Source organism: Sphingobium sp. EP60837, assembly GCF_001658005.1.
GTDB lineage: Bacteria > Pseudomonadota > Alphaproteobacteria > Sphingomonadales > Sphingomonadaceae > Sphingobium > Sphingobium tyrosinilyticum.
On sequence record NZ_CP015986.1, the window covers coordinates 2221493 to 2334105 of the forward strand.

Genomic DNA, 112613 nt, shown 5'->3' on the forward strand with positions numbered 1-112613 from the left:
TGATCCGGCGGTGCCGCCGCCCACCGTGCCCACCTTGGACCTCAATGCCGTTGCGCCTAAGGAACCGCTGGCGGAGCTTGGCGTCCAGCCAGCACCTGAACAGCAACCGATCGTTCCGGATTTGCAGCCCGATCCCAATCTCAGAAAGCCGATGGATCGCGATCCGCAATCCTCCGGCCGCTGACCTGCGAACAGGCAGCACTTCATGATAGTGGCGCTGCGTACATTCGCGATGCTCTGCGCCGGGCCGCTGATCATTTTGCTCGGCGGACTTCCTGCACTGTTGCGCACAGGCCAAGTCGATCTGCGTGCCTGGGTTTGGCCAGCGTTGGTCCTCATCATTATCGCGGCGGCCCTGCGGGCGAGGCGCAGCGTCCTTCATGCCATCTGGGCTGGCTTGGGAAGCGTGGGCACAGTGCTGCTTTTTGCATGGCTTGCAACCGGGCGTTTGTTCGATCTTTGGCCTCTAGCCTGGTTAGGCTTGACCGTGCTGCTCGCTCTGGGCTCCGGCATATTCATAATAGGCCAGCGCTGGCTCGGCCTAGGCTTGGCCGGGCTGGCGGTTCTTTCATGCGGGCTCGCTGCCGATCCATCGCTTGAATGGGCAAGAGAGCGGCCGGCGTTAGCGGTGATCAGTGCGTTGCCTCTCTTTTGGCGCGAAGGAGAGGGGGGCGTTCAAGCGCGCGAGGATGCGCCGATAATCCGAATATTGCGTCAGCGATTCGATGTCCGGCCCGTAGATAGTCCCCTGTCTCCAAAGATGCAGCGCGTGGATGCATTATTGTTGGCGCAGCCGCGCGCCATGTCGGCCGATGAGCTGCTCGCTTTAGACGGTTGGGTGCGCGGCGGCGGCACGATGCTGCTCTTCGCCGATCCTCTGCTGCGCTGGCCTTCGTCCTTGCCATTGGGGGATCGCCGCAGAGCGCCACCCGTCAGCATGCTCGCTCCGGTGCTGGGTCACTGGGGTGTTGAATTGCGGTCGCCATCATACACCGGAGAAAAGCGCCAAATGCTTGCTGACGGCCGTTTGCTCACGACCATGGCGGCCTCGTCCTTTGCGCTCCGTAGAAATTCGAACTGCCGGACTGAGCATGAGGCATTGGTTGCGCGCTGTATGATCGGCCGCGGGCAAGCTGTCCTCGTTGCGGATGCCGACCTGATAGATGACCGGCTGTGGTTGGCGGATGAGGCGATGCCACTGAAACGGGGTGCATGGACTGCTGACACTGCTGGTTTCGTTGTTAAACAGCTGGGCGATGGGTCGATAGAGCCTCGGGTTTGGGTGACGTCCCTCGTGGGACTGACGACCGCTTTGCGCTGGGCGCTCATGGCCGGGATTTCTTGGGCGATCATGGGAAGCGTTCTTCTATCCCGGCGCAAAGGGCCATTCCTCCTTCGCCCTCTGCAAGCCGAAGCCTCGACTTAGCCCTGAATAGAGAATAAAATCAGAACAAACCAAGATTTCCCAAAATCTCCCGACTTTTCCCTTTTCTTGAGGCCCGCCGCTTGGTATCTAAAAGCCATAGGGGTTTGTCAGGCTTTGGTTAGTCCTGTGCGCCGACCGCAATGACGCGGTTTGGTCGATGGCGGCCTGCACCCTTGCGAACAGAGGGGCAGTCGTCCGAACGTGTCGGAAATCATTCTCTTTACGGGCAACGCGTTCAGCGTCGCGGACGGCAAAGGCCGTTTCGTGCTGCCCCTGGAGATGCGCCGACAGGTCAAGCTGTCCAGTGGCGGCGAAACGCGGCTGTATCTTTCCGTCCACGGCGACAACCCCTGCGCCACGGGCTTTGGAGAGTCTCACCGCCGCTTTCTATTCACGGAAGTCGAGGAACTTGCTCGTGAAGCGCGGACTGCTGGCCGCGACTATAATGCCGATCTCGAACTGGAACGCCGCCTAGGCACCATTGAGGAGGTCAATTTCGACGATGGTGGGCGCTTCGCCATGCACCCGGATATCAAAGACGAATATGGCATCGCTGATGCCGTATTTTTCTATGGCGTGGGCCGATACATCCAGATCTGGAAGCCGGAAACGCTTGTTGACAGCAAGGATCGGCCGGAACTGATCCGGAACAAGGTCCGCCGTTGGCTGGATCAGCGCGCCGCCGGAGGCGTAAAGTGACCGCTGCTGCCAATCCGGACCGCCATATCCCCGTTCTGCTCGATGAAGTGTTGGACGCTCTCGCCATTAACCCCGGCGAGTTGCATGTCGATGGCACCTTCGGCGCGGGTGGCTATTCGGGTGCCATGGCGGACAAGGGTGCGAAGGTTTTCGCCTTTGATCGCGATCCGGATGCGGTTCACGAAGGGCAGGCGCTGGCCGCCGAAAAAGGCATCACGCTGATCGCTGGTGAGTTTTCCCATATGGGCGAGTTGCTGGACGAACTGGGCGTGTCGTCGGTGTCCGGCGTGACACTCGATATCGGCGTGTCTTCGATGCAGCTCGACCGGCCGGAGCGGGGCTTTTCCTTTCAGTCGGACGGCCCCCTTACCATGACGATGAGCCAGAGCGGGATGAGCGCCGCAGACTTCCTGAACAATGCCCCTGAGCAAGAAATTGCCGACGTCCTCTATCGTTATGGTGAGGAGCCACGCTCGCGGCGGGTCGCCCGCGCGATCGTGGAGGCTCGTCCGCTGGAGCGGACCAGCCAGCTCGCCAGCGTTGTACGCCGCGCCCTGGGCCATAAACCCCATGACAAGAAAGACCCTGCGACCCGGACATTCCAGGCAGTTCGCATCCATGTGAATCGCGAATTGGAAGAATTGGAACGCGGGCTGGAAGCGGCTGAGGCTATCCTGGAGGAGGGTGGGCGGCTCGCCATCGTTACTTTCCACAGTCTGGAAGATCGCATCGTCAAACAATTCCTGCGCAAACGCAGCGGTGGGGAGGGAGCAGGATCGCGCCATCTGCCGGAGCGTCGAGCCGGCGCTGAGCCCACCTTCCACAAGCCCGCAAAGGCGGTGCGCCCAAGCGAGGCTGAACTCGCCCGCAACCCGCGAGCCCGTTCGGCGACGCTGCGCAGCGCAGTTCGCACGGGCGCCCCTGTTTCCAGTCCGGCCCGGAGTGTGCGCCCATGATCGCCGTCAAGAGGTTGCAGAGCCTGATCTGGATCCTGCTCGTGGCGCTGGGCGCGCTGGGCGCCTATCTCGTGTCCCTTAAGGTCGCCACCGAGCGTAACGAGTTGATGAAGGTGCAGGCCCAGATCGCGCGGGCGCGGGCCGATATCCGATATCTGGAAACGGAATTCAGCGCGCGCGCCAGCATGCGGCAGCTTGAGCGCTGGAACCAGGACGACTTCATGTATGCTACGCCGACCGCCCAGCAGTATCTGGGTGGCGAGAGGGCGCTTGCGAACCTCGACGGCATTCAGCCCAACGGACCTGATTATGTCGCGCCGCCGGTGATGGTGGCGATGGTCCAAACCCCTGCCGATCTGCCGTCCGCCGCTCAGCCAACCCCGGCCAGCCCCGCAGCGACTCAGATCCGGAGCGACATAGCCGTCATTCGTGAAGCGCACGCCGCCGACAATGTTGACGCGGCCGCTAAGCCAACTCCTCGCAGCGCTGCGGAGAAGGCGAAGGAAGATGCGGACGTGTCCAAGCCAAATCCCGTCGCCCGCCGCGCCGAACGGATGGCGATGCTTGACGCCAAGCTGCTGGACGACAGCACCATGGGCGATATCAGCAGCAAGGCGGCGCGAGAGCGCAAGAAGGGTGCGCGCTGATGGCGACGATCATCGTTCAACCGGGTGGCGCCAGAGCGGGCAAGCAACGTGTCGATCTGACGGCGATCGCCCATAATCGGCTGATGTTGTTGCTGATCCTGTTCATGGCGATCACGGCTGTCGTGATCCTGCGACTCACCTGGGTCGGTATTTTCGCCCATGGCACGAGCGGTGGCGGCGACGCGTCTGGCCTCATTCCCGCACGCGCGGACATTGTTGATCGCAATGGCGTACCCTTGGCGCGGACCATGGACGCCTATTCCATCGCCGTTCGGCCTTCCAAGCTGATTGGTGAGCCTGCGGAACTGGCGCGCAAGCTGCACGAAATTTTTCCCGATGAGCCTGAAGCGGCCTTTTACAAAAAGCTGACCGGCAAGGGTTGGGCCTATCTCCGCCGCCGCGCCCTGCCCGAAGAAGTGGCGGCCGTAAACGCACTTGGTGAGATCGGCATTGAGTTTCCGCGCGAAAAGGAACGACTCTACCCCCAACGCAGCCTGGCTGCGCACATTTTGGGCTTTGCACCCAATGGGGAAGGGACGGGCGGTATGGGCGTGGAGGCGGCGTTCAACGATCGCCTGACCGACCCGGCCCTGCGGGGGCAGCCCTTCGCGATTTCCATCGACAGCCGGGTACAGGGCGCGCTTGAGAGCGAGCTTTACGCCCAGATGGTGTCTCAAAATGCTAAGGGTGCGGGCGGCGTCATCATGGACGCCAATACGGGCGAGGTGATCGCCATGGCGTCGATCCCCGTCTTCGACCCTAATAAGCTGCAAAATTACGCTGGAAAGAACTGCAGCGAATCGCCGCTCTGCAATCAAATTGTTCAGGCCCGTTACGAACTCGGTTCGACCTTCAAGCCCCTGTCGATCGCCGAGGCGATGGATCGCGGCGTCGTCACTTCCATGGCCAAGCGGTATGACGCGACTGCGCCGCTCGCCGTTGCGGGCTTTCACATCAAGGACGATCACTCTCTTGGTCGCTGGATCAACGTGCCGGAGATTTTGGTGCACAGCTCCAACATAGGCACCGCGCGTATTGCTGACGAAATGGGCGCCGCGCCCATGCAGCAACTGTTCCGCAACCTGCAGTTCGACCAACGGGCCCCCATCGAACTGAAAGAGCGCGCCAAGAGCTTGTGGCCTTATAATTGGGGCCGCATCACGACGATGACCGTTTCCTATGGCCATGGCATCGCCGTGACGCCGCTTCACCTTGCCGCTGCTTACGCTGCGCTGGTCAATGGCGGCATCTGGCGCCCGGCCACTCTACGCAAGCTGCACGCCAATGAAGTGCCCGAAGGCCATCGCGTCTTTTCCGCCGCTACGAGTGCACGGATGCGGCAGTTGTTGCGGATGATCGTTGCGGCGGGTACAGGTCGCAGCGCCGACGCCAAGGGATTCCGGGTGGGCGGCAAGACGGGTTCCGCTGAGAAGCCTGAAGAAGGCCGGTATAATAAGAGTTCACTGGTGACGACTTTCGCGTCCGCATTTCCGATGGATAATCCCCGCTACGTTGTGCTCGCCATGATGGACGAGCCCAAAGGCAACGCTCAGACTTTCGGTCTGAGGACGGCGGCCTGGACTGCCGCTCCGGTGGTAAAGCGCGTGGTCGAACGCACCGGGCCTATGCTGGGCGTTCTGCCGGACGAGCGGCGCGACGTAGATATTTCCGACCTCATGCCCCTGCTCGGGCAGGAAAAGGAAAAGCATTAAGATGCGCCTCGGGTCGCTCATCGAGGGGCTGGATGTGAAGCTCGACGCTGGCGAGTCCCTGGACGAGCTGGTGTCGGGCTTCGCGATCGATAACCGGAAGGTCGCGCCCGGTACAGTGTTCGGCGCCTTTCAGGGTGCGCGGGTGAACGGGGAAGATTTCATTCCCGACGCCGTGCGGGCGGGTGCGGTGGCGGTCGTCGCGCGTCCCGAAGCTAAGGTGGAGGGGGCGATCCACATTGCCCATGAAAATCCCCGGCGCCTGTTCGCGCTGCTCGCCGCGCGCTATTTCGCACCGTTCCCGGATGTGACCGTTGCGGTCACCGGCACCAACGGCAAGACCTCCACGGTGGAGCTTGCGCGCCAGCTATGGCGCATGTTGGGGCATCATTCGGCCTCGATAGGGACGCTGGGTGTGACAACCTCCGTCGATCAGGTTTCGACCGGCCTCACGACTCCGGACATTGTCACTTTCCTGTCGAACATGTCGGGTCTGAAGCGCGAGGGCATCACCCATGCCGCGTTCGAAGCGTCCAGCCATGGCCTCGCCCAATATCGGACTGAAGGGCTGCCGGTGTCGGCTGCCGCCTTTACCAATCTGTCGCGCGACCACCTTGATTATCATGGCGACATGGACAGCTATTTCGACGCCAAGATGCGGCTGTTCGACGAGGTCGTCGCGCCCAATGGCGCGGCCGTCATCTGGGCTGATGACCAATGGTCGGACAAGGTTATCGAGCGGGCTACGAAGCGGGGGCTTCGTGTGCTGAGCGTCGGGGTGCAGGGGCGGGCATTGCGTCTTGCCAACCGCACCCCGACCCAGTTGGGTCAGACGCTTGAAGTCGAAGCTGGCGGTAAGTCCTACAAGGTAAACCTTCCGCTGATCGGCGCCTATCAGGCGGCTAATGCGCTGACCGCGGCGGGTCTGGTAATCGCGGGTGACGAGGATGTGGGGAAGGTTCTGGAACAGCTCGGCCGAGTCCAGCCTGTGCGTGGACGGTTGGAACGTGCGGTCATCACCAAGGCTGGTGCGCCCGTTTATGTCGATTATGCTCATACACCCGATGGGCTGCGCGCGGCAATCGAAGCCCTGCGGCCCCACACGCGCGGGCGTCTGATCGCCCTTTTCGGGGCGGGGGGCGACCGTGACGCAGGCAAGCGGCCGCAGATGGGTAAGGTCGCGGCCGAGATGGCTGACCATGTGATTGTGACCGACGACAATCCGCGCTCAGAAGATCCATCGGCAATCCGCGCCGCCATCATGGCTGGTGCGCCGGGCGCCGAGGAAATTGGTGGCCGTCGTTCGGCGATCGCCGCGGCCATTGCGCAGGCTGGTGCGGATGATATCGTGCTGCTGGCGGGCAAGGGGCATGAACAGGGGCAGATCATCGGCGACCGGGTGTTACCGTTCGACGATGTGACCGTTGCCCGGGAGTGCGCTGGGTGAGCGAGCTTTGGACTTCCGAAGAGATAGCGCAGGCCACAGGGGGCGTCGCATCGGCGCCCTTCGCCGTTTCGGGCGTGGCGTTCGACAGCCGTGAAGTGACTGGCGGCGATCTGTTCGTCGCGATGAAGGGTGAGACGACCGACGGCCACAATTTCGTGGAGAAAGCGTTCGGCCAGGGCGCAGCAGGCTCCATCGTCAGCGAAGCGATCCCCCAGCCTCACATTCTGGTGAAGGACAGCGTCGTTGCGTTGGAGGCGCTGGGCCGCGCATCCCGCGCCAGGATGCGCGGCAAGGTGGTGGGCGTTACCGGATCGGTGGGCAAGACCGGCACCAAGGAAGCGTTGTTCCAGGCGCTGGATCGCGTCTGCCCCGGCGAAGTCCATCGCTCGGTCAAAAGCTATAATAATCATGTGGGCGTGCCGTTGAGCCTGTCCCGCATGCCCCGCGCGTCGGCTTTCGGTGTCTTCGAAATGGGCATGAACCATGCCGGTGAGCTGGCTCAACTGACCCAGCAAGTCCGCCCGCATGTCGCGATCGTGACCGCCATCGCGCCGGCTCACATCGAATTTTTCGGCACCGAAGAGAAGATCGCAGAGGCCAAGGCTGAAATCTTCGAGGGGCTGGAGCCGGACGGAACGGCGATCATTCCCTATGACAGCCCGCATGTCGCCACCCTCTATGCCAAGGCGGAGCAGCATGCCGCGCGCATCCTGACTTTCGGCTTCGATGAAGAGGCTGACGTCCGGGCGCGTGATATGGTTCCGGCCGCGAACGGCGGCACGTTAGTGACGGCGACCCTGCCTAGTGCGGAGCTTTGCTTCACCGTAAGCGCGCCGGGGGAACATTGGGTGTCGAATGCGCTTGCCGTGCTGGCCGCGGTGGAGGCGTTGGGCGGCGATCTGGCTGCAGCGGGCCTCGCACTTGCGGAGATGCCCGGACTGCCCGGGCGGGGCGAACGCAAGACCCTGCCCATCGCGGGCGGTGAAGCGCTGCTCATCGATGAAAGCTACAACGCCAATCCGCTCAGCATGGCGGCGACGCTCAAGCAGTTGGGCAAGGAACGTGCAAGTCGCCGTATCGCGGTGCTGGGCGGCATGCGCGAGTTGGGCGATCGCAGTCGTGAACTGCATGCCGGACTGGTAGAACCGCTGGCGGCGGGGCAGGTCGATTATGCCATCCTGGTCGGCGAGGAGATGAAGCCATTGGCCGAAGCGCTCGGCGGGGTTCTTTCTTTCGACCATGTGCCGGACGCCGCTGCCGCCATCAGTCTTATACAGACCGAAATGCGCGCGGGCGACGCAATCCTGGTAAAGGGATCAAACGGCATCGGCCTGTCGCGCTTGGTCGCCGCGCTTGGGGAACATAAGAACTGATGCTCTACTGGCTTGCCCAGACGATGGACTTCGCGGGTGTTTTCAACCTCATCCGCTATCTCAGCTTCCGCGCGGGCGCGACGATCGCGACCGCCTTTATCATCGGCTTGGTGCTCGGCCCCCGCTTCATCGGCTGGCTGCGCGTCCGCCAGGGGAAGGGGCAGCCGATCCGCGACGATGGCCCGCAGACTCACCTCGCCAAGAGGGGCACGCCCACGATGGGCGGCCTGATGATCCTGACGTCGATGATCTCGTCCGTATTGTTGTGGATGGACCTGTCGTCCATCTATGTATGGGCTTGCCTCTTCGTGACGCTAGGCTTTGGCGCCATCGGCTTCCTTGATGATTATGACAAGGTGACCAAGGCCAGCCACAAGGGTCTGTCAGGCAAGATGCGCCTGATCTTCGAATTTTTGATCGCTGGAGTCGCCGCGTGGCTGATCGTTCATCAGCATGGCAACACCGCGCTTTACTTGCCCTTCTACAATGGTCCCGCGATCGAGCTTGGACCGTTCTATTTTCTGTTCGCCGCGTTCGTGATTGTGGCGTTCGGCAACGCCGTCAACCTGACCGATGGGCTCGATGGCCTCGCGACTATGCCAGTCATCATCGCCTGCATGGCTTTCATGGCGATCGTCTATCTGGTCGGCCGTGCGGATTATGCTTCCTATTTGGGCATCCCGCATGTGCCCGGCGCTGGCAATCTTACCATCCTGTGCGGCGCGATCATCGGCGCGGGCCTTGCTTTCCTTTGGTTTAATGCACCGCCCGCCGCTGTATTCATGGGCGACACCGGCAGCCTGGCGCTGGGCGGGACGATCGGCGTGATCGCTGTTACCGCCCATCATGAGATCGTGCTGGGCGTCATCGGCGGGCTTTTTGTCGTGGAAGCAATGAGCGTCATCATACAGGTCTTCTTCTACAAGCGGACAGGCAGGCGCGTCTTCCGCATGGCGCCGATTCATCACCATTTCGAACAGTTGGGCTGGGCCGAGCCCACCGTTGTGATCCGGTTCTGGATCATTTCCTTCGTGCTGGCGCTTGCCGGCCTTGCCACGCTGAAGCTCCGGTGAGCGGAATGGGCCTTACTTCTCCCGTCTTTGCCGGCAAAAAATATGCTGTTTTGGGCCTTGCCCGCTCGGGCCTTGCCACGGTCGAATGCCTCACGGCGAGCGGCGCTGAGGTCGTTGCCTGGGACAGCCGTGATGAAGCCCGAGAGGCGGCTGTAGATGCCGTGCTAAAATTATCGACCGAGATCGAGGGTGAAGTCAGCCTGACGATGGCAGATCCGATAGATATTGATCTCAGTGGCTTTGACGGCGTAGTCGTCTCTCCAGGCGTGCCGCTCAACAAGCATCCTATCGCCATGCACGCAAAGCTCGCGGGCGTGCCGGTCGTTGGTGACATTGAGTTGTTTGCGCTCGCTCGCCCGACGCTGCCCGTCCATCGCGTGGTGGGAATCACCGGCACCAACGGCAAATCGACCACGACCGCACTCATTCATCATATCATTGAGGCGGCAGGCATTCCGACCCGCATGGGCGGCAATATCGGCCTGCCGATATTGGGGCAGGACCCGCTACCCGACGGCGGCATATATGTCCTGGAACTGTCGAGCTATCAGATCGACCTGACCCAGAGCCTTGATTGCGATGTCGCGGTATTGCTCAACATCACGCCGGATCATCTGGACCGCTATAATGGCTTTGAAGGCTATGTCGCATCCAAAGCCCGGTTGTTTGCCATGCAGTCGGCTGCTCATGTCGCCATAATCGCCACCGAGGACGAACCGAGCCGTTCCATCGCCGCCCAGTCCGGCGCACGCCGAGTGGAAGTGGAAGCTGCTGACATCGATCCTGCCGCCCAAGCCGGCTGGCCTTCGCTCCAGGGTCCTCATAACGCCCAGAACGCGGCCGTTGCCATGGCCGTCGCCCGAGCGCTGGATATCGATGACAAGACCATCGCAGCCGCCCTGCAAAGCTATGCCAGCCTGCCTCACCGCATGCAGCGGGTGCGCGAGTTGAACGGCGTTCTCTACGTCAATGACAGCAAGGCGACCAACCCCGCCTCTACCGCGCCCGCACTCGCCGCCTATCCGCCGGTCGAGGGCCGACCGCGCCTGCACTGGATCGTTGGTGGCCTCGCCAAGACCGATAATCTAGACGAATGCGCGCCCTGGTTCGGCAATGTCGCCGCAGCTTATACCATCGGTGAAGCGGGCCATATGTTCGCCGACCTGCTGCGCGAGCATATGGCGGTGGATGACAGCGAGATGCTATCGGCCGCCGTCCGCCGGGCCGCACGGGTGGCGCAACCGGGGGATGTTGTGCTGCTCTCACCAGCCTGCGCCAGTTTCGACCAATTCCGGGATTTTGAGGCGCGAGGCGATGCGTTCGTCGCGGCTGTCACGGCGCTGGAAGAAGGGGGCGTGGACGGCTAAGGGCGTACGGGGCAAGAAGGGGCGAGCAGAATGTTCAGGGCAGGCGAACTGGTGAAAGGGTTCAAGAACCGCACCGTTCCGCGTGAGCGCACGGCCCTGGCCATCTGGTTCTGGGAGATCGACCGCGTCCTCCTTTCCCTGATCGTCGCGCTGATGGCGATCGGCCTGGTTGCCGTCGCCGCCGCATCGCCAGTGGCGGCGATCGACCGCTCGACCAGCTCCGTCTCGGTGACGCCGCTCATCTATTTCTACCGCCAGCTGATTTGGGTGTTCCTTGGCCTTCCGATCATGCTGGTCATTTCGATGCTGCCCCGCCAGCAGGCCAGGCGGTTGGCGCTGTTCCTCTCTGCCTTCTTCATCGTGATGCTGCTGTGCGTCCCGATCTTGGGCTCCACCGTGAACGGCGCGCGGCGCTGGATCGACCTTCCGGGGTTCCGCTTTCAGCCTTCAGAGTTCCTTAAGCCAGTCTATGTCGTCACCATGGCCTGGCTCTTGTCCCTTCGCGGCAAGGATATGTCGCTGCCCGTCATCCCCCTAACCGGAGCGCTGACGCTGCTGATCGCCGCGATCCTCATGAAACAGCCGGACTTTGGCCAGACCGTGATTTTCCTCGCCTGCTGGGGATGTCTGCTGTTGCTGTCGGGTGTGTCGATGCGCTTCATCGGCATAATGGCGGGCATCGGACTGGCGGGTCTGATCGCGATGTACATGTTTTACGAAAATGGCCGTCAGCGCATCAACGACTTTTTGGGGATAGGCGTTGCTCAGGATACCGGACCGGACCAAACGGAACTGGCCTTCCGCACGATCACCCATGGCGGCTTTACGGGTGTGGGACCCGGCGGCGGCCAAAACAAGTTCCGCCTGCCCGAAGCACATACGGACTATATCTTCTCGGTCATCGGCGAAGAGTTCGGCTTGCTCGCCTGCATAGGCATCGCCTGCGTCTATTTGGCGGTGGTCGTGCGCGTTCTGCTGCGCATGCTGGATGAGGATGATAATTTCACAATCCTCGCCGCAGCGGGCCTCACCACGCAATTTGGGCTTCAGGCGATCATCAACATGGGCGTCAATGCTCAGATATTTCCGTCAAAGGGCATGACGCTGCCCTTTATCAGCTATGGCGGCTCCTCTATGCTGGCGCTTTGTATCGGCGTCGGCCTGCTGCTCGCGTTTACGCGGCGCAATCCCTTCATGGGCCGGCACACGGTCGTCAAATGGAGTGGTCGATGAGCATTTCCCGACACTTCGTCCTCGCCGCTGGCGGGACGGGTGGTCATATGATTCCGGCGCATGCCGTGGCCGAGGAGTTGATGGCTCGGGGTCATCATGTCGCGCTGGTGACGGATGAGCGGGGCGCCAAGATCCCTGGCATCTTCGACCGTGCGCAGGTCCATGTCCTTCCTGCTGGCCGCATGACCAAAAATCCGCGGAGCTGGCCCGGCGCGCTCAAGGCGATCCTCACAGGCCGGGCGATGGCCCGCCGCCTTAACGAAACCTTCCGTCCGACGGCCGTTGTGGGCTTCGGCGGCTATCCCGCCATGCCGGCGCTGCTTGGCGCGCTTGCCGATGGGATTCCGACAGCCATTCATGAGCAGAACGCCGTCCTTGGCCGGGTCAATCGTCTGCTTGCTCGCCGGGTCGGTGCGATCGCCACAGCCTATCCCCGGGTGGAGCGCCTTCGCGACAAATATGCGTCGAAAGTTCATCTCGTTGGCAATCCCGTCCGTGAGGAAGTGAAGGCGCTGCGGGACGAGGAATTTCCTGCGCTGACCGACGAAAGCGTTTTCCGCGTTCTTGTGATCGGCGGCAGTCAGGGGGCCAGCATCCTCTCGTCGGTTGTGCCGGATGGTCTCGGCATGCTGCCCTTGAGCCTTCGCCGCCGCCTTCAGGTGACGCAGCAATGCCGGGCAGAGGATATCGAACGCGTTCGCCGCTTCTACGCCGATCTCGAAATCCCGGCGGACCTTGCAACCTATTTCAACGATGTTCCCGAAAAGCTCAGCTGGTCGCACCTGGTCATCGCCCGCGCTGGCGCCTCGACTCTGGCAGAACTCACCTGTGCCGGCCGCCCTGCGATCCTCGTTCCGTTACCGAGCGCAATGGACGATCATCAGACGGCCAACGCTCGAGAGATGACCGAGGCGGGGGGCGCACGGACCATCCCCCAGTCGCGCTTCACTGCGGTTGAGCTTGCCAAGCAGATGCAGAAGATGGCGCTGGAACCTGGCGCGCTTCAAAATGCCGCCAAGCGCGCTCGTGCCTGTGGCCGGCCTAATGCCGCCCGCGACATGGCCGACCTGCTCGAAAGCATCGGCCCCGCCCCCATCCTTAATGACCCGCTTCGCGTCGGCCCAGTGCCGACCAGCCTTAATCTCCAGGGAGTTCCCGCATGAAGGGTGTCGGCACCGACATCGGCACGATCCATTTCATCGGCATTGGCGGCATCGGCATGTCCGGGATCGCCGAAGTGATGCACAATCTGGGTTACAAGGTTCAGGGTTCCGACGTCGCCGAGGGCTATGTCGTGGAAGGACTGCGCAAGAAGGGCATTGCGGTGATGATCGGCCATAAGGCCGAGAATCTCGGCGATGCCGCCGTGGTCGTGACCTCCACCGCGATCAAGAAGGGTAATCCCGAAGTCGATCTCGCCTTGGAAAAGCGCGTCCCGGTGATCCGCCGCGCCGAAATGCTCGCCGAGTTGATGCGTCTCAAATCCACCGTCGCAATCGCGGGCACCCACGGCAAGACAACCACCACTTCCATGGTCGCGGCGCTGCTGGATGCGGGCGGGGTGGACCCAACCGTCATCAACGGCGGCATCATCAACAGCTACGGCTCAAACGCTCGCCTCGGCAAGAGCGACTGGATGGTGGTCGAGGCCGACGAGAGCGACGGCAGCTTCCTCCGGCTCGACGGCACGCTGGCAGTCGTGACCAATATCGACCCGGAGCATCTGGATCACTATGGCAGCTTCGACAAGGTGAAGGACGCCTTTGTCGAGTTCGTCGAGAACGTGCCCTTCTATGGCGCGGCGATGCTCTGTCTCGACCATCCGGAGGTGCAAGCGATCCTGCCGCGCGTGCAGGACCGGCGTATCGTCACCTATGGCTTCTCGGCGCAGGCCGATATTCGCGGCGAGAATGTCCAGCCCATCCCCGGCGGCAATCGCTTCGATGTGCAGATTCGGGAGCGTGACGGCTCGCTCCGCAGGATAGAGGGCATCGAAATGCCTATGCCGGGCCGCCACAATGTGCTGAACGCCATGGCGGCCATCGGCGTGGCGCTGCAGATGGGGATCGACGACGCGACAATTCAGACGGGCTTCGCCAAGTTCAGAGGGGTCAAGCGCCGCTTCACCAAGGTAGGCGAAATGCCGGCGGGCCAGGGCGCCGCCACGGTCATCGATGATTACGGTCACCACCCGGTTGAAATTAAGGCGGTACTCGCCGCAGCCCGGGAAGGCGCGAAGGGCCGGGTCATCGCCGTGGTTCAGCCGCACCGTTTCACGCGCCTTCGCGACCTGATGGATGAATTCCAGCAGGCATTCAACGACGCCGACATTGTCTATGCTGCGCCTGTCTATCCGGCGGGCGAACAGCCGATCGAAGGCGTGGACAGCGCAGAGCTGGTGGCTGGCCTTAAGCGGCGCGGCCATCGCTCCGCAGCGACGGTGGACGGCGCCGACGATCTGGCCCGCGCCATCGCTGCTGATCTTCAGGCCGACGACATGATCATCTGCCTTGGGGCCGGCGACATCACAAAATGGGCTGCCGGTTTGGCCTCCGCCGTCGTCGCCAAGGAAGCTGTCTGATGCGGGAGACCCAAATCTCTCCTCGGGGGACCGCCGGTTGACAACGGCGGTGGCGCCCCTTCCTTCGGTTCGCGGGTCGCTCAAGGCTGATGCGCCGCTCGCTCCTCTCGTCTGGTTCAAGGCGGGTGGCGTGGCGCAATGGCTCTTTGAGCCCAAGGACGTTGAGGACCTGTCCGATTTCCTTGCGCGGCTGGATCCTGCGATCCCGGTGATGGCGCTTGGTCTTGGATCCAACCTCATTGTTCGCGATGGCGGCGTTAACGGCGTTGTCGTGCGCTTGGGTAAGCCGCTCGCCAAGGTCGAGCAGATCGATGCCACCACTCTGCGTTGCGGGGGAGGGGCGTCGGGCATCCTTGTGTCTTCCACCGCGCGCGATGCGGGTATTGCTGGCTTGGAGTTCTTGCGCTCCATCCCGGGCACCGTCGGCGGCTTTGTCCGAATGAACGGCGGGGCCTATGGCCGCGAAACCTGCGACATTCTTGTCGAGTGCGACGTTGTGCTGCGCTCTGGTGAGCGCGTGACGCTGCCGCGCGATGCGCTGGGTTATACTTATCGCCACAGCACGCTGCCTGAAGGCGCGGTGGTGGTAGGCGCCGTCTTTCGCGGAACGCCCGGCGAGCCCGCGGCGATTCAGGCGGAGATGGACCGCATCGCCGCCGCGCGCGAGGAAAGCCAACCGCTCCGCAGCAAGACGGGTGGGTCCACCTTCAAGAACCCGGATGGACATAAAGCGTGGGCTCTGGTGGACGAAGCCGGATGCCGCGGCCTGCAAATGGGCGGCGCGCAGGTCTCGGAAAAGCACACCAATTTCCTCCTCAATCTGGGCGACGCCACCAGCGCGGATATCGAGGCGCTCGGCGAGGAAGTCCGTCGCCGGGTGAAGGAAATGAGTGGCGTGGAATTGGAGTGGGAAATCCAGCGCGTTGGAGAGAAGAAGTGAATAGCGCCCTGATTTCTTCCCTCGTCTTGAGCTCGCCGAAGGGCTCTTCTTTCTACAGAAATGATGGCGCGGGCTTCGACAAGCTCAGCCCCGACGGACATATTTCGGAGTTTTACAGATGACCCGTGGCCCCTGGCATGTTGCTGTCCTGATGGGCGGCTGGTCCGCCGAGCGGCCTGTTTCCTTGTCGAGCGGCGAGGGGGTCGCAAAAGCGCTGGAATCGCGTGGGCACAAGGTCACGCGGATCGACATGGACCGTAACGTCGCCGCCCGCCTTGCCGACGCTGATGCTGACGTTGTGTTCAATGCCTTGCACGGCGTTCCCGGCGAGGATGGCACGGTGCAGGGGATGATGGACCTGATGGGCCTCACCTACACTCATTCGGGCTTGGCGACATCGGTCATCGCTATTGATAAGCAACTGACGAAGCAGGCGCTGGTGCCTCATGGTATCCCCATGCCGGGCGGCCATGTCGTAACCAGCGCCAGCCTGTTCGAAGCTGATCCCCTGCCGCGCCCCTATGTGGTGAAGCCGGTCAACGAAGGCAGCTCCGTCGGCGTTGCCATCATAACGCCGGACGGCAATTACGGCTCACCGATCGGTCGCGATGTCGAAGGTCCATGGCAGCATTTCGAGGAACTGCTCGCCGAGCCCTATATTCGCGGACGCGAACTCACCACCGCCGTACTCGGTGATGAAGCGCTGCTAGTGACGGAACTGCGGCCCAAGAGCGGCTTCTATGATTTCGACGCCAAATATACCGACGGCATGACCGAACATGTATGCCCGGCGGAAATCCCCAACGAGATCAGCGAGGCGTGCAAGGCGCTCGCCCTGCGCGCGCACCAACTGCTTGGCTGCAAGGGGGCATCGCGCTCCGACTTCCGCTGGGATGACACCCAAGGAGTCCAAGGGCTTTATCTGCTTGAGGTGAATACTCAGCCGGGCATGACGCCCTTAAGTCTGGTGCCTGAGCAGGCGGCGAAACTGGGCATTGACTATGCCGAACTGGTCGAGCGTATTGTCGAAGACGCGCTGAGGCAGGTGCCGGGCGCAAAGGGGGCAGACAATGGGTGAAGCACGCATCCGGCGGGGCGGGACGGCGCGATTGGCGCGCGCGGCCGGCCCACGCGGCCGCAACGGTCCGGGCCGGGGCAAGCCAGGCAAGCGCCGTTCGTGGATCGGCCGCCTTCTCCATGCCTTGCCGGTTAGCGAGGATACGCTTCAGCGCATTGCCAGCTGGGCGATCGTTGGGATTGTTCTGACGGTGATTATAGGCATCGCTGCACTTCTGGGTGTGCCCGCCATGGCCGAACAGAAGGCAGCCGAAGTCGCCGCCAACGCTGGTTTCGAAGTGCAAAAGGTCGAGGTCCGCGGCGTCGAGCGGATGGATGAACTGCCGGTCTATAATATCGCCCTGGGCCAGGTGGACCGCTCGATGCTTTCGTTGGATCTGCCCAAGGTGCGCGGCGAAATGCTGAAGCTGGGTTGGGTCAAGGACGCGCGCATCTCCCGCCGCCTCCCGGACACGCTGGTGGTCGATATCGTCGAACGCGATCCTGTTGCCGTGTGGCAGCATGATGGCCAACTGCACCTGATCGACGTGCAGGGCGTCGTGCTTCAGTCTGTCGCTACTGACGCCATGCCCGATCTGCCGCTCGTGGTTGGGCCTGATGCTAATCGCCAGACAGCAGGCCTCAACAAGCTGATGGAGAATGCGCCTGCCCTGAAGCCGATGCTGGCAGGGGCGACCTGGGTCGGCAACCGCCGCTGGGACTTGCGGTTTCAATCGGGTGAAACGCTGTCGCTGCCTGAAGGAAGCCGCGCTTCCGCCACAGCGCTGGTCAACTTCGCACGCATGGACGGCGTCAATCGCTTGCTGGGGCGCGGTATCGTGAAATTCGACATGCGCGATCCGGATCGCTTTGTCCTGCGTCTTCCTCAGGACCAGGTCGGTCAGAAGCCTGAAGACAAGGCTGAAGCGCCGACGACCGGCGAGGAAGGCTGACCACATGGCGCAACCCAAGGTCGATAAGCTCGTCACCGCGATCGATATAGGGTCGTGGAAGGTGTCCGCGCTGATTGCGGGGCGCACCGAAACGGGGGAGTTGGCGATCTTGGGCACCGGGCAGCGGGAAAGCCGGGGCGTGCGCCGCGGCTTCATCGCCGACATGGAGCGGACTGAACTGGCCGTACGCGAAACCGTCGAGCAGGCCGAGCGCGTCGCGGGCACCAATATCGAGGATGTGTGGGTCAGTTTTTCGGGCGGCAGCCTGGTCAGCGACGTCGTCACGGTCGAGCGCGACATGGGCGGTTATCGCGTCGAGCAGCCCGACATCGACGACCTGCTCGCCACGGGGCAGCAGGGCATCGATCCTGACGGGCGGGTAGTGCTTCATGCGCAGCCCACATGTTTCACCATAAATGGCAAAGTGCCGGTCAAAAAGCCGCTCGGCATGCACGCGGATCTTTTGGGCGTCGATATCCATGTTGTGCTGGCCGACGGAGCGCCGCTGGCCAATCTCGACCTGTGCGTTCGCGGGGCCTATCTCAACGTCAACTCCATCGTCGCTTCGCCGATCGCGACAGGGCTCGCCTGCTTGTCGGAAGAGGAGAGGGACCTGGGCGTCGCCCTCGTTGAACTCGGCGCAGGCGTGACCAACGTCTCGCTCTATGCAGGCGGCATGCTCGTCGGCCTGCACAGCATCCCGATCGGTGCTTCCGACATCACCGATGATATCGCATCAGCCTTCGGGATCCGCCGCAGCCAGGCTGAACGGATCAAATGCTTCTATGGCTCGGCGATGCAGAACCGCCGCGACTTTCGCGACATGATCGAGATTGCGCCGCCGCATGGCGACGTCGCCGTGCCGGGGCAGAGCGCTGGCCCCAACGCGGACGGAGGCAAGATCACGCGCGCCGCTCTGGTCGCCGTGATTTGCGAGCGGCTCAACCAGTTGATGACGGAGATCAACGCCGCGCTCGCGGGCATGGGGTTCAACACGCCCACCGGCCGGCAGGTAGTCTTGACCGGTGGCGGAGCGGAATTGAAGGGCATCGCCGACTATGCGCAGGGCGCGCTGGGTCGCGCCGTCCGCATCGGTAGGCCGCGCGGGTTGGCAGCGTTGCCCGAAGCGCATAGCGGCCCTGCCTTCGCAACATTGGCGGGCCTTGCGCTTTATGGCGCATCGAACCCGGTTGATCTTAGAACGATAGCGCCCGCTCCTCAGACCGTTCATCGTATCAATGCACCCCAATGGTGGCAGCGGATGGTGCGGGCGATGAAGACGAACTATTGAATAAATCGAAAGCCGAATGAAATTTGCTGGTGAAATACACCATTTTCTGTTGCATTAACCTTCGATGACAGTTTCGCTCATGTCGCCGAAGCTGGAGGGAGCTAGAATTTATGAGCATTGAGATCAGCCCGCCGCATGTGGACGAGTTGAAGCCTCGCATCGCGGTGATCGGCGTAGGCGGCGCGGGCGGCAACGCCATCGCGAACATGATCGCCGCGTCGGTTGAGGGCGTGGATTTCATCGTCGCCAACACTGACGCGCAGGCCCTGAACGCCTCGCCCGCAGAGCGCCGTATCCAGCTGGGTCCGCAGATCACGGAAGGTTTGGGCGCTGGATCGCGTCCGGAAATCGGCAAGGCCGCTGCTGAGGAGACGATCGCTTCCGTCGAAGATGCGCTGAACGGCGCGCATATGTGCTTCATCGCAGCAGGCATGGGCGGCGGCACCGGCACCGGCGCTGCTCCCGTCATTGCGAAGGCTGCACGCGACAAGGGCATCCTGACCGTCGGCGTTGTGACAAAGCCCTTCACCTTCGAAGGCAACCGCCGCATGAAGTCGGCGGAATCCGGCATCGAAGAACTGCAGAAGCATGTCGATACCCTCATCGTCATCCCGAACCAGAATCTGTTCCTGATCGCGAACCCCAACACCACCTTCAAGGAAGCCTTCCAGATGGCTGACGAGGTGCTGCAGCAAGGTGTTCGCGGCATCACTGACCTCATGGTGATGCCGGGCCTCATCAACCTCGATTTCGCCGACGTCCGTTCGGTGATGGGTGAGATGGGCAAGGCGATGATGGGCACTGGCGAAGCGGAAGGCGACGGCCGCGCGCTCCAGGCCGCTGAAAAGGCTATCGCTAACCCGCTACTCGACGGCGTTTCGATGCGCGGCGCCAAGGGCGTTATTGTTTCCATCGTCGGCGGCGACGACATGCGCCTGATGGAAGTCGATGAGGCGGCGAACCACATCCGCGAACTGGTCGATCCCGATGCGAACATCATTTGGGGTTCGGCGTTCAATGACGGCCTCAATGGAAAAATCCGTGTGTCGGTTGTGGCGACCGGCATCGACAGTGAAGCGACCGCCGGAGCCGCGCCTCTGACCCAGCCGTTCAGCTTCGCCAACCGCCCGGCTGTGGCGGTGCCCGCCGCCGCTGCTTCGCGTCAGACGCCTCCGCCCGCACCCGCCCCGGTTGCAGCACCTGAGCCGGAGCCCGAGACGCTGGAATTGGATGTGCCCGCCGCTCCGGAGCCGGCTCCGATCGCTGCGCCCATCGAAGAAAAGGCCGCTGCGCCCAAGCCCGCTCCTGCGGCACCTGCGCGCCCGGCCGCCATATTCTCGGATGAAGACTCCTCGCAGGATGAGTTGCTGCTAGGTGCCGAAGCGGCCGAATCGCAGCCCGTTCCCGCGCCTGCTCCCCAAGCTGCGCCGCGTGTCGCCACCGGCGGCACCCTGTTTGAGCGTATGGCAGGTCTAACCCGGGGCGCGGACAAGAATGCTGCAGCAAGCGACGATGCCGGATCGACCCCCGACATCCCGCGCTTCCTCAACCGCCAAAGCAATCAGTAAGCTCGCGGCGGAAGCTGTTTTATCCTGTTGAAGCGCGCCATCGGTCGCATCGGGCGATCGGGCGCGCTTTTACTTGCGGTAAATTTCCCATTCACGCATCGATCCGCTAAAGGGCTTGTGTGAAACGCTCAGCTTTATGGATACTCGGTGGCCTGTTCCTAACGGGAACTGCGCACTCCCAGCCCGCACAGATTCAGGCAATTCGGCCTTCCGGTGCGGAAAGTCTCAGCCGCAATCTGTCGCGGTTGGCGTCTAATCCCCGCGATGTTGACGCGCTGATCGGCGCTGGTGAAGCGGCGATCGATATGGACGATGTGCGTGCAGCGGCGGGTTTTTTCGGCCGCGCTGACGCCATCCAACCCAATAATGGGCGAGTCAAGGCGGGCTTGGCCCGTGTCATGCTCAAGTCCCAGAATCCTTCGGAAGCGCTGCGGCTTTTCGATCAAGCGACCCGCCTCGGATTTGGAGAGGCGACGCTGCTGGCGGATCGTGGTCTGGCCCGCGACATGACGGGTGATCAAGCAGGGGCCCAGCGCGACTATCAGGCTGCGCTCAAACGCGCGCCGGAGGATGCCGAGCTTCTCTACCGCTATGCCGCGTCCCTCGGCATTTCGGGTCAACTGGACGCGGCCGAAAAGGTTCTGCAGCCTTTGCTTTACAAGAGCGACCGTGCCGCCTGGCGCTACCGCGCCTTCATCCTCGCGATGAACAACAAGCAAGCCGATGCACGCAAGATCGCTAACCAGACAATGCCGGCTCAACTCGCCGCTGCCTTGTCGCCCTATATGGAGAAGATGCCCTATCTGACCCCCGCTCAGAAGGCGGCAGCGGTACATTTTGGCCACTTCCCGACGCGCGTCGGCACTTCCCTGGCGGCGGCGACGCCAAGGCCAGCCGTGCCCGCCCCCGTAGCGGCCGCACCGGAAAGCCCCGCTCCGGCTCCCGTGCGGCCCTCCTATCAGTCGCCCGGCGCGTCAAATGCCCGCGTTCAGCCGATGCAGCCCGACCGGCCAATGCCGGCCGCTCGCTTGCCCGTTCAGTCGCAGCCGATGCCTTCGCGTGCGCCCGCAACGGCACCAGCTCCCTCCTCGCTCACCCCATCATCGCTTCCGCCGCGTTCGGCCGATGTGCAAGGGCCGCCAGCGCCGGGCGTCTCATCGACCGCGAGCCAGTCCGCCTCCGCTGCCACCACCGCTAGCCAGCCGAATGCCATCACCCTGGCACGGGCGTCGGCACCTGCGGTCCAACAAGCTGCCCCTGCACTCGCTGCCCGGCAGCAACCTAACCCCGAGGCAACCCGTACGCTGGCAGAAATCATTCGCGCCATAGACGTACCCGAAACGGAGCGCCGCTCCACCATTGCAGCCGTCGATCTTTCCGAAATCCAGGCACTGCAGGCAGCACGGCGCGCTGAACGGCAGGCCGCGGCAGAGAAGGCTAAAAAGACAGCGGCTGCAGTCAAGGCAAAGGCCGACGCCGCCGCCAAGGCAAAAGCGGAAGCGGATGCCAAGGCGAAGAAGGCCGCCGAAGAAAAAGCCCGCCTCGCCGCCAACCCTTCGCGCAATTGGGTTCAGATCGGCACCGGCGCTGACCGGGGCGCTTTGGCCTTCACGCTCAAGGGCCTGCGCCGCAAATATGATGATGTCGCGCCACAGGATGGATGGCTCGCAAGCTGGGGCCGCACCAACCGACTGCTGATCGGGCCTTTCACCAGCTTTACCCGCGCAAAAACGGTCGAGTCCAAGCTCAAATCGGCCGGCGCTGATGCTTTCGCCTGGCAAAGTGAGGCTGGAGAGGTGGTCGAGAGGCTGGGAGGCAAGTAAGGGCGTCCCATGACGACGCTCGCCCCCTATGCCTCGCACCCGGATAATAGCCGTGGCCGCCTTCATCCTGAGCCCGGCGGCGAGATGCGCGGCCCTCGCGACATCTTTCAGCGGGACCGGGATCGCATCATACATTCGATCGCCTTCCGCCGGTTGCGGCACAAGACGCAGGTTTTCGTGTCGCCCGACGGCGATCATTTTCGCGTCCGCCTGACGCACAGTCTGGAAGTAGCGCAGATTGGCCGCACCACCGCCCGCACGCTCGGCCTCAACGAAGATCTGACGGAGGCGCTCTGCCTCGCCCATGACATCGGCCACCCACCCTTCGGCCATGCGGGGGAGGATGCGCTGGAAGCGGCGCTCGATGAGCATGGCGGTTTCGATCACAACGCCCACACGCTGCGCACGCTGATGCTGCTTGAATCGCCCTATCCTTGTTTTCCGGGCCTCAATCTCAGTTGGGAAATGCTGGAGGGCCTCGCAAAGCATAATGGCCCCATCGATCACCCGGGATGGGCTATGCGAGAGGTCAACACGCTCTTTCCGCTGGAGCTTGGCAGCCATTCCTCTCTTGAAGCGCAACTCGCCGCGATTGCCGACGACATCGCCTATGACAATCATGATATCGACGATGGCCTGCGCGCGGGTCTTTTGACGCTTGAGCAGTTGCTTACCGTGCCGCTCGTCAAGCAGTGTTGGGATAGGGTGCGTGCCCGTTATCCTGACATTCCCCAGGACCGGCTGTTGCGTGAACTGGTCCGCGAACAGATCGGCGTCATGGCCAATGACCTGATCGCTTCAACCCGGCGCAACATCACCGAAGCCCGGGTCGTGACCCCTGAAGATGTGCGGAGCGCTGGGCGCGCCCTCGTCTGCTTCTCCCCTGAGCTTGCCGCGCAGGAGCGGGATCTCAAGCGGTTCATGTATGCGGCCCTATACCATCATCCAGCGCAACTCGCAGCCGCCGATCGCGCCCGCATCATCGTGCGCGATCTCTTCCGCGCCTATCAGCAACAGCCGGATCTGATGCCGCTGGAATGGCAGGATGACTGTCTGCTGGACGAACCCCGGCGCAGCCGCCACATCGGTGACTTTATCGCGGGCATGACCGACCGCTATGCAGAAAAGCGGCACGCCGAGATTTTTGGGGAAGGGGTGCTACCCTGACGCAGCCGGTTGCGTTCTCGCTACGCGCCGCCTAGCCTCCGGACCATGACGCTTCACCCGCAGATCGCAGCCCTTGCGGCGCAGCTGGAAGATTTGGCCGCGCTTTTGCGCAGTCGCGGGGATCGCCGTTGGTCCGGCAGGGTAGAATTGTGCGCGCACCTCGTGGCGGATTCCAACTTCACGGGCGTCGATCATTTCCTCCGGCTTTTCGAGGGCGACGACAGCTTGGATGAGGTCAGGCTGAACGATGCCGCGGCCAATGCTCGCCTCGACGAATTGCGAAAGGTCACGCGAACCTTGGCCGAACGGCTCGCCCGGGAAGAGGGTGCGGCCGATTGAGCAATTGACGGCGCGATCCATTTCCCGCAATGCGAAGGGGTCGCCGGCGCTCGACAGATTCGGGCCCGGACATGATGCGGGAGAGCATGGGAAGCCTTTCAGGCCACCCCGTCGCCGAAGGAGCAACCGCCCCGGAATCTCTCAGGCCAAAGGACCGCATCGTGGGCAGGCACTCTGGAAAGCGGACGGATTTCTCCGTCCCACCGAAGGGGTAAGCCATCCGGTCGTTGGCCGGTGGTCAAAGCTCTCAGGTTCCGTGACAGAGGGGGTGACAGACGCTTGCGGCCGACTCCGGACGTGTGCGTTTGCCGCCTGTAACCCCGCACGGAAAGGCCGCCCTACATGTCCGGCAATGACGACATCTCCCATCTTGAAGAAGAATTGCCGCTGCAGGAGCTGCCGCTCGACGCCTGGCACCGCGCCAAGGGCGCGCGCATGGTCGGTTTTGCGGGCTATCACATGCCCATCCAATATGAAGGCATCATGGCCGAACATAGCTGGACCCGCGAGCATGCCGGACTGTTTGACGTTAGCCATATGGGCCAGTTGCTCTTTTCAGGTGACGGCGTGGATGAGGCGCTGGAGCATCTGCTGCCGAGCGATATCAAAGGACTGCAGCCTTTCCGTCAGCGCTACTCAATGCTGCTCGATGAAGAGGGCGGCGTGCTGGATGACCTGATGGTTTCTCGCCTTGGCGGCGGCGCGTTCGATGGCGCGAACATCTATATGGTCGTGAATGGCGCCACGAAATATGACGATATGGGCTGGATGATCGAGCATCTGCCTGATGAGGTTGTCATGAACCATATGGACGAGCAGGCGCTGCTCGCCCTCCAAGGCCCGGAAGCAGGCGAGGCGCTCGCCAGCCTGGTTCCCGAAACCGCAGACCTTCTCTTCATGCAGTCCGGCCTTTTCACCTGGCGCGGCATCGACCTGTGGATCAGCCGTTCGGGTTATACCGGGGAGGATGGCTTTGAGATCAGCGTTCCCGCCGATGACGTCACCCTGCTCGCCGATGCGCTGTGCGAACTGCCGCAGGTGAAGCCGATTGGGTTGGGCGCGCGGGACTCGCTTCGCCTTGAGGCGGGCCTGCCGCTCTACGGCCATGACCTCACGCCTTCGGTCAGCACCATTGGCGCGGATCTGGGCTTCGCCATCCAGAAGCGCCGCCGCGAGGAAGGCGGCTTCATTGGCCATGCGCGCGTGATGAAGGAATTGGCCGACGGACCGGGTTCGAAGCGCGTGGGCCTGAAGATCGAAGGCCGCCTGCCTGCGCGTGAAGGCGCCCCCATCTATGCGGGAAGCGCCCAGGTGGGTGAAGTGACCTCCGGCGGCTTCGCACCGACCGTCGGCGCGCCGATCGCCATGGGCTGGGTCAGCCTGCCACATAGCGCGCTCGATACCGCGCTGGAGATTGAAGTGCGCGGCAAGCGCATCGCCGCCACCGTCGCGCCGATGCCGTTCGTCCCGCATCGTTACCGCCGCAAGGCCTGATGTCCTTCCGAGGGGAGAAGTAAGATGAGCCGTTATTTCACCGACGAACATGAATGGATCGATGTAGAGGGCGAAATCGCCACCGTCGGCATTACTGACTATGCGCAGGAGCAGTTGGGCGACATCGTGTTCGTGGAACTGCCCGCCGAAGGCGCTACGTTCGACAGGGGCGACGACGCCGCCGTCGTGGAGTCGGTCAAGGCCGCATCCGACGTTTATGCGCCCATCTCCGGCGAGGTCGTGGAAACCAACAGCGCGCTGGAAGACGAGCCAGCGCTGGTGAACAGCGACGCGGAGGAGGATGGCTGGTTCTTCAAGCTCCGCGTTACCGACGCCAGCGAGCTGGAAGGGCTGATGAATGAAGCCGCCTACAAGAAGTTCGTGGCGAGCCTTTGAGCAACAATAGGCCCTCCCTTTGAGAGGGAGGGGTTGGGGTGGGACAGCCCCAGGCGTTGCGCCAGGCAGACGGTCCCACCCGCGGCCTTTCCCCTCAAGGGGGAAGGGAGAAGGAGTTAGAATGCGCTACCTACCCCTTACCGACATGGACCGGCAGGACATGCTATCCGTCATCGGCGCATCGTCGGTTGATGATCTTTTCGCGGACGTTCCCGCCGAAGCGCGCCTTGACGAGAAGATTGCTGGCCTGCCCGATCATGCCAGCGAACTGGCAGTCGAACGCCACATGGCGGCGTTGGCGCGGAAAAATCTGTCGGCAGGGGAGGCGCCTTTCTTCCTGGGGGCAGGCGCCTACAAGCATCATGTTCCCGCCAGCGTCGATCATCTGATCCAGCGCGGTGAGTTCCTGACAGCCTACACGCCCTATCAGCCGGAAATCGCCCAGGGCACGCTGCAAGTGCTGTTCGAATTTCAAACGCAGGTGGCGCGCTTGCTCGGCTGCGATGTGGCCAATGCTTCAATGTATGACGGCTCGACCGCCTGCTGGGAAGCGATCGGCATGGCCCGCCGCATCACCAAGCGCGGCAAGGCGATCCTCTCGTCCGGCCTGCATCCGCATTATGTGTCGGTCGCCGAGACCATGGCGAAGTTCACCGGCGACGCGCTGGTGCATGAAGCCCCTGCGCTTGACGCCGCTCCCGATCTCGATGCCCTGATCGCGGGCATCGACAAGGACACAAGCTGCGTCGTCGTCCAATATCCGGACATTCTCGGCCGCATTGCCGATCTCACACCGCTCGCTGAAGCGGCTCATGCGGCAGGCGCCCTGCTGGTCGCCGTCGTGACGGAGCCCGTCGCTCTCGGCGCGATAAAGGCGCCCGGCCGTATGGGCGCGGATATCGTCGTGGGCGAAGGCCAGTCGATCGGCGTCGGCCTCCAGTTCGGCGGTCCTTATCTCGGCCTCTTCGCCTGCAAGCAGAAATATGTCCGCCAGATGCCGGGCCGCCTCTGTGGCGAGACGGTGGACGCGGCGGGGAAACGCGGCTTCGTGCTGACCCTTTCCACGCGCGAGCAGCATATTCGCCGCGAGAAGGCGACGTCGAACATCTGCACCAACTCTGGCCTCTGCGCGCTGGCTTTCAGCATCCACATGACCTTGCTGGGCGAGAAGGGCCTGCGCGAATTGGCAAGCCTCAACCACGCGCTCGCCTGCCAGGCCGCCGATCGTTTGGCGCAAGTGCCGGGCGTAAAGCTGCTCAATGACAGCTTCTTCAACGAATTCACGCTGATCCTTTCGAAGGATGCGCGCGAAGTCGTTCGCAATCTGGCCGACAAGAGCGTGTTGGGCGGCGTGTCGCTCGGCCGTCTGTTTCCCGACGCGCCGGAGATCGGTAACGGCTTGGTCGTCGCCGTCACCGAAACCGTGACGGCGGAGGACATCGAAACCTTTGCCAAGGCGCTGCAGGAGGAACTGGCATGACCATGCTCAAGGAAGGCCGCCCCACCGCCCCGCAGGCCGTGAACGAAGCCCGCCCCCCCGCTGCAACCGCCACCGGTAACCGCGCGCTGATGCTGGAAGAGGCGCTGATCTTCGAGATCGGTTCGACCGACACCACCGGGGTCGATTTTGCCGAAGCCCCCAAGGTGGAAAGCCGCCTCGGCAACCTCGCGCGCACCGACAGTATCGGCCTGCCCGGCCTGTCTGAGCAGGAGACGGTGCGCCATTATACCCGCCTAAGCCGCCAGAACTATGCCATCGACCTCGGCTTGTTCCCGCTCGGCAGTTGCACGATGAAGCACAACCCGCGCCTCAACGAAAAGGTCGCGCGGATGCCTGGTTTCGCAGATCTCCATCCGCTCGCGCCGCAATCGGCGGTGCAAGGCGCGCTTGCCGTCATCCATGAACTGGCCGAATGGCTGATCAAATTGACCGGCATGCACTCGGTTGCGATGAGCCCCAAGGCAGGCGCGCATGGTGAACTGTGCGGCCTGCTTGCAATCCGCGCCGCGCTGGAAGCCCGAGGCGATGCGCGTAGCGTCATCCTGGTCCCCGAAAGCGCCCATGGCACGAATCCTGCCACCGCCGCCTTCTGCGGCTACAAGGTGGAGGACATTCCGGCGACCCCGGACGGCCGGGTTGATCTCGAATCGCTCAAGGCTCGTCTCGGCCCCGATGTCGCGGCGGTGATGATCACCAATCCCAACACCTGCGGCCTGTTCGAACGCGACATGAAGACAATCTCCGACGCGGTCCATGCCGCCGGAGCCTTCGTCTATTGTGACGGTGCGAACTTCAACGCCATCGTCGGCCGGGTGCGCCCTGGCGACCTTGGCGTCGATGCCATGCACATCAACCTGCACAAGACCTTTTCGACGCCGCATGGCGGCGGCGGCCCTGGCTCGGGTCCGGTGGTACTCAGTCAGGCGCTCACCCCCTTCGCGCCGCTGCCTTTCGTCGAAAAACAGGGCGACAAGTTCGCGTTGATTGAGGAAGAAACCGCGGACGAACATCATGCGAGCAGCTTTGGCCGCATGGTCGCCTTCCATGGTCAGATGGGCATGTTCACCCGTGCGCTGACCTATATCCTCAGCCACGGCGCGGACGGCCTGCGCCAGGTCGCGAGCGACGCGGTCCTCAACGCCAACTATATCCTGCGCAGCCTGGACGATGTGCTCGATGCCCCGTTCGGACAAAGCGGCCCCTGCATGCATGAGGCGCTGTTCAGCGACAAAGGCCTCGCCGACGGCTTCACCACGCTCGACATCGCCAAGGGCCTGATCGACGAGGGCTTCCACCCCATGACCATGTATTTCCCGCTGGTCGTCCACGGCGCGATGCTGGTCGAACCTACCGAGACCGAGAGCAAGGCCGCGCTCGATCAGTTCATCCTCGCGCTGCGCAGTCTCGCTCAACGCGCCAAGGCGGGGGACGAAGCGCTGAAGGGCGCGCCCTATTTCGCACCCCGCCGTCGGCTCGACGAGACGCTGGCAGCCCGCAAGCCGATTCTCACCTGGACTGATCCCGCGCTGGCGGATGCCGCTGAATGACGGATCGGCCGGAGCCGTGGGAATCCGGTTCCGGTCCCGTTTCTGTGGGCAAGCTCCACGCTCCTGCGACTGAGCGTAACCGCGACGCCATTTTTAGCGTCCTGCGGGAAGAACTTCCGCCATCCGGCCTTGTGCTGGAAGTGGCGAGCGGTAGTGGCGAACATGCGATCCATTTCGCGGCGGCAATGCCGAAGCTCGCTTGGCAACCGAGCGATCCCGATCCGGCGGCATGCGCATCCATCGCCGCCTGGCGGGAAGAAGCGGGGCTGGCCAATCTGCTTCCGCCGCTACGGCTGGACGCCGCGACACCTTGGCCGCTCACAAGCGCCGACGCGTTGCTTTGCATAAACATGGTCCATATCGCCCCTTGGGCGGCGACGCTGGGGCTGATGAAGGGGGCGGGCCAAGTCCTCCCGCCCGGCGGGCTGCTTTATCTTTACGGCCCCTATCTGCGCGAGAACGTGCAAACCGCGCCGACCAATCTGGCGTTCGATGCGTCGCTCCGATCGCGCGATTCGCAATGGGGCCTACGGCGAGCAGAGGACGTAATCGCCGTCGCCGACGCGGAAGGGATGCGCTTCGATCGGCTCATCGAAATGCCGGCGAACAATCTCTCGCTGTTGTTTCGCAAGGGCGCCTCCTAAAGCCGTTCACGCTGAAGCCGCCGGAGCGGGTTATGTCTTCAGCGGGAAGAAGTCCCTTCGACTGCCTGCCTATATCCGTCGCTCCGGACTAGCTTAGACAAGCTCAGGCCGAACGGATATGGGAGGACCTCATGCCGCAAACTCTGCTCTCCCTCGTCACGGCGGAACTCTCCGCTCCGGCTGATCCTCGCGCCGCCGCCATGGCCGGTGCGCTGGCCGCCCGGTATCCGTATGCCGCCCGCGCCGTGCTCTTTTACGGCTCCTGTCTGCGGGAACAGCATCTCGACGGGCTGATGCTGGATTTTTACCTGATCGTATCGGACTATCGCTTGGCTTATGACAAAAGCTGGTTGAGGACGGCGAACCGCCTGATCCCTCCCAATGTCTTCCCATTCGAACATAATGGCCTGATCGCCAAATATGCCGTGCTGTCGGAGGCCGATTTCGCCCGGCTCAACAGCATTGCCGCTGACAATGTTTCGGTATGGGCGCGCTTCGCTCAACCGTCCCGATTGCTTTGGGCCGCAGATGACATCGCCCGTCAGCGGGCCATCACCGCTGTCGCCAATGCGGCGCCGACCTTGCTTTCACTGGCCAGTCCCATGTCGGAGACGCAGGATGCGCTAGCGCTCTGGAAAACCGGCTTTACTCTCACCTACAATGCGGAGCTGCGTGCGGAGAAAAAGGGCCGCTCTCTTTCTATCGTCGATGCAGATCCCGATCGGTATCGCCGCTTCGGTGAAGCGGCGCTGGCGCAGGGCCTGCCCTTATCCCCTCGGGACATTATGAGCCGCTGGCGTCAGCTTCAGCGGCGCGGCAAATGGCTGTCCGTGGTCCGGCTGGCCAAGGCCAGTTTCACCTACGCTGGCGGCATCGATTATCTCGCCTGGAAAATCAATCGCCACGCGGGGACAGCGATCACCATTAAGCCCTGGCAGCGCCGCTGGCCCCTCATAGGCGCGCTCACTCTGCTGCCGCGGCTGTTCCGGGGTGGCGCGATCCGCTGAGCGCGTTGGACAGCGCGTGCGACAGGCCCATCAACGTATAGGGCTTGCGCAGAACTTCGTGCCCACCAAACTCCGAACTTTCGGCAATGTCACCGGCATAGCCGGTGACGAACAACACCGGGACATGCGCGTGCGCGGCGGGCAGGGTGCGGATCATTTCCGGGCCGGTCATGTCAGGCATCAACACATCGCTGATGATAAGACCGATGTCCCGATGGCTGGTGAGCAGCTTCGCGGCCTTCGACGGGTGATCGCAGGCGACGGGAAGGTGGCCCAACTCCGCAAGCGCCGCCATCGTTTGATTCAGCACGCGCGGATCATCCTCGACCACCAATATGCGTGTAGGCGGGTGCAGCACCGGCTCGCGATCGGCCAGCGGAGCCTCGCTCCAGCTAGTGCCTTCAACGCCTGACTTGCGCGGTAGGTAGATGTGCACGCTTGTGCCCTGGCCCAAGTCGGATTCGATTCGGATCTCGCCTTCGCTCTGGCGCACAAAGCCGAATATCTGGCTGAGCCCGAGGCCGGTCCCCTTGCCGACCGGCTTGGTCGTGAAGAATGGCTCGAACACGCGCGCCAGCACTTCGGGCGTCATGCCGCAGCCATCGTCTTTAACGCTGAGGACGATATAATCGCCCGCGGCGCACTCTCCGATTTCATGCTCAGCCAATTGAGCTTGGCGCGTCTCGATGACCAGCCGTCCGCGTCCATCCATTGCGTCGCGGGCATTGACGCACAGGTTCAGGATGGCGTTTTCCATCTGATGTTGATCAACGAAGATGTGCCATCCGGCGGCATTGTTGTCCAAGGACACGGTGACCTGGTCGCCGATCGATCGATCGATCAACTCCACCATGCCCTTGACCAATTGATCCGGGTCAATGGCGCGGGGCAACAGGGGTTCAGACCGGGCAAAGGCGAGTAGGCGGCGGGTCAAGGCGGCAGCGCGCGTAGCGCCTTCCATTGCATTGTCCAGGTGCCGAGCGGCTTCCTGCGGCTTGAGGCGCAGCTTGCGCTTCGCCAGTTCCAAACCCCCGACGACCACAGCCAGCATATTGTTGAAGTCGTGCGCAATGCCGCCGGTCAGTTGGCCCACCGCATCCATCTTCTGCATCTGCCGCAGATTTTCCTCAGCGGCAGCACGTTCGGACGTTTCCTTTTTCAACTGCTCGTAGGCATCCGACAGTTCGATCGTACGGGCCGCGACCGCCGCTTCCAACCTGTCGGCGCGTTCGGCCTCCACCTCCGCCATCCGGCGGGCATTGCGGCGCTCGGTATAGGCGGCGTTCAGCATCCAGAGCGCGAACAAGACGCAGACCAGTAGCACCAGACCGAACAGGCGCGATGTCCGATCGACAAATTGCGTCCGGTTGCCAGCCAGCTTCACGGCGAGGCTGCGTTCCTGGAGCCGGGCATTTTCGGCCTGGATCACCCGATCGAGCAGCGCCGTGATATGCTTCAGATCCTCCGACCGGCCAGCACGGTGAAACTGGGCGAGCGCCCCCATCTTCTGGTCGTAGGTCGTGCGCAGACCAATTTCGCTTAGCGTCTTGCCGCGTTGTTCGAAGGCGTGCTGCAACTCCTGCACATTGGCCCGCTGCCATCCCGATTGGCGCGTTGCGTAGCTTAGAAGCTTCAATTGGCTCGATGCGGTGCGCCATTGGTCCTGAAACAACCGGCCCACATCCGGATCAAGGCTGATCACATAGCGGGCCAGCGTCACTTCGGCGCGCGCAGTTTTGGCCTCGAAAGCTCGCGCAAGGGCTATGATCTCAAAGCTGCGGCGCTGTTCCATCAGCGCGCGTTCATGGTCGCGCGACGCGATACTGGCGCTGTAAAGCAGGGTGCCGAGCGCCCCCACCAGCAATATCACAAGGACTAGCGGAAGGAAGCGTCGAACCGCCGCTTGCCAGCCGGACTCCTGATCTTCCATGTAATAGCTGTCCGCCATCAACCCCTACATTAGTCGAACAGCATTACCGGCGAAATATCAAGGATGAAAAGGTTCCTTGATAATCTCCCGCTTCATCGGATGAAAATGTTGCTTGGCGGCAAACCAGAGCGGAGAGCGGGTTCAGCCGATTGCGCCAGTGGCTTTGCCTGCCGCTTCGAACATCCCGATGATCTGGCTCACTTGCTCATCGCTATGTTCGGCGCACAGCGAACAACGCAGCAGGAAGGTTCCGGCAGGGGTCGCGGGCGGGCGAGCCATATTCACATAGAGGCCGAGTTCCAGCAGTGCCTGCCACATGGCTACCGCTTGTGTCTGATCGGTGAGGATCACTGCAATGATGGCAGACTGGGGCGTCTCAGTTCCCAGCTTGAAGCCGAGATCCGTCAGGCCCTTATGCAGGAGCTGGCTGTTCTTCCACAGATGCGCGCGCTTGTCGCCCGCATGCATCAGCTTGCGGATCGAGGTCGCGGCGGTGGCGACCACGCTCGGCGGCAGCGAGGCGGTAAAGACATAGGGACGGCATACGAGCCGCAGAACTTCGAACTTCGGGTGGTTCGACACGCAGAAGCCGCCGACCGTCCCGACCGACTTGGAGAAGGTGCCGACAACAAAATCGACATCCTTTTCGACACCCTGCTCCTCATAGACGCCGCGTCCATTGGGTCCGAAAAAGCCCATGCCATGCGCTTCATCGACCAAGATCATGCAGTTGGGATGCTTGCGCACCGCCGCTACCATCTCAGGCAGGGGGGCGACGTCGCCCAGCATCGAATAGACGCCTTCCAGCACAATCAGCTTCTGCGCATCGGCAGGCAAGCGGCCCAGGCGTTTGTCCAAATCCTCGACGCTATTGTGACGGAAACGCACGATCTCCGCATCACCCAGGAAGCAGCCGTCATAGATAGACGCATGGCTGTCGGCGTCCAGAACCACATAGTCGCCACGCCCGGCGAGCGTCGAGATCATGCCCAGATTTGCCTGATATCCGGTCGAAAACACCATCGCGCCGCTGGTGCCGTAAAATTCCTTCAGCGCCTCTTCGACTTCCTTGTGGCCCTGATAAGTGCCGTTCAGCACGCGGCTGCCAGTCGTGCCCGCGCCAAAGTCATCAAGCGCCTTCTTGCCCGCCGCGACGACCTCAGGGTCGAAGGTCATGCCCATATAATTATAGGTGCCGAGGAGGATCGTTTCCCTGCCCTTGATGATGGCCTGGGTTGGGGACTTCACCTCGTCCATCACGATGGCGAATGGGTCACGCACGCCGGTCGCCAGCAGCGCTTCCCGCTCAGCAATCAGGGCGTCGAACTTGGAAAACAGGTCGCGCGCGCCAGCTACTTCGGCAGGCGTGTGGGCGTCAGTGGCGGTTTCGGCGGCGTCAGTCATCACATATATCCGTTCGGTTCGAGCAGCATCGAGCAAGGCCGAGATGCGTCAGTCGAAAACTTTTGCCCCGCCATCTCGACCATCGGTTCTCGGCAAGTTCGAACCGCTTCGATGCGAACGGGGGAGGTAAGCTGGCTCAGCCCTTCAGCTTCGCAACGGCATCGACAAGCTGGCCGATATTTTCGATTTCGGCCTGCATGTTCATGGTGATGATGATGTCGAACTCGTCCTCGATCGCGGCGACGAAGTCCATTACCGTCAGGCTGTCCCACTCCAGGTCGCCCGCGAAGGTGGTGGCCTCGGTCAGCTCAACGCCCTTCTTGTTGAAAGGCGTGATCTGCGCGGCGATGCTGTCGAAAATCTGCTGGCGATCCGTCATTATCTGTTCAAAGCTTTCCCATGAAAGGGTGGCTTTTGCCCCCAAGCTCCGCCTCTTGGCAAGGGAATAAGGCGGCAATCGGGCAGCATCGCGCCCGATTGTGCCGCCGTTTCATGCCTCAGCGAAAATTGTCGGCGTACGCCTGGATCTTCAGCGTCTTGGGCGGAGTCGTGATGAAGCGGTAATCGATCCCATATTTGTCTGCATAGGCGCGCGCCGCGTCCACGGAAGGGAAGGTCAGCTTCACTTGGCTCTGCGTGTCGCCCGAGCCGGCCCAACCCGTCAGCGGATCGGGCTTCTTCGCCTCGCTCGGGGCAAATTCCAGGACCCATTTGTTGGTCCGCGCCTTGCCAGACTGAAGGGCGTTCTTCTGAATCTGATAGATGCGGGCGGCCATCGTGGCGTCAAACTCCTTGGGAAGGCGATGGCTCCGTTGCACCAGCGGGCGCCCTCAAGTCAAGGCTTGCCACGGGCGTCGGCACGTTTCGTACGCAACGTCGCAGCCGCGCCTGCAGGATCGTCGGGCCAAGGATGCCTGGGATAGCGCCCGCGCATTTCCTTCGCCACCGCGCTCCAGCTGCCCGCCCAGAAACCGGGCAGGTCACGTGTCGTCTGGATCGGCCGCCCGGCAGGCGACGTCAGCGACAGGACGAGCGGTATGCGGGCGCTACCGACCACCGGATGCTCGGCCAGGCCAAATAGCGCCTGCACGCGCAACTCCACCCGCGGCCCCCCTTCTGCCGCATAGTCGATCGCATGGCTGCTGCCCGCAGGCGAACGGAAGTCCGGCGGAGCGAGCCGGTCGAGTTGCTGCTTGCCGTCCCAGCCGATCAGCCCTTCCAGCACGGCTGAAAGCTGCGCCCGGTCGATGTCGGACAAGCGCCGCCTGCCAGCCAGCAAGGGCGGGAGCCATTCGTCAAGACTGGTCAGCAACGCACTGTCAGACAGCGCTTCGACTCCGGCAAAACCTGCCCGCATCCGCAGCGATCGCGCGGCATCCGACCAGGGCAAAAGGTCCAGCCCGCCGCGCCTTACGCCATCCACCAGCGCGGCGGTCACCGCTTCCGGATCGGGCCGGTCGTCCGATCCGGAAGAAAGCCTGACGGCGCCCAGCCGCCTTTCCCGCAGCGCTTCTATTCCGCCGGTCTCAGGCCGGAAGCGCACCGTGCGATGTTCAGTCACCCGCCCGCTGAAGAGGCCCAGAACATCAGCCTCGTCCATCGGCGCTGCTGACAATATCCGCGCCCCCGCCGCGCCGCCCTGCACCTCTCCCACGGCCAACCACTCTTCGCGGGCGAGTGGGGTGGCAGGGTCGAGCCGGAAGCCGCGTCCGCCCACACTTGTCCAATCAGCACCATCAGCGGAGCGCCGTTTCGCAACGCGGTCGGGAAAAGCGAGTGCGAGGCAAAGCCCCGTTTGATGCTCGGAACCTCCAAAGGGTGAAGTCGCGGCGGGTGCTCCGGAAGGCAGCTTTGCGAGCCGCGCCCACCGCTTGGCCATGGCCCGTGCCGCATCGGCCCGCTTGCCGCTTTCGCGCCGCCAACGCGCCCGCCGTTGCGATAGATCGACGTCCTGCCCGCCAATCCCGCGCTCCCCCAGAAGCACGGCGATTTCGGCCGCAGGCTCCGCCAGCCCCATCTCTCCCGCCCGCACCAGCATATGGCCGATTCGTGGTTCCAGCGGCAGCTGGGCCAGCGCTTTTCCATGGGCCGTGATACGCCCTTCCTCATCCAGCGCTTCGAGTACCGTCAGCCGCTTTCGCGCCTCGCTCAGCGCAGCTTCCGGCGGCGGATCGAGCCATTGCAGGCTCGCCGGGTCGCTCACGCCCCAAAGGGCGCAGTCGAGCAACAGGCTCGATAAATCGCTTTCCAATATCTCGGGCGGGTCGAATGGCGGCATGCCCGCCGTGGCCGCCGCCTCCCATAAACGATAGGCGACGCCCGGCCGCTGCCGTGCCGCACGGCCAGATCGCTGCGTCGCCGCCGCTTGGCTCGCCCTTTCGGTCACCAGCCGCGTGACGCCCGCCGCCCGGTCATAACGCGGACGGCGCGCCAAGCCGGAATCGATCACGATCCGCACGCCATCGATGGTCAGGCTGGTCTCTGCGATGGAGGTCGCCAGAATGACCTTCCGCCGTGCCTCTCGTGACGGGCGGATGGCCGCGCGCTGGGCAGCGGGGTCCAGGCTTCCATGCAGCCTGTGCACTTCTACGCTTAGCCCTTCTAGCCGATCCGCCGTCCGTTCGATCTCCGCCACGCCGGGAAGGAAAGCGAGAAGGTCTCCTTCCGGTTCTTCTGTCAGCGCTCGCCGCACCGCCGCCGCCATTTCATCCTCGATCCGCTTTTCCGCCGATCGCCCCAGATGCCGCAGTTCCAGCGGCTGTATCCGTCCTTTGCTTTCGAACACCGGCGCGCTGTCCAGCAGCGCAGCAAAGCGCGCGCCATCCAGCGTGGCAGACATCGGCACGATACGCAGGTCCGGCCTCAGCGCGCCTTGTGCGTCGAGCGCCAACGCCAGCCCGAAGTCGCTGTCCAGGCTGCGCTCATGCACTTCGTCGAACAATATGGCAGACACGCCCGATAGCTCCGGATCGTCCTGTATCCGCCGCACGAAAATGCCCTCGGTCAGCACCAGAATCCGCGTCCTGGCGGACTGCTTGCTGTCCATGCGCGTGGCATAGCCGACTGTTCCGCCTGGCATTTCCCCCATCAACTCGGCAATGCGCTCCGCCGCTGCGCGCGCCGCCAGCCTTCGTGGGGAGAGCAGCAGGACCTGCCCAGTGCACCAGGGTTCGTCCAGCAGGGCAGGCGCCACGGCCGTCGTCTTGCCCGCACCCGGCGGCGCGACGAGCACCGCATTGCTCCTATTGCGCAGCGCCTCAAGAAACCGGGGCAGGACATCATAAATGGGCAGCACGGCGGTCATCATCGCCCTGTCGCTTTATTCGACGCGGGCTGCAAGCGCAGCCTGCTATCGTCGGCCGTCATCCAAATAACAAAGCATGCACCGGGTTCTTGGGATCCAAAAGCATCTTCGCAGTCAACCCCAGCGACATGATGATCAACAATGGCCGGATCAGCTTGCTCCCGAACCGCATGGCCAGATGCGATCCGATCTGTCCGCCGGTGATGCTCCCGACAGCCATCGCCAGCCCCGCAACCCAGATGACATGGCCGCCGATGATCATCGTCATCAGCCCGGCGATGTTGCTCGCAAAATTCGCCGCCTTGGTCTGTGCTGTCGCCCGCACCAGCCCCAGGCCGCCCAGGGCCACGAAAATCGTCGTGTAAAATGCCCCGGCCCCTGGCCCGAAAAAGCCGTCATAAAAGCCGATGACGCCGATCAACGGGCTCAGCACGACAATCCCTACGCGGCTGCGCCGGTCCATCTCGCTCACCTTGGGTGAGAAAGTGAAGTAGAGCGCCAACATGATCAGCAGCGCAGGCATCAGGCCCGCCAGAACGGTGGGGTCCACGCGCTGCACCAGCCATGCGCCGCCTATGGACCCGGCGAAGGCCGCAAAGACCGGCCAACGGTAGGTTTTCAGGTCCATATGCCCCGCACGCGCATAGGCGATGCAGGCGCCAAAGGTTCCGAGGGACGATTGCAGCTTGTTGGTGGCGACGGCGGGTACAGGCGGTACTCCGGCGGCCAGCAGTGCGGGCAGGGCGATCAGTCCGCCGCCACCCGCCATTGCGTCAATGCATCCGGCGACCAGCGCGGCCGCCATAAGGAAGGCCAGAGTTTCCGGTGTTAGGATCATGTCAAAGTCGCCCCGCTGCTATTCCCGTAAATACGAGCGGATGCGGCGAACCCCTCAATAAGCGCGCGCGATTGCGAACTCCACCGCCTCGGTCAGCGCTGCCTTGGCGCTGCCGGCATCGAACTGACCCAGCGCATCAATCGCCCGCTGACCGTAAAGTCGCGCGCGTGCCAAGGTGTCATCGATGGCGCCGGTCTTGCGCAGCAATTGCGTCGCCAGCGCAAGATCCTGGTCGCTCACCCGATTGCCCGCGATCGCCTGTTTCCAGAAGGCCCGATCCTCTTCGGACCCGCGCGCGTAGGCCAGGATGACCGGCAGCGTTACCTTGCCATCGCGGAAGTCGTCGCCCGCGTCCTTGCCCATCGTCGCGCCATCGGATTCATAGTCGATGGCGTCATCGATCAGCTGGAAAGCAATGCCAAGGTTGCGGCCATAAACGTCCAACGCCTTTTCCTCTGCCTCGTCGCGATCAGCAACGACGGCGGAAATCCGGCAGGCTGCGGCAAACAAGGCGGCGGTCTTCGCGCCGATAATGTCCAGATACTGTTCTTCGCTGGTGTCGATCTTGCGCTGGGCGGTCAGCTGGTTGACCTCGCCCTCGGCGATCACCGCCGACGCGTTGGAAAGGATTTTCAGCACCTTGAGCGATTCCGCTTCGACCATCAGTTCAAAGGCGCGAGAAAACAGGAAGTCGCCGACCAGCACGCTGGCGCTGTTGCCCCAGATGATGTTGGCGGTTTTGCGGCCACGGCGCAGGCCCGACCCGTCCACCACATCATCGTGCAGCAGCGTGGCGGTGTGGATGAACTCGACGGCGGCCGCCAGCTTGTAGTGGCGGCTCCCTGCATAGCCTACCAACTGCGCACAGGCGAGGGTGAGCATCGGCCGCATCCGCTTGCCGCCGCCCGCGATCAAATGGCCTGCCAGTTCAGGGATCAGTGGGATGCGCGACTGCATCCGGTCCAGGATTACCGCATTCACCTGGTTCATGCCCTGGGCAACCAGCGCCATCATAGGGGCGAGCGAGGGCGCGCCGTTGGCGCGGCCGATGGGATGGACATTGCCTGAGGCGGGTGCGGTCATGACCCGGCCCATGTGGCGGCGCAAAATGCAGATGGCAAGCGGGAATAGCTTGCACCCAGCGCTGGATGGCGCAAAAAGCGCCCGAAGAACGGAGGACAAGCGTGGACGAGACTTTGAAGCGGTATCGCGAGAGCATCGACAATATCGACGCCGCGCTCGTGTTCATGCTTGCTGAACGGTTCAAGATCACGCAGGCGGTCGGCGAATATAAGGCGACCCATGACTTGCCGCCTGCCGACCCCGGCCGGGAGGAACGGCAGATCGCCCGGCTGCGTCAGCTTGCGACCGATGCCAATCTCGACCCCGACTTCACGGAAAAATTTCTGCGCTTCATCATCGACGAAGTGATCCGCCACCACGAACGGCTGCGCGAACGCTAAGCCGGTCCAAGAGTAGTGAACGTCCCTCCGTTCGTTCGAGCGAGGGGGAGAAATATTCAGGCCGGCTCGTTCACCGTCTCGCGCTTGCCCTGCGACCGCCCAAGCAGAACGCCCACCAAGGCCAACGCGAAACCTATCAACTGAATCGGCCCCAGCCTTTCTCCGAACAGCAACCACGCTTCGACAGCGGCGAGCGGAGGAACCAGCAGCAGCAGCATCGACATGCGCGTCGGTCCCTGTGTCCGCACCAGCCAGATCAGCAGCGACAGCCCCCCTGCTGACAGCCCCAGAACGGACCAACCGAGACCCAGCCACAGCAGCGGCGCGCCATCCCAGCGCATCTCGCCGATCGTCAGCACTGTCGCGATCGCAATCAGCGCTCCGCCTGCATTCTGCATGGCGCCTGAAACCCAGATGCCGTCGCCTGCGATCGATCCGCGCTGGACCAGCGTGCCCGCAGTCATGCCGATTACCGCGATCAACCCAGCGATTACAGGGATGAGGGGGATGCCGCCTGCGCCGGAACGCTCGATCGCTGGCAATAAAACGCAAGTCACGCCCGCAATGGCGATGGCCAGCCCTGCCCAGGCGCGCCTCAGCAGCCTTTCTCCCAAGAGCAACACGCTCGCCACCGCCACCATCAGCGGCTGCAGTGCGCCCAGCAGCGACATGATCCCCGCAGGCATGCCATGATAGACGGCCCACCAACTGACCGTCAGATAGACGCCGTGCAGCATCGCGCCCGCCAGCAGGTGCAGTAGCAGCCGTCTCCCAGTCGGCACTCTTTGCCGTGCGCCGAGAGCAATCATTCCCAGCAGCAGCGCCGTCAGCGTCAGTCTTACGCTCAATATCAATTCGGGCGCGCCATGCGGCACCGTCCCCCGCGCTACGATGAAGCCGGTGGACCAAATGAGGACGAACAGCAGCGAAGCGGCAAGCGCGATCATTCCCGTCCGGCCCGTATCGCCGCTGCACCTGCAAAAGGCGTGATCGCAACTAGCAGCAGCGACGCCGCGCCCAGGAATTTGAGCGCCGACCCGCTTCCATCGCCCAGCGTCCCCGCGCCAAAGATCAGCAGCGGCACAGCCAGCGGTAGCGCCAGAAGCCCGGCCAGCGCTCCGCTCGACCGCAGCCCCGCCGTCAGGCTCGCCACCAGCAGACCGAGTGCCGCAAGGGCAGGGGTCCCGATCAAAAGCCCCAACTCCAACATGCCGATCGTAGATCCGTCCAGCTTCAGCAGGGCCGCCGCTGGCAAGGCGGCGATCATCAGCGCCGGCCCAAAACCCAGCCAATGCGCGATCAGCCGTGCCAGGACCACCAACTCCTCGCCTATGCCTCGCAGCGCGATTTGGTCGAGCACGCCCGCGTCCCGATCCGGGGCCACGAGTCGATCGACCGGCAGCAGGCTCGCCAGCAGCGCCGCGATCCACAGCATGCCCCCGCCCGATCGCCCCAGCAGTGCCGCGTCGGGTCCCACCGCGAAGGGATAAAGGCTGGCCACCAGCAGCAGGAACGCGACCGGCAACCACAGCCCGGCGGACTGCCACGCCTGCCGCAAGTCCCGCGCCGCCAGCAGCAGGACCAGCCTCATGCCGCGTCCTCCGCCACATAATCGGCAAGCTCGACGATCGCCGGCGCGGTCATCGGCAGGGGCTGATGCGAAGCCGCGACAACGATCCCGCCGCCAGCCAGGTGCGCCGCCACCGCCGTACCCAGCAGCGCGAGCGACGCGTCGTCCAATCCATTGCCCGGCTCGTCCAGCAGCCACAGCGGGGCTCCCCCGGCAATCACCCGCGCCAGCGACGCCCGCTTGCGCTGCCCGGTCGACAGCATCCGCACAGGTATGTCAGCCAGCGGTCCCAACGCCATCGCATCCAGCGCCCGGTCCAGCGCCGCTGCATTCACTCCGTCCAACCGCGCCCAAAAGCCCAGCGCCGCCCTCAATGGCTCTTCCATTTCCAGCGCCAGCCGCTCATCGGCGAGCGCGATCCGCCCCCGCCGCTCGATCGTCCCGGCCATCGGCCGCAGCAATCCGGCGCAGATGCGCATCAAACTCGACTTGCCGATGCCATTTGGGCCGCGCAGCAACGCGCTTCCGCCCGCCTGCAGCGACAGGTCCACGCCCCGGAACAGCATCCGCCCGCCACGCGCGCAGGCAATGCCCGACAGGCGCAGCGCTGCATCGCTCATGATGAGACCATGTCCTCCAATACCTGCATGTCGAGGTCGGAGAGGCCAAAATGATGGCCGATCTCATGCACCACCACATGGGTGATAAGCACATCCAGCGGCACGCCCGTTTCCACCCATTCATCCAGCAGAGGACGCCGGAACAGATGGACCGTGGGTGGGCTATCCCCGGTCTGGGCTGGCTCACCCACCGGACGCCCGCTGTAGAGGCCGGTGAGGCCGAAGGGATCGTCGATCCCCATCTCCTTCAGCACCTGATCGTCGGCAAATTCCTCCACGAACAGGACGACGTTGAACAGGTGCGAGCGGAAGGGGTCGGGCAGGCGCCCTAGAGCCGCCAGCGCAAGGCTCTCGATCTCAGCACGGGTCGGCGGGAAAAGAGGGGGTTGACCATGGTCGGACATGGCTGCGACATAGGCGAAACAATATTATGAGGATAGAGCTATGATTGGTAAACTGACCGCAGAAGAGCGGGATCAGGAACTCGCCGATCTGCCGGAGTGGACGGTGATCGCGGACCCGGATGGCATCCGTCGCCGTTTCAACTTCGCCGATTTCAGCGCAGCCTTCGGCTTTATGACGCGTGTCGCGTTGCTGGCCGAGCAGGCCAACCACCATCCAGAATGGTTCAACGTCTATAATCGCGTCGATATCACCCTGACGACGCATGATGCGGATGGTCTGTCCCGTCGCGACATCGATTTGGCAAAGGCAATTGACGCGCTGCTGCTCGACTGATCCCTTCGATCAGTTGGCTCGGGTTTCGATATGATCCTCATAGCCGTGCAGCGCGGCCATGACTGCGGGATCGCCTGCATAGCGCCGCCGCAGCATCGCCAGCTTGGCGTCCGTGCCAGTGCATAGTTCGGCGATGCTCTCCATCAAGAAGACGCGCCGCTCCCCATCATAGGGTTCTTCGCCCCGGAAATGGTCACAGCCGTCGCGATCGACCATGAAGCTGGTCACTTCCTGCGGGAAGGGCGTCGCCAGCGCAGCGTCCGGGGAAGGAGGCAGGTCCAGCGATCCGAGCGGCGCGGGTTCCGCGCGCACCCTGACCTCAGCGGAAGGCCGCTGCCGGGCGGCGACCACCTCGATCGGTTCACCCTCTATGGGATTTGCGGACAGTGCGGGCAGCGGCGAAGCAGCGTTGTCCGCAGACACGGCATCGCCAGACGCATCACGGCAAGCCGCGGTTAGCGTCAGCATCATCATCAATGGAAACAGCCCCAACCGTGCGCCCACCGATTTCCTCCCGCAATATGGCAATAAGATCAGCGACATGCGGCAGTCGCTGCTCCTCCTCATCGAGAATCGCCATGAAAGCGGCTTGCCTATAGGCGCGGACGCTCTCTTCGGAAAGGCGGCTTGCCGCGGGCAATGCGGAAATTACGATATCCAGCATGCGCTCGACGCCATGAAGGCGTCCCCACAAATAGTCGTTCTCCCGATAGGCCCTGCTAAAGAAAGCGCCGAAATTATTGAATTCTATCCCCTTTAATGTCACCTCTGCGCCGCCCGTGCGAATTGCGCTGCAATCTTCAGGAGAAATCCGATCAACCTTCACCGGATCATATTCATCCATAGCGTGGCCTTGAAGCAACGGTAGGGTGGCGATGTCGTAGAAGGGAAAGCCGAGATAGGAGAGCAGCATCGTCCTCCGTTCCGCCTTCGGCAGGTCCGCCAGCGCTTCGGCCAGCATCACGTCCGCTACGCCGTCGCGCTCGCCTAGCCCGCGCGCCTGCGCGATCGCATCCAGCGCCGCCGCCGCATCATTGGGCAGTTCCTTCGCCGCTGACCGGATCGCGCCATTGTAGAAGTCTGTGCCCTCGCATTCCGTATAATGGGCCAGCGCCTGATAGATGGCGTCGTGCATCTTCTGGACCGCAGCGTCGCCCGCCTGCGATTCGACCTCCAGCGTTTCGGCCAGCCGCCGCGCCAGAAAACGCAGCCGCCGGATGCGGAAGGCCAGGTCATGGGTACGGAAGAAGAGAACGGGCGGCGATCCCGGCCCGACATCTTCCGTCAGCTGGTCCGCTCTGATCGCCCGCACATGCGACCACAGCGCCTGGCGGTAATTTTCCCGCATCAACGGGCTTTCCTCGTCACTCAGGCGAAAGAGCAGGGCGGCAAGATCTTCCACAATGCCGGACAGCTTCAGGTGCCCATAGGCTGGGAAGGCGAAACCTGCCGAATTGGCGGCGCGCTGCTGGGCCTTCGCGCGCCAGACCGAAAGCCGGGCGGGCGTGGGACGGTCGAGGAACAGCATGCCGCCCATCGCGCTTTCCACTTCCGCCTCAATCCCCGGACGCAGCGCATTCAGAATGCGCACCATGCGGCGGATGCGGGACGAATGGCGATCAATGGCTTCCAAATTGTCACGGATGGGCTGTTCACGCGGAATGTCGCTCAGTGCACCGAAGATGGTGCGAAAGAAGCCTGGCAGCGGCGCACCTTCGCCAACGGCCTCTTCTTCCTGAACGCCCTCTTTGTTGAGCTGGATCGAGCGATGGCCCGGCTTGGGGTCGATATAGACAAACCGCCGATCGACCTCGCGCCGCGATGGGCGGTTCCGCAGCGCGCCGATCGCCTGCGCGAACGGCGCGTTCGCCAGCACCGATCCGTCGATCAGTACGGCGTCCTCCGCTTTGCCGCGCGCCCAATGCCGGGGCAGGGCATGCGCCAGAAAGGCGTCGCGCGTTGGCCAGGCCCGATGGCGGCGCTTCAGCACTCGGTCCAATTCGCGCACGGTGAAGGGCGGGAAAGCGCCGGGGAAACTTGCTGTCGCCCTCGCCGCAAAGACGAGTTCGGCCGGGTCCGCGAACAGCCTGTCGCCGCGCCCTCGTGCCCGAAAGCCGATAGACAGGCGATGCTCTGTCTCAACCACCTGGGGTGGGCTGTTGAGATTGAGGCTCTGCGGATGGCCTTCAAAATCCGTCACCGTGACGAACAGGTCCAGAGGATGTCCCTCTGGCAGCAGCGGCGGCCCACGTTCCGCCGCCTCCATCGCGTCGAACGCATCCAGGATCATCGCGGTGAACACCTCGCCGCCGAAGGGCGGCTCGAACCAGCGCGACCGGATGAAATTCGACAGCTTGTGCCGCACCTCCTCGCGGGTATTCGGCGCCACGGTGCGCTCTACCGTGTCTCCAGGATGCCGCGCCGCCATCCAGACCAGCGGCGTTGCCCAGAATTTGGTGATCCGCCGAGCGGGTCGGGCATCAGGGTCCAACAGCCGCTCAACGTCGGCATTTTCCAGCCACAGATCGGTTAGCGGCTCCAGCGACTGGCCTGTTTCAATAGCTTGCGCCAGGAAGATGCCGTTGATGCCGCCCGCACTCGCGCCCGCAATAATATCGGGCATGACCCGCAAACGCACGCCGCTCGCCGCCTCCAGGTCCTCCAACAGCTTCCGGTACACGGCCTCGCTGCTGTTCCCGCTGGTCGAGCCATCATGAAAACCCCGGCTCGCCCGCGCGAGCCGCCAGATTTCCTTGGTGATGCCGTGCATGTAAACGGCCAGACTGATCCCGCCGTAGCAGACCAGCGCCAAGCGAAGTTCGCGCTCTTTCATGAGCGTGTCTTATCCCTGATCCTATGACCGTGGATTGAATGGCGCGTTACCTCTTTCATCCCCTTCGCTTCGAGCGGCTTCGAGCGAAGTCGAGAAGCGCCCGCCGAAAAGTCGGCGCAGTGTTCTCGGCCTGCTAGAGCCGACCGGAGAGGAGGACGGCCTGCTGGCCCAAACTTGGCTAATCTATCGCCGCCCCTCACAACCAAAACTCCGCCCATATCGGCAAATGGTCAGATGCCTTCCGCGCCGCCGCGCTGTCATGCACTCCGCTATCGACCAATTTCAGTTGCCCGCAATGCATGATCCGGTCGAGCTGCGCCACCGGCCGCCGCGCATGGAAGCTCCGGCCACAGGGCGCGAAGCTGTAATGCCGCGCGAAATCGGCCAGGCATCCTCGTCCCGCGCTCCATTCGTTTAGGTCCCCCATCAGCACCGTGGGCATCTCCTCGCGCAGCCCTGCCGCGTGGATCACCGCTGCTGCCTGCTTCCGCCGCCAAAGGCCAGACAGGTCCAGATGCATGCCGAAAATCCGCATCTTGGACTTGCCCAGCGTTACCTCCGCCATGGTCGCCCCTCGCGGTTCCAGACAGGGCAGGTGCAGCACGTCATGTGCGCCGATCTCCGCCTCCTTGCGCACCAGAATGGCGTTGCCATGCCAACCCATGGAATCGGCCTGCACATTCAATGGCACGGGCTTGTAGGAGCTGAGGGAGTCCAGCAACCAAGGCGGGATCGCAGCCGATCTTACCCCAAAGCGGCGATCCGCTTCCTGCAGGGCTATGATGTCGGCATCCACCTCTGCCAGCACTTCCAGCACCCGTTCCGGACTTCGGCGGCGATCCGTGCCGATGGCCTTGCGGATATTGTAGCTGGCAACGCGAATGGATTTCATGGCGAAACAATGCGCCACATAGCAATGAGTTTCCAGCACTCTCCGTCCGGCTCTAACAATCCCCCGGTCTCTTTAAGCCCGTGGAAGGGCGCCAGCTTCGTTTCTTTGTTCTTGAAACGTTCGCGGCGTGCCGCCATACCACATCCGTTCGCTTAATTACCCCATTCGCTTCGAGCGAAGTCGAGACGCGAGATCGGACGGCAAGGTTTATAATGGCAAAGGCAAAGCGCAAATTCGTCTGCCAGCAGTGCGGCACGCTCTCCTCCCGCTGGCAGGGGCAATGCGATGATTGCGGCGAATGGAACAGCATCGTGGAAGAAGCGGCCGAAACCATCTTCTCTGCCCGTCACGACCTTCAAACCGGCGGTCGCGCTCTGACGCTCGTGGGCCTAGATAGCCAGGTCGAACTGCCGCAACGCACTAGCACCGGCATTGCCGAGTTCGACCGGGCGCTGGGCGGCGGGATCGTTCCTGGCTCCGCGACGCTGATCGGCGGCGATCCCGGCATCGGTAAATCGACGCTGCTGCTTCAGGCCGCTGCCCGCATTGCCGCACGGGGCCTCTCCGTCGCCTATATCAGTGGGGAGGAGGCATCGGATCAGGTCCGCCTGCGCGCACAGCGTCTCGGCCTCGGCAGCGCGCCGGTGCAGCTCGCCAGCGCGACCTCCGTCCGGGACATATTGACCACGCTGGGGGAGGGGGAGCCGCCCGTTCTGCTCGTCATCGACTCCATTCAGACGATGCACAGCGATTTGATCGAGGGCGCTCCCGGCACGGTCAGCCAGGTTCGGGCCTCCTCGCAGGAACTGATCCGCTTCGCCAAGCAGCACGGCACCGCAGTCATTCTCGTCGGCCATGTGACGAAGGACGGCAGCATCGCTGGCCCTCGCGTCCTTGAACATATGGTGGATACAGTGCTCAGCTTCGAGGGGGAGCGCAGTCACCAGTATCGCATCCTGCGCGCGATCAAGAACCGCTTCGGCGGCACCGACGAGATCGGCGTTTTCGCTATGGTAGCGGAAGGGCTGGAGGAAGTTGCCAACCCTTCCGCGCTGTTCCTGACACATCGTGACGTAACCGTAACGGGTGCCACCGTCTTTCCGGCGCTTGAGGGCACCAGGCCCGTTCTCGTCGAAATACAGGCCCTCGTCGTCCGGCTCTCCAGCGGCGCTACCCCCCGCCGCGCGGTGGTTGGCTGGGACAGCGGCCGCCTCGCCATGATTCTGGCCGTGCTGGAGGCGCGCTGCGGCCTCAGCTTCTCGACCTGCGAAGTCTATCTGAACGTCGCGGGCGGATATCGCCTTTCCGATCCCGCCGCAGACCTCGCCGTCGCCGCGGCGCTCATTTCCGCCTTGGCCGAACGCCCCGTGCCGGCCGATCTCGTTCTCTTCGGCGAACTTGCGCTGTCAGGTGAAATTCGCCCTGTCGCTCACGCACCTCTGCGCCTGCGGGAATCTGCCAAGCTCGGCTTCGAACGCGCCTATGTTCCCTCGGCAGTGGCGGATGGGGTGAAGGGCATCGCCGTCAGCGGCTATCGCGCGTTAAGCCAATTGGTTGACCAGATGCTCGGCCGCGGATAGCCCGGCGTCCATGAACGCCGTCGATATCCTCGTCCTCCTCGCCATCGGCGGATGCGCCGTCTTGGGTTTGCTACGTGGTTTCGTTCTCGAAACATTGTCGCTGATCGCCTGGGTGCTCGGCATCTTCGCCATCCGCCTCTTCCACAGTTCTGCGACCGAACTGCTCACTCCCCTTGTAGGAACCACCAGTGGCGCTGCAATTCTTGCATTCATTCTGGTATTCGGCATTACCTTCGGCGCCGGTAAGCTTCTCGCCCACGCCATCGGCCGCCGCACCCGGCAGTCGATCCTCGGCCCTGTCGATCGCGTCTTGGGCGCAGGTTTCGGAGCGGTCAAAGGACTGATTGGCGCAACGCTCGTCTTCCTCGCCTTCAGTCTGGTGTACGACACCTTCTACGGCAGTACCGCTCGTCGTCCCGACTGGTTGTCCGATGCACGCACCTATCCCCTGCTCAACGCCAGCGGTCAGGCGATCAGCGAATTCGTCGCCGAGCGCCGCGCCAGGAAGTCAGCGGACTGAGCTACAGCCATCCTTTGGCCCGGTAAGCGTCAGCCGTCGCCTTAAGCCCTTCCTCCGTGGTCACCATGGGGGTCCATAGCTTTTTGGGTGGTTGCTTGCGCTTCGTCACCACCCAATCCGGATGGCAGAAATAGCTAACCCGATCCTGTGTCAGTTTCGCCCCCTTGCCGCGCAGTATCCGGTCCAGCCGGGCCCCCAGACCCAGCGCCCAGTTCGGCGTCGCAAAGGTCCGGACTGGCCGCCCCACCGCTCGGCCTATCGCCTGGCCAAAATCCAGATGATCCCAGCCGCCCGGGGTGCCGTCATCGGCTTCGTAGCAATGGGCGAGGCTGATTTCTTTCTCTCCGGCAAGCACCAGCAGCAGCCGCGCCAGATCGCTGACCTCGATCAGCGACAGACGGCCACCGGGCGGCAGCAGCATGACGCCGCGCTTAGCCATGCGAAACAGCTCCAGCATCTCCCGGTCGCCTGGCCCATAGATTGCTGGCGGCCGCACTATCGTCCAATCTAGGCCGCTCGCCTTCACATGCCGCTCAGCCAAGCCCTTTGACCAGCCATAGTCGGACAGCTTGGGTTCTCGCGCCGCAAGTGACGATACATGAATCAGCCGCCGCACCCCCCGTTGCCGCATGGCGTCAATCACGGCCATGGTGCCCCGAGCGTTGCCTGCCTCGAAGCCATCGCGATCAGCGGCGTTGACGACCCCTGCAATATGGATCACCACATCTGCGTCGCGCACAAGCGTGTTTAGCGCTGGGCGATCCTCTAACGAGCCATGCACCCATTTCAGTCGCGCGCGGGGCGGCTGCGCCTTGCGTGTGATCGCCGTCACATGGAGCCCGGCTTGCAAGGCTTGATTAAGTGTTTCGGCACCGACGAAACCCGTCGCGCCGGTCATTGCAATACGCAGTTTCATGAAATGTCAGACCATCGCCAAATGGTCGCGATGGACCAGGACGGAGCGAGGCAGGTGCCCCAGCAGGGCGGCTATATCCTCGCTGCGCTTGCCAGCAATCCGGGCTGCTTCCTCGCTGTCATATTCGCTGAGACCGCGAGCGATCACTTGCCCTTCCGGGCCGATGATATCCACGACATCGCCGCGCGCGAATGCTCCCTCGACTCTTGCCACACCCGCGGGCAGCAAGCTGTTTCCGCGGCCCAGCGCTTTTTCCGCTCCCGAATCGATGATGATCCGCCCGCGCACCATCAGCCGTCCGGCGAGCCATCCCTTGCGTGCGCGCTTCGCAGGCGCGGCCAGGAAGATCGATCCTCGCCCGCCATTACTCCAGTGGGATAAGGGGCTGTCCACCTTGCCCGAGATAATCGCCAGATGCGCCCCTGCTCCCGTTGCGATCCGCGCCGCCTCAATCTTGGACGTCATGCCGCCTGAACCCATGCCGGAAGCCGATCCGCCGTCCGCCATTCCGGCGATCCGCGCGTCTATGCGCTCGATTGTCTGTATCAACATCGCGCTCGCATCGACGTGCGGGTTCGCGGTGTAAAGCCCATCGACATCGGAAAGCAGCACGACCGCGTCGGCCCGTGCCGCCTGTCCGATGCGCGCCGCCAGCCGGTCGTTGTCGCCGAAGCGGATCTCGGCTGTCGCCACGCTGTCATTCTCGTTCACGACCGGAACGACGTCCAGTGCCATCAGCCGCTCTAGGGTGGCCGATGCGTTGAGATAGCGTCGGCGATGCTCAAGATCGTCGAGCGTCACCAGTATCTGCGCAGCCGTCATGCCCTTGTCCTGCAGCAAGCGCGCCCAGCATTGTGACAATGCAATTTGCCCCGTCGCAGCCGCTGCCTGCGCATCCTCCAGGCTGCCGCGTCCGCCCTTGGGCAGTTTCAGTCGACGAGCCCCAAGCGCGATCGCGCCAGATGATACAATGATGATCTGCTGCCCAGCGGCTTTACGGGCGACAATATCTTCTACCAGCGTGCGCAGCCATGCCTCGCGCACCTCGCCAGCCGGATCGACCAGCAAGGCGGACCCGATCTTGATGACCAAACGCCGAATCTGGGAAGGCGGAAAGCCGGAAAGAGGGGATGTCACAGATTCGAATCCATCCGCCTTGCAATCAAATGGGCGACCATGGTGCGTCACCTTCCCCATCGGCCGACTCCTCTGCCTTGGGTTCCGTCAGCAACGGCAGAACCGCATCGAGCAGCGCGGGGACGCCCTCACCGGTGGCCCCAGATATGATGAACACATCCTCCACACCGGCTTCTTCGCGAAGCTGGGCAGCGATGTCCTCCATCAATTCCTGGCCCAACAAGTCGCCTTTGTTGAGCGCTACGATCTGCGGCTTGTCTTCCAGACCTTCATCATATGCGGCGAGTTCGTCCTGCACGATCCGGAACTGCTCGACGGGATCGTCGCCTGTCGCATCCACCAAGTGCAGCAGCACGCGACAGCGTTCGATATGGCCAAGGAAACGGTCGCCAATCCCGGCTCCCTCGGCGGCGCCCGCAATCAGCCCCGGAATGTCGGCCAGCACGAATTCGCGATCGCGGTGCAGCACGACGCCGAGCTGAGGCTTGGTCGTGGTGAAGGCATAGGCTCCGACCTTCGCTTTGGTGTTCGTCACCTGATTGATGAAGGTCGACTTGCCAGCGTTGGGCATGCCCACCAACCCTACATCGGCAAGCAACTTCAGCCGCAGCCACACCCACATTTCCTGACCCGGCCAGCCGGTGCCATGTTGCCGGGGCGCGCGGTTGGTGCTCGTCTTGTAAGATAGATTGCCGCGCCCGCCGTCGCCGCCGCGGAGCAGCACCAAGCGCTGCCCGACTTCCGTGAAATCCGCGAGCAGTTCCTGCTCCTCATAATCAGGATAGCCGTCCTCATCCTCCGTGCCTTCGATGGGCTGGGGGTCGGACAGAATCTGGGTGCCTACGGGCACTTTGATGACGAGATCCTCGCCACCCGCGCCGTAGCGATTCTTGCCTGCGCCGGGCAGCCCTCGCTGCGCTTTGAAATGCTGAGTATAGCGGAAGTCGATTAGGGTGTTCAGCCCGGCGACGGCTTCAAAGATAATGTCTCCGCCCTTGCCGCCATTGCCGCCGTCGGGGCCGCCATATTCGACATATTTTTCCCGCCGGAAACTGACCGCGCCGGGGCCGCCCCAGCCGGATTTAATGTAAATCTTTGCTTGATCCAGGAAATGCATGGGCTGGCCCATAGCTGCTTATGCTGCGGAATTAAACCTTGCCGTCTCCGGTCTTAATTAAACATGTGTTGGGAGGGGAGGGACGACACGGTTCGACGCCGCCCCTGTCGATCAGTCATGCCGCAAGGGCAGGCATGGCATCTTCATAAAGGTCCATGGCGGGATCTGTCATCATTCGTCCGGCCACGCCTTCTTCGAAGACCAGGCACTCGGCCGTCGTCCCGCGCGCGGGGCTGTATCGCTGCTCAACACGCCCCGTGTAGCGGAAGCCGAGTTTGCGCAGTACGTTGCCCGATGCAGGATTGTCAGCGAAATATGCCGCGGCGATGCCGTTAACGCCTGCCGCGCGCGCCATGTTCAGCACCGCACTTGCCGCCTCGGTGGCGAAGCCCAAGCCCCAATAAGGGCGAGCGATCCAGTAGCCGATCTCCGGCGCACCATCTTCGGCGAGATGCAGCCCGCAGCCACCGACGAGCCGTGGCGCTCCCCGGGTACGAGAAAAAGCCAGCAATCGCGGGAGGCGCGAGTCGTGCGGTAGCGAAAGGAAGGCGCGGGCGTCATCGACGCCATAGAGCGCAGGTGCCCTCGTCAAATTGCGCAGGATCGCCTGCTCGCCGATCGCCTCGGCCAGCGCAGGCGCATCTTCCATCCAGCCAGGTCTCAAGAGTAGGCGAGGGGTACGGGCGAACATTTTCAAATCTCTCCTCTGATCGACGCGCCAATGGCCGCGAAAAGTTACGGCTTGACGACTTTTCCTCTGGCTGAACCCCGCCCGCATGACGCGTGAGAAAGGACAGGGTTCCAAAGGCTTGAGGGAAAATGAGGGGAGATGCCACCGAACGGAAAAAGGGGCGCTCCCAGACGGGGCGCCCCTTCGTTTCCCTCGAACACTGGCGGTGGACTAAATGTCTTTCCACCAGGAGGATCGCCCCAATTGCGTGGGACGATCCGTCATCAATCGTCCGTTATTCGGCTGCTTCGGCCATCGCATCGACCGACACATATTTGCGGCCGAGCTTGCCGGTGTGGAATACCACGCGGCCTTCACCCAGCGCGAAAAGCGTATGGTCCTTACCCATGCCTACGTTGCGGCCCGGATAGACGCGCGTGCCGCGCTGACGGATGATGATGTTGCCACCGATCACTTCCTGACCGCCGAACTTCTTCACACCAAGGCGCTTCGATTCCGAATCGCGACCGTTACGCGACGAACCGCCAGCTTTCTTATGTGCCATGACTCAAACTCCTCGAAACTGGACTGCGGCTCAGGCGATCGACACGATCTTGAGGATCGTGTGATTCTGGCGATGACCGTTGCGGCGACGGTAGTTGTGCCGACGGCGCTTCTTGAAAACGATGACCTTCTCGCCCTTCGCCTGCGCGATGATTTCTGCGGCAACGGTCAGCTTGCTGGCGTCCTTCACGTCGCTGCCTTCACCGGCGAACAGGACGTCACCCAAGGTAACCTTGTCACCAGCCTCACCGGCCAGCTTCTCAACGACGATCTTGTCTCCGGCGGCGACGCGATATTGCTTGCCGCCCGTGCGCACGACTGCGAACATGGCTCTTCTCTTCTCGTTCAAATCTGCTTTACGCAGATCGCCGAGGACTTGACGTCCTGTTGACCCGCGCGGGAATGTGGCCCGGTAGTGGAATGACTCGCTGCTGTCAACTATATCGACTGGTATCGGTACTGGTTTTTAGGCGGGCACGCGCCTATCTGGACTACGCAAAGGAACCGCGAAGCGCATGACGTCAGTGTCGCATAGGGATAGCAGCATGATGGGACGCAGGTCCTTCATCGCGTCCCTGTGGGTGGCGATCATGATTGCGCTGCTGTCTGCCCTCGCGCCTCTGGGGCCGCCATCGAGCAGGCTGACGGGCTCTGCGTTCAACCCTGCGACGGTGGGCGTCGTGTTGAAGGCGCGGTCTCCAGCTACGATAGAGGAAGCGCTTCCTTCAGAGATAGGACGCGAACGCGCTGGGCAGATCGGGGGGCCGATCAAGTTGTGGGTCTTGCCAGCCGTTATGGCGCTTGTTGCAGCCGGGCTTTTTCTTTTTGGATGGTGTTGGCCCTCTTCAACGGAGGCACATCGCGCAACTACTTATACTTCCTGTCGCAGAGCGAGAGGGCCTCCAGCATCTTTCTGACAGTCTTTGCCCCGCCCGCTATGCGGGCGTTCCCTGGAAGGAGTCTTCCATGACTGGCAGAAAATCGCGTCGCACCAGCCCGCCCCGGTGGTTTATGCCCGCTGTGCTGACCGGATTGGCCGCAGCGGGTGCGCTGCTGTCCGCAGCGATGCTGGCCATCGCCGAATGACCACAGGCCAGGGCCAGCCGAGCGCTGCGCCCTGGCGGACAGGAACAGATTCTATATGCCTCATCATACGCCTCTGATCGGAACGATCGTTGCGGGCCTTGTCGTTGCTTTCGTCATGGGCGCCATCGCCCATCGCCTGAAATTGTCTCCATTGGTCGGCTACCTTGTCGCGGGTATCATCGTCGGTCCTTTCACACCCGGTTTTGTCGCCAATGCAGGACTGGCCAATGAACTTGCCGAGATCGGCGTTATTCTGCTGATGTTCGGCGTCGGCCTCCACTTTTCGTTGCGTGACCTGCTTTCGGTGAAGAATATCGCGGTTCCCGGCGCGATTGGCCAGATTGCCGTGGCGACATTGCTGGGCATTGGCCTTTCCCATTTCATGGGATGGCCCCTGCTGGGCGGCCTAGTGTTCGGCCTAGCTTTGTCGGTCGCCAGCACCGTTGTCCTTTTACGCGCGCTGCAAGGCGCTGACCTGGTGAAGACGCGCCGCGGGCGAATCGCTGTTGGCTGGCTGATCGTCGAGGATCTGGTGATGGTGCTGGCGCTGGTCCTGTTGCCCGCACTGGCCGGGGTCATGAACAATGCGGATGCATCGGCGGGAGCGGGGGCGCTGTTCGGGCCGTTGCTCGGCACACTGCTGAAGGTGACCGGCTTCGTCGCATTGATGCTGATCGTGGGTCGCCGGGTCATCCCCTGGGCGCTGCACTGGGTCGTGCATAGCGGATCGCGGGAACTGTTCCGTCTCGCGGTCCTGGCGATCGCGCTCGGCGTCGCTTTCGGTGCAGCGGTTGCTTTTGATGTGTCCTTCGCGCTTGGAGCCTTCTTTGCGGGCATGATCCTGGGGGAGACACCCCTCAGTCGGCGCGCCGCGGAGGAAACTCTACCGCTACGCGATGCGTTCGCGGTCCTTTTCTTCGTCTCGGTGGGCATGCTGTTCAATCCGGCCGTGTTGGTCCAACAGCCCTTGCCCCTACTTGCGACGGTGGCGATCATCATCATTGGCAAGTCCATTGCCGCCTTCGTAATCGTTCGAGCTTTTGGCTACACTGGTGAGACGGCGCTAACCATCGCGGCAAGCCTCGCCCAGATCGGTGAATTTTCGTTCATTCTCGCCTCGCTGGGGACTGGCCTTGGCATCTTGCCTGCCGAAGCGCGGGACCTGATCTTGGCCGGTGCTATCGTTTCGATCTTCCTCAATCCGCTGATCTTTTCGCTGATCGTGCGCAAGCATAAGCCGGAGGACGATGAGGAGCTTACCGAAAAGGCGCAGGTGACGCGCCGGATCGGCCATGTCATCCTGGTCGGCTACGGCCGCGTCGGCAAGATGATCGCATCTCGTCTGGCCGAGCGGCATGCGCATCTGGTGGTTGTCGAAGGAGATCACGAGCGGGCGGAGGAAGCGGAGGAGGCGGGGCTGTCGGTCGTGCGCGGCAGCGCGCTGGAGGACCGTCATCTCATTGCAGCGGGTATTTGCGAAGCGCGCCGCTTGTTGATCGCAGTGCCGGAGGGCTTTGAGGGTGGCGCAATCCACCAGCATGCCCGCCACCTGAACCCGAACATCCAAGTTATCGCCCGCGCCCATTCGGATGCGGAAGTCGTGCATCTGGAAGGGTTGGGCGTTCCCCACATCGTCATGGGGGAACGCGAACTGGCCGCCAAAATGCTGTCGCTCTGCGGCGCGGGATGACCCTTTTTTGTTAGTTTGAAGCGACAAAGGGCCGCCTTGTCAGACGGCGGCCCTTCACCTCAAACTCGGGGTTTTCGAGGACCGCCGCGCTTGGGACCACCCTTGAATGGGCGTGGACTGTGCGCGGGAGGACGGGGGCCGCGTTCGGCGTTGGGACGCCCCTTGCCGCGGGGCCCCTCCCGCCGGTTCTCGCGAGCCATTTCGCGCGGCTTGCCTTCGATTTGCTCGATCGCGACTTCCGCGCCCTCGTCACTGGCTTGGCCGGTGCGCTTCACCGCGCCGACGAACTTCGCCGCAATGGCCGAAGGGATCTCGAACATTGTTTCATTGGCGGCGATGCGGATCGCGCCGATATCCTGGCGCGACACATGGCCGCGACGGCAGATCAGCGGCAGGATCCAGCGCGGATCGGCATTCTGGTTGCGGCCGATGTCCATGCGGAACCATATCGTGTCCTCAAAGCCGGGACGCGGCCCTTCCTGGCGCGCAGGCGCCTCGCTGCGGTCGAGCAGTTCCTCGGGCGCGGGGAGGGCGGAGCGGGCGCTTTTCACCAGCATCGCGGCGATTTCCTTGGCGGACTTTTCGGCCAGCAACTCGGCGCCCAGCGCCCAGTCCTGCTCGTCCAATTCGGCCTTCTCCATCAGGCTGGCGCGCAGGCGGGCATTGTCCTGCTCCTGAATGGCTTCCTTACTCGGCGGAGTGCCCCATTCGACGGGGATTTTAGCGCCCCGCAGCATGGATTCGACGCGGCGGCGGCGCGGGTAGGGGACGATGAGTACCGCCGTTCCCTTCTTACCCGCACGCCCGGTGCGACCCGAGCGGTGCTGCATCGTTTCCGCGTCACGGGGAATTTCCACGTGGACCACGAGGCTGAGATTGGGCAAGTCGATGCCGCGAGCGGCGACGTCGGTCGCCACGCAGACCCGTGCGCGGCGGTCGCGCAGCGCCTGAAGCGCATGGTTGCGCTCATTCTGGCTGTGCTCGCCCGAGAGCGCGACGGCCGCGAAGCCGCGTTCGGTGAGGCTGGCATGGAGATGGCGTACATTGTCACGGGTGGCGCAGAAGAGGATCGCTGTTTCCGCCTCATGATAGCGTAGTAGGTTGACCACCGCATTTTCGATGTCCGCCGGGGCGACGGTCACGGCCTGATAGCTGATGTCGCCGTGACCGCGCTCATCACTGACCGTCGAGATGCGCAGCGCGTCCTTCTGATAGCGCTTGGCGAGGGCGACGATCGGCTTGGGCATAGTGGCGGAGAAGAGAAGGGTGCGGCGATCCTCGGGCGCGCCGTCGAGAATTTCTTCCAGATCCTCGCGGAAGCCCATGTCGAGCATTTCGTCGGCTTCGTCGAGCACCACGGTCTTGAGACCGGAGAGATCGAGGGCACCGCGCTCCAAATGGTCGCGCAGACGGCCCGGCGTGCCGACGACAATGTGCGCGCCATGGCTGAGTGCGCGGCGTTCCTTTGCGGCGTCCATGCCGCCGACGCAGGTGGCGATGCGAGCGCGAGCCTCACCATAGAGCCATTCCAGTTCGCGGCTCACCTGCAGCGCCAGTTCGCGCGTGGGCGCGATGGCCAGTGCGAGCGGCTTGCTGGCGACCGGCAGGCGGCTTTGTTCGCCAAGGAGTTCACCCGCCATGGCGAGGCCGAACGCAACCGTCTTGCCCGAGCCGGTCTGTGCCGAGACGATGAGGTCGCGACCTTCGTTTTCGGGTTGCGTGACCTCGGCCTGGACGGGGGTCAGCTGTTCATAGCCTTTCCGTGTCAAAGCGCCGGAAAGCAGGGGAGGGAGATGTTCAAAAGACATTATATTTTCCATCGGTAAGGCGACCCGCCATTCCCGACGGATACATGATGACCTGATCTTCTCCAGCTGCTGCCGGAGCCCAGGGTGCAAGGTCACGCACCCCGAAGTTCACACCGTCCCTGGAGTAGAGAAACCGCCGAAAGCCGGGGCTTTCGAGCAGGCCCCCTGCGAAGGGAGAATGTCCCAAATAAGAAGGCCGCCTTCCCCCGCAAAGAGGGAAGGCGGCCCCTTTTTTGCTTATCCGCTAAGGGATCAGACCGAAGCGACTTCCGCTACATCGACCTTCACGCCGGGGCCCATCGAGGACGACAGGGCGATCTTGCGGACGTACTTGCCCTTCGAACCCGACGGCTTCGCCTTGACGATCGCGTCAACGAAAGCGTCGAAATTCTTGCGCAGATCTTCGGCCGAGAAGCTCGCCTTGCCCAGACCGGCGTGGATGATGCCAGCCTTTTCGACGCGGAATTCGATCTGACCGCCCTTGGCAGCCTTGACCGCTTCGGCGACGTTCGGCGTCACGGTGCCCAGCTTCGGATTCGGCATCAGGCCCTTGGGACCCAGAACCTTACCCAGGCGACCGACCAGACCCATCATGTCGGGGGTGGCGATCACGCGTTGGAAGTCGATGTTGCCGGCCTGGATGCTGTCGAGCAGATCCTCAGCGCCCACGATGTCGGCGCCAGCGGCGGTCGCGGCTTCAGCCTTGTCGCCGCGGGCGAACACGGCGACGCGGACGTCCTTGCCGGTGCCGGCGGGCAGGGTGACGACGCCACGGACCATCTGGTCGGCGTGACGCGGATCGACGCCCAGGTTGATCGCGATTTCGACGCTTTCGTCGAACTTGGCGGTCGCGTGGGTCTTGATCAGGCCCAGCGCTTCGTCAACGCCGTGCAGCTTTTCCCGGTCAACGGCGGTGGCCAGGGCCTTCGCCTTCTTGCTCAGCTTTGCCATGGTCTTAGCCCTCCACCACTTCGAGGCCCATCGCGCGAGCGGAGCCTTCGATGATCTTCGTCGCTGCGTCGATGTCGTTCGCGTTCAGGTCAACCATCTTGGCCTGCGCGATTTCGGCGAGCTGGGCGCGGGTGATCTTGCCGGCGACAACCTTGCCCGGTTCCTTGGAACCCGACTTCAGGTTGACGGCCTTCTTGATCAGGTAAGTGGCGGGCGGCTGCTTCGTGACGAAGCTGAACGAACGGTCCGCATAGACGGTGATGATGGTCGGCAGCGGGGTGCCCTTGTCCATCTTTTCCGTCGAGGCGTTGAACGCCTTGCAGAATTCCATGATGTTCACACCGCGCTGACCCAGCGCCGGACCGATCGGCGGCGAGGGGTTGGCGGCTCCAGCGGGCACCTGGAGCTTGATATAGCCCGTAATCTTCTTGGCCATTTTCACTCTCTTTCAAGTTAAGCGGTCAAGCAGCGACCCGAAGGACGCCTCCCGCACTAGCTTCCCTTGTCGTTCATGCCAGCAGATGCTGGCATCTCAAGCCGCAAGGGAACGGCTTAAGGCACGAAATCCCTGCTTTCGCTGGGATGACGTAATCTCTTTCATCGTCATGCCGGACTTGATGTGGCATTCCGCTGCCCCTGGAAGGAAAGCGGGACCCCGGATCAAGTCCGGGGTGACGAGCGTAATTTTTTACTTCGACAGTTCGACCTGTTCGAAGTCCAGTTCGACCGGCGTGGCGCGGCCGAAGATCGACACGGACACCTTGACGCGGTTCTTTTCGAAATCCAGTTCCTCGACGGTGCCGTTGAAGCTGGCGAAGGGGCCGTCCAGAACCTTGACGCTGTCGCCGATTTCGTAATCGACATTGACCTTGTGCTTGGGCGCAGCCTCGGCTTCCTTGCGGGCGCCGAAATAGCGGGCGGCTTCCGTCTCGCTGATCGCCTGCGGCTTGCCGCTCGATCCGAGGAAGCCGGTCACCTTCGGCGTGTTCTTCACAAGGTGATAGATGTCGTCGTTCATCGCCAGCTTGGCGAGGACATAGCCCGGCATGAACTTGCGTTCGACCTGAACCTTCTTGCCGCGCTTCACCTCGGTCACGGTCTCGGTGGGAACTTCCACCTGCTCGACCAACTGGGAGAGGCCCATGCGCTCGGCTTCGGACAGGATCGATTCCTTGACCTTGTTTTCGAAGCCCGAATAGGCGTGGATGATGTACCAGCGCGCCATGTTACCGTTTCAAACTCCCAATCAAGCCTGTCCGGCAGCGAAGCTCAGCAGCCACTGAACGACCGCGCCGAAAAAGGTGTCGATGCCGAAGAAGAAGAGGCCGAGCAGCGTGGTCATGATACCGACCATCACCGCAGTCATGACCGTTTCGCGGCCGGTGGGCCACACGATCTTCGACGCTTCGGTCTTCACCTGATTGACGAATTCGCCCGGAGAAACCTTCGCCATCGCTGCCTCAAAACCTTCGAACAAAACACCAAAGCGCGAAGCAACAGTCCGCCCTCCGGACCCCGCCATGTCGGCGTCCCGGGGTGCGGCCGCTGGCTTCGCGACCCATCTTCGCTCGGGCAGCTACCCGCGAACCTTTGAAAAATCAAGGATCGACGACCAGATGCTTGGCAGGAGTGGAGGGACTCGAACCCCCGGCATTCGGTTTTGGAGACCGACGCTCTACCAGCTGAGCTACACTCCTGTGCCGGCGAAGGAGGGCGCTTTAGCGTGGCATGCGGGGTAGGGCAAGCAGGAAACTTTAGAGGAAAACGCCGCCCTTCATGATCCGCCGCGCACGGCCCTGGACCGGCACCCGATCAAAGGGCGTGTTACCCGCTTGCGCGGCCATCCTTGCAGAGTCGATGATCCACGGCGTATCGGGATCGATGAAGATGAGGTCGGCCGCGCTGCCCGCTGCGAAGCTTCCGGCATTGACGCCCAAGATCCGGGCGGGATTGGCGCTCAGCAGCGTCATCAGCCGGGTCATGGAGAGATGGCCTTCGCGCACCAGATTGAGCGACAGGGCAAGGAGCGTTTCCGCGCCAGCCATGCCCGGCGACGCATCAGCGAAGGGCAATCGCTTGTCCTCCGGCCCGCGCGGGTCGTGGCTGGACGTGATCACATCGACCGTGCCGTCCGCCACCGCTGCGATCGACGCCAGGCGGTCATCCTCCGACCGAAGCGGGGGCGACAGGCGCGCGAAGGTGCGGAAGTCCGTGACGGCATTGTCCGCCAGGTAGAGATAGGCCGGGCTGATCCCGCAGGTGACCTTCAGCCCCTCGGCCTTCGCCGCTCGGATGAGGTCGAAGCCAGCCTTTGTGGTGACGAGCCGGAAGTGAATAGCCGCGCCTGTTTCGCGGGCCAGCATGATGTCGCGCCCGATCGCGATGGCTTCGGCGCAAGCAGGCGCGTGGGGCAGGCCGAGGCGCGTCGCCGTCTCGCCGCTGGTCGCCACCGCCTTGCTCGTCAGCCCACTGTCCTCGGCATGGGTGATGACCGTCAGCCCAAGGCCGGAGGCATAGGCGAGGACGCGCATCATGACGCCGGAGTCTGCGATCCACTGCCGTCCGGTTCCGACCGCCTTTGCGCCGGCCGCCTGCATCATGCCGATTTCCGCCAGTTCAGCGCCCTTAAGGCCGCGGGTGGCAGCGGCGATGGGATGAACCCAGAAGTCCGGCTTCCCCGCGCGCGTCGCCTGGCGGATCAGGCCAGCGTCGTCCAACGGAGAGGATTGGTCCGGCATCAGCGCGGCGCGGGTTATGCCGCCAAAGTGGAAGGCTGGCTTGTCGGTGGCGAAGACCCCGAGGTCGATCAGGCCTGGTGCGACGACCAGACCTGCCGCATCCACTTGTTCCGCATCCTGCGGAACGGCGATGTCGCCTGCAGCGGCGATCCGGTCGCCCTCGATCAGAATGACGCCGTTCGCCAAGCCCGGTGCGGCGGGATCGGCAAGCTTTCCGTTCACGATGGCGAGCTTGTTCATTGCCAGCCCTCCACACCGCGTGCACTTCGCGTCAGCACATCCAGGCAGGCCATGCGGATGGCGACCCCCATTTCCACCTGTTCGGTGATCGCTGAGCGATCGGGATGGTCCGCCACCACGCTCGCGATTTCGACGCCGCGGTTCATTGGTCCGGGGTGCATCACCAACGCGTCGGGCTTCGCCAGCGCCAGCCGTTCGGGGGTAAGGCCATAGAGCATATGATATTCGCGCGGCGACGGGATGAACGCGCCGTCCATGCGCTCATTTTGAAGGCGCAGCATCATGACGACGTCAGCGCCGTCCAGCCCCTCGTCCATTCGGTGGAAGGGGGTTGCGCCCAACATCTCGACTTCCGGCGGCATAAGGGTCGGCGGCGCGACCGCCCGCACCTGAGCCCCCAGAGCGGCGAGGCAGAGCATGTTCGAGCGCGCCACCCGGCTATGCAGCACATCGCCGCAGATTGCGACGATCAGCCCTTCGAAGCTGCCCTTGCGGCGGCGGATCGTCAGCGCATCGAGCAGCGCCTGGGTGGGGTGCTGATGCCAGCCATCCCCGGCGTTGAGGACCGGGCAGTCCACCTTGTCAGCGATCAGCGCGACAGCTCCCGAACTGGCATGGCGGATGACGATCACATCGGCGGCCATCGCGTTGAGCGTCATCGCCGTGTCTATCAGCGTTTCGCCCTTTTTTACGCTGGACTGGCCGGCGTGCATGTTGACGACGTCCGCGCCCAGCCGTTTGCCCGCAATCTCGAAGGACAGCAGCGTGCGCGTGCTGTTTTCGAAAAAGGCGTTGATCTGCGTCATGCCTTTCAGGCGGTCGTCATGCTTGCGCGCATTACCGCGATTGGTCCTTGCCCAATGCTCCGCCTCATCAAGCAGGAAGCGAATTTCCCAAGGCTTCAGATCGGCGATGGAGAGGAGATGCCGATGCGGAAACAGCGCCCGGCCAGAAAGGTCGGGCGAGGCGGAAGGAGCAATGATCTCGGGCATGAACGGACCCTTTAGGCGAGCGCATGGGAGAGGGCAAGGCGCGAAGCTTGGAAGTTCCGCGCTGCTCCCTATCTCTTCGACATGCGCATTTACACGATAGGATATGAAGGGGCGACCCAGGCCGAGCTCATCGCGGCGCTGCAGGAAGCTGGCGTGACCCTGCTGGCCGACATCAGAGCGGTTCCGCTGTCACGCCGTCCCGGCTTTTCGAAGAACATCCTGGCGGCCGGACTCAAAGAGGCGGGCATCGATTATGTGGGCTTGAAGGCGCTGGGGACGCCCGCCGAGGGCCGGGAGGCTGCGCGAAAGGGCAATCATGCGAAGTTGCGCGAAATTTATTCAGCTCAGCTTGATCTGCCCGAAGCCATTGTTCAGGGGGAGCAGTTGCGTGACTTAGCGCGGGAAAGACCGACGGCGCTGCTCTGCTTCGAGCGGGAGGCGGACGGGTGTCATCGCTCCCTGCTGCTCGAATATGTCTTTCCCGACGACGAGCGCGTTGACCTCAAGCCCTGAATCGGCGCGCCACCGCTCCGGCCGCCCAGCCCATGCCGACAGCCAGCAGGATGGCCGTGAGGCCATAGAAAAAAGGCCATTGCTCCGCAGCGACGGCCATGAACCTTTCGAATCCCGATTTGCGAATGGTGATGTCGCGGACAGCGGCGGCGACGACCCGACCATCCTGAACCAGGAAAGTTTCGGCCGTATAGTCGCCGACGATTACGCGCGCAGGAAGCGGCAAGCGGGCGCGGTACAGCACGCCTTGGGTGATCTCCACCGATCCCTGCCGCTCGGCGAAAAGGCCGGTTCGCTCCCGCAGGTCGATGAGGCCAGCCTGAAAGCGGTCGAGTTCGGCACTTTCGTTGAGCGAAGAGGGTGATAGTTGCAGCTTGTTGACGCCCAACTCGTAAATGGCGGCGGTGCGGTCATCCACCACATCGGTAATGGGCCGCGAGGACGCGACTGCGTAGAAGCTGGGGGCGGAGCGGAAGCGGACACTATCGGCGTTTACCCAGATGCCGGCCACTTTCTGCTTCTCGCGCATCATGATGGATTGATCGGGGCCTTTCAGCACGACCAATATGTCGGCCGGTTTCTTGGGCTGGCGGCCGTTCGGATAGACGATTGCGCCGAACAGCAGGAGGTCCGCGCCTGTGAAGCTATATTGGATTTCCACCTCGCGCTGAGAAACGTCGGGCACCAGCATGGGCTCTCCAGCCGCGCTTGTGAGCAACAGCGCAGGCAAGAGAAGCGCGAGGCGGGCGCGCACGCTCAGCGAACTTCCACCGTGTAGATTTCATCGGGGCGGAAGCCCAACCCCAGCGCCATGCGCGCGGCCACCAGGAGAACGATGGCGGAGAGCAGGATGCGCAGATATTCGGGGCGGACCGTCATGGAGATGCGCGTGCCGACTTGCGCGCCGGTGACGCTGCCGATCAGGAGGAGCATCGCGAGGACAAGATCGACGGCCTTGGTCGTCATGGCGTGCATCATGGTCGTGGCCATGGTGACGAACAGGATCTGGAACAATGAGGTCCCGACCACCGACTGCGTCGTCATGCCAAGCAGGTAAAGCATGGCAGGCACCAGGATGAAGCCGCCGCCGACGCCCAGCAAGGTGGTGAGGATGCCGGTCGCCATACCCAGCAGCAGCGGCGCAAGTGGCGAGATATAGAGGCCCGACCGGTAGAAGCGCCAGCGCATCGGGAGAGCCGCGACAAGCGGATGGTGCCGGCGCTTGCGCGCCGGGGGCCGCTTTCCGCTTTTCAATGCGATGAGGGTCTGGATCGATTCCTTCGCCATCAGGCTGCCGATGCCGCCCAGCATCAGGACATAGAGGATCCCGATAACGGTATCGATCTGCCCAGCCGATTGCAGCAGGCGGAAGAGCAAGACGCCGATGCCCGCGCCGATGACGCCCCCGCCGATCAGAACCCCGCCCATTCGGAAATCGACGGTTCCTCGGGCCATGTGCGTGATTACGCTGGACACGCTGGCGCCAGTTACCTGCGACGCTGCCGAGGCCGCGGCGACGGTGGGCGGGATGCCGTAGAAAATCAACAGCGGCGTCGTCAGAAACCCGCCGCCTACCCCAAACATGCCTGAAAGCAGGCCGACCACGCCACCCAGGGCGATGATCACCAGCGCGTTCACCGACAGATTGGCGATGGGCAGGTAGAGATCCATGGAGTCACAGGGTTAAGCCCATTGCGCGGCGAGATAAAGGCAGGGGAGGGTACTCCTTTTAAAAATCGGCACCGAGCGTCACGGCCAGGCCGGACGGGGGGCTTGCCTGGCCGGCAATCCGTTCCCGCCACTCGATGCTGAGACGGGCGGAGACCTGTGGAAGCGGCAGGCGGAGCTGCACTTCCGGGCCGACGTCCAACCGCTCCACGCCGGGCTGAGCGCCGCCAGAAACACTTGCGCCTATCCGCAGCGGTAACCGGGCGATGGGCGAGAGCAGCGAGAATTTGCCGTCGGCGAACAGGTCGCGGCGGTGAAAGCCGACCATCCCGGCCTGTGCATAGGCTTCGGCCTCCAATCCAAGGAACACAGGGGTTGGGCCGAAACCGCCGACCGCCAGGACGGCGTTGGCGTCGCGGGCGCCCTTGCCAAGAGCTATGCGGCGTTCGGCGGCTATGCTGACGGGAATGGCCCGCGAGGGTTGCCAGGCGAGACCCAGCGCGCCTTCGGGGGAGGCTGGGCGGTTGAGGGCTGCGGTGACGCGGCCATAGGCGGCGGCTCGGCCAGATGACGCAGGAGTCAGATCATAATCCAATCTAAGTCCGGCCTGTGACCCGCCGAGCTTGCCCGCGGTGATGATGTTCGCGCGGCTGGCGCTGCCGTCGCGCCAGAGCAGCCAAGCGCTGCCACGCCAACGATCCAGCCGCGACTGACCGTGAGGCGCAAGCGGAACTGCCGGTGTGGGGGAGGGGTCCGGGCTGGCCTGGGGCTGAGCAGGGGTGGCGGCTGATATATGATCGTCTTGGCCGATCGCGAGCATTTCAGCCGGGGTGGTACGCGCTGACCTGAACGGCGCTTCGACGGATTTGCGGATTGGGCGTGCGACAGTGCGGGTAGGCACGGGCGTTCCGAGCGGTCGCGCGCCGGATACAGATAGGGGGGGGAGCCACAATTGCTGCTTTCGGCCTTTGCATTGGCGCAGCCGTGTGACGCACAGAGCTTGGCTGCATCGGGGGCGTCAGGCCCTGGGTGGAGACGGGCCAAAACATGCCGCTTGCGCTGCCCAAGCGTATAATTGTCCAACCGCCCATAAGGACGACGAAGAAGCGGACGGGACGTCCGCTGACGGTTCGGCTCATGCGGACCTACTAAAGCTGAGGAAAGCGATGCTGCGTCTTGTCCCAGACCAGCGGTTTGCCGAACAGGGAATCAAGATAGAGGAATATGGCGCGACGGGCGGCCATCATGGCGATCAAGTTTGCAATGATCGATCGCGGGATCGCGCCCAGTCCGTATCGCCAGCCATAGCTACGGCCGACGAAGATGGCTCGCATCGCGAGGCGCCAGACCATGAAGAGGAAGTTGAGCCAAAGCAGGGGCTCGATCAGTGCCGAACCTCGAGGCGCAGGAACAATGCCGAACCAGCGTGCGACGGTAAGCACGCCCCAAAGCAACAGAGCGAGATAGGCGGCGAGCAGCACGAAGGCGGCGATGGCCGCCCGGCGGTCGCGAATGCGCATCCACCTTTCCGTCGCGCCACCCTGCCAGCCCATGCGGGCCCATCCGGCCAGCGAGATACCCACCATCCAGCGAGCCTTTTGCTTCACCGCGGCATCGAGATTGTCGGGAAAATATTCGCGCGTCGCGACCAGTTCGCCCGATCCGTCGCGCATGCGTACAAAGACGCCGCGGCCGCCCATATTCTTAATCCGCAGGCCGACCTCATAGTCCTCGGTCAGGGAGTCAGGATCGAAAGGCCCGCCATTTTTCGGGTCTATGAGTTTGTCGAGCGTGGCGCGTTCAAAGGCGCAGGCCACTCCCGCGGAGGGCACTGACGCGCCCATGGCCTCGCGAATGGTCAGATACTTCCCATGACTCTCGGCAAATTCGTCGCAATAATGATTGGCGATCGCCCTGCTCCACCAGCCCTCGTGGCCAGGCAGGGGGAGAACCGGGAGCTGAACCAGTTGGAAGCGGTCGATCATCAGGTCGAACAGCCGGATCTCATCGGCGTGAACGACATCTTCCGCGTCATGGAGAACGATTGCCTTGAAAGGCACGCCGGTGCGGCTTTCTTCCTTCATCATCGTACGCCATTGCAGGTTCAGGCAATCGGCCTTGGTGGTAGGGCCTGGCCGTTCGTTGATGCAGATGATCAGCCGCTCTTCGCCTTCGGCGATCGGGATCACGGCGTCCAGCGTGGCGCGGTCATTGGGATAAACGCCAACGAAGATGCGATAGTCGCCTTGGCGCCATTGGCTGAGTGCGTTGCGGAGCATTGGGCCAATCACGTCCGCTTCACCCCAGGCGGGAACGAAGATGGCGATACGTCCCGGATTTTCGGATTGTGGCAAGCTGGCCGTGGTCATGCGCGGATGGCGCGAATAGATGATGATGTTTCGCCACCAGCGGCGGGCCAGAAACATGATATCGACAAGGAAATCATCGGTCCCGCCGATTGCGAGACCGACCACCGCGAAAAGCAATATCTCATGATAAATGACCGCCAATATCGCGGTCAGCGATTGCGCCATAATCCTTGAACCCCCTGTTCGGCGCGCCCATTGGCACCGGACGGACGAAATTCCAAGCCTCGGGGAAAAATTTCTGTACGGAACCGCGGGGTTAGCTGCTCTGGCGAGGATCATTGACGGCAGGGTATTTCCGGCAGGGTGCTCCGGCGCTGCGTTGGACTGAATCGCTTATCCAAAAGGGGGATGCTATTGTCGCTTTTGCCGGAACGACGACTCGCTAAGGGTCGCGGCACCCCAACCAGTCTCTTAGAGCGATAAGGTAGGAGGGCGTGAATGACCGGGGAGATGGATGTCAATTACCTCCTGCACAGGCAGCAGGTGTCCTTGATACGCGCTCAAATGAGCCGTTCGAGGAGAGGGCGCGCAGCCTACGAGGATCTTGCGCGCGGCTATACCGATCAGATTGATGCGTATCGGCAGGAAAATGTGCGGATGGTGAATCTCGCGCATTGATGGCGCGCGCTTTTCACCGCCGCCGGATCAGTCTGTCGATTAGCTGACGATGGGTTTCGTCGCTGCCGCATTCCCTTTCCAGCACGGCCTTGACGCGCTCCAGATCGGCTTCGGTCAGATGTTCGATGCCGATGAACTCATTGCGCGCGTCCATGCCGGCGCGGATCAGTTCGTCCAGTTTCGCCTGGATGGCTGATCCGTCGCGGTTCTGGGCGTTCTGGATCAGGAAGACCATCAAGAAAGTGACGATGGTCGTTCCGGTGTTGATGATGAGTTGCCAGGTATCGGAAAAACCGAAGAGCGGCCCTGTCACGACCCACCCGATGATGACCGTCACGGCGAGAATGAAGGCCAGCGGCTGTCCCGACCAACTGGCGATGCGATGTGCGAAGGCTCCGAAAATCCTGTCCATTCTCTTCTCCCGGTGGCGGCCCATTTACCTTGCGTTCAGCCTCTGATTGCCATGGAGCGAGGATGATCACCATATCCTCTCGCGCCTTCGCGCTCGCCCTTCCTGCCGCCGCGCTGCTGTTGTCTTCCTGCGCCACCGTCTCGCCCGAATCGAAGGTGAGGGCCGGGCTGATCGAGGCGGGGCTTTCGCCGCGTATGGCGGGATGCATGGCCGAGCGGATGGTGGACCGGCTGAGCCTGGGTCAACTGCGGCGGCTGCAGTCGCTGGCGTCGCTCCGCAAGTCGCACATGGGTGAGATGACGGTCGATCGTTTCCTCTACAAGGTGCGGGCTCTGGAGGATACGGAGATATTCATGGTGACGAGCAAGGCTGCGATCCTTTGCGCGATCGACTGAATGAAGTAGCGAATTGAACGCGATTTCGAGAAACCATTTTGCAATTTTGCAAAGTGGTTTTGCGAAATGATGCTGGCATCGCCAACCCGGCTGTGCTTTAGGCCCGTCATCAGCTTTTCAGGCGAAAGGACGGCCCGGGCCCATGAACATTCACGAATATCAGGCGAAGGAACTGCTGGCGAAATATGGCGCGCCGATCGCCGCCGGTTATGCCGCTTTCTCGGTGGATGAAGCCGTCGAAGCCGCCAATAAGCTGCCCGGACCGCTTTATGTCGTGAAGTCGCAGATCCACGCTGGTGGCCGCGGCAAGGGCAAGTTCAAGGAACTGGCCCCCGAAGCGAAGGGCGGCGTTCGCCTCGCCTTCAACCTGGATGAAGTGAAAGCCCACGCCACCGACATGCTGGGCAACACGCTGGTCACGATCCAGACCGGCGACGCCGGCAAGCAGGTCAACCGCCTCTACATCACCGATGGCGCGGACATCGCGAAGGAATTCTACCTCGCCCTGCTGGTCGATCGTGGCAGCAGCCGCATCGCTTTCGTCGTTTCGACCGAGGGTGGCATGGATATTGAAGAGGTTGCCCATTCGACCCCCGAAAAGATCCACACCTTCACCGTCGATCCGGCAGCCGGTTTCCAGCCGCACCACGGCCGCTCGGTCGCTGCCGCTCTGGGCCTGACCGGTGAGCAGGCGAAGCAGGCGGCCAAGGTCGCTTCCTCGCTCTACGCTGCTTTCCTCGACACCGACGCCGAGCAGATCGAAGTCAATCCGCTGGCGCTGACCGAGCAGGGTAACCTGCTGGTGCTGGACGCCAAGGTGGGCTTCGACGGCAACGCCATGTTCCGTCACAAGGACATCGCGGAACTGCGCGACCTGACCGAGGAAGATCCGGCGGAAGTCGAAGCCAGCGAATATGACCTCGCCTACATCAAGCTCGACGGTAACATCGGCTGCATGGTGAACGGCGCGGGCCTAGCCATGGCGACCATGGACATCATCAAGCTGAACGGCGAATTCCCCGCCAACTTCCTGGACGTCGGTGGTGGCGCTTCCAAGGAGAAGGTGACCGCGGCCTTCAAGATCATCCTGAAGGACCCGGCGGTGAAGGGCATCCTGGTCAACATCTTCGGTGGCATTATGAAGTGCGACATCATTGCCGATGGCATCGTCGCCGCCGCCAAGGAAGTGAACCTGTCGGTTCCGCTGGTCGTGCGCCTGGAAGGCACGAACGTCCAGCAGGGCAAGGACATTCTGGCCAAGTCGGGCCTGGCGATCGTCCCGGCGGACGATCTGGGCGATGCGGCGAAGAAGATCGTGGCGGAAGTGAGGAAGGCGGCCTGAGGCACTTTCCAGCCATTTAAACAGACACCATGGGGCGCAGGCGGGCTTTAAGGGCCGCCTGCGTCCTTGTCCGCATATGCGGGCGATGGCGTGAAACGAAAGGATGTTGCGATGAAGATCCTTGTCCCCGTGAAGCGGGTCATTGACTATAATGTGAAGCCGCGGGTGAAGGCTGACGGCACGGGCGTGGACCTGGCCAATGTCAAGATGAGCATGAACCCGTTCGACGAAATCGCTGTCGAGGAAGCCATCCGCCTGAAGGAAAAGGGCGTGGCGACCGAGGTCGTCGCCGTGTCTATCGGCGTCGCCAAGGCGCAGGAAACGCTGCGCACGGCGCTGGCCATGGGCGCGGACCGCGCGATCCTGATCCAGACCGACGATGAAGTCGAACCGCTGGGCGTCGCCAAGCTGCTCGCCAAGGTGCAGGAAGAAGAAGGCGCTGGCCTGATCATCCTGGGCAAGCAGGCGATCGATGACGACAGCAACCAGACCGGCCAGATGCTCGCCGCTCTGCTGAACCTGCCGCAGGGCACCTTCGCCAGCAAGGTCGAAGTGTCGGGTGACAAGGTCGATGTAACCCGCGAAGTCGATGGCGGCCTAGAGACAGTGAAGCTGAACATCCCGGCGATCGTCACCACCGACCTGCGCCTCAATGAACCGCGCTATGCCTCGCTGCCCAACATCATGAAGGCGAAGAGCAAGCCGCTCGCGACCAGGGCGCCTGCCGATTATGGCGTCGATATTTCGCCGCGTCTGGAAACGCTGAAGGTTACTGAGCCCGCCAAGCGTTCGGCTGGCGTCAAGGTCGCCGATGTCGATGAACTGGTCGCGAAGCTCAAGGCTCTGGGAGTTGCAGCATGACGAAAGCGCTTGTCTGGGTTGAACATGAGGGCGGCGCCGTGAAGGACGCGACCCTTTCCGCCGTCACCGCCGCTGCAAAGCTGGGTGAAGTGCATCTGCTGGTCGCTGGTGCTGGCGTTGGCGGCGTGGGCGAGGCGGCCGCGAAGATTGCGGGCGTCGGCAAGGTCCATGTCGCCGATGACGCGGCCTTTGGTCATGCGCTCGCTGAAAATGTCGCGCCGCTGATCGTTGAGTTGATGGGCAGCCATGACGCGTTCGTCGTGCCCGCCACCAGCAACGGCAAGAATATCGCGCCGCGCGTCGCGGCTCTGCTGGACGTGATGCAGATCAGCGACATTCTGTCGGTTGAGAGCGACGACACCTTCACCCGCCCGATCTATGCCGGCAACGCGATCGCGACCGTTAAGTCGAAGGACGCGAAGAAGGTGATCACCGTTCGCGGCACCGCCTTCGAGAAGGCGGCGCGCGAGGGTGGTTCGGGTGCGGTGGAAGCCGTGTCTTCCACCGGCGACAAGGGGCTGTCGAGCTTCGTCGGCGCCGAGATCGCCAAGCAAGAGCGTCCGGAACTGACCAGCGCCAAGGTGATCGTGTCGGGTGGCCGTGCGCTGAAGGACGGAGAGACGTTCGAGCAGGTGATCTTCCCGCTGGCCGACAAGCTGGGTGCGGCGGTTGGCGCTTCGCGCGCTGCGGTGGACGCTGGCTATGTGCCGAACGACTATCAGGTTGGCCAGACCGGCAAGATCGTGGCGCCGGAAGTCTATATCGCGGTCGGCATTTCCGGCGCGATCCAGCATCTGGCGGGCATGAAGGACTCAAAGACCATCGTCGCCATCAACAAGGATGAGGATGCGCCGATCTTCCAGGTGGCGGACATCGGCCTAGTGGGCGACCTGTTCAAGGTGGTGCCGGAGCTGACGGAGAAGCTGTAAGGGATTTTGCCTTCAGCTCCGTTCGGGCTGGCTGAATGCGCCACTTGCCTCATTCAGATGTCCATGCCCGCGTGCGCGCTTTGATAGGCTCAGGGCGAACGGTGGTGAGGGGCTTCCCTTGAAAAGGGGGCGCGGCTGATGGCCGCGCCCTTTTTTGTTATTCGCGGCGGACGTCGTTGCGATTGAGGGCCCGGTCGGCGAGTGCGCCTCCTGCGTAGGGGATGGTGCCTCAGCGTTTTGGGGCCGCCGGGCGATGATGTTGCCCAGATGTAGCCTGCGATTGCGCCGACTATGGTTCGGCGGTGCTGTCGTGGCCTTGCAATGGTAGCGGTTGTTGGTGTTGGCGAGGACGCGGCCGGAATAGGCGGGACGGGGCCGGATGGGCGGTCGTAGCTATAGCGGTCGCTTTAGGTGTCGCAGGCGGTTGGTGGGATCGCCAGCAGTGTCGCGGCAAGGCGGGGTGCGCATTAGATATTCTTCTAAAACTGCGTCACTGACAGGGTAACAACCCCTGGTTGGGATGAGTTGCGCGGGCGGAACGGATCGCGAGGGAGAGCCCTGGCGCGGGAAATAGTCCACCCGCCGCGGCGCCGCGAAAGGGGGAGGACGCGGGCCGGGCGGGCGGTGGCCAGCGGCCAGAGGGAGAAGCCGCCGGAACTACAATATCGTGACGTTGAGCGCCGAAATCAGCTGGCGATGGGCGAGCTGGACGGCGTGTGGCGCGGCGGGGTTGGGGTCACCGCGGGAGACATGTCGCTGCCGCTCAGGCTGCTGCTGCTGCTGCCTGTCCGGTTGGACAGGTCGCTGCGGGCTTGCTGATAGCGGGAGACGAGGTCTTCCTTGAACTCGGTCAGCTTGCCTTCGTCATACAGCTTCTTGCCGACGTAACCGGCGATCGCGCCGAAAATCAGGGTACGGATCATTGTGCCTTGCTCCTTACGGGATGTGTCCTGGCAGGGTTTGCACAGGATAACAGGTGGAGCGGCGTTGGGTTCCGGGCGCTTTTGGGTAATCGACAGGGCGAGCGCAGCAGGCGGCGTGAGGGCACGGGCCCCCTTATTCAGACCGTCTCCGCATCCTTGGCGGCGGCGGCTGCGGCTTCGCGCCGGGCGCGGTTGGCGTCGGCCAAATCCTGACGATGGGCCATGGTGAGGAAAGCGGCTTCCGAACGCAGGCAGCGATTGCGCACATTGTCTAGCGAGGAGGCGTCGGCTTCGCTGCGGGCCTGAGCGGCGAGCGCGCGATAGTCGGGATGGGTCATGGGCTTTCTCCCTTCCTGCAAGGCGACGATGGGAGGACCGGACGCCGCCCATCAAAGCGGCGTCCGGCCATTCCGATTATTGGGCGTGCTGGAGGTTCACCGCCGCCATCTTGCCGCGCTTGTCCTGCTCCAGATCATAGGAGACACGGTCCTTTTCACGCAGCGTGGCGAGGCCAGCGCGTTCCACGGCCGAGATGTGGACGAAAGCGTCCGGGCTGCCGTCATCGGGAGCGATGAAGCCATAGCCCTTGTCGGCGTTGAAGAATTTGACGGTTCCGACGATGCTCATTGGGTATTCCTTCTTTCGTGCGGCGCGCCCCGTGTGGACGGGCCTTGCGCTAGAGGGGCAGGGAAAGAAGGAAGTTTGGTGCCGCAAAGCGCCGAAAGACCGTCGATTTGCGACTGTAGCAGCGCCCATATGGGCCCCGGGGCGCGGAATAGCAAGGGCTACCCCATCCGCTGGCCGTGATCGGCCAGCCTTCAGCCCGATCCATCCAGCGCCGCAAAGCCGAAAAAGACGTCGCGGGCGCGGGCCGCGGCATCCTCATAGGGGCGGCGCTGCAGGGCCTGCCGCGCGGCGAGCGCGTCTTCCTCCTGCGGCGTCAGGTCGCGCTCATAGCCGTCGATGTCGTATATGTCGTCGCTTTCATCGCCGTCGAAATCCGGCGGCGCGGGATAGTCGGTGCGCCAGGCTTCCCTTTCCTCGTCCCACCATATGCCGCGCAGGCGGGCGGCGGCCTGAGCAGGCGGAAGGGTCGCGCGATCGACCGGCGGCAGGCGAAGTTCACACCGGTCATCGAGGGGGTAGGGCTGAGCCTTGTCGCGCCCGCTCAGCGCCATCCGCGCGGCGACGAAAAGCGCGGCGGACGCGCCCGGCGACAGTGCGGTGGCGGTCTGTTCAAGGCCAAGCGGCGCATCCGATGAGGCGGCGTCGAGCAGCCCGGCCTCTTCCCCGTCGAGCGCCAGGGGTTCGCCGCCGGGGGACGCCAAGCCGAGGCGATCCGCCTCCGCCGCCGCCAGTTCCATCGCCTGATCCGGCATCCGCTGCTCCGGGCAGATGAGGTCGAGATAGGCGGCGAAATCCTGCGCCACGACGCGGGCGAGCGCGGCGTCGGACCCCTCGGGCGGGCTGTCGGCCATGCGGTCGAGGCGCGAGAGCATCGACATGGCGAGGCGGTTGTCGTGGCGGTGGCGGGTGATTTCGCCTGCGTCCATGTCCTTGCGGATCACTTCCTCATGGCCGGTGAGGGCGCGGGCGAGCAGATCATCGGCGAGGCGCGCGCGCGCGATGAGGATGGCCGCGTCCCAGCCGAGGCGAAAGGCCGCGCCGTCGCGGCGGATGCGTAAGGCGTAAGCCGAGCGCGTGGTGATGGCGGCGGCGTCGCAGGCCGTGCGGATGATGCCGGTGGCGGCGAGGGTTTCAAGGAAGGTCCGCTGCCGCGCGGGGCTCCAGCCGTCGGCGCGGATTTGCTGCGCGGGCGTGGGGAGAGGAGGGAATTGGCAGGTCATGGCAAGGCCCTTTTCGTTAGGTGGCTTTGCCGGGAGGATATGTCAGGAGAGGGGTTGTAGGACAGAACAAAATGGGAACATGCGGCGGGGGCGGTTTACAAATCATGATGGTTGGTGTGCCTGGCATCGCCTTTCCGGCGAATACCAGGCAGTGCGAGATTAAGCCGCTATTATTTCGTTTATGACGCTTATCATGCCTTCAGGCCGATAGCCGGTGTCAACCATTCTGGACAAAATCATGTTGCGGAGCACTTCATAGGATATCCCATTCGGGAGCTTGGAAGCATATGCTCGCAATATATCACGTCCGGGCAAGCGTGCGCGCCAGCTTCCATCTGCGAAGGCTTGTTCGATCTGCTCTCTGGTGGATCGTTCGAACCCTCGGACGGCTTCATCAGACAGGGTGCCATCCCGCAGTTTTGACAGGCGATCCAAAGAGCGATCTGCTGCCAACAAAATTTCTCGGGTGAAATCACCTGCGGCCGGATCCGACTTTAAATCAATAGATCGGATCAAATGCTGGCTAACAAACTCATTCACACTGTGCCTGACGGCAAACGGCACAGTTTCTCTCGCGGCAGACCGCAAATCTTCAATTACCTTCTCAGGAGTAAGGGTGTTAGTGGCAGAGAGAGAATTAACCACATGGCAAATAGATTCTTCATGAAGAAGGTAATTTTCTATGTGATACACGTTCCAAGTGTATCGTTTTATCGCCCGAGAGGATTCATCTGCTTCTTCAAAACCTTTGTCAACAATAGCAAAGAATGAGGTCTTCAAGTCTCCTCTTTCATAGGCGCGATTCAGTACCTCGTGAAGTGCTTTGACCTTAGATTTGTTGCTGCCAGAGATCAGGTTTATTTTCTTACCGATTTCCGGAAACAGCCTTAATGTCATCGATTGATCAAAATCTGTGTCACCTCCGCCCTCAAAAATGATAGCTTTCCGTCCTGGCTCGTATGTTGCCAAGTCGCCAACGAGATCGGTCAGAGCGATGTCGACATCTTTTGTCGCGCTAAGAGGCTTTAGCTGATTATACCCGACGACAGGAGTGATGTGGCCCGCTGAATTCTGAAGAGAGACAGGTTGCATATGAAAAACGTCAAAGCCGGGCTTCCCCACGGCTTCGCGGAGCAAGGCGTCAGAATGAGAAACGAGCCAAATCTGATTATTCAGCGCCTGACCAAGGTGCTTGCGGTAGAATTCAGGTAGGTTCCTGATTAGTCTAGGATTTAAGTGTAATTCGGGTTCGTCCAGAAGAATGATGGAGTACTTCGGAGCTGAATTTCGTATTCTCAAGTAACCATACAAAATCTCTTTCTCGCCCGCGCTCAAATCATCGAGATCATGCGTCGTTCCGGCGCCGGTAATAACAGGAAAGCTCAAGTTTCCGTCGGACGTTGGCGTAGGCCCCTTAAATTCCTTATCAGGGAAAAATGTCTGGAACAGCTCCTTCATCGTCTGCGTCATTCCAACATGGCTGGCTTCTCCACCAGCCTGTTGTGCGAACATTTCTTTGACGTAGCTTGCCGCAAGCTCGCTTTTGACGTTATTGTATTTGTTTGAATAATTGTAAAGCGCGTGTTGACGTTGATGCTGCGATGATCCAAACTGATGTTGACGGCTTGAACCAATTCCCGACCATAATGACGTTGCGCGCCGTGATAGTCGACTACGCCAATTTCCTGCGGTCGATATGTAGTGAAGACAACAGACAATATCTGAGATGGGTGCAGCATGATGCTGCCACCTACTGGGACCGACACTCGGCCAATAATCTGAGGTTGGGCCAACTCGGCAAGCAGAGCAGGGAGTTCTGCCTCAACGCGAGCGCGTACTTCTGGCTCTTTCTCCCGAAACTGGCTCGCAAATAGCGCGAGGCGATAAGCGCCAAATTGGAAAGCCTCGGGCAATATTGTCCGCCAAATTGCGTCAGTTAACAGTTCAGCCGCGTTTCGCGTAACGAAATTCTTTTCAGAATCTTCTAAACTAAACTGACATTCAATCAATATTGGTCTAGTGGGATCATTAAACATCCCCTTCAGGCTTTCACCTGTAGCGTTCGGCGCAATTGAGAACTCGCCTAACCAGTTCTGCCATTCGTTTTGTTGGTATCCGCCATATACGGACTTCAATAGTCGAATGGCATCAAAAATACATGATTTCCCGGACCCATTTTGCCCCGCTATTATAATGGTATCGCCGAGATCTTGAGCAGCAACACGTCGAATTCCACGAAAATTTTCTATTGTTATGCTGTCGATCTTCATAGTTCCCCCTTCAGACCAAATCGATTGCTACTCCGCCGCCACAGCCTCCAACCCCAACAACGGCGCGAGATAGCGCCCGGTAAAGCTCCGGGCGTTCTTCGCGACCTTTTCGGGCGTGCCTTCGGCGACGACTTCGCCGCCTTTGACGCCGCCTTCCGGTCCCATGTCGATGATCCAGTCGGCGGTCTTGATGACGTCCAGATTATGCTCGATCACAACCACGCTGTTGCCCTGTTCGACTAGGGCGTGGAGGACTTCGAGCAGTTTGCGGACGTCTTCGAAGTGGAGGCCGGTGGTGGGCTCGTCCAATATGTAGAGGGTCTGGCCGGTGGCGCGGCGGGAGAGTTCCTTGGCGAGCTTGACGCGCTGGGCTTCGCCGCCGGACAGGGTGGTGGCCTGCTGGCCGACCTTGATATAGCCGAGGCCGACTTCGGCGAGCATCGCCATCTTGTCGCGGATGGGGGGGACGGCCTTGAAGAATTCCACCGCGTCCTCGACCGTCATGTCGAGAACGTCGGCGATGCTGTGGCCCTTGAACTTCACCTCCAGCGTTTCGCGATTGTAGCGCGCGCCGTGGCAGACGTCGCAGGTGACATAGACGTCGGGGAGGAAGTGCATCTCGATCTTGAGCACGCCGTCGCCCTGGCAGGCTTCGCAGCGGCCGCCCTTGACGTTGAAGCTGAAGCGGCCGGGCTTGTAGCCGCGCGCCTGCGCTTCGGGGAGGCCCGCGAACCAGTCGCGGATGTTGGTGAAGGCTCCCGTATAGGTCGCCGGGTTGGAGCGCGGGGTGCGGCCGATGGGCGACTGGTCGATGTCGATCACCTTGTCGCAATGTTCAAGGCCGGTGACCTTGTCATGCGGGCCTGCGACGATGCGCGCGCCGTTGAGGGCGCGGGCTGACGCGGCGTAGAGGGTGTCGATGGTGAAGCTGGACTTGCCCGATCCTGACACGCCGGTGATGCAGGTGAAGGTGCCGAGCGGGATGCTGGCCGTGACGCCTTGCAGATTGTTGGCGCGGGCGTTGTGGACGGTGAGCTTCTTGCCATTGCCCTTGCGGCGCTTGGTCGGGACTTCGATGCGGCGGGTGCCGTTCAGATAGTCCGCGGTCAGGCTGTCGCGGTGGGCGAGCAGTTCGTTGAGGCTGCCTTGGGCGACGATGGTGCCGCCATGGACGCCGGCGCCCGGTCCCATGTCGACGATATAGTCGGCGGTGCGGATCGCGTCCTCGTCATGCTCCACGACGATGACGGTGTTGCCGAGGTCGCGCAGGCGCTTGAGGGTAATGAGCAGGCGGTCATTGTCGCGCTGGTGCAGGCCGATGCTGGGCTCGTCGAGGACGTAGAGGACGCCCGACAGGCCGCTGCCGATCTGGGAAGCGAGGCGGATGCGCTGGGACTCGCCGCCCGACAGCGTGCCGCTGGTGCGGTCGAGGTTGAGATAGTCGAGGCCGACATTGTTGAGGAAGCCGAGGCGCTCGACGATTTCCTTGAGGATGGCCTTGGCGATCTGGTTCTGCTGGTCGTTGAGCTGCGCGGGGAGGGTGGAGAAGAAGCCGAGCGCATCGACCACCGAGCGGCGGGTGGACATGGAGATGTCCTCGCCCGCGATCTTGACGGCGCGGGCTTCGGGCTTGAGGCGGGCGCCGTGGCATGTCTCGCAGGGCATGGCGGTTTGGTACTTGCTGAGTTCCTCGCGCATCCAGGCGGATTCGGTCTGGAGCAGGCGGCGGTTGAGGTTGCCGATGACGCCTTCGAAGGGCTTTTTGACCTCGTAGGACTTCTTGCCGTCGACGAAGCGCAGGGTGACGGGCTTACCGGCGGTGCCGTGGAGGATGATGACCTTCACCTCCGGCGGCAAGTCGATCCAAGGCTTGTCGAGGGTGAAGCCGAACTCCTTCGCGAGCGAGCCGAGGACCTGCATATAATAGGGGCTAGGCGGGTTGGACTTGGCCCAGGGGACGATGGCGCCCTTTTTGAGGGTGAGATGCTCGTTGGGGACGACCAGTTCGGGGTCGAACTCCTGCCGCTCGCCGAGGCCATCGCAGGCGGGGCAGGCGCCTTGCGGGGCGTTGAAGGAGAAGAGGCGCGGTTCGATCTCGGGGATGGTGAAGCCCGAGACGGGGCAGGCGAATTTTTCGCTGAAGACGATGCGGTTGGCGGGGATGCCTGCGTTCTTCATTTTGCCGGTGGATTCGGCTTCATCCTCGCGGCCGGGAACGACGCCATCGGCGAGGTCGATATAGGCGAGGCCGTCGGCGAGCTTCAGCGCCTGTTCGAAGCTGTCCGCCAGGCGGGTGGACATGTCCGCGTCCACGGCGAGGCGGTCGACGACGACTTCGATGTCATGCTTATATTTCTTGTCGAGGGCGGGGGCGTCCTCGATCAGATACATTTCGCCGTCGATGCGGACGCGGGTGTAGCCCGCCTTCTGCCACTCGGCCAATTCTTTGCGATACTCGCCCTTGCGGCCGCGGACGACGGGGGCGAGCAGGTAGAAGCGGGTGCCTTCGGGAAGCTGGAGGACGCGATCGACCATCTGGCTGACGGTCTGGGCGCTGATCGGCTCTCCGGTCGCGGGGGAGTAGGGGATGCCGACGCGCGCCCAGAGCAGGCGCATATAGTCGTAGATCTCGGTGACGGTCGCGACGGTCGAGCGCGGGTTGCGGCTGGTCGTCTTCTGCTCGATCGAGATGGCGGGGGAGAGGCCGTCGATATGCTCGACGTCCGGCTTCTGCATCATCTCCAGGAACTGTCGGGCGTAGGCGGAGAGAGACTCCACATAGCGGCGCTGCCCCTCGGCATAGATTGTGTCGAAGGCGAGGGAGGACTTGCCCGAGCCGGAAAGGCCGGTGATGACGATCAGGCTGTCGCGCGGGAGGTCGACATCGACGCCCTTGAGGTTGTGCTCGCGCGCGCCGCGCACGGAAATCGTAGTGAGACTCATGGGCCGTGTTGTTCCAGATTTGTTCTTTGGGGGCAAGTTTATCGCGCGGATATGGGTTAGCGGACCGTGGCTCGCAAGCGGGCATGCTTTCCGGCGCGCGCATGCGGCGGGTGGTCGAATGGTAAAGTGGCCTTAACCTGTTTGGGCCTATGAAGGGTGACGGACTTGCCGCATCGGCGGCGTCCTGATCAGCGAGCTTTAAGAGAGATCCTGGGTAGCCCGACAGCATCCCGGATACGCCCCCGGCCATCCCTTGCGCCGGGGGCGTTTTTTTGGGCGCTGGACTCTATTTTACGCTACGAAAATAAGGCTTTTTGCCTCGACAGCAGGGCTGCATCTCTTTATTGGCGCGCCTTGCTGATGGGGAGGACTGACGGGTCCCAGCCTGCCCATTTCAATCGCGGCCAGATCCCCGGAGAGCGACGGCCGCAGCATTTTGAAATAGGGGGACCCAAATCATGTCGATTGTTGCAAAGATGGTTGCGGTAAGCGCCTGCGCTCTGATGAGCACGGCGGCGATGGCGAGCAGTATTCCGTTCGAATCCAACGGCCGCACCGTCGAAGTGGGCTATCAGGACCTGGATCTGGCGAAAAAGGCGGACCAGCGCGAATTGACGCTGCGCATCCGCCGTGCGGCCGTGAAGGTGTGCCCGGGGCGGTCGGTGCAGGAATCGCGGTCCTGCCAGTTGGCGGCGCTGGATCATGTTCGGGAGCCTATGGCTGCCGCGATTGCGAGCGCTCAGGGGCGGGATGCCGGACAGTTTGCGGAAGTGAGCAAGGACAAGGTGCCTGGCTCGGCGGATTGAAACGGTCCTGCCGTGATAAGTGAAGGAAGGTCCGGTTGATTGCCGGGCCTTTTTTCTTGGGGTGCGCGCGGGCTTCGACAGGCTCAGCCCGAACGGGGGTGGGGGTGGATTGGGGGAGGGACTATCGGGCGGAATGGATGGAAGCGTCTAACCTCCGTTCCGTTCGAGCGTAGTCGGGCAAGCGCATGTGTGTGCTGCCTGTTTCTCGACTTCGCTCGAAACGAACGGGGTGGGGGAAGGCTTCCATGGCGCCCGCGCGGAACCGCCGATTGGCGCTGGCCGTTGATCGGGCGAGGCGCGCATGATGCTTGCGCCGAGGAGAGAGCGATGAGCGACAAGACCGATATCCGGCCCAACAGCCGTGAAGAGGCGCATGACGAGCGCCCCACCGACGCGCAGGACCATGCCGTGACCAATGAGGAAAAGTTGGATGAGGGGCTGATGGACAGCATGGATGCGTCCGATCCGCCGGCGGCGACCGCTCCGGGCGATCATGGCGATCCGGTGCCTTCTTCGGGCTTCCATGAAGAAGATGAAGATGAGGAGAAGGCGGAGCGATAGACGGCGCTGATATTGGTGATATGATCAGCTTCACAGGCGGACCGGATCGGCGGATGGCCGGGCGGTTCGCCTTACCGGCGAGAGGAGCCCTGTTGATGCCGACTTCCACGACCCCCGCGATCGAACGCATTGCCCGCGTGCTGGCCGGACGCCAGCTGAGCCTGAACGGCGAGGGCAGCGATCCGCATGCGTCGGGCGCGGTGGACGCGAGCTGGCAGAAGCATGTGGATGACGCCTATGCCATATTGCACACGTTGCGGGAGCCCGATGAGCAGATGGCGCAGGCGGGCGATGTGGCGGTGTGGCGCAAGATGATCGGGGCGGTCCTCGAACGGCGGCCCTGACGCCGTTGGCGGTCTCGCTTGCGCGTGGCATAAGCGCTGCATGAACGGGCCTGCACTGAAGATCAAAATCCAGATTTATTGTGGCGACGAGATCGCCATGGGCCCCGGCAAGGCGGACCTGCTGGACGCGATCGCCAGCGAGGGATCGATTTCCGCGGCGGGGCGCAAACTAAAGATGAGTTATCGCCGCTGCTGGATGCTGGTGGACGTGATGAACCGTTGCTGGGCGCGGCCGCTGGTGCAGACATCGACCGAAGGCGCGGTGCTGACGGAATTGGGGCAGAGCGTGTTGGCGCAGTATCGCGGGCTGCAGAAGGCGGTATCGAGTGCTGCGGGGCGTACGCATTGGCCGGCGCTAGCGGAGCAGTTGAGGGGAGAGCCTTTGCCGGTGCAGGGGTAGGAGCGCTCGACATTCAGCCTGTCGGGGTCTGAAAACGATAGAAGCTCGCGGCTTTTCTCGTCTCAATTTCCGCGCTTCGGTGATCACCATCTTTGAGTATGCTGCGCTCCGATGCTGGAACATCAGGCTATTCGGCGCCTCTGAACTGCATGTCGAGCGGGCCTGTTTACGACAGCGGTGCGAGGGCAGGTCCGGCTATTCCATTCGGCGCATTCACAAAATTTACATGTTGCACCGCACAAAGAAACATGATTCATGAGCATGTCGGCGGAACCGGCGCTTAAGCATTCAGTAACCATGATGGGTGCATGTTCTGCTGATCGACTTGAAGTCGGAGGGCAAGAGCATGGGCACCAATGCAAGACCGGCTGACGGGGCAATCACCCTGGCTGAATTGCGCGAATTCGCCAGTTTCCCGTCTGCCACGCAGCGCTACATCCGCCGATCGCTGGATATCGGCCTCCATCGCCGCGACGCCATGAAGCTGTGGTCGCGCGACATGGTGGAGGAAGCGAGCATCCGCGCGCAGGCCCGCATCTATGGGCGGCTGGATGAGATCAAGGCGCGGGTGCCCGATGACAGCGGGCTCGACCAGATGGAGCCGTTCATGGCGCCGCTGGTGACGATTTCCGCCTTCGACCTGGGTCAGGACAGGCTGTGCAGCTTTTCCTCCTATCGGTTCCTTTACGAGCGGCTGCTGGGGGCGGGGGCCCGGCCGTGGCTGCCCGGAGCTTTCTGCGCGGCGGCGAGCCTGCCGCATCTGCATCCGGAAAAACGCCGGGCGCTGCTGCAGTCGATCAGCGAGGCGGCGGCGACCGCGGTGGGCTGGTCGAACCGCGAGCCGACCTTCTATCCGGAGTGGGTGGAGAAGGTGGATATGAGCAAGGCGAACTGAGTTTGGAGCCTGGCCCACTTTTGGGGGCTGGGGTTTAGATGAGGTTTTGGACGGGGCGCGACGGGCCGAAAGGGCACGTTGCGCTTTTGTCTTTTTGGATGGTCTGAAGACGCTGCGATATTGGGGTCAGGGGGAAACCGACGGGGCAGCGTTCAGCTATGGCCTTCGATAGCGAAGCCAGCCAACATTTCGGCAAGCGCTTCGATACCCTCTTCGCTGCCGTTCAACGCCGCTGTGAGCGCATCCTCCACTTTTGATGCGACGAATTGCGAAGGCCCCGCATAATCGAGCGACCATGTCAGGAAACGCCGGTGGTCATAGGGGCCTTCTGCTATGGTGTGAACATCGCGATGGCGGGGGTCCTGAAGGATGGACCGCTTAAGTTCGGCGATACCTTCAGCAGGGCCTTCAAGATATTGCGCGAACCGCCGGCCGGTAAAAAGCAGTGCGCCCGTAACGCTCAACGACGCATTGCGCGGTATGGAAATATCAACGATTTCCCGGACATGATCTGGAGCGTCAGCATCAATCAGCTGGCTCGTGCTTATATATAACCATCGCTCGAACATGCTCTTGTGGTATACAGCTGTACAAGAGTAGTAAAGGCGAGGCGCAGGTGGGGACCTGTTTGTGCGCCTCGCCTTCCTTCTTGCCGGTCCCCGGGGGAGGAGTCCGGCCGATCGAAGAAGCCCTGTTTACTCCCATTATGGTTAAGCGCGGATTTCGGTCATTCGTCGTAAAAATACGACATCACGCTGGTCAGCCCTCTTAAAGAAGCACGCGCTAGGGGCCGCTCCGTATTGGACGGAGGCGGATTGATGTTTTCTCCTAAAGGCGAAACATTTCAAATCGGAGACAGTGGGGCTGACAACCGTCGGCACCCTCGCAAGACGGTGTTCAAATCCGCATTGCTTTATCCGGTTCTGGAGGAAGCCAGCCTCATCATTTCCAACGTATCGAGTCACGGCATCAGCGGTCGCAGCGCCTTGAACCTGTCCCTGCGACAGCAGGTCCACATAAGCTTCAATGCCGAGGAATTTCTAACCGCCGAAGTGCGATGGACGCATGGTGATCGATGCGGCTTGCTGATGGAAGAGCCGCTATTATGGCTTTCGGGCCAGGATACGCTGATGGAGCATTTGACCGGCGACCAGGAACCAAGGGAGTCGCGCATCACGGTGGACTTGCGGGCCACTTTGGTGACATCGGCGCCCGTCATGGTTGGAACAATTCGGAACATGTCCGCCGAAGGTATGATGATCGAGACCCATGCCTTGAGAGAGGGAACAAGAGTCCTTGTGAAGAGCCGTGACCATAAGGTCCGAATGGGACGCGTCCAATGGTCGAGCGGGGGCATGGTGGGCCTCTTTTTCGAACGAGGGATTTAACAGCCGGTCCAGCCGGGAACCGAAAGCCGATATGCGCGTTCGGGCGCGGGGAGAGATACTAAATCGCGATGACCGCCACGTGCCCTGTCTTCATCGTCCTTAGCGACGGCGACATGCGCCGGGCATTGGTCAAAAAGCTTTCTGCATTAGGCTATCAGCCAACACCTTTCGTGAATGGCAGCGACTTCGTTCAGTCGTTGAGCTTCCTCCCTGCCGGGGTGTGCATCGTGGATCTGGATCTTCCCGATATGAAGGGAACTGCGGTTCTCGAGGATTTGCTTTCCACGCGAAGAGATATTCCCCTCATCATGACATCATCGACGGCTGACATGCGGACGGTCGTCCAAGTCATCAAAAAAGGCGCCGATGATTTCATAGAGCAGCCATTTTCCGACAAGATATTATTGGCGACTATAGAGCAAGCATGTTCACTCGTCCCCGCCAGGGCAGAACGGCACCAGGAAAAAATTCGCGCAAAAAATTGTCTTCAGAGTCTGACAGCCAGGGAAATTGATATCCTGCAAGCTGCACAAACAGAAGCTGACAATAGAGTCATTGCCGATCGCTTTCATCTAACCCTGAGAACGGTGGAGACATATCGCGCACGCATAATGAAAAAATGTGGCGTCAGGCGCTTTTCAGAGGCGGTTTCGATGTGCAGCTTGGTGCGGGAAGATTCGCTGCGATCGTGAGCTGTGTGATGCTGACGCAATCTGTTGCTGGCTTGGATCGACAGGCTAAGCCGGACCCCGGATCGAGTCCGGGGTGACGAGACGAGGCCATCCAGTCTGCGCTCCGGCGACGGGCGAACATCGATGGCCCGAAACTCTATCCGTTCACGATCGTGCCGCCGTTCGGGTGCAGGACCTGGCCGGACATGTAGCTTGAGTCCTCGCAGGCGAGGAATAGGAAGGCGGGGGCGACTTCGTTGGGTTGGCCGGGGCGGCCCATGGGGACGGATTCGCCGAAATGTTCGAGCTTTTCCGGGCTTGCCCCGCCGCTGGGGTTGAGGGGCGTCCAGATGGGGCCGGGGGCGACGGCGTTGACGCGGATGCCGTCCTTTACCAGATTTTCCGAAAGGCTGCGGGTGAAGGCGGTGATAGCGCCCTTGGTGCTGCTATAGTCCAGCAGTTCCGATGAGCCCTGATACATGGTGACGCTGGTGCAGTTGATGATCGCCGCGCCTTTTTTGAGGTGCGGGCGGGCGGCTTGCGTCAGGAAGAACATGCCGAAAATATTCGTCTGGAAGGTGCGGCGCAGCTGTTCCTCGCTGATGTCGGTAATGTCCTGATCGGGATGCTGTTCACCGGCGTTGTTGACCAGAATGTCGAGCGCGCCGAAGCGATCGATGACCTGTTTGACGGCGCCTTCGCAAAACGCCTTGTCGCCAATGTCACCGGCGATGGTGAGCGCCTGCTGCCCTTCGCCCTCGACGATCTGCGCAGTCTTTTTCGCGTCGTCATGTTCGCAGAGATAGAGGATGGCGACGTCGGCCCCTTCACGGGCGTAGAGGGCGGCGACCGCTCGGCCGATGCCGCTGTCCGCGCCGGTGACGAGTGCGATCTTGCCCGCGAGGCGGCCGGAGCCGGGATAGCGGGGCTCCCATTCGGGCTTGGGTTCGAGCTGGCTTTCGTGGCCGGGGAGGCCGTCTTCGTGGATCATCTCTTCATGTTTGTCGGACATCGCGCATCTCCTTTTTCCCGCCAACACATGGGGAAGGGGATGGTTCAGCGGGATGGGAACTGGCCGCTTCCGATGCTGATTTAGTTAAATGTTCTGCCGGAGGATGGTGTAGCTTTGGTCATGTTCGACGCGCCTTTTGCCGCCTTTGCGCCGCCGGTTCGTGAGGCTGCGCCGCTGCGCCGCGCGATCACGGCCGCCTATCGCCGGGATGAGGCAGAGTGCCTTGGCCCGCTGATCGCCGCTGCTGCGGTGCCCGAGCCGCTGGCGGCGCGCATCCGTGAGACGGCCTATGCCCTGGTATCCGCATTGCGAGCGGGCAGGCGCAACAGCGGCATTGAGGTGCTGGTGCAGGAATATGCGTTGTCCAGCCAGGAGGGCGTGGCGCTGATGTGCCTGGCGGAGGCGCTGCTCCGCATTCCTGACGACAGGACCCGCGACGCGCTGATCCGCGACAAGATCGCTGGCGGGGATTGGGGCGCGCATCTGGGCGGCGGGCGGCCGATGTTCGTCAATGCGGCGACCTGGGGACTGGTGGTGACGGGCAAGCTGGTGGGCAGCATCGACGATCGCGGGCTGGCTGCGGCGCTGACGCGGCTGGTCGCGCGGGCGGGCGAGCCGGTGATCCGCCGCGCCGTCGATCTGGCGATGCGCATGATGGGGGAGCAGTTCGTGACCGGCGAGACGATCGAAGCGGCGCTGGCGCGGGCGCGGCCGATGGAGGCGAAGGGATTTTCCTACAGCTACGACATGCTCGGCGAAGCGGCGGTGACGGCGCGCGAAGCGGCCCGCTATCATGCGGAATATGTGCGCGCCATCCATGCGATCGGCAAGGCGTCGGCAGGGCGCGGCGTCTATGCGGGGCCGGGCATTTCGATCAAGCTGTCCGCCCTGCACCCGCGTTACAGCCGCATGCAGGCGGATCGGGTCATGGCCGAGCTGCTGCCGCGCGTCGCTGAACTCGCGGCGTTGGCCAAAAGCTATGACATGGGGTTCAACATCGACGCGGAGGAGGCGGACCGGCTCGAACTGTCGCTCGATCTGTTCGAAAGCCTGGCGTTCGATCCCGCGCTGGCGGGGTGGAACGGGCTTGGCTTCGTGGTGCAAGGCTATGGGAAGCGCTGCCCTTTCGTGATCGACTGGATCGTCGATCTGGCGGAGCGGTCCGGGCGGCGGATCATGGTCCGGCTGGTGAAGGGCGCCTATTGGGACGCGGAGATCAAGCGCGCGCAGGTCGATGGGCTGGCGGACTATCCGGTTTATACGCGCAAGGTTCATACGGACGTCGCCTATCTTGCCTGCGCGCGGAGGCTGCTGGCGGCGCGCGACCGGGTGTTTCCGCAATTTGCGACGCATAATGCGCAGACGCTGGCGGCCATCTATCATCTTGCCGGGCCGGACTTTGCGCTGGGGGATTGGGAGTTTCAGTGCCTGCATGGGATGGGCGAGCCGCTGTACGAACAGGTGGTGGGTGCGGAGAGGCTGGGTCGGCCGTGCCGCATCTATGCGCCGGTAGGCACGCATGAGACGCTGCTCGCCTATCTCGTTCGGCGCTTGCTGGAGAATGGCGCGAACTCCTCCTTCGTCCATCGCATCGCCGATCCTGCCGTGCCGATTGAAGCGCTTGTCGCCGATCCGGTCGAGCAGGTGCTGGCGATGCCCGATCCGGGCGCACAGCATGAGGGGATCGCTGCGCCGGCCCGCCTGTATCGCGATCGCCTGAATTCGGCCGGTATCGATCTTAGCGATGAGAATGCGCTGGCCGAACTGACGGTGGCGCTGAGGAACAGTGCGCGAATTGCGTGGACGGCGATCCCGGCAGGCGAAACGTCGGCGGCCCGGCCGGTGCTCAACCCCGCCGATCATCGGGATCGGGTGGGAAGCGTGGCCGAGAGTAGGGAAGAGTCTGCGCGTGCAGCCGTGGCGCGGGCGGCGACCAGCCGCTGGGGGGAGAGCCCGGTCATCGAGCGGGCTGCGATCCTGGAGCGGGCGGCGGATGCGCTGCAGGCGCGGATGCCGTTGCTGCTGGGCCTGATCATGCGCGAGGCGGGCAAGTCGCCACCCAACGCGATTGCGGAGGTGCGCGAGGCGATCGATTTCCTGCGCTATTATGCGGAGCAGGCGCGCGCTTCGTTTGGGGCGGCGCAGACGCCGCTGGGGCCAGCCGTCTGCATCAGTCCGTGGAATTTCCCGCTGGCGATCTTCATGGGGCAGGTTGCCGCAACATTGGTTGCGGGCAATCCCGTGTTGGCGAAGCCAGCCGAGGAGACGCCGCTGATCGCCGCCGAGGCGGTGCGGATATTGCATGACGCGGGCGTTCCGGACGACGCGCTTCAGTTGATCTGCGGTGACGGCAGGATCGGGGCGGCGCTGGTTTCAGCGCCGGAGGTTGCCGCTGTTCTGTTCACCGGATCGACCGAGGCGGCGCGTTCGATCCAACGGCAGTTGGCGGCGCGGCTCTCCCCGGCGGGGCGGCCCATTCCGCTGATCGCGGAAACCGGCGGCCAGAATGCGATGATCGTCGATTCCTCGGCGCTGGCCGAACAGGTGGTGGCGGACGTGATCGCATCGGCGTTCGACAGCGCGGGCCAGCGCTGTTCGGCGCTGCGTATCCTGTGCCTGCAGGAGGATGTGGCTGACCGCACGCTGGACATGCTGCATGGCGCGATGGCCGAATTGCGCGTGGGGCGCACGGACAGGCTGGGGGTCGATATAGGGCCGGTCATTACCCGAGAGGCGCAGGCGAAGCTGGAGCAGCATGTGGAGCATATGCGCGCGCGCGGGCATCGGGTGGAGCAGCTTGAACTCGGGGAGGAGGCGGCGCACGGCACATTCGTCCCGCCGACCATCATCCATATTTCACGGATTGCCGATGTGGAGCGGGAAGTGTTCGGGCCGATCCTTCATGTCCTGCGTTTCCGGCGGGAGAGGCTGGATGAGTTGATCGATGCCATCAACGCTACCGGTTACGGCCTGACATTCGGGCTTCACACGCGGCTGGATGGGATGGTCGCGCATGTCACCGGGCGTGTGCGCGCGGGCAATCTCTACGTCAATCGCAACATGATCGGTGCGACCGTCGGCGTGCAACCGTTCGGTGGGCGCGGGCTTTCGGGGACGGGGCCGAAGGCGGGTGGGCCGCTTTATATCAACCGCCTCGTCACGGTTCCGGCCGCGCCTGTGGAGCCTGCGGCGCCCGCCTATGCGCCAATCGGGGCGTTCGCCACCTGGCTGGAGGGCGAAGGGGAGGGCGAGGCGGCCGCCATGGCGCGGCGCTATGCGGACGCGTCGATGCTGGGGGCTTGCCAGATACTCGACGGGCCGGTGGGCGAGAGCAACAGCTATGCGCTGCATTCCCGAGGATGGCTGCTGATGCGGCCTGCGACGCGCGCCGGGTTGCTGGAGCAGATAGCGGCGGTGCTGGCGAGCGGGAATGATGGCGTGATCGAGGGAATGGCGCTGCCTGAGCGTCTGCCGCCTGAACTTGCCGCGCGCTTTTCCGGACCGAGTGACAGGGCGGTGGCGGCGGCGTTGGTCGAGGGTGGACCCGAGCGGATTGTTGAAGTCGCGCGGGAGGTTGCGGCTCGCGATGGAGCGATCGTCCCGGTCCATGCGGCGAGGGGAAAGCCCGACCTCCCCTATGCCATCGACTGGTTGCTGGAAGAGGTTTCGACGTCGATCAACACGACCGCTGCGGGCGGGAATGCGAGCCTGATGATGCTGGATTAATCCGGCTTATCGCTCCGCTCATCCGTGGAATGATGGTGGGCGTGCGAGCCGCAGCCGCAGGTCTTTCGCTTCGGATGCCCGGCGAGCGCCTTGGCTCTCCTTCGCTCATGGCGATTGGGCGCGGTCGATTGACGATCAAGGTCGGCGAAGGAGTCCATTGTCGCTTTCCAGCTTGGCCTTATCGCCAAATGCCCGTCTATGCGGGGAGTTCCGCGCAGGGTCTCGCTCCGGGCAAGTGCGGCGCGATGGAACTTCTCGACACGCCAGGTGCTGCGGCACTGTGAATTGGCTGTTGAAGGATCGCAGATGATAGCGCCACTCGATTGCCTTATCATCGGCGCTGGTCCGGCAGGGCTTACGGCGGCGATTTATCTCGCGCGTTTTCACCTGAAGATCGCAATCGTCGATGCGGGGCACAGTCGGGCCGCCATGATCCCATGCACGCGCAATCATGCGGGCTATCCGGGCGGCATTTCCGGAAAGGAGCTTCTCCAACGCATGCGGGACCAGGCCGCGGAATTTGGCGGCATCGTGACCCATGGCCTGGTCGAGAAATTGGAGAAGGATGGCGACCTCTTCATCGCCCACATAGGGGAGGAGCGCTGGAGCGCGCGGATCATCCTGCTGGCGACGGGCGTGGTGAACAATCGCCCGCCGATCGCGCCGGAAATCCACGATGCCGCTCTTGCTCGCGGACTGCTGCGTTATTGTCCGATCTGTGACGGCTATGAGGTGACGGACCGCCGCGTCGCCGTGATCGGCACGCAGGCGCATGGATCGAATGAAGCCCTGTTTCTGCGGATGTTCACTGCGGATGTCACGCTGATCGCGCCGGACGGCGACCATGCGCTTGTGGAGGCAGAGCGGGAGAAGCTGGAGGAAGCCGGTGTGAAAATGCTGGATGGCCCCTGCGAGCCGCTTCGCATAAATGGTGACGAAATCCTTGTGCCTACCCCGCAAGGGCTGATCGGATATAACGCAGTCTATCCTGCTCTGGGATCGGTCATCCGGTCAGAACTGGCGATGATGCTGGGCGCGGAGGGGACGGAAGACGGCTGCCTGATCGTGGACAATCATCAGCGCACGACCGTCGCCGGGCTCTATGCCGCGGGAGATGTGGCGAAGGGACTGGATCAAATCAGCCACGCCATGGGGGAGGGCGGGGTCGCCGCTACGACGATAAGAAATGATATTGCAGAGACATGCCTGTTGCTGCGCCGGGTCAAATGAAGCTGGTGGAATCCACGCCTGCAAGACTGTTCACGCCCACCAGCAAAATGCTCTGTTCGAACGCGCCGTCGCCATTGGCGTCATAGAAAACCCAGCCGTCGGTAGTTCCGGCGACGAAGGTCACATGATTGACGCCTGCCGTGGCGTTTGCGGCCGACAGCGCGTCGGCAAAGACATTGGTGGCGATCGCGCGCTCGGCATAATCGATCGCCGGTAGGGAGCCGTTCAGGAAGTCGAAATCGATCCTGTCACCTTCGACGGCTTTGAAATCGGTGATCCGGTCATAGCTTGCCGTGTTGAGCGTCGTGTCGCCGCGTTCGAATATGAAGGCGTCGGCTTCGGTGCCGCCGGTCAGCGTATCCTTGCCCACGCCGCCCTTCAAAATGTCGTTCCCCGCCTTGCCGCTCAGCGTGTCAGCGCCAGCTCCGCCGTCGAGCAGATCGTTGCCCGCTCCGCCATCGAGATTGTCGAGGCCGTCTTCGCCATAGAGGAAATCATCGCCTCCATTGCCGGCCAATGTGTCGTTGCCCAGGCCGCCGCGGAGCAGGTTGTTCGCGCCATTGCCGGTGATGGTGTTGGCAAGGTCATTGCCATAACCGTCGCTGGCGGCGCTGCCCGTCAGGTTGAGTTTTTCGACCTCGCTCGTCAGCCGGTAGGTGACCGAGGCGTTGACCTGGTCCGTCCCTTCGCCAGCCAGTTCGATCACCTGGTCGTCATTGCCGGCAATGCCATCGTCCGACCAGCTGTCGACGACATAGATGTCGTTTCCAGCGCCGCCCGTCATGACATCGACACCGGCTCCGCCGTCGAGCAGGTCCTCGCCCTGTCCACCGATCAGCGTGTCCGCGCCGTCGCCGCCATAGAGAGAGTCATTGTCGTCGCCGCCGTCCAGCCGGTCCGCGCCGCCCATCCCCTGTAGCGTATCTGCGCCCAGGCCGCCCTCCAGGGTGTTGGCCGCATCGTTGCCGGTGATGCTGTTGGCGAGATCATTGCCGATGCCGTTGATGGATGCCGACCCGGTCAGCGTCAGCTTTTCCACCTGAGCCGCGAGGCGGTAGCTGACCGAGGCATAGACGAGATCGAGCCCGCCGCCTGCCGCTTCGATGACCTGATCGTCATTGCCGTCGAAACCGTCGTCGGAATAGGTATCGACATAGAAGCTGTCATTGCCGAGGCCGCCGTCCATATAGTCGGCACCGCCACCACCGTCGATGACGTCATTCCCCGCAAGGCCATATATGATGTCGTTGAGCGCCGTGGTCTGATAGCCGAGCACGCTCGTCGTGGGATTGATGACGTTATTGCCCGATGATCCGGTGATCGTCTTGCCTGCTTCGTTGATGTCGGTGACGGTGATCGACAGAAGCTGCTCGTCTATATCGGTGCCGTCGCTTGCCGCCACCACCAGCTGATAGACGCCGTCGCGATCGGCATCGAGGCGATTTTCGAAGTCCGGGGCGTTGGTGAAGCTGAGCGCGCCGGTCAGGGGATTGATCGTGAACAATGCCGCATCCGCCCCGCCGGTGATCGCGAAGTTAGGCGCGGAGCCATCCGCGTCGGACGCCGCCACGATGGTGACCGCGCTCTGGTTTTCCGCGATGCTGATGCTGGCAGATGCGCCGCCGCCGTTGGACGTGATGACCGGCGCGTTGTCATTGGCGTTGGTGATGCTGATCGCCAGCGCCTGCGTGACGGCGTTCGTTCCGTCGCTCGCCTGGACCGTCACATTATAGGTCCGGTCGGCGTTGCTGTCGCTGGGGGCTTCATAATCGGGCGGCGTGACGAAGGACAGCGCCCCTGTTGCGGCGTCGATCGTGAAGCGGGCCGCGTCAGCGCCGCCAGCAATGCTGTAGGTCAGCGCCCCGCCATCTGCGTCCGTCGCGGTGACGAGCGCGGCGGCGAGGCTGTTTTCGGTGATGCTTATCGCCGCTGCCGCTGCTCCGCCGAAGGATGTCAATATGGGGGCGTTGTCGTTGACGTTGGCGATGGTTACGGACAGCGTTTGCCGGTCGTTATTGGCGCCGTCGCTGGCCTGTACGATGACGTCATAGACATTGTTGTGATCCGCGTCGCCGGGTGCTTCGAAGTCGGGAGCGGCCCCGAAGGTCAACTGGCCCGTGGCGGGATCGATGGTGAAGAGAGCGGCGTCTGCGCCGCCGACGATAGCATAGGTGATGGAGGGGCCGTCCGCGTCGGTTGCGGCGACGGTGGTTACTGCCGCCGTATTTTCATCGACCGTAAGGGCCGCGGTTGGGCCGCCGCCATTTGATCCGATCACCGGGGCGAAGCCATCCGCTACGTCACGCACGGTCACGGAGATCGCCTGTTGATCGACGCCGCCATTGCCGTCGCTTGCTGTCACGATCAGGTCGTAGATATTGTCGGCATTGGCGTCGAGCGGGCTTTCGAAATTGGGCGCGGCGATGAAGCGCAAGGCTCCGGTCGCGGCGTGGATCTGAAACAAGGCTGCGTCATCGCCGCCCGCGATGGAGAAGCTGATCGTCTGGCCCGCGTCGGGATCTGTCGCTGCGACGGTGGTCACGGATGCGCTGTTTTCGTCGATCGTGATGGCTGCGGTCGCATTCCCGCCATTCGATATGATGGTGGGGGCATAGTTCAATCCGCCCGAGGGCACCGTCATGTCGGCGAATTGAAAGAATTCCACATTGCGGATGGTCTTCACGCCTTCGGGCGATCCCGACCGCTGGTCGGTGGCGATATAGCTGCCATCGGCTTGCAGGGCGACCAGATAGTCGGCGCGATTGCCGGTGAAGACCAGCGTGTCGATGTCCGCGCTGCCATCGATGAGGTCATTGCCTGCACCAGCGAGAATCCGGTCGTTGCCCGCACCGCCGTGCATATAGTCGTTGCCGGTTCCGCCATCGAGCAGGTCGTCCTCCGTCCCGCCGTAAAGCTCGTCATCGCCAGCGCCGCCGTAAAGCATATCATTGCCAGCATCGCCGCTCAGATTATCGTTGCTGCTGGTGTTGGCATCGTCGCCATAGAGAATGTCATCGCCCGCGCCGCCCGACATGCTGTCGCCGCCAGCCTGGCCATAGAGTATGTCATTTTCAGTGCCGCCCGACATCTTGTCGCTGCCGCGGCCGCCATAGAGAATGTCGTTCCCCGCGCCGCCGTCGATGGTGTCGTCGCCGGAGATATTATTGAAGCCCAGATCATCGCCATAGAGCAGATCGTTGCCAAGCCCTCCGGATATGGTGTCGCTGCCGCGCCAGCCGAAGATGATGTCGTCGCCTGCGTCGCCCTGAAGATTGTCCTTGCCTGCGCCGCCTATGATGACGTCATTGCCTTGCCCGGCCTGGACCAGAACATCCTTCGCATAGTCGATGCCGCCTACGCCGTGGGCGGTGAGATCGATCACATCGTCGCCATCGGCCAGCCAGAATTGCTCGATATTGTCGAACCCTCCGAACCCGCCGGAGATCACGCCATTATTGTAGAAAATGGCGTCGGACAGATTGGAGCCGTAGATGACGTCGGTGCCGGTTCCGCCAAGATATAGATCGGTCGAAATCTGGATGTTGGAAGCGATCAGACGGTAAGGAGCGCCGCTGCCGGTCAGGATGACGGTGTCCCAGCTGAGCTGGGCAAGCACTGCGTCGGGACGCACATAATCGAGGTTCACTAACCGGGTGAAAGCGAAGAACTGATCTTTCTCTGATGTGCCGGTGACGGTCGAACTTCCGGTGATATTGAAAAAGTTCGCCATTCATCCCCCTCCGCCTCAGAAAACTGCCTTGCCATACAGGAGCCCTCCGCCTGTATTTGTCCCCGCACGAACCAAGAGCGTCGCGCGATTTTGTTATACGGACGCACTCAAGCGTCGAGTGGGCATTTGGATGAGGCTATCTAAGAAGGATTAGATGAGTGTCCGGGAGGAGGGCGTCTACACGCCGGGGAGCCGGATCACGCGCTGTTGTAGCTTTAGTCTTCCATGCGTCTTTGTGATTATTACCCGCACAAGCGCGCGCGCCTACGCCGCGGTTTTTCAGCGGCGCCTGTAGCGGAAATACCAGACTTCGTGGCCGATACGGCGGGCCTTGGATTCGTAGCGGGTTTCCGGCCAGCCGCCGGGGCGGTTGAGGAAATCCTTGGGATCGCTGGCCAGCCAGTCGAAGTCGGGGTGGCCGTTCATCACCATCAGCGCCCAGCGCAGATAGACCGGATGGTCCGTGCCGAAGCGGAACTCGCCGCCGGGCTTCAGCTTGCGGGCGATCATCGCGACGGGGCCGGGGTTCATCATGCGGCGCTTGGCGTGGCGCGCCTTTGGCCATGGGTCGGGATGAAGGAGATAGACGAAGCTCAGTGCGCCATCGGGGAGGCGCGAAAGGACCTGCAGCGCGTCGCCCATGTGCAGGCGAATATTGCCGAGGCCCTGGTCGCGGATATGGCCGAGCGCCGTGACGACGCCGTTGAGGAACGGCTCGGCGCCGATGAAGCCATGGTCGGGCAGCAGGTCGGCGCGATAGGCGAGATGCTCGCCGCCGCCGAAGCCGATTTCGAAATGGAGCGGGCGATCATAGCCGAAGAGGTTGGCAGCGGTAATTTCGCCTTCTTCCGGCACGGAAATGGCAGGGAGCAGCGTATCGACGAGTTGCTGCTGGCCCGCGCGGAGCTTGTGGCCCGACTGGCGGCCGTAGAGGCGGTTGAGCGTGGTGGGGTCGCCGGATTTATGCGCGGTCATGGCGGCGCGCTTAGCGGGGCCGGGCGACGGGAGCAAGCATTAGGCCGCGTTGTTGTGCAAGCGTGCCTCCCGCCCCCAAGGTGAGGAGATGCGGGACGGGAGGCACGCAGGGCCACGGCCGGGGCTGCTCGGCCGGGCGATGGCATGCGGTGCGACCGGATGACTCCGTTCCGTCAGTTCAATGGCATTTGACGAAACGGCCTTTGGCGTCTTTGCACGGCCCCTTCTTGGCGAGCGGCTTAGGCGGGCATTTGATGAATTTGCCCTTTGCGTCCTTGCAGGGCGCGGCCAGCGCGGGAGCGGCGCTGCCGGCGAGAAGGGCGATGCAGGCAAGAGCGGATGTCAGAGATCTGGTCATCGGCTGTCTCCTTGAGAGGAGTTGCCGAACCCGACAGGGGTGCGGGTTCGACAGGGAACTTTATGAGCCGCGAGCACGCCGGAAGCTAATGAACTTTTCGTCATGTTGGCGATATGAAAAGCGGCGCGGCGCGAACGGCGTCGGGTGTTCAGGCAAAAACAAAACGGCGCGCAGGGTCTTCCCAGCGCGCCGCTTTTGATAGGATTTTGCCGGATCTTTAGAGTGCGGCCTTGAGCTTTTCGACCAGATCGGTGCGTTCCCAGGGGAAGAACTCGCCTTCGGGCTTGCGGCCGAAATGGCCGTAAGCGGCAGTCGGGCGATAGATGGGCTTGTTGAGGCCGAGATGCGTGCGGATGCCGCGCGGGGTAAGGCCGCCCAGTTCCTTGATCGACTTGATCGCCTCTTCGATCTTCGCGTCATCGAGGCTGCCGGTGCCGTGGGTATCGACATAGAGCGAGAGAGGCTCTGACACGCCGATCGCGTAGGCGAGCTGGATCGTGCAGCGGCGGGCGAGCCCGGCGGCGACGATGTTCTTGGCGAGATAGCGGGTGATATAGGCGGCCGAGCGGTCGACCTTGGTCGGGTCCTTGCCCGAGAAGGCGCCGCCGCCATGGGGCGATGCGCCGCCATAGGTGTCGACGATGATCTTGCGGCCGGTAAGGCCGGCGTCGCCGTCGGGGCCGCCGATTTCGAAGCTGCCGGTCGGGTTGATGTGATAGACGGTTTCGTCGCCGAGCAGCTCGCCGGGGAGCACTTCAGCGATGACGCCCTTCACATAGTCCTTTAGTTCCGCTTCCTTCTCGCCCTCGTCATAGCCCTTGGCATGCTGGGTCGAGACGACGATCGCGGTGGCGGCGGCGGGCTTGCCGTTTTCGAAACGGAGCGTCACCTGGCTCTTGGCGTCGGGTTCAAGGAAGGGCGCGCGGCCGGAATGGCGGTCATGCGCCATCTTGGCGAGGATCTTGTGGCTGTAGTCCAGCGTGGCGGGCATGAGGTCGGGCGTTTCGTCGCAGGCGAAGCCGAACATGATGCCCTGGTCGCCTGCGCCTTCATCCTTGTTGCCGGACGCATCGACGCCCTGCGCGATGTGCGCGGACTGGCCGTGGAGGTTGTTTTCGAAGCGGAAGCTTTCCCAATGGAAGCCGTCCTGCTCGTAACCGATGCGCTTCACCGTTTCGCGGACGGTGCGCTCAATCTCTTCCTGCGCGCCGGGGGCCCACTGGTCATTCTCATAGACGCCCTTGCAGCGGATTTCGCCAGCGAGGACGACGAGCTGGGTCGTGGTCAGCGTTTCGCAGGCGATGCGGGCTTCGGGGTCCTTGGACAGGAACAGATCGACGATGGCGTCGGAAATCTGGTCCGCGACCTTGTCGGGATGGCCTTCGGAAACCGATTCCGAGGTGAAGAGATAGTTGTTGCGCATAGGACTCCCGTTAACACGCTTGGGTCTGAGGCGATATAAAGAAAAGTTTATGTGCCCTATTAGCGGGTCGTGCGGCGAGTGGCAATGGCCAGTCCGGCGAGCAGTGCCATGAACAGGAAGGATGCCCAATTGCCGAGCCGCGCGAAGGGCGTGGGCGGCAGAACGGAAGGCAGCGTGCTGTCGAGGAACCCGGCGCGGTAGAGGCCCAGCGCATGGAGAACATGCCCGCGGGCGTCGATGACGGCGGACACGCCGGTCGGGGTGGATCGGACGATCGGGATGCCTTCCTCGATCGCGCGCAGGCGGGCTTGGGCGAGGTGCTGGACCGGGCCCCAGCTGCCGAACCAGGCGTCGTTGGAGGGGTTGAAGAGGAAGGCGGGACGGTTCTTCGCGTCGATCACCTGGCCTGAGAATATGATCTCATAGCAAATCTGGACGCCCATCTTGAGCTGGGGACGGCCGAGCGTGGCGGGGAGGGTCAGGCTCTGCGGGCCGGGGCCGGGCCAGAAATCGGCGTCTCCGGGCACGAGGCGGGACAGGCCGATCGGCTGGAGGATGGCGCGCATCGGCAGATATTCGCCATAGGGGACCAGGTGCGACTTGTCATAGCGGCCAAGCAACTGCGCCTGGGGCGAGACGATGAAGAGGCTGTTGTTCGCGCCTGCGAGCGCGTTGGTGGTGACGCCGCCTTCTTCGACCCGCTTGAAATAGACCTTGGTAGCGCCGGTCATCAGCAGATCGCCGGGACCGAGCAAGGAGGCTAGGCGGCCGCGCCATTGCGGTTCCATGTCGAGATAGGCGGGGATGGCGGCTTCGGGCCAGAAGATGAGGCGCGGGGCGGGGCGAGGCTCTCCGGACAGCCGCGCCAGGGTGCGGAAGTGCGCCTCTTCCAGTTCGGGGGAGTATTTTTCGTCCTGCCCGATATTGGGCTGAACCACGCGGATGCGGGGTGCGCCTGCAGGCGTTGGGGGAGCGGGCGTGAGCAGGCCCCAGAGCGCGAGGACGCAGAGCGGAAGCGAGATCGCGGCGGCGGGGGTCCAGTGGCGGCGGAGGGCGAGGAGGATGGCTCCGGCGGCTAGGATGGCGAGCGCACCAAGGCCATAGGTGCCGATGAGGGCGGCGGCGATGGCCATGCCGGTGGGGAGGAGGGTGACGCCGAGCGGGTTCCAGGCGAAGCCGGTGAAGACAATGGCGCGGAGATATTCGCTGGCGATCCAGCAGGCGGCGAAGAGGAGGGTGAGGGAGAGGGCGCTGCGCTCGCTCCGCTCGCGGCCCACCCCGGGCCCCTCCCGTAAACGGGAGGGGAGATTTTTGGTAAGCCACCAGGCCGCCAAGGTCGCGAGGCCCGGATAGACGGCGAGATAGAGGGAGAGGAGGACCACCGCGCCATAGCCGAACCAGTGGGGCATGGCGTCCTGGAAGCTGAAGGCGTGGGCGATCCAGTTGAGGCCGAGGGTGAAATAGCCAAGGCCGAACAGCCAGCCGCGGGTGAAGGCGGCGCGGCGATCGGGCGCGCGTTCGATGAGCCAGAGGAGCAGCGCGAAACAGGCGAGAGTGACGGGCCAGAGCTTCAGCGGCTCAAAACCCGTCGCCGACAGAAAGCCTGCGAGCAGGGCGGCGAGCTTTGGAAAGCGGTCCGGAACAGCCTTCATCGGGGAGCGGATCAGCGCAGGGTTGCCATGGTGGCGTGGCTGCACTTGTCGCTCTTATGCCCACCGCCGGACAACATCGAGGCAGCGATGAATCCTCCCACCACCAAGATCAGGAAGGCGGCGGAGAGGAGGCCGAGATATTTTTCGATGAACGCCTTTATCGGGCGGCCGAACTTCCAGAAGAGGAAGCCGACCAGCATGAACTGGAAGGCGCGGGAGATGATGCTGGCCCAGAGGAAGGTGAAGAGCGACAGGCCGATGAAGCCCGCCGTGATGGTAATGAGCTTGAAGGGGATGGGCGTCGCGCCCTTCACCAGGATGATCTCCGCCCCATAATCGCGCAGATAGCAGGCGGCGACCGGGAACTTCGCGGCGAGGCCGAGGGCGTGCAGGATCTGCTGGCCGACCGCTTCATAGAGGAAATGGCCGATCGCATAGCCGAGCAGGCCGCCAAGTACCGACGCGATGGTGCAGATGATGCCGAAGCGGATCGCCCGTTCCGGCCGGGCAAGGCACATGAGGCCTAGCAGCGGGTGCGGGGGGATGGGGAAGAAGCTGGATTCCATAAAGGAAATGACGAAAAGCCAGCGTTCGGCATGGGCGTGGGCGGCTTTCGCCAGCGTCCATTGATAGAGCTTGGTGAGCATCGGGGGCGGGCCTAGCGGAGATTGAAACCGACCGCCAGCGCTTTCGATTTCGTGGCAGAGCGAAAGGGTTGATCCGTTGCTTGGGCGGCGTAGAATCGAGCGTAGAGGAGAAAAATTCATGCTGGGCATGGGAGAGGGCGGGTGCCCGTTCGAGTTCAACACGGACCCCGCGACCTTCAAGGTAGGCGACGCGGTGAGTTATCGCGTGACGGGAAGCCTGGCGGGCATGCCTTTTGCAGGCGTGCTGCTGGAGGTGCATGACGATCATGTCGTGCTGACGTCCGACGAGCAGGACCCGGTGAGCCGGATGCGGGCGACCCGCGAAAGCCGTCCACTCGTCCGAGAGGAAGATGTGTGCTGACGCGACGGCGTTGACGGACGGGTGACGTCTGGGCAAGACCCACTTCCCCGCTCAGCAGCCCGGCCGGTTTTCACCCTGTGACATTTTCTTCCCCATCATGGTCCAGGCTGCGCGAGCGCGGCGGGGGGGTGCTGTTCGCGCTGGGGCTGAACGGGCTGTTGCTGCTGGCGTTGCTGACTATGGCGCCGCAGCTGGAGCAGCGGGTGGAGGATCCGCGCAATCCCGTGACCTTCGAAATGGCGCCAGCGCCAGCCAAACAGGAGGCGCGCGCGGAGAAGAGCAAGGAGAGGCGGAAGGAGAAGGCGGCTGCGGCGTCCCCCGCTCCGCCGAAACCGACGCCGCCGGTGAAAAGGCCCAAGGACCTGGAGAAGCTTGTCCTGCCGTCGCCCATGCCCTTCCTGGAGATGGACAGCATGCAAATGGCGGCGGCGGACATTGGGAAGATACCGAAAAAGGACGCTGGCGAAGGTGCGTCCGGTCAGGGCAACAGCAGCATGGCGGCGGGGCCGGGCGAAGGCCCCGGCGGCGTGCAGCTGTTCGAGGCGGAATGGTACAGGCGGCCGAGCCCTGCCGAACTGGCGACCTACATTCCGGCCACTGCGCCGGGCGATGGCTGGGGCCTGGTGGCGTGCAAGACGGTCGAGAATTTCCGCGTCGAAAACTGCCAGGCGCTGGGCGAATCGCCGCAGGGGTCGGGCTTTGCCCGGGCGGTGCGGCTCGCCGCATGGCAATTTCTGGTGCGGCCGCCACGGGTGAACGGCAAGCCGATGATCGGCAGTTGGGTCCGCATCCGGATCGATTACAGCCGCAAGCCGGCGGACAGCGGCGCGGCGGGCATGTGAATTAGGTTGCGTTTCGATACTTAAACGGCATGATGCCTCCCGTTTATCATCAGGGAGGAACATCATGATCATTTACGGCGCGCGCCCATCGCCCTTTGTGCGGAAGGTCATCATCTTCGCCGAAGAAAAGGGGCTGGCAATCGAGGTGCAACCCGGTGGTTTCGGGCGGGGCGGGGACATTTTTGCAAAGGCATCTCCCTTCGGCAAGATACCCGCTTTCCAGGATGGCGATTTCCTGATCAGCGACAGCACGGCCATCATAACCTATATGGATGCCGTTCAACCCGAGCCCAACCTGATCCCGATGGAGCCCAAGACGCGGGCGCGGACGATCTGGTATGAGGAATTTGGCGACACGATCGTGCAGGCGGCGGGCATGCCGATCTTCTTCAACCGCATGGTCGCGCCCTTGCTGGGCCTGCCGCAGGATCTGGCGGCGGCCGAGAAATCCGAGGCGGAAGCATTGCCGCGGGCGCTCGACTATCTGGAGAATATCTTGCCGGAGAGCGGCTTTCTGGTGGAGGATCGCTTTACCTTGGCCGATATCGCGGTGGCCTCTCCGCTGATTAACATCGGCTATTGCAGCAAGCTGGTCGTGGAAGGACGCTGGCCGAAGGTGGAACAATGGGTAGAGCAGATGCGTGCGCGGCCGAGTTTTGCGAGCGCCCTGGCGGCGGAGGCGACCCAGATCGAACGGATGAAGGCAAGCTGATATAACCTATTTGGAACATTTATCTTGACATCGTCACGCTGTTCTGGCAGCAATGTCGATATTGGGAATTGTGAGTCGCCACAGCGGCGGCGCGGCAAGGGCTGGTCCGGTTGGGTCGGCCCTTTTTATTGGGGGTCAGGCATGGCGGGGAAGAATGAGGCGGGCCCGGTGCGGCGCTTTTCAGGCAAGGCGAGCGACGCGCCGGACCGCATGCTGAAGGTGCAGCACAGTCAACGCGGCGCGGCGGGGAGCGGTGCGCAGCTACGGGCCGTCCGCAAGGATGGATGGACGGCGGAGCGGCGCAAAATCTTCATGGAGACGCTGGCCGCCACCTGCAACGTCAGCGAGGCGGCGCGGGTCGCGGGCAAGAACCTGTCGAGCGCCTATTATCAGAAGCGGCGTGATCCGGGCTTTGCGCGGGAATGGGCGCAGGCGCTGAACATCGGTTATGCCGAACTGGAGGCGCTGCTGTTGCGCCAGTCGCTGTTCGGCACCGAGGAAGAAGAGGTGACGCTGGACGCGGAGGGCATGGTGAAGAGCCGCAAGGTGAAGCGGGGGCATCCCAATGCCGTGGCTGTCCGGCTGCTGGTGCAGCATCGGCGTGAGGCGGGCGACAGGCGCTCTGCCGACGAGGCGGATCGGCCGGATGGCGAGGATGCGGTCGAGCGGTTGCGCAAGGCGCTGGAGATGGTGCGGGAGAGGAGTGGGGTGGGGTGAGATGAGGTTATTTTTACCCGTCATATCGGCGGGAGGCTGCATCTGGATTGGGATGGGCGGTCGCCTATGAGATCCCAGCTTTCGCTGGGATGACGGGGTTGGAGTGGATTGCGAACGCCGCACAGCCGACCCCGCTGCGACTAAGCCTCACCTGCGGTTCGGCAAGTCTCGCTCCCCTCCCGCTTGCGGGAGGATCGATCAGAGGCACGTGACTTTGATCGAGGGGTGGGCTGGCGCAATGTCGGAACTTGGCCGTTAGCCAACAACTCTACCGTCATGCCGGCCTTGAGCCGGCATCCCGCTTCTTCTGATCGGCAATGTTAAGCGGGATCCCGGATCACCGGGGTGACGAAGCTGTTTGAGATTATCGACCCGTTTCCGGCGCGTAGCGCAGGTGGAGGAGGGGGTAAGGGCGGCCTTGACCGTCGCGGTCGGAGCGGCCGGTACGGGCGAAGCCCATGCGTTCGTAGAAGGTGAGCGCGCCCTCATTCTGTTCGTTCACGTCGGTGGTCATGGCGGGATGGAGCGCGAGGCCATGTTCGACGAGCGAGCGGCCGACGCCTTTGCCGTGCCAGTCGGGATCGATGAAGAGCGCGTCCATGTGCGTGCCGTCGATCAGCATGAAGCCGACGGCGCGGTCGTCCGCGTCGGTAGCGAGCCAGGCGGCGGATTGGGGAAGGAAAGCGGACACTTCCTGATCGATCGCCTGGCGATCGGTGGCTTCAAGAAAGTCATGGGTCGCATCTACGGCGCGGCGCCAGATGTCGAGGAGGCGGGCGCCATCGGCGGCGCGGGCGGGACGGATAGAGATCATGGGCACGCATATAGCGACGAAGCGGCGCGAACGAAGGGGCGGGCGACGGAACAAAGGCTGAGCGCGGCGAGGGGAGCAAGGCCAAATGGGTGGCATTTCGGATTTTGAGCGGCTGGCGACATTGCCGGACGAGGCGCGTGAGCGGGTGCTGGTCGGGCTGAATGGCGCGGCGGCGCAGGCCCTGGCGCATGATTGGGAGTGGCTGGCGCGGCCGGAACAGCTTGCTCCCGCCGGAGATTGGCGCATCTGGTTGATGATGGCGGGGCGCGGCTTTGGGAAGACGCGGGCCGGGGCGGAGTGGGTGCGCCATATCGCGGAGGGCGACGGGACGGCGCGGATCGCGCTGGTCGGCGCGACGCTGGGCGAGGCGCGCAGCGTGATGGTGGAGGGGCCTTCCGGCCTGCTGGCGGTTGCGCCATGGTGGAACCGGCCCGTCTTCTCGCCCGCGTTGCGGCGGCTGATCTGGCCCAATGGGGCTATGGCGATCCTTTTTGGTGCGGCGGAGGCGGAATCGCTGCGCGGGCCGCAGTTCAGCCATGGCTGGGCCGACGAGATCGCCAAATGGCCGAATGGGGAGGCGGCTTGGGACAATTTGATGATGGGGATGCGATTGGGAACGCGCCCGCGCCTGTTGGCGACCACGACGCCGCGCCCGGTGCCGTTGGTGCGCGGGCTGGTGGCGCGGAGTGGCGCTGACGTTGTCGTCACGCGCGGGCGAACGGCGGACAATGTCGCGAACCTGGCGGAAGGCTTCGTGGCGGCGATGGAGCAGAATTATGGCGCGACGCGACTGGGGCGGCAGGAACTGGACGGCGAGCTGATCGCCGAGGTTGAAGGCGCGCTCTGGACCCGCGATCTGCTGGAGCGGTGCCGGGTGGTGCATGTGCCGGGGCGCGAGGATGGCGAGGCGTTGCTGTCGCGCGTGGTCGTGGGCGTCGATCCGCCTGCTTCGGCGCATGGCGATGCGTGCGGGATCGTCGTGGTGGGGCTTGGGCCTGATGGGCGCGCTTATGTAATTGCCGATGCGAGTGTCGAGAAGGCGACGCCGGAAGGATGGGCGCGCGCTGTCGCTTATGCGGCGGCTCTACATGGGGCGGATCGGGTGATTGCCGAGGCCAATAATGGCGGGGCGATGGTGGAGAGCGTGCTGCGCGCGGCGGAAGCGGCGCTGCCGGTGCGGCTGGTGCATGCGAGCCGGGGAAAGGCGGCGCGGGCTGAGCCGGTCGCGGCACTGTATGAGGCCGGACGGGTGCGGCATCGCGGGGCTTTCTGGGCTTTGGAGGATGAGATGTGCGGGCTGGTGGCCGGCGGCGGCTATGTGGGACCTGGAAGGTCGCCGGATCGGGCGGATGCGTTGGTGTGGGCGCTGACGGAGTTGATGCTGGGGCGGCGCGGGGATGCGCGGGTGCGGGCGGTTTGAGGAACCGCGCCGCACGGCACTGCGTATTATCCTGGGTCAATTTTCCGAGGAGTGAAGGCAAATGAAGCTGGCCAAATTCATGATGATAGCTGCTGGCGCGACGCTGGTTGCGACGCCGGTCATGGCTGCCTCCCTCAATGGCAAGGAACGGGCCCGGGTGGCTCGGGCAGCACCGCGTGACCGGGATGAGGTGCGCTATTGCCTGTTGCAGGCGAAGAAGGGGCGGGATCGCGGGACGGTGATTGGCGCGGCCGGTGGTGCTGGCGTTGGGGCGCTGGCTGGCGGGAATTTGGGTGAGTCCTTGCTGGCGGGCGCTGCTGGGGCTGTGGCTGGGCGTGTGATCGGGAAGAGTGAGGGGACGAACGCGGCCTGTGATCGGGTGTTGGCGCGGAATCCGTAGGGCGGTTCCCCTCTCCAAGTTTCGCTAGGCGGCTGTTGGCCGCCGAGTTTCACTGTCCTCTCCCCCCTCAAGGGGAGAGGATTTTTTGTGGCGGGGTGTTTCCATGAAATTTTTTGGGGCGAAGGCCGTGCGTTCGGGCGCGCGGCCGGTGTTGGCGCGTGCCTGGGGATCGGGTGCGGTCGCTTTGGGCGAATGGCCAGCTTCCTATGAGGCGCAGGTGCGCAGCGGCGTGATCGGCAATCCGGTGGCGCAGCGTGCGTTGCGGCTGGTGTCGGAGGGGGCGGGCGCGACGGCTCTGCTGGTGAATGGAGTGGAGGAGGGGGAGCGCGGGCGCGTGGCTTCTCTGCTGACGCGCTGTTCGGCGGGGCAGGGGCTGGTCGAGACGCTGACGAGCCATTTGCTGCTTCATGGCAATGGCTATGTGCAGGTGATGGCGGGCGCGGACGGAAAGCCGGGCGAGCTTTATGCGCTGCGGCCCGAGCGGGTGAGCGTGGAGGCGGACGCGCGAGGGTGGCCTGCAGCCTATCTCTACCGGGTGGGCGAGAGCGTGACCCGGCTGCTGCCCGAGGATGGGGCGGGGCGGGCGTCCATCCTGCACCTGAAGGCGCTGCATCCGCTGGACGATCATTATGGGCTGGGCTGCGTGGGCGCGGCGGCCGGGGCGGTGGCGATCCACAATGCGGCGACGGTTTGGAACAAGGCTCTGCTGGACAATGCGGCGCGGCCTTCGGGGGCCATGGTCTATGATCCGGGCGACGGGTCGGTGATGTCGCCCGAGCAGTTCGAGCGGGTGAAGCGGGAGATGGAGGGGGCTTTCTCCGGCGCGGCCAATGCCGGGCGGCCGATGTTGCTGGAGGGCGGGCTCGATTGGAAGGCGATGAGCCTGACGCCTGCGGAAATGGATTTTGTGGGGCTGAAGGCGGCGGCGGCGCGGGAGATTGCGTTGGCGTTCGGGGTGCCGCCGATGCTGATGGGTCTGCCGGGCGACAATAGCTACGCCAATTATCGCGAGGCGAACAAGGCGCTGTGGCGGCAGACGATCCTGCCGCTGGTGGCGAAGATCTGCGGCGGGCTGGCGCAGGGGTTGCAGGGATGGTGGCCCGAGCTTTGCCTGTCGGCGGACCTGGATGCGGTGCCGGCCTTGTCCGAGGAGCGCGCGGCCCTGTGGGAGCGGGTGGCTTCGGCGGATTTTCTGACCGCGGACGAGAAGAAGGCGATGCTGGGAATTTTATCGAAGGCGGGAGGCGGGTGTCATGAAATATGATGGCGAGATGCTGGCGCGGCTGGTGGCGCAGGCCGAGGGCGCGCCGGGGCAGATGGACATGGTGATGATCCGCGCGCTGATCGAGGAGGCAAGCGAGCTGGGCGCGGGGCGGGCGCTGGAGCGGTTGGGGCTGGCCGATCGGAGCGCGGAAGGGGATGTGCGGGAGTTGCGCGAGCTGCTGTCCGCCTGGCGCGATGCGAAAAAGGCGGCGCGCGGGGCGGTGGTCAGCTGGGCGGTGCGGATCGTCATGGCGCTGGTGCTGCTGGGCGTGGCGGTGAAGGCGGGGCTTACGGACATGGTGCGCGGATGAATGAGGATTTGCGCTTTGCCGGTTATGCGGCGGTGTTTGACCGGGTGGATCATGGCGGTGACGTGGTGCGGCCAGGGGCGTTCGCTGGCGTGGCGGCGGGGGTGCCGTTGCTGTGGCAGCATTCGCCGGGCGAGGCGATCGGCACGGTCGAGCGGGTGGAGGAAGACCGCCATGGGCTGCGCGTGATCGGACGGGTTTCGGGACGGACTGGCGCGGGGAGGGCGGCGGCGCGTGCGTTGAAGGATCGCGCGGTGGATGGCTTGTCCTTCGGCTATCGGGTGCGGGAGGCTCGGGGAGCTTCGCCGCGCGAATTGCTGGCGCTGGAACTGGTGGAGGTGAGCGTGGTGACGCACCCGATGCAGCCTTTGGCGCGGGTTATTGCGGTGGAGGGGTAGGGGCAATTGTTGCAGCGCCCTGAGGGCGCTCCCCTCCACCGCCTTTGGCGTTGAAGAGAGTCACGTGCCTCTCTTCAAACCTCCCCATCTGTCGAGGGGGAGGGTTTATTCGGGCGGTCCTTTGGGAGCGCCTTTTTTGTTTCTAAGCGAGGAGTGGTTGATGACGGACCAGTTGGAAGCGAGCTTTGATGCAGTGGTGCAGGGTGAGCGTATCGAGGCGCTCGAGGGGGAGATTGCGGCGCTGAAGGGCGCGCTGATCCAGCAGCAGCGGCCGGCGCTGGACGGGGTGAAGGGCGGGGCGTTCGATCCCAAGCGCGCCGCTTTTGTCGAACGCTATCTGCGGCAGGGGCTTGAGGCAGGCGTGGAGCTGAAAAGCTTTTCGGCCGCCAGTGGCGCAGCGGGCGGTTATGCGGTGCCGAGGGAGATCGACCAGATCATCGACGCGACGCTCAAGAGCATCTCGCCGATCCGGTCGATCGCCAATGTCGTGCGCACTGGCACGGCAGGCTATCGCAAGCTGGTGACTTCGGGCGGTATCGTGTCCGGCTGGGCGAGCGAGACGGGTTCGCGGGCCGAGACGGGAACGCCCAGCTTCAACGAGATCGTGCCGCCATCGGGTGAGCTTTACGCCAATCCGGCGGCGAGCCAGGCGATGCTGGACGATGCGCAGTTCGATGTCGAAGGCTGGCTGGCGGGCGAGATTGCGCGTGAATTTGCTGCGGCCGAGGGCGCGGCCTTCGTCAATGGCAATGGCACGAACAAACCCAAGGGCTTCCTGACCTATACGACCACCAATGAGGCGGACAGCGCGCGTGCCTTCGGTTCGCTACAATATGTCGCGTCGGGCGCGTCGGCGGGCTTTGCGGCGACGAGCCCGCAGGACAAGCTGATCGACTTGGTCCAGAGCCTGCGTGCGCCCTACCGTCAGGGGGCCGTGTTCGTCATGAATTCGGCGACGATGGCGGCCATCCGCAAGATGAAGACGAGCGATGGCGCGTTCATCTGGCAGCCTTCTTTGGCGGCCGGGCAGCCCGCGACGCTGCTGGGCTATCCGGTGGTCGAGGCCGAGGACATGCCGGATATTGCGGCGGGATCGCTGTCGATCGCTTTTGGTAATTTCCAGGCGGGCTATGTGATTTCCGAACGCAGCGAGACGAGCATCCTGCGCGATCCGTTCAGCAACAAGCCGTTCGTGCATTTCTATGCGGTGAAGCGGATTGGCGGCGCGGTGGCCAATTCGGAGGCGATCAAGCTGATGAAATTCTCGGCTTCGTAAACCCTCATCCAACTTCGCCTAGGCGGCTTGGCCGCCAAGGCTTCGTACCCTTCTCCCGTTCGCGGGAGAAGGCGTTGGGGGCGTCTTCGGGCGCCCTCCTTTTTGTTGGGAGGGTGGATGGTGCTGGTGCTGGTGCGGGAAGAGGCGGGGGTGCTTGGGGCGTCGCTTGACGAATTGAAGGAATATCTGCGGATTGGCGGGAGCGGGGAGGATGGGCTGCTGGAGCGGTTGCTGCGAAGTGCGACGGCTCTGTGCGAGCAGTTCGTCGGGCAATGGCTGATCCTGGGCGAGGCGCGGGCGACGGTGCTGGCAGATGGGGGCTGGCAGCGGCTGTCGGCCCGGCCGGTGGCGGCGATCCTGGGTGTGGAAGCGGTTGCGCCGGATGGCGAGGCGGTGGCGCTGGCGGCGGATGCTTATGCGATCGATATCGATGCCGCGGGCGATCGCTGGGTGCGCGGGCAGCCGTTGGATGGGCGGCGCGTGCTGAAGGTGCGCTATCAGGCCGGGATGGCCGAGGATGCCGATGGGCTGCCCGAGCCGATCCGGCAGGGAATCGTGCGGCTGGCGGCGGAGCATTTTTCGGCCCGCGAGAGCGAAGTGGCGACGCCGCCCGCCGTGGTCGGTGCGCTGTGGCGGCCCTGGCGGCGGATGCGGCTGACATGAATGTGGCAGTGCTGACGCGGCTCGCCGAGGCGCGGGCGGAACGGCGGCGGCGGGCTGTGGCCGAGGCGATGCTGGCGGCCGGGGTTGAAGAGGCGCGGATCGAGGGGGAGGCGGTGCGGCTGTCCGGGCACGGGTTGCTGCGGCGCTGGATGAACGACCTTGGGCTGCGGAGGCGGGGAGGGGTGGGCTATGAGCGCGGAAGTGGTGGTGCGGGCTACGGTGGTTGCGGCGCTGCGCGGCGATGCTGAACTGATGGCGGGGCTCAATGGCCTGTTTGATGGGCTGCCGGTGCGGGCGAGCGTGCCCTATGCGGTGGTGGGTGAGTGCATCGCTGGCGACTGGGGCGCGAAGGAACTGGAGGGACGCGAGTTGCGGCTGTCGATCAGCTTGCATGATGCGGGGGAGACGCCGGAGCGGCTGGCGGCGGTGCTTGGGCGGATTGATCCGGTGGTGCAGGGGGTGGATGCGAGCGCGGGAGGATGGCGGATTGTTGGCGTGCGGCTGATCCGGTCGAGGGTGATGAAGGCGCGCGAGAAGGATGGGTGGCAGGCGATGGTGGATTACCGGCTGCGGGTGGTGGCGTCTTGAAATAGCGCGAGGGTTAATCTCCCTTCGGCCTGTTCGAATAAGTCACCTGCCTCATTCGAAAGTCGAAGGCTGCGCGTAACGCCCTTCGACAGGCTCAGGGCGAACGGAGGTTGAGTGAGCGTGTCGCTCAACGCGTCCATTGTCGTGCGAACTGCGCATGCCTTTTCTCGACTGCGCTCGAAAGGAACAGATGTGGCGCTGACGGACGCGTTAGAACCTTAACCGCCAGGCTTGGAATAATCCTCGAATTCGCCGGTGATCTTGTCGACATATTCGGCGATCTGGTCGTCGGCGTCGGCCTGGGCATCCTTGTCCGACATGCCGCCGGACTTGTCGTCGGCGACGATGGCGGCGCGGAATACGGTTTCCTTCGCGCTGCACTTGGATTTTAGCGTGGATTGGAAGTCACTGAGAGTGGCCTTCTTGTCCAGCGCGGGCTGGATCTCTTTCGCCAGGCATTCCGAATAAGCCTTGCGGCCTGAGCCGACTGCGTCGCCGCTCTGCGGGGCAGCGGCCAGCATCAACATGAGGGGAGCTGCAACAAGCATTCAAACCTCTCCAAATCCCGATTCTGACACGGTTTATCTTACAGGAGAATGCTTCATGGGCGTGGAAAAAGGAAGTGCGTTTCTATTGAAAGTAGGCGATGGCGGGGCTCCGGTGGCCTATGCGACGGTGGCGGGCATGCGCACGACGCAGCTGTCGGTGAATGGCGAGGCGGTGAACGTCACGTCGAAGGATTCAGGCGGCTGGCGTGAATTGCTTTCGGGCGCGGGCGTGCGTTCCGTCAGCGTGTCGGCGGCGGGGATATTCACCGGGTCGGCGGCGGAAGTCCGCATCCGTAATCATGCGCTTGCGGGCACGATCGAGCAGTTTGAACTCAGTTTCGAGAGCGGCGAGCGGATGCGTGGGCGCTTCCTGGTGACGCGGCTCGACTATGCGGGCGATTATAATGGCGAGCGCAACTATGCGCTGAGCCTGGAAAGCTCCGGCCCGGTGGTGTCCGAATGAGCGGGGCGGTGAATAGCGCGAGGGGCGAGGCTGCGCTGGAACTGGGCGGCGAGACGCTGCGGTTGCGGCCGAGCTTTGCGGCTCTGGTGGCGGCCGAGGAGGAACCGGGGCCGCTGTTCGAGCTGGTCGATCGAGCGGCGGACGGGAAGCTGTCGCTGTCCGATATTGCGGCGCTGTTCTGGCATTGCCTGGTCGATCCGCCGGGTGGGCTGACGCGTGAGGCGTTGGGCGAGGCGATCGTCGAGGCGGGGCTGGCGAAGCTGTCGCCGGTGCTGCGGGGCATTCTCAAACAGATTTTGGGGGGGCGATGAGCTTTTTCAAAGCGGCGGCGCGGCTGGCTGGCGTCGCGGGATGGCTGCTGGGCTGGCGGCCGGATGAGTTCTGGCGATCGACGCCGGTTGAACTGGAGGCGGTGCTGCGCGCGGCGCGGGGCGAGGAGGAGCCGGATGTGGGGATGGATGTGGGGGAGTTGGAGCGGTTGAGGGCGGTGATGCCGGATTGAGGCTTGAGGTGGGCGCGTGGGGCCTGCCCCACCCCACCCCAACCCCTCCCCTCAAGGGGAGGGGCTTTTTGTGATTCCTGGAGGGTGGGATGGACGAGGAAATCGAGACGCTGGTGGTGCGGGTCCGGGCGGATACGCAGGGCTTGTCGCGCGATGTGGAGGCGATGCGGGGGGAGTTGGAAGGGCCGCTGGCTTCGGGTGCGGAGCGGGCGGGGCGGCGGATCGAGCAGGGGCTGTTGCGCGCGGTACGGAGCGGGCGGTTCGGCTTTGAGGAGCTGAAGCAGGTTGCGCTGTCAGTGCTGGAAGAGATTGCGGCGGGTGCGGTGCGATCGGGCGCGGGCAGCGTCGGGGGCGTGGGTGGGTCCTTGCTGACGCTGGCGGGGGCGGCGCTTGGGCTTCCGGGCCGGGCGACGGGTGGGCCGGTCGCGCCGGGGCGGGCCTATGTCGTGGGCGAGCGGGGGCCGGAACTGTTCGTGCCTACGGCCAGCGGACAGGTCGTCGCGCATGGCGGCGGTGGCGGACGCGATGTGCGCGTGAACATCGCCGTGCAGGGACGCGGCGAGGGATGGGACAATGCCCGGCTGCTGGCGCGGAGCGCGCGGCAGGTAGCGCGGGCGGTCAAGGGGGCGCTGAACGGATGAGTGGGCTTGGCTTTTGGCTGGCGGATGCGCGGCGGGGGCAGGAGGAGCGCTTCATGAAGCGCTTTGCCCCGACGCATTGGACCGTCAATTTTCCCCGGCCGGTGATGGCAAGCGTCGTGACCAGCGCGGCGGATGCGCTTCGGGTCGATGCGGTCTTTTACGGGTCGGGCGATCTGGCGGGGCTGATCTGGGAAGCCGAGGACAAGTGGAGTCATCCTCTACTGGCCTATGAAACGGCGCGGGATTTCCGGGACTGCGTGCTGCGGTTCCGTTGGCGCAGCGGGGGGATCAAGCGGCTGGATGAAGTGCATGGGCCGACGCTGACGATCGAGGGGCGCGATGCGGCGGGCAATCCGCGGTCCTGGTATGTGCGGCTGTGGAACTATGCCAGCGGATCGGCGGAAGATGCGCAGATCGTGCTGGATTTTTCCGCGATCAGTGGCGGCTTCCTGCTGCCGGGCGAGGCCGATCCAGTGTGGGCGGGCGATGTGGACCGGATGTTCATCTCGCTCGCGCCGCCCGGCTATGATGCGGGCAGCACGCCTTTTGCGGCGGGGGTAGAGGGCTGGGCGGAGCTTTCCGGGATGCGCTGCGACGGGGCGGGGTCCGTGCTGAGCGTCGGGGATGTGATGGTGCCCGAGCATGGGCTGTCGATGGCGACGGGCTATGACGATTGTTTCAACCAGACGCCGGAGCGGATCGTCGCGGCGATCCATGCGCTCGGCTATCGCGGCGACATCAATCATTATGTGGGGATGAGCCATTATTTCCGGCTCGAGCCGCTGGGCGGGGGATTTTACGTCAGCCTTGCCGGTGGCGTGCTGAATACGCCCTGCGCGGCCTGGCACGCGGACTTTGCGCGACGCTCCAAGGCGTTGGGGCTGGGGGTGATCTGGTCGCTATCCTATGAACTGCTGGACGCGCATTGCTGGAACGACTGGAAACAGCGGGCGGAGAATGGCGATCCGGCGCTGACCGGATGGGAGCCGCCATCGACCTTGCTGTCGCCCGCGCATGACGGGGCGATGAGCTATTTGCGGCTGGTGGCGGGCGCCTTTGTTTCCATCGGTTTGGGCGCAGGGATTCCGATCAAGTTTCAGGTGGGCGAGCCCTGGTGGTGGGTGATGCCTGCTGATGGGCGCATCTGCATCTATGATGATGCGGCGCGGGCGGCTTTTGGCGGGAGTCCGGTGTCTGTTCCCGATGTTCGCGGCGTGCTGAACGGGGCGCAGAAGGCGTTGCTGGATCAGGCGGGGGCAGTCCTTGCCGCATCGACGGCGGCGCTTTGTGCATGGGTGAAGGGGATCGCGCCAGACGCGGTGACGCATCTGCTGGCCTATCTTCCCACCGTACTCGATCCGCTGGCGCCAGAGGCCAAGCGGGCGAACATGCCGGTCGGCTGGGCTTCGCCTGCCTTCGATGTGCTGCAGCTGGAAGATTATGACTGGGTGACGGAGGGGCGGCCGAGCCGCACGGCGCGCGGGGTCGAACTGGCGACGGCGCGGCTCGGCTATCCGGTCGATGAGCAGCATTATTTTTCGGGTTTCGTCCTGCTGGCGGAGCATGTCGGGCAGTGGCGGCGGATTGCAGAGGCGGCGGAGGCGTCGGTGAAGCGCGGGACGGCGGCGACTTTCATCTGGGCGCTGCCGCAGGTGGCGCGGGATGGCTTCACCTGCTTCAGACTTCAGGGGGACGATAATATGCAAGCCTTTGATGATGTAGCCTTTCCGCTCAGCATTGGGCGGGAGGCGAGCCTGGCGCCGGCTTTTTCGACGCAGATCGTGGAGAGCCCTTCCGGGCATGAGCGGCGGAGCAGCGATTGGGCGGATGCGCGGCTGTCCTTCGACGCGGGGCCGGGGGTGCGGTCCGAGGCGGATATTGGCGCACTGATCGCTTTCTTCCGCGCGCGACGGGGGGCAGCGCGGGGTTTTCGTTTCACCGATCCCTATGA

At 63.2% G+C, this 112613-nt stretch carries 116 protein-coding genes, 1 tRNA gene and 1 riboswitch (2 of these 118 running past the window's edge); of the genes, 66 read left to right on the forward strand and 51 right to left on the reverse strand.

The features are described from left to right. The 27 genes from EP837_RS10790 to EP837_RS10920 form a co-directional block, all read left to right on the forward strand. Positions 1-184, forward strand: the 3' portion of a protein-coding gene (locus tag EP837_RS10790) for a hypothetical protein (protein ID WP_066529216.1). 122 nt of this gene lie to the left of the window's left edge; the window shows 184 of its 306 coding nt (coding positions 123-306); its start codon lies beyond the left edge, outside the window; its stop codon occupies positions 182-184. 48 nt (positions 185-232) lie between these two features. Beyond that, positions 233-1426 (forward strand): Gldg family protein, encoded by a 1194-nt coding sequence (locus EP837_RS10795; RefSeq protein WP_082919670.1) that lies wholly within the window; start codon positions 233-235, stop codon positions 1424-1426. A gap of 201 nt (positions 1427-1627) precedes the next feature. Beyond that, positions 1628-2125, forward strand: coding sequence for a division/cell wall cluster transcriptional repressor MraZ (locus EP837_RS10800; RefSeq protein ID WP_066529221.1), 498 nt, complete (start codon positions 1628-1630; stop codon positions 2123-2125). Continuing rightward, a complete protein-coding gene (rsmH, locus tag EP837_RS10805) occupies positions 2122-3081 on the forward strand; it encodes a 16S rRNA (cytosine(1402)-N(4))-methyltransferase RsmH (RefSeq protein WP_066527344.1) in 960 nt (319 codons plus the stop codon). Before EP837_RS10800 ends, rsmH begins: the two co-directional genes overlap by 4 nt. Further along, complete coding sequence (locus tag EP837_RS10810) at positions 3078-3728, forward strand: colicin transporter (RefSeq protein ID WP_066527348.1); 651 nt, start codon at positions 3078-3080, stop codon at positions 3726-3728. The genes rsmH and EP837_RS10810 overlap by 4 nt, the downstream gene beginning before the upstream one ends. Continuing rightward, the gene (locus tag EP837_RS10815; protein WP_066527351.1) at positions 3728-5440 is read left to right on the forward strand and encodes a peptidoglycan D,D-transpeptidase FtsI family protein; all 1713 of its coding nucleotides are present in this window, start codon (positions 3728-3730) and stop codon (positions 5438-5440) included. The genes EP837_RS10810 and EP837_RS10815 overlap by 1 nt, the downstream gene beginning before the upstream one ends. Position 5441: 1 nt before the next feature. Next, positions 5442-6884, forward strand: coding sequence for a UDP-N-acetylmuramoyl-L-alanyl-D-glutamate--2,6-diaminopimelate ligase (locus EP837_RS10820; protein WP_066527354.1), 1443 nt, complete (start codon positions 5442-5444; stop codon positions 6882-6884). Further along, complete coding sequence (locus EP837_RS10825) at positions 6881-8257, forward strand: UDP-N-acetylmuramoyl-tripeptide--D-alanyl-D-alanine ligase (RefSeq protein WP_066529224.1); 1377 nt, start codon at positions 6881-6883, stop codon at positions 8255-8257. The genes EP837_RS10820 and EP837_RS10825 overlap by 4 nt, the downstream gene beginning before the upstream one ends. Continuing rightward, positions 8257-9330, forward strand: a complete 1074-nt coding sequence (gene mraY, locus EP837_RS10830; RefSeq protein ID WP_066527355.1) for a phospho-N-acetylmuramoyl-pentapeptide-transferase — start codon at positions 8257-8259, stop codon at positions 9328-9330. Before EP837_RS10825 ends, mraY begins: the two co-directional genes overlap by 1 nt. A gap of 5 nt (positions 9331-9335) precedes the next feature. Continuing rightward, entirely contained in the window at positions 9336-10697 is a 1362-nt protein-coding gene (gene murD / locus EP837_RS10835; RefSeq protein ID WP_066527356.1) for a UDP-N-acetylmuramoyl-L-alanine--D-glutamate ligase, read from the forward strand. A gap of 30 nt (positions 10698-10727) precedes the next feature. Beyond that, positions 10728-11930: an FtsW/RodA/SpoVE family cell cycle protein gene (locus tag EP837_RS10840; protein WP_066527359.1), complete on the forward strand. Its 1203-nt coding sequence runs from the start codon at positions 10728-10730 to the stop codon at positions 11928-11930. Beyond that, positions 11927-13093, forward strand: a complete 1167-nt coding sequence (gene murG, locus EP837_RS10845) for an undecaprenyldiphospho-muramoylpentapeptide beta-N-acetylglucosaminyltransferase (protein ID WP_066529226.1) — start codon at positions 11927-11929, stop codon at positions 13091-13093. Before EP837_RS10840 ends, murG begins: the two co-directional genes overlap by 4 nt. Beyond that, positions 13090-14511, forward strand: a complete 1422-nt coding sequence (murC, locus tag EP837_RS10850; protein ID WP_066527367.1) for a UDP-N-acetylmuramate--L-alanine ligase — start codon at positions 13090-13092, stop codon at positions 14509-14511. The genes murG and murC overlap by 4 nt, the downstream gene beginning before the upstream one ends. A 49-nt stretch (positions 14512-14560) precedes the next feature. Next, on the forward strand, positions 14561-15451 hold the full coding sequence (gene murB / locus EP837_RS10855) for a UDP-N-acetylmuramate dehydrogenase (protein WP_197486347.1): 891 nt from the start codon (positions 14561-14563) through the stop codon (positions 15449-15451). Between the two features lie 118 nt (positions 15452-15569). Continuing rightward, positions 15570-16529 carry a D-alanine--D-alanine ligase gene (locus EP837_RS10860; protein WP_066527370.1) on the forward strand — a complete coding sequence of 320 codons (960 nt, stop codon included), beginning with the start codon at positions 15570-15572 and terminating at the stop codon, positions 16527-16529. Further along, positions 16522-17460 carry a cell division protein FtsQ/DivIB gene (locus tag EP837_RS10865; protein ID WP_066527371.1) on the forward strand — a complete coding sequence of 313 codons (939 nt, stop codon included), beginning with the start codon at positions 16522-16524 and terminating at the stop codon, positions 17458-17460. Before EP837_RS10860 ends, EP837_RS10865 begins: the two co-directional genes overlap by 8 nt. Positions 17461-17464: 4 nt before the next feature. Further along, a complete protein-coding gene (ftsA, locus tag EP837_RS10870; protein WP_066527373.1) occupies positions 17465-18751 on the forward strand; it encodes a cell division protein FtsA in 1287 nt (428 codons plus the stop codon). A gap of 110 nt (positions 18752-18861) precedes the next feature. Next, positions 18862-20319, forward strand: coding sequence for a cell division protein FtsZ (gene ftsZ, locus EP837_RS10875; protein ID WP_066527378.1), 1458 nt, complete (start codon positions 18862-18864; stop codon positions 20317-20319). Between the two features lie 119 nt (positions 20320-20438). Further along, a complete protein-coding gene (locus tag EP837_RS10880; protein ID WP_066527383.1) occupies positions 20439-22142 on the forward strand; it encodes a tetratricopeptide repeat protein in 1704 nt (567 codons plus the stop codon). A gap of 9 nt (positions 22143-22151) precedes the next feature. Then, positions 22152-23309 carry a deoxyguanosinetriphosphate triphosphohydrolase gene (locus EP837_RS10885; RefSeq protein ID WP_066527386.1) on the forward strand — a complete coding sequence of 386 codons (1158 nt, stop codon included), beginning with the start codon at positions 22152-22154 and terminating at the stop codon, positions 23307-23309. A gap of 45 nt (positions 23310-23354) precedes the next feature. Beyond that, positions 23355-23648, forward strand: coding sequence for a hypothetical protein (locus EP837_RS10890; RefSeq protein WP_066527389.1), 294 nt, complete (start codon positions 23355-23357; stop codon positions 23646-23648). Between the two features lie 67 nt (positions 23649-23715). Beyond that, a riboswitch (glycine riboswitch) is annotated at positions 23716-23815 on the forward strand. Positions 23816-23990: 175 nt separating this feature from the next. Then, positions 23991-25142 carry a glycine cleavage system aminomethyltransferase GcvT gene (gcvT, locus tag EP837_RS10895; RefSeq protein WP_066527391.1) on the forward strand — a complete coding sequence of 384 codons (1152 nt, stop codon included), beginning with the start codon at positions 23991-23993 and terminating at the stop codon, positions 25140-25142. Positions 25143-25166: 24 nt separating this feature from the next. Then, positions 25167-25538, forward strand: a complete 372-nt coding sequence (gcvH, locus tag EP837_RS10900) for a glycine cleavage system protein GcvH (RefSeq protein WP_066527394.1) — start codon at positions 25167-25169, stop codon at positions 25536-25538. Between the two features lie 121 nt (positions 25539-25659). Beyond that, positions 25660-27018 carry an aminomethyl-transferring glycine dehydrogenase subunit GcvPA gene (gene gcvPA, locus EP837_RS10905; protein WP_066527397.1) on the forward strand — a complete coding sequence of 453 codons (1359 nt, stop codon included), beginning with the start codon at positions 25660-25662 and terminating at the stop codon, positions 27016-27018. After that, complete coding sequence (gene gcvPB / locus EP837_RS10910; protein ID WP_066527399.1) at positions 27015-28586, forward strand: aminomethyl-transferring glycine dehydrogenase subunit GcvPB; 1572 nt, start codon at positions 27015-27017, stop codon at positions 28584-28586. Before gcvPA ends, gcvPB begins: the two co-directional genes overlap by 4 nt. After that, positions 28583-29230 carry a DUF938 domain-containing protein gene (locus tag EP837_RS10915; RefSeq protein WP_066527401.1) on the forward strand — a complete coding sequence of 216 codons (648 nt, stop codon included), beginning with the start codon at positions 28583-28585 and terminating at the stop codon, positions 29228-29230. The genes gcvPB and EP837_RS10915 overlap by 4 nt, the downstream gene beginning before the upstream one ends. 131 nt (positions 29231-29361) lie before the next feature. Then, complete coding sequence (locus tag EP837_RS10920) at positions 29362-30237, forward strand: hypothetical protein (RefSeq protein ID WP_066527403.1); 876 nt, start codon at positions 29362-29364, stop codon at positions 30235-30237. Here the strand turns inward: EP837_RS10920 and EP837_RS10925 are convergent. From EP837_RS10925 to EP837_RS10955, 7 genes are all read right to left on the reverse strand, one after another. Beyond that, the gene (locus tag EP837_RS10925) at positions 30194-32185 is read right to left on the reverse strand and encodes an ATP-binding protein (protein ID WP_066527409.1); all 1992 of its coding nucleotides are present in this window, start codon (positions 32183-32185) and stop codon (positions 30194-30196) included. The genes EP837_RS10920 and EP837_RS10925 overlap by 44 nt on opposite strands. A 123-nt stretch (positions 32186-32308) precedes the next feature. Beyond that, a complete protein-coding gene (spt, locus tag EP837_RS10930; protein ID WP_066529231.1) occupies positions 32309-33571 on the reverse strand; it encodes a serine palmitoyltransferase in 1263 nt (420 codons plus the stop codon). 136 nt (positions 33572-33707) lie between these two features. Then, positions 33708-33950, reverse strand: coding sequence for an acyl carrier protein (locus EP837_RS10935; RefSeq protein WP_066527414.1), 243 nt, complete (start codon positions 33948-33950; stop codon positions 33708-33710). 118 nt (positions 33951-34068) lie between these two features. Beyond that, positions 34069-34347 carry an ETC complex I subunit gene (locus EP837_RS10940; RefSeq protein ID WP_066527417.1) on the reverse strand — a complete coding sequence of 93 codons (279 nt, stop codon included), beginning with the start codon at positions 34345-34347 and terminating at the stop codon, positions 34069-34071. 59 nt (positions 34348-34406) lie between these two features. Further along, a complete protein-coding gene (hrpB, locus tag EP837_RS10945; RefSeq protein WP_082919617.1) occupies positions 34407-36878 on the reverse strand; it encodes an ATP-dependent helicase HrpB in 2472 nt (823 codons plus the stop codon). A gap of 55 nt (positions 36879-36933) precedes the next feature. Then, entirely contained in the window at positions 36934-37713 is a 780-nt protein-coding gene (locus EP837_RS10950) for a TSUP family transporter (RefSeq protein WP_066527419.1), read from the reverse strand. Positions 37714-37767: 54 nt separating this feature from the next. Continuing rightward, the gene (locus tag EP837_RS10955; protein WP_066529241.1) at positions 37768-38796 is read right to left on the reverse strand and encodes a polyprenyl synthetase family protein; all 1029 of its coding nucleotides are present in this window, start codon (positions 38794-38796) and stop codon (positions 37768-37770) included. Positions 38797-38897: 101 nt separating this feature from the next. Here EP837_RS10955 and EP837_RS10960 point away from each other — a divergent pair, with 101 nt between their 5' ends. Continuing rightward, complete coding sequence (locus EP837_RS10960; protein WP_066529238.1) at positions 38898-39176, forward strand: chorismate mutase; 279 nt, start codon at positions 38898-38900, stop codon at positions 39174-39176. A gap of 56 nt (positions 39177-39232) precedes the next feature. Here EP837_RS10960 and EP837_RS10965 read toward each other — a convergent pair whose 3' ends face one another. From EP837_RS10965 to EP837_RS10980, 4 genes are read right to left on the reverse strand one after another with little or no spacing between them, the layout of a single operon-like run. Then, a complete protein-coding gene (locus tag EP837_RS10965; protein ID WP_066527422.1) occupies positions 39233-40123 on the reverse strand; it encodes a DMT family transporter in 891 nt (296 codons plus the stop codon). Further along, positions 40120-40767 (reverse strand): heme exporter protein CcmB, encoded by a 648-nt coding sequence (locus tag EP837_RS10970; protein WP_066527424.1) that lies wholly within the window; start codon positions 40765-40767, stop codon positions 40120-40122. Before EP837_RS10970 ends, EP837_RS10965 begins: the two co-directional genes overlap by 4 nt. Further along, positions 40764-41366, reverse strand: a complete 603-nt coding sequence (gene ccmA / locus EP837_RS10975) for a heme ABC exporter ATP-binding protein CcmA (protein WP_066527426.1) — start codon at positions 41364-41366, stop codon at positions 40764-40766. The genes EP837_RS10970 and ccmA overlap by 4 nt, the downstream gene beginning before the upstream one ends. Next, on the reverse strand, positions 41363-41770 hold the full coding sequence (locus tag EP837_RS10980; RefSeq protein WP_066527429.1) for a metallopeptidase family protein: 408 nt from the start codon (positions 41768-41770) through the stop codon (positions 41363-41365). Before EP837_RS10980 ends, ccmA begins: the two co-directional genes overlap by 4 nt. Positions 41771-41810: 40 nt before the next feature. Between EP837_RS10980 and EP837_RS10985 the strand changes: the two genes are divergently transcribed. Next, positions 41811-42104, forward strand: coding sequence for a 4a-hydroxytetrahydrobiopterin dehydratase (locus EP837_RS10985; protein WP_066527431.1), 294 nt, complete (start codon positions 41811-41813; stop codon positions 42102-42104). A gap of 9 nt (positions 42105-42113) precedes the next feature. On the opposite strand, the gene EP837_RS10990 is transcribed toward EP837_RS10985, so the two are convergent. The 3 genes from EP837_RS10990 to EP837_RS11000 form a co-directional block, all read right to left on the reverse strand. After that, positions 42114-42527: a hypothetical protein gene (locus EP837_RS10990; RefSeq protein WP_335675640.1), complete on the reverse strand. Its 414-nt coding sequence runs from the start codon at positions 42525-42527 to the stop codon at positions 42114-42116. 16 nt (positions 42528-42543) lie between these two features. Continuing rightward, the gene (locus EP837_RS10995; protein WP_082919618.1) at positions 42544-44937 is read right to left on the reverse strand and encodes a patatin-like protein; all 2394 of its coding nucleotides are present in this window, start codon (positions 44935-44937) and stop codon (positions 42544-42546) included. 196 nt (positions 44938-45133) lie between these two features. Beyond that, positions 45134-45829 (reverse strand): endonuclease/exonuclease/phosphatase family protein, encoded by a 696-nt coding sequence (locus EP837_RS11000; protein WP_066527435.1) that lies wholly within the window; start codon positions 45827-45829, stop codon positions 45134-45136. 212 nt (positions 45830-46041) lie between these two features. Here EP837_RS11000 and radA point away from each other — a divergent pair, with 212 nt between their 5' ends. Further along, complete coding sequence (gene radA / locus EP837_RS11005) at positions 46042-47409, forward strand: DNA repair protein RadA (RefSeq protein ID WP_066527437.1); 1368 nt, start codon at positions 46042-46044, stop codon at positions 47407-47409. A gap of 10 nt (positions 47410-47419) precedes the next feature. Further along, positions 47420-47929, forward strand: a complete 510-nt coding sequence (locus tag EP837_RS11010) for a CvpA family protein (RefSeq protein WP_066527438.1) — start codon at positions 47420-47422, stop codon at positions 47927-47929. A 1-nt stretch (position 47930) separates the two neighbouring features. Here EP837_RS11010 and EP837_RS11015 read toward each other — a convergent pair whose 3' ends face one another. The 6 genes from EP837_RS11015 to rplU form a co-directional block, all read right to left on the reverse strand. After that, positions 47931-48845, reverse strand: a complete 915-nt coding sequence (locus tag EP837_RS11015; protein ID WP_197486269.1) for an NAD-dependent epimerase/dehydratase family protein — start codon at positions 48843-48845, stop codon at positions 47931-47933. A gap of 6 nt (positions 48846-48851) precedes the next feature. Further along, a complete protein-coding gene (proB, locus tag EP837_RS11020; protein WP_066529250.1) occupies positions 48852-49982 on the reverse strand; it encodes a glutamate 5-kinase in 1131 nt (376 codons plus the stop codon). A 25-nt stretch (positions 49983-50007) separates the two neighbouring features. After that, on the reverse strand, positions 50008-51099 hold the full coding sequence (obgE, locus tag EP837_RS11025) for a GTPase ObgE (protein WP_066529251.1): 1092 nt from the start codon (positions 51097-51099) through the stop codon (positions 50008-50010). A 115-nt stretch (positions 51100-51214) separates the two neighbouring features. Beyond that, a complete protein-coding gene (locus EP837_RS11030; RefSeq protein ID WP_066527440.1) occupies positions 51215-51790 on the reverse strand; it encodes a GNAT family N-acetyltransferase in 576 nt (191 codons plus the stop codon). Positions 51791-52064: 274 nt separating this feature from the next. Continuing rightward, complete coding sequence (gene rpmA / locus EP837_RS11035) at positions 52065-52334, reverse strand: 50S ribosomal protein L27 (RefSeq protein ID WP_007683600.1); 270 nt, start codon at positions 52332-52334, stop codon at positions 52065-52067. Positions 52335-52364: 30 nt separating this feature from the next. Further along, a complete protein-coding gene (rplU, locus tag EP837_RS11040; protein WP_066527443.1) occupies positions 52365-52661 on the reverse strand; it encodes a 50S ribosomal protein L21 in 297 nt (98 codons plus the stop codon). Between the two features lie 813 nt (positions 52662-53474). Here rplU and ybaL point away from each other — a divergent pair. Beyond that, positions 53475-55109 carry a YbaL family putative K(+) efflux transporter gene (gene ybaL / locus EP837_RS11050; protein WP_066527447.1) on the forward strand — a complete coding sequence of 545 codons (1635 nt, stop codon included), beginning with the start codon at positions 53475-53477 and terminating at the stop codon, positions 55107-55109. Between the two features lie 59 nt (positions 55110-55168). Here ybaL and EP837_RS11055 read toward each other — a convergent pair whose 3' ends face one another. From EP837_RS11055 to EP837_RS11090, 9 genes are all read right to left on the reverse strand, one after another. Further along, positions 55169-56917, reverse strand: coding sequence for a DEAD/DEAH box helicase (locus EP837_RS11055; protein ID WP_066529254.1), 1749 nt, complete (start codon positions 56915-56917; stop codon positions 55169-55171). After that, positions 56907-57104: a hypothetical protein gene (locus EP837_RS21330; RefSeq protein ID WP_197486270.1), complete on the reverse strand. Its 198-nt coding sequence runs from the start codon at positions 57102-57104 to the stop codon at positions 56907-56909. The genes EP837_RS11055 and EP837_RS21330 overlap by 11 nt, the downstream gene beginning before the upstream one ends. 65 nt (positions 57105-57169) lie before the next feature. Next, positions 57170-57868: a 50S ribosomal protein L1 gene (gene rplA / locus EP837_RS11060; RefSeq protein WP_037464035.1), complete on the reverse strand. Its 699-nt coding sequence runs from the start codon at positions 57866-57868 to the stop codon at positions 57170-57172. 4 nt (positions 57869-57872) lie between these two features. After that, positions 57873-58304 carry a 50S ribosomal protein L11 gene (gene rplK, locus EP837_RS11065; RefSeq protein WP_037464038.1) on the reverse strand — a complete coding sequence of 144 codons (432 nt, stop codon included), beginning with the start codon at positions 58302-58304 and terminating at the stop codon, positions 57873-57875. 252 nt (positions 58305-58556) lie between these two features. After that, on the reverse strand, positions 58557-59093 hold the full coding sequence (gene nusG, locus EP837_RS11070; protein WP_062117774.1) for a transcription termination/antitermination protein NusG: 537 nt from the start codon (positions 59091-59093) through the stop codon (positions 58557-58559). Between the two features lie 21 nt (positions 59094-59114). Further along, positions 59115-59321, reverse strand: coding sequence for a preprotein translocase subunit SecE (gene secE, locus EP837_RS11075; protein WP_066529257.1), 207 nt, complete (start codon positions 59319-59321; stop codon positions 59115-59117). Positions 59322-59489: 168 nt separating this feature from the next. Then, positions 59490-59565: transfer RNA gene (locus EP837_RS11080), tRNA-Trp, on the reverse strand. Positions 59566-59622: 57 nt separating this feature from the next. Next, entirely contained in the window at positions 59623-60846 is a 1224-nt protein-coding gene (locus EP837_RS11085; protein ID WP_066527451.1) for a dihydroorotase, read from the reverse strand. Continuing rightward, positions 60843-61838, reverse strand: a complete 996-nt coding sequence (locus EP837_RS11090) for an aspartate carbamoyltransferase catalytic subunit (RefSeq protein WP_066527456.1) — start codon at positions 61836-61838, stop codon at positions 60843-60845. Before EP837_RS11090 ends, EP837_RS11085 begins: the two co-directional genes overlap by 4 nt. 81 nt (positions 61839-61919) lie before the next feature. On the opposite strand from EP837_RS11090, the gene EP837_RS11095 reads away from it, so the two are divergent. Further along, positions 61920-62351 (forward strand): DUF488 domain-containing protein, encoded by a 432-nt coding sequence (locus EP837_RS11095; protein WP_066527458.1) that lies wholly within the window; start codon positions 61920-61922, stop codon positions 62349-62351. On the opposite strand, the gene EP837_RS11100 is transcribed toward EP837_RS11095, so the two are convergent. The 4 genes from EP837_RS11100 to EP837_RS11115 all read right to left on the reverse strand — a co-directional run bounded on the left by EP837_RS11100 (position 62341) and on the right by EP837_RS11115 (position 66553). Continuing rightward, on the reverse strand, positions 62341-63042 hold the full coding sequence (locus tag EP837_RS11100) for a TIGR02186 family protein (protein WP_082919672.1): 702 nt from the start codon (positions 63040-63042) through the stop codon (positions 62341-62343). The genes EP837_RS11095 and EP837_RS11100 overlap by 11 nt on opposite strands. A 65-nt stretch (positions 63043-63107) precedes the next feature. Continuing rightward, entirely contained in the window at positions 63108-64022 is a 915-nt protein-coding gene (locus EP837_RS11105) for a sulfite exporter TauE/SafE family protein (protein ID WP_066527463.1), read from the reverse strand. Between the two features lie 58 nt (positions 64023-64080). Continuing rightward, entirely contained in the window at positions 64081-64920 is an 840-nt protein-coding gene (locus EP837_RS11110) for a hypothetical protein (protein ID WP_225870539.1), read from the reverse strand. A gap of 247 nt (positions 64921-65167) precedes the next feature. Further along, positions 65168-66553 carry a glycosyl transferase family protein gene (locus EP837_RS11115; RefSeq protein WP_066527465.1) on the reverse strand — a complete coding sequence of 462 codons (1386 nt, stop codon included), beginning with the start codon at positions 66551-66553 and terminating at the stop codon, positions 65168-65170. Positions 66554-66826: 273 nt separating this feature from the next. On the opposite strand from EP837_RS11115, the gene EP837_RS11120 reads away from it, so the two are divergent. Continuing rightward, positions 66827-67006 (forward strand): hypothetical protein, encoded by a 180-nt coding sequence (locus tag EP837_RS11120; RefSeq protein WP_066527467.1) that lies wholly within the window; start codon positions 66827-66829, stop codon positions 67004-67006. 13 nt (positions 67007-67019) lie between these two features. Here the strand turns inward: EP837_RS11120 and EP837_RS11125 are convergent, their stop codons facing one another. Continuing rightward, on the reverse strand, positions 67020-67418 hold the full coding sequence (locus EP837_RS11125) for a low affinity iron permease family protein (protein ID WP_066527472.1): 399 nt from the start codon (positions 67416-67418) through the stop codon (positions 67020-67022). 62 nt (positions 67419-67480) lie between these two features. Between EP837_RS11125 and EP837_RS11130 the strand changes: the two genes are divergently transcribed. The 4 genes from EP837_RS11130 to EP837_RS11145 all read left to right on the forward strand — a co-directional run bounded on the left by EP837_RS11130 (position 67481) and on the right by EP837_RS11145 (position 70945). Continuing rightward, entirely contained in the window at positions 67481-67813 is a 333-nt protein-coding gene (locus tag EP837_RS11130; RefSeq protein WP_066527475.1) for a hypothetical protein, read from the forward strand. Between the two features lie 142 nt (positions 67814-67955). Next, positions 67956-69155 carry an ADP-forming succinate--CoA ligase subunit beta gene (gene sucC / locus EP837_RS11135; RefSeq protein ID WP_066527477.1) on the forward strand — a complete coding sequence of 400 codons (1200 nt, stop codon included), beginning with the start codon at positions 67956-67958 and terminating at the stop codon, positions 69153-69155. Positions 69156-69266: 111 nt separating this feature from the next. Next, positions 69267-70016, forward strand: a complete 750-nt coding sequence (locus EP837_RS11140; RefSeq protein ID WP_066529263.1) for an electron transfer flavoprotein subunit beta/FixA family protein — start codon at positions 69267-69269, stop codon at positions 70014-70016. Next, positions 70013-70945: an electron transfer flavoprotein subunit alpha/FixB family protein gene (locus EP837_RS11145; RefSeq protein WP_066527481.1), complete on the forward strand. Its 933-nt coding sequence runs from the start codon at positions 70013-70015 to the stop codon at positions 70943-70945. Before EP837_RS11140 ends, EP837_RS11145 begins: the two co-directional genes overlap by 4 nt. 686 nt (positions 70946-71631) lie before the next feature. Here EP837_RS11145 and EP837_RS11150 read toward each other — a convergent pair. The 7 genes from EP837_RS11150 to uvrA all read right to left on the reverse strand — a co-directional run bounded on the left by EP837_RS11150 (position 71632) and on the right by uvrA (position 78928). Beyond that, a complete protein-coding gene (locus EP837_RS11150) occupies positions 71632-71868 on the reverse strand; it encodes a hypothetical protein (protein WP_066527485.1) in 237 nt (78 codons plus the stop codon). A gap of 137 nt (positions 71869-72005) precedes the next feature. Continuing rightward, on the reverse strand, positions 72006-72206 hold the full coding sequence (locus EP837_RS11155) for a hypothetical protein (protein ID WP_066527486.1): 201 nt from the start codon (positions 72204-72206) through the stop codon (positions 72006-72008). A gap of 76 nt (positions 72207-72282) precedes the next feature. Further along, on the reverse strand, positions 72283-72495 hold the full coding sequence (locus EP837_RS11160) for a cold-shock protein (RefSeq protein ID WP_066527489.1): 213 nt from the start codon (positions 72493-72495) through the stop codon (positions 72283-72285). 191 nt (positions 72496-72686) lie between these two features. Continuing rightward, on the reverse strand, positions 72687-73715 hold the full coding sequence (locus EP837_RS11165) for a hypothetical protein (protein ID WP_066527491.1): 1029 nt from the start codon (positions 73713-73715) through the stop codon (positions 72687-72689). Between the two features lie 159 nt (positions 73716-73874). Beyond that, a complete protein-coding gene (locus tag EP837_RS11170) occupies positions 73875-75227 on the reverse strand; it encodes an AAA family ATPase (RefSeq protein ID WP_066527493.1) in 1353 nt (450 codons plus the stop codon). After that, positions 75182-75985 carry an AAA family ATPase gene (locus EP837_RS20505; protein ID WP_082919619.1) on the reverse strand — a complete coding sequence of 268 codons (804 nt, stop codon included), beginning with the start codon at positions 75983-75985 and terminating at the stop codon, positions 75182-75184. The genes EP837_RS11170 and EP837_RS20505 overlap by 46 nt, the downstream gene beginning before the upstream one ends. A 27-nt stretch (positions 75986-76012) precedes the next feature. Beyond that, on the reverse strand, positions 76013-78928 hold the full coding sequence (uvrA, locus tag EP837_RS11180) for an excinuclease ABC subunit UvrA (RefSeq protein WP_066527502.1): 2916 nt from the start codon (positions 78926-78928) through the stop codon (positions 76013-76015). Positions 78929-79386: 458 nt separating this feature from the next. On the opposite strand from uvrA, the gene EP837_RS11185 reads away from it, so the two are divergent. The 5 genes from EP837_RS11185 (at position 79387) to EP837_RS11205 (ending at position 81934) form a co-directional block, all read left to right on the forward strand. Next, positions 79387-79734: a UrcA family protein gene (locus tag EP837_RS11185; RefSeq protein WP_066527503.1), complete on the forward strand. Its 348-nt coding sequence runs from the start codon at positions 79387-79389 to the stop codon at positions 79732-79734. 327 nt (positions 79735-80061) lie between these two features. After that, positions 80062-80295: a hypothetical protein gene (locus EP837_RS11190; RefSeq protein WP_066527509.1), complete on the forward strand. Its 234-nt coding sequence runs from the start codon at positions 80062-80064 to the stop codon at positions 80293-80295. A gap of 95 nt (positions 80296-80390) precedes the next feature. Further along, on the forward strand, positions 80391-80639 hold the full coding sequence (locus tag EP837_RS11195; protein ID WP_066529265.1) for a hypothetical protein: 249 nt from the start codon (positions 80391-80393) through the stop codon (positions 80637-80639). Positions 80640-80679: 40 nt separating this feature from the next. Then, entirely contained in the window at positions 80680-81039 is a 360-nt protein-coding gene (locus tag EP837_RS11200) for a winged helix-turn-helix domain-containing protein (RefSeq protein WP_066527512.1), read from the forward strand. A gap of 346 nt (positions 81040-81385) precedes the next feature. Next, positions 81386-81934 carry a hypothetical protein gene (locus EP837_RS11205; RefSeq protein ID WP_066529267.1) on the forward strand — a complete coding sequence of 183 codons (549 nt, stop codon included), beginning with the start codon at positions 81386-81388 and terminating at the stop codon, positions 81932-81934. A 152-nt stretch (positions 81935-82086) separates the two neighbouring features. Here EP837_RS11205 and EP837_RS11210 read toward each other — a convergent pair whose 3' ends face one another. After that, positions 82087-82503, reverse strand: a complete 417-nt coding sequence (locus EP837_RS11210; protein WP_066527522.1) for a BLUF domain-containing protein — start codon at positions 82501-82503, stop codon at positions 82087-82089. A 249-nt stretch (positions 82504-82752) separates the two neighbouring features. Between EP837_RS11210 and EP837_RS11215 the strand changes: the two genes are divergently transcribed. Then, on the forward strand, positions 82753-83322 hold the full coding sequence (locus tag EP837_RS11215) for a PilZ domain-containing protein (RefSeq protein ID WP_066527525.1): 570 nt from the start codon (positions 82753-82755) through the stop codon (positions 83320-83322). Between the two features lie 68 nt (positions 83323-83390). Then, positions 83391-84014, forward strand: coding sequence for a response regulator transcription factor (locus EP837_RS11220; RefSeq protein ID WP_066527528.1), 624 nt, complete (start codon positions 83391-83393; stop codon positions 84012-84014). A gap of 136 nt (positions 84015-84150) precedes the next feature. Here EP837_RS11220 and EP837_RS11225 read toward each other — a convergent pair whose 3' ends face one another. Next, positions 84151-85005 carry a glucose 1-dehydrogenase gene (locus tag EP837_RS11225; protein ID WP_066527531.1) on the reverse strand — a complete coding sequence of 285 codons (855 nt, stop codon included), beginning with the start codon at positions 85003-85005 and terminating at the stop codon, positions 84151-84153. Between the two features lie 120 nt (positions 85006-85125). Between EP837_RS11225 and putA the strand changes: the two genes are divergently transcribed. The 3 genes from putA to EP837_RS11240 are packed head-to-tail and all read left to right on the forward strand — an operon-like array spanning position 85126 to position 89961. Next, the gene (putA, locus tag EP837_RS11230) at positions 85126-88731 is read left to right on the forward strand and encodes a trifunctional transcriptional regulator/proline dehydrogenase/L-glutamate gamma-semialdehyde dehydrogenase (RefSeq protein ID WP_066527534.1); all 3606 of its coding nucleotides are present in this window, start codon (positions 85126-85128) and stop codon (positions 88729-88731) included. A 41-nt stretch (positions 88732-88772) separates the two neighbouring features. Then, positions 88773-89015, forward strand: coding sequence for a hypothetical protein (locus tag EP837_RS11235; protein ID WP_156518482.1), 243 nt, complete (start codon positions 88773-88775; stop codon positions 89013-89015). A gap of 22 nt (positions 89016-89037) precedes the next feature. After that, positions 89038-89961 carry an NAD(P)/FAD-dependent oxidoreductase gene (locus EP837_RS11240; RefSeq protein ID WP_066529276.1) on the forward strand — a complete coding sequence of 308 codons (924 nt, stop codon included), beginning with the start codon at positions 89038-89040 and terminating at the stop codon, positions 89959-89961. Here the strand turns inward: EP837_RS11240 and EP837_RS11245 are convergent. The 6 genes from EP837_RS11245 to EP837_RS11270 form a co-directional block, all read right to left on the reverse strand. Then, a complete protein-coding gene (locus EP837_RS11245; protein WP_066527539.1) occupies positions 89954-93691 on the reverse strand; it encodes a calcium-binding protein in 3738 nt (1245 codons plus the stop codon). The genes EP837_RS11240 and EP837_RS11245 overlap by 8 nt on opposite strands. A gap of 279 nt (positions 93692-93970) precedes the next feature. Then, positions 93971-94666 (reverse strand): tRNA (guanine(46)-N(7))-methyltransferase TrmB, encoded by a 696-nt coding sequence (trmB, locus tag EP837_RS11250; RefSeq protein WP_066527540.1) that lies wholly within the window; start codon positions 94664-94666, stop codon positions 93971-93973. A 178-nt stretch (positions 94667-94844) separates the two neighbouring features. Continuing rightward, entirely contained in the window at positions 94845-95024 is a 180-nt protein-coding gene (locus EP837_RS11255) for a hypothetical protein (RefSeq protein WP_066527542.1), read from the reverse strand. Between the two features lie 217 nt (positions 95025-95241). Next, positions 95242-96447: a methionine adenosyltransferase gene (gene metK, locus EP837_RS11260; protein WP_066527544.1), complete on the reverse strand. Its 1206-nt coding sequence runs from the start codon at positions 96445-96447 to the stop codon at positions 95242-95244. Positions 96448-96506: 59 nt separating this feature from the next. Continuing rightward, on the reverse strand, positions 96507-98099 hold the full coding sequence (gene lnt / locus EP837_RS11265) for an apolipoprotein N-acyltransferase (protein ID WP_066527547.1): 1593 nt from the start codon (positions 98097-98099) through the stop codon (positions 96507-96509). A gap of 11 nt (positions 98100-98110) precedes the next feature. Continuing rightward, the gene (locus EP837_RS11270; protein WP_066527549.1) at positions 98111-98746 is read right to left on the reverse strand and encodes a YqaA family protein; all 636 of its coding nucleotides are present in this window, start codon (positions 98744-98746) and stop codon (positions 98111-98113) included. Positions 98747-98864: 118 nt separating this feature from the next. Between EP837_RS11270 and EP837_RS11275 the strand changes: the two genes are divergently transcribed. The 4 genes from EP837_RS11275 (at position 98865) to EP837_RS11290 (ending at position 101378) form a co-directional block, all read left to right on the forward strand. After that, positions 98865-99107 carry a hypothetical protein gene (locus EP837_RS11275; RefSeq protein WP_066527552.1) on the forward strand — a complete coding sequence of 81 codons (243 nt, stop codon included), beginning with the start codon at positions 98865-98867 and terminating at the stop codon, positions 99105-99107. A 77-nt stretch (positions 99108-99184) separates the two neighbouring features. Next, positions 99185-99949: a hypothetical protein gene (locus EP837_RS11280; protein ID WP_225870540.1), complete on the forward strand. Its 765-nt coding sequence runs from the start codon at positions 99185-99187 to the stop codon at positions 99947-99949. A 64-nt stretch (positions 99950-100013) separates the two neighbouring features. Beyond that, positions 100014-100661 (forward strand): glutathione S-transferase family protein, encoded by a 648-nt coding sequence (locus tag EP837_RS11285; protein ID WP_066527556.1) that lies wholly within the window; start codon positions 100014-100016, stop codon positions 100659-100661. 141 nt (positions 100662-100802) lie between these two features. Then, positions 100803-101378, forward strand: a complete 576-nt coding sequence (locus EP837_RS11290; protein WP_066527558.1) for a hypothetical protein — start codon at positions 100803-100805, stop codon at positions 101376-101378. Positions 101379-101742: 364 nt separating this feature from the next. Here the strand turns inward: EP837_RS11290 and EP837_RS11295 are convergent, their stop codons facing one another. Continuing rightward, positions 101743-102192: an acetyltransferase gene (locus tag EP837_RS11295; protein ID WP_066527560.1), complete on the reverse strand. Its 450-nt coding sequence runs from the start codon at positions 102190-102192 to the stop codon at positions 101743-101745. Between the two features lie 85 nt (positions 102193-102277). Here EP837_RS11295 and EP837_RS11300 point away from each other — a divergent pair, with 85 nt between their 5' ends. The 9 genes from EP837_RS11300 (at position 102278) to EP837_RS11335 (ending at position 108508) form a co-directional block, all read left to right on the forward strand. Beyond that, a complete protein-coding gene (locus tag EP837_RS11300) occupies positions 102278-103612 on the forward strand; it encodes a DNA-packaging protein (RefSeq protein ID WP_066527562.1) in 1335 nt (444 codons plus the stop codon). A 61-nt stretch (positions 103613-103673) separates the two neighbouring features. Continuing rightward, the gene (locus tag EP837_RS11305) at positions 103674-104012 is read left to right on the forward strand and encodes a hypothetical protein (RefSeq protein ID WP_066527570.1); all 339 of its coding nucleotides are present in this window, start codon (positions 103674-103676) and stop codon (positions 104010-104012) included. A gap of 103 nt (positions 104013-104115) precedes the next feature. Next, positions 104116-105276 (forward strand): phage portal protein, encoded by a 1161-nt coding sequence (locus EP837_RS11310; protein ID WP_066527578.1) that lies wholly within the window; start codon positions 104116-104118, stop codon positions 105274-105276. After that, positions 105266-105586 carry a DUF6127 family protein gene (locus EP837_RS11315; RefSeq protein ID WP_066527579.1) on the forward strand — a complete coding sequence of 107 codons (321 nt, stop codon included), beginning with the start codon at positions 105266-105268 and terminating at the stop codon, positions 105584-105586. The genes EP837_RS11310 and EP837_RS11315 overlap by 11 nt, the downstream gene beginning before the upstream one ends. Beyond that, a complete protein-coding gene (locus EP837_RS11320) occupies positions 105583-105981 on the forward strand; it encodes an HK97 family phage prohead protease (protein ID WP_066527580.1) in 399 nt (132 codons plus the stop codon). Before EP837_RS11315 ends, EP837_RS11320 begins: the two co-directional genes overlap by 4 nt. Before the next feature lie 160 nt (positions 105982-106141). Next, complete coding sequence (locus EP837_RS11325; protein WP_066527583.1) at positions 106142-107257, forward strand: phage major capsid protein; 1116 nt, start codon at positions 106142-106144, stop codon at positions 107255-107257. A 117-nt stretch (positions 107258-107374) separates the two neighbouring features. Next, complete coding sequence (locus EP837_RS11330) at positions 107375-107920, forward strand: head-tail connector protein (RefSeq protein ID WP_066527586.1); 546 nt, start codon at positions 107375-107377, stop codon at positions 107918-107920. Further along, positions 107917-108168, forward strand: coding sequence for a hypothetical protein (locus tag EP837_RS20510; RefSeq protein ID WP_082919621.1), 252 nt, complete (start codon positions 107917-107919; stop codon positions 108166-108168). The genes EP837_RS11330 and EP837_RS20510 overlap by 4 nt, the downstream gene beginning before the upstream one ends. Further along, positions 108110-108508: a DUF3168 domain-containing protein gene (locus EP837_RS11335; RefSeq protein ID WP_066527589.1), complete on the forward strand. Its 399-nt coding sequence runs from the start codon at positions 108110-108112 to the stop codon at positions 108506-108508. Before EP837_RS20510 ends, EP837_RS11335 begins: the two co-directional genes overlap by 59 nt. Positions 108509-108726: 218 nt before the next feature. Here the strand turns inward: EP837_RS11335 and EP837_RS11340 are convergent, their stop codons facing one another. Beyond that, on the reverse strand, positions 108727-109056 hold the full coding sequence (locus EP837_RS11340; protein ID WP_066527591.1) for a hypothetical protein: 330 nt from the start codon (positions 109054-109056) through the stop codon (positions 108727-108729). A gap of 55 nt (positions 109057-109111) precedes the next feature. Here EP837_RS11340 and EP837_RS11345 point away from each other — a divergent pair, with 55 nt between their 5' ends. The 5 genes from EP837_RS11345 to EP837_RS11365 form a co-directional block, all read left to right on the forward strand. Continuing rightward, positions 109112-109519 carry a phage tail tube protein gene (locus tag EP837_RS11345; RefSeq protein ID WP_066527592.1) on the forward strand — a complete coding sequence of 136 codons (408 nt, stop codon included), beginning with the start codon at positions 109112-109114 and terminating at the stop codon, positions 109517-109519. Beyond that, a complete protein-coding gene (locus EP837_RS11350) occupies positions 109516-109830 on the forward strand; it encodes a gene transfer agent family protein (protein ID WP_066527594.1) in 315 nt (104 codons plus the stop codon). Before EP837_RS11345 ends, EP837_RS11350 begins: the two co-directional genes overlap by 4 nt. Continuing rightward, positions 109827-110021: a phage tail assembly chaperone gene (locus EP837_RS11355; protein ID WP_066527603.1), complete on the forward strand. Its 195-nt coding sequence runs from the start codon at positions 109827-109829 to the stop codon at positions 110019-110021. The genes EP837_RS11350 and EP837_RS11355 overlap by 4 nt, the downstream gene beginning before the upstream one ends. A gap of 89 nt (positions 110022-110110) precedes the next feature. Continuing rightward, a complete protein-coding gene (locus tag EP837_RS11360) occupies positions 110111-110662 on the forward strand; it encodes a tail tape measure protein (RefSeq protein WP_066527606.1) in 552 nt (183 codons plus the stop codon). Beyond that, positions 110659-112613, forward strand: the 5' portion of a protein-coding gene (locus EP837_RS11365) for a DUF2460 domain-containing protein (RefSeq protein WP_066527608.1). 376 nt of this gene lie beyond the right edge of the window; 1955 of the gene's 2331 nt are visible here — the first part of the coding sequence; the start codon lies at positions 110659-110661; its stop codon lies beyond the right edge, outside the window. Before EP837_RS11360 ends, EP837_RS11365 begins: the two co-directional genes overlap by 4 nt.

Coding starts and splice junctions, on each gene's coding strand:
- mraY (WP_066527355.1), top strand. CDS start 8,257: ATGCTCTACTGGCTTGCCCAGACGATGGACTTCGCGGGTGTTTTCAAC.
- EP837_RS11285 (WP_066527556.1), top strand. CDS start 100,014: ATGATCATTTACGGCGCGCGCCCATCGCCCTTTGTGCGGAAGGTCATC.
- ybaL (WP_066527447.1), top strand. CDS start 53,475: ATGCCTCATCATACGCCTCTGATCGGAACGATCGTTGCGGGCCTTGTC.
- EP837_RS11310 (WP_066527578.1), top strand. CDS start 104,116: ATGAAATTTTTTGGGGCGAAGGCCGTGCGTTCGGGCGCGCGGCCGGTG.
- EP837_RS10810 (WP_066527348.1), top strand. CDS start 3,078: ATGATCGCCGTCAAGAGGTTGCAGAGCCTGATCTGGATCCTGCTCGTG.
- EP837_RS11010 (WP_066527438.1), top strand. CDS start 47,420: ATGAACGCCGTCGATATCCTCGTCCTCCTCGCCATCGGCGGATGCGCC.
- EP837_RS11000 (WP_066527435.1), bottom strand. CDS start 45,829: ATGAAATCCATTCGCGTTGCCAGCTACAATATCCGCAAGGCCATCGGC.
- EP837_RS11225 (WP_066527531.1), bottom strand. CDS start 85,005: ATGTCCGACAAACATGAAGAGATGATCCACGAAGACGGCCTCCCCGGC.
- EP837_RS11210 (WP_066527522.1), bottom strand. CDS start 82,503: ATGTTCGAGCGATGGTTATATATAAGCACGAGCCAGCTGATTGATGCT.
- obgE (WP_066529251.1), bottom strand. CDS start 51,099: ATGCATTTCCTGGATCAAGCAAAGATTTACATTAAATCCGGCTGGGGC.
- EP837_RS10820 (WP_066527354.1), top strand. CDS start 5,442: ATGCGCCTCGGGTCGCTCATCGAGGGGCTGGATGTGAAGCTCGACGCT.
- EP837_RS11115 (WP_066527465.1), bottom strand. CDS start 66,553: ATGGCGCAATCGCTGACCGCGATATTGGCGGTCATTTATCATGAGATA.
- EP837_RS11350 (WP_066527594.1), top strand. CDS start 109,516: ATGAGCGGGGCGGTGAATAGCGCGAGGGGCGAGGCTGCGCTGGAACTG.
- EP837_RS11345 (WP_066527592.1), top strand. CDS start 109,112: ATGGGCGTGGAAAAAGGAAGTGCGTTTCTATTGAAAGTAGGCGATGGC.
- EP837_RS11140 (WP_066529263.1), top strand. CDS start 69,267: ATGAAGATCCTTGTCCCCGTGAAGCGGGTCATTGACTATAATGTGAAG.
- EP837_RS11185 (WP_066527503.1), top strand. CDS start 79,387: ATGTCGATTGTTGCAAAGATGGTTGCGGTAAGCGCCTGCGCTCTGATG.
- EP837_RS10890 (WP_066527389.1), top strand. CDS start 23,355: ATGACGCTTCACCCGCAGATCGCAGCCCTTGCGGCGCAGCTGGAAGAT.
- EP837_RS10995 (WP_082919618.1), bottom strand. CDS start 44,937: ATGAAAGAGCGCGAACTTCGCTTGGCGCTGGTCTGCTACGGCGGGATC.
- EP837_RS10885 (WP_066527386.1), top strand. CDS start 22,152: ATGACGACGCTCGCCCCCTATGCCTCGCACCCGGATAATAGCCGTGGC.
- EP837_RS11170 (WP_066527493.1), bottom strand. CDS start 75,227: ATGTTCGCACAACAGGCTGGTGGAGAAGCCAGCCATGTTGGAATGACG.
- EP837_RS10985 (WP_066527431.1), top strand. CDS start 41,811: ATGATTGGTAAACTGACCGCAGAAGAGCGGGATCAGGAACTCGCCGAT.
- EP837_RS11335 (WP_066527589.1), top strand. CDS start 108,110: ATGAGCGCGGAAGTGGTGGTGCGGGCTACGGTGGTTGCGGCGCTGCGC.
- EP837_RS11125 (WP_066527472.1), bottom strand. CDS start 67,418: ATGGACAGGATTTTCGGAGCCTTCGCACATCGCATCGCCAGTTGGTCG.
- rplA (WP_037464035.1), bottom strand. CDS start 57,868: ATGGCAAAGCTGAGCAAGAAGGCGAAGGCCCTGGCCACCGCCGTTGAC.
- gcvT (WP_066527391.1), top strand. CDS start 23,991: ATGTCCGGCAATGACGACATCTCCCATCTTGAAGAAGAATTGCCGCTG.
- EP837_RS11190 (WP_066527509.1), top strand. CDS start 80,062: ATGAGCGACAAGACCGATATCCGGCCCAACAGCCGTGAAGAGGCGCAT.
- EP837_RS10970 (WP_066527424.1), bottom strand. CDS start 40,767: ATGAGGCTGGTCCTGCTGCTGGCGGCGCGGGACTTGCGGCAGGCGTGG.
- EP837_RS10795 (WP_082919670.1), top strand. CDS start 233: ATGCTCTGCGCCGGGCCGCTGATCATTTTGCTCGGCGGACTTCCTGCA.
- EP837_RS11055 (WP_066529254.1), bottom strand. CDS start 56,917: ATGTCTTTTGAACATCTCCCTCCCCTGCTTTCCGGCGCTTTGACACGG.
- EP837_RS11095 (WP_066527458.1), top strand. CDS start 61,920: ATGCGCATTTACACGATAGGATATGAAGGGGCGACCCAGGCCGAGCTC.
- gcvPB (WP_066527399.1), top strand. CDS start 27,015: ATGACCATGCTCAAGGAAGGCCGCCCCACCGCCCCGCAGGCCGTGAAC.
- EP837_RS11245 (WP_066527539.1), bottom strand. CDS start 93,691: ATGGCGAACTTTTTCAATATCACCGGAAGTTCGACCGTCACCGGCACA.
- EP837_RS11355 (WP_066527603.1), top strand. CDS start 109,827: ATGAGCTTTTTCAAAGCGGCGGCGCGGCTGGCTGGCGTCGCGGGATGG.
- ftsZ (WP_066527378.1), top strand. CDS start 18,862: ATGAGCATTGAGATCAGCCCGCCGCATGTGGACGAGTTGAAGCCTCGC.
- EP837_RS10860 (WP_066527370.1), top strand. CDS start 15,570: ATGACCCGTGGCCCCTGGCATGTTGCTGTCCTGATGGGCGGCTGGTCC.
- EP837_RS20505 (WP_082919619.1), bottom strand. CDS start 75,985: ATGAAGATCGACAGCATAACAATAGAAAATTTTCGTGGAATTCGACGT.
- rpmA (WP_007683600.1), bottom strand. CDS start 52,334: ATGGCACATAAGAAAGCTGGCGGTTCGTCGCGTAACGGTCGCGATTCG.
- lnt (WP_066527547.1), bottom strand. CDS start 98,099: ATGAAGGCTGTTCCGGACCGCTTTCCAAAGCTCGCCGCCCTGCTCGCA.
- EP837_RS11205 (WP_066529267.1), top strand. CDS start 81,386: ATGGGCACCAATGCAAGACCGGCTGACGGGGCAATCACCCTGGCTGAA.
- gcvPA (WP_066527397.1), top strand. CDS start 25,660: ATGCGCTACCTACCCCTTACCGACATGGACCGGCAGGACATGCTATCC.
- EP837_RS11255 (WP_066527542.1), bottom strand. CDS start 95,024: ATGACCAGATCTCTGACATCCGCTCTTGCCTGCATCGCCCTTCTCGCC.
- EP837_RS11145 (WP_066527481.1), top strand. CDS start 70,013: ATGACGAAAGCGCTTGTCTGGGTTGAACATGAGGGCGGCGCCGTGAAG.
- ccmA (WP_066527426.1), bottom strand. CDS start 41,366: ATGAGCGATGCAGCGCTGCGCCTGTCGGGCATTGCCTGCGCGCGTGGC.
- murG (WP_066529226.1), top strand. CDS start 11,927: ATGAGCATTTCCCGACACTTCGTCCTCGCCGCTGGCGGGACGGGTGGT.
- EP837_RS10950 (WP_066527419.1), bottom strand. CDS start 37,713: ATGATCCTAACACCGGAAACTCTGGCCTTCCTTATGGCGGCCGCGCTG.
- EP837_RS10815 (WP_066527351.1), top strand. CDS start 3,728: ATGGCGACGATCATCGTTCAACCGGGTGGCGCCAGAGCGGGCAAGCAA.
- EP837_RS11340 (WP_066527591.1), bottom strand. CDS start 109,056: ATGCTTGTTGCAGCTCCCCTCATGTTGATGCTGGCCGCTGCCCCGCAG.
- EP837_RS11120 (WP_066527467.1), top strand. CDS start 66,827: ATGACCGGGGAGATGGATGTCAATTACCTCCTGCACAGGCAGCAGGTG.
- EP837_RS11290 (WP_066527558.1), top strand. CDS start 100,803: ATGGCGGGGAAGAATGAGGCGGGCCCGGTGCGGCGCTTTTCAGGCAAG.
- secE (WP_066529257.1), bottom strand. CDS start 59,321: ATGGCGAAGGTTTCTCCGGGCGAATTCGTCAATCAGGTGAAGACCGAA.
- nusG (WP_062117774.1), bottom strand. CDS start 59,093: ATGGCGCGCTGGTACATCATCCACGCCTATTCGGGCTTCGAAAACAAG.
- gcvH (WP_066527394.1), top strand. CDS start 25,167: ATGAGCCGTTATTTCACCGACGAACATGAATGGATCGATGTAGAGGGC.
- EP837_RS11320 (WP_066527580.1), top strand. CDS start 105,583: ATGAATGAGGATTTGCGCTTTGCCGGTTATGCGGCGGTGTTTGACCGG.
- EP837_RS11160 (WP_066527489.1), bottom strand. CDS start 72,495: ATGAGCATCGTCGGAACCGTCAAATTCTTCAACGCCGACAAGGGCTAT.
- EP837_RS11150 (WP_066527485.1), bottom strand. CDS start 71,868: ATGATCCGTACCCTGATTTTCGGCGCGATCGCCGGTTACGTCGGCAAG.
- EP837_RS11015 (WP_197486269.1), bottom strand. CDS start 48,845: ATGAAACTGCGTATTGCAATGACCGGCGCGACGGGTTTCGTCGGTGCC.
- EP837_RS11165 (WP_066527491.1), bottom strand. CDS start 73,715: ATGACCTGCCAATTCCCTCCTCTCCCCACGCCCGCGCAGCAAATCCGC.
- EP837_RS10865 (WP_066527371.1), top strand. CDS start 16,522: ATGGGTGAAGCACGCATCCGGCGGGGCGGGACGGCGCGATTGGCGCGC.
- murD (WP_066527356.1), top strand. CDS start 9,336: ATGGGCCTTACTTCTCCCGTCTTTGCCGGCAAAAAATATGCTGTTTTG.
- radA (WP_066527437.1), top strand. CDS start 46,042: ATGGCAAAGGCAAAGCGCAAATTCGTCTGCCAGCAGTGCGGCACGCTC.
- EP837_RS10980 (WP_066527429.1), bottom strand. CDS start 41,770: ATGTCCGACCATGGTCAACCCCCTCTTTTCCCGCCGACCCGTGCTGAG.
- EP837_RS11195 (WP_066529265.1), top strand. CDS start 80,391: ATGCCGACTTCCACGACCCCCGCGATCGAACGCATTGCCCGCGTGCTG.
- EP837_RS11030 (WP_066527440.1), bottom strand. CDS start 51,790: ATGTTCGCCCGTACCCCTCGCCTACTCTTGAGACCTGGCTGGATGGAA.
- EP837_RS11200 (WP_066527512.1), top strand. CDS start 80,680: ATGAACGGGCCTGCACTGAAGATCAAAATCCAGATTTATTGTGGCGAC.
- metK (WP_066527544.1), bottom strand. CDS start 96,447: ATGCGCAACAACTATCTCTTCACCTCGGAATCGGTTTCCGAAGGCCAT.
- rplK (WP_037464038.1), bottom strand. CDS start 58,304: ATGGCCAAGAAGATTACGGGCTATATCAAGCTCCAGGTGCCCGCTGGA.
- uvrA (WP_066527502.1), bottom strand. CDS start 78,928: ATGAGTCTCACTACGATTTCCGTGCGCGGCGCGCGCGAGCACAACCTC.
- EP837_RS10965 (WP_066527422.1), bottom strand. CDS start 40,123: ATGATCGCGCTTGCCGCTTCGCTGCTGTTCGTCCTCATTTGGTCCACC.
- EP837_RS10940 (WP_066527417.1), bottom strand. CDS start 34,347: ATGGCCGCCCGCATCTATCAGATTCAGAAGAACGCCCTTCAGTCTGGC.
- EP837_RS11305 (WP_066527570.1), top strand. CDS start 103,674: ATGAAGCTGGCCAAATTCATGATGATAGCTGCTGGCGCGACGCTGGTT.
- ftsA (WP_066527373.1), top strand. CDS start 17,465: ATGGCGCAACCCAAGGTCGATAAGCTCGTCACCGCGATCGATATAGGG.
- EP837_RS11315 (WP_066527579.1), top strand. CDS start 105,266: ATGAAATATGATGGCGAGATGCTGGCGCGGCTGGTGGCGCAGGCCGAG.
- EP837_RS11275 (WP_066527552.1), top strand. CDS start 98,865: ATGCTGGGCATGGGAGAGGGCGGGTGCCCGTTCGAGTTCAACACGGAC.
- spt (WP_066529231.1), bottom strand. CDS start 33,571: ATGACTGACGCCGCCGAAACCGCCACTGACGCCCACACGCCTGCCGAA.
- EP837_RS11130 (WP_066527475.1), top strand. CDS start 67,481: ATGATCACCATATCCTCTCGCGCCTTCGCGCTCGCCCTTCCTGCCGCC.
- EP837_RS10915 (WP_066527401.1), top strand. CDS start 28,583: ATGACGGATCGGCCGGAGCCGTGGGAATCCGGTTCCGGTCCCGTTTCT.
- EP837_RS10920 (WP_066527403.1), top strand. CDS start 29,362: ATGCCGCAAACTCTGCTCTCCCTCGTCACGGCGGAACTCTCCGCTCCG.
- EP837_RS11325 (WP_066527583.1), top strand. CDS start 106,142: ATGACGGACCAGTTGGAAGCGAGCTTTGATGCAGTGGTGCAGGGTGAG.
- hrpB (WP_082919617.1), bottom strand. CDS start 36,878: ATGATGACCGCCGTGCTGCCCATTTATGATGTCCTGCCCCGGTTTCTT.
- murC (WP_066527367.1), top strand. CDS start 13,090: ATGAAGGGTGTCGGCACCGACATCGGCACGATCCATTTCATCGGCATT.
- EP837_RS10840 (WP_066527359.1), top strand. CDS start 10,728: ATGTTCAGGGCAGGCGAACTGGTGAAAGGGTTCAAGAACCGCACCGTT.
- EP837_RS11105 (WP_066527463.1), bottom strand. CDS start 64,022: ATGGATCTCTACCTGCCCATCGCCAATCTGTCGGTGAACGCGCTGGTG.
- EP837_RS11240 (WP_066529276.1), top strand. CDS start 89,038: ATGATAGCGCCACTCGATTGCCTTATCATCGGCGCTGGTCCGGCAGGG.
- EP837_RS20510 (WP_082919621.1), top strand. CDS start 107,917: ATGAATGTGGCAGTGCTGACGCGGCTCGCCGAGGCGCGGGCGGAACGG.
- EP837_RS10925 (WP_066527409.1), bottom strand. CDS start 32,185: ATGGCGGACAGCTATTACATGGAAGATCAGGAGTCCGGCTGGCAAGCG.
- EP837_RS10935 (WP_066527414.1), bottom strand. CDS start 33,950: ATGACGGATCGCCAGCAGATTTTCGACAGCATCGCCGCGCAGATCACG.
- EP837_RS11300 (WP_066527562.1), top strand. CDS start 102,278: ATGGGTGGCATTTCGGATTTTGAGCGGCTGGCGACATTGCCGGACGAG.
- EP837_RS11295 (WP_066527560.1), bottom strand. CDS start 102,192: ATGATCTCTATCCGTCCCGCCCGCGCCGCCGATGGCGCCCGCCTCCTC.
- rplU (WP_066527443.1), bottom strand. CDS start 52,661: ATGTTCGCAGTCGTGCGCACGGGCGGCAAGCAATATCGCGTCGCCGCC.
- EP837_RS11100 (WP_082919672.1), bottom strand. CDS start 63,042: ATGCTGGTGCCCGACGTTTCTCAGCGCGAGGTGGAAATCCAATATAGC.
- EP837_RS11270 (WP_066527549.1), bottom strand. CDS start 98,746: ATGCTCACCAAGCTCTATCAATGGACGCTGGCGAAAGCCGCCCACGCC.
- EP837_RS11085 (WP_066527451.1), bottom strand. CDS start 60,846: ATGAACAAGCTCGCCATCGTGAACGGAAAGCTTGCCGATCCCGCCGCA.
- sucC (WP_066527477.1), top strand. CDS start 67,956: ATGAACATTCACGAATATCAGGCGAAGGAACTGCTGGCGAAATATGGC.
- EP837_RS11155 (WP_066527486.1), bottom strand. CDS start 72,206: ATGACCCATCCCGACTATCGCGCGCTCGCCGCTCAGGCCCGCAGCGAA.
- EP837_RS11220 (WP_066527528.1), top strand. CDS start 83,391: ATGACCGCCACGTGCCCTGTCTTCATCGTCCTTAGCGACGGCGACATG.
- EP837_RS11330 (WP_066527586.1), top strand. CDS start 107,375: ATGGTGCTGGTGCTGGTGCGGGAAGAGGCGGGGGTGCTTGGGGCGTCG.
- trmB (WP_066527540.1), bottom strand. CDS start 94,666: ATGACCGCGCATAAATCCGGCGACCCCACCACGCTCAACCGCCTCTAC.
- EP837_RS11215 (WP_066527525.1), top strand. CDS start 82,753: ATGTTTTCTCCTAAAGGCGAAACATTTCAAATCGGAGACAGTGGGGCT.
- EP837_RS11090 (WP_066527456.1), bottom strand. CDS start 61,838: ATGCCCGAGATCATTGCTCCTTCCGCCTCGCCCGACCTTTCTGGCCGG.
- EP837_RS11360 (WP_066527606.1), top strand. CDS start 110,111: ATGGACGAGGAAATCGAGACGCTGGTGGTGCGGGTCCGGGCGGATACG.
- EP837_RS10955 (WP_066529241.1), bottom strand. CDS start 38,796: ATGACCGCACCCGCCTCAGGCAATGTCCATCCCATCGGCCGCGCCAAC.
- putA (WP_066527534.1), top strand. CDS start 85,126: ATGTTCGACGCGCCTTTTGCCGCCTTTGCGCCGCCGGTTCGTGAGGCT.